Source organism: Photobacterium angustum, from assembly GCF_003026365.1.
GTDB lineage: Bacteria > Pseudomonadota > Gammaproteobacteria > Enterobacterales > Vibrionaceae > Photobacterium > Photobacterium angustum.
This window is the reverse complement of record NZ_PYOM01000007.1, coordinates 115,343-230,685: the sequence shown is the minus strand read 5'-3', so window position 1 is coordinate 230,685 and position 115,343 is coordinate 115,343. Positions and strand designations below refer to the sequence as shown.

Annotated in this window: 104 protein-coding genes (2 of these 104 running past the window's edge); 39 read left to right on the top strand and 65 right to left on the bottom strand. The window is 38.2% G+C overall.

The genetic code is table 11. The features are described 5' to 3' along the window. The coding region annotated (locus CTN01_RS09505) for a retention module-containing protein (RefSeq protein ID WP_146150423.1) crosses the window boundary (this coding region is incomplete at its 3' end): on the bottom strand, window positions 1-1,400 show 1,400 of its 4,901 nt. The annotated region extends 3,501 nt beyond the left edge of the window. A gap of 420 nt (window positions 1,401-1,820) precedes the next feature. On the opposite strand from CTN01_RS09505, the gene CTN01_RS09500 reads away from it, so the two are divergent. Genes CTN01_RS09500 through CTN01_RS09475 form a run of 6 tightly spaced genes read left to right on the top strand, consistent with a single transcriptional unit; the run spans window position 1,821 to window position 9,868 of the window. Further along, window positions 1,821-3,215 carry an HlyD family type I secretion periplasmic adaptor subunit gene (locus tag CTN01_RS09500; RefSeq protein ID WP_045148967.1) on the top strand — a complete coding sequence of 465 codons (1,395 nt, stop codon included), beginning with the start codon at window positions 1,821-1,823 and terminating at the stop codon, window positions 3,213-3,215. 4 nt (window positions 3,216-3,219) lie between these two features. Next, entirely contained in the window at window positions 3,220-4,530 is a 1,311-nt protein-coding gene (locus CTN01_RS09495; protein WP_045148969.1) for a TolC family outer membrane protein, read from the top strand. Window positions 4,531-4,541: 11 nt separating this feature from the next. Further along, complete coding sequence (locus tag CTN01_RS09490) at window positions 4,542-5,132, top strand: OmpA family protein (protein WP_045148971.1); 591 nt, start codon at window positions 4,542-4,544, stop codon at window positions 5,130-5,132. A 15-nt stretch (window positions 5,133-5,147) separates the two neighbouring features. After that, the gene (locus tag CTN01_RS09485) at window positions 5,148-5,801 is read left to right on the top strand and encodes a transglutaminase-like cysteine peptidase (RefSeq protein ID WP_045083292.1); all 654 of its coding nucleotides are present in this window, start codon (window positions 5,148-5,150) and stop codon (window positions 5,799-5,801) included. 13 nt (window positions 5,802-5,814) lie between these two features. After that, window positions 5,815-7,743 (top strand): bifunctional diguanylate cyclase/phosphodiesterase, encoded by a 1,929-nt coding sequence (locus CTN01_RS09480; RefSeq protein WP_045148973.1) that lies wholly within the window; start codon window positions 5,815-5,817, stop codon window positions 7,741-7,743. A gap of 1 nt (window position 7,744) precedes the next feature. Beyond that, a complete protein-coding gene (locus CTN01_RS09475; RefSeq protein ID WP_045148975.1) occupies window positions 7,745-9,868 on the top strand; it encodes a type I secretion system permease/ATPase in 2,124 nt (707 codons plus the stop codon). 86 nt (window positions 9,869-9,954) lie between these two features. On the opposite strand, the gene CTN01_RS09470 is transcribed toward CTN01_RS09475, so the two are convergent. Then, window positions 9,955-11,670: a choice-of-anchor I family protein gene (locus tag CTN01_RS09470; RefSeq protein WP_045148977.1), complete on the bottom strand. Its 1,716-nt coding sequence runs from the start codon at window positions 11,668-11,670 to the stop codon at window positions 9,955-9,957. A gap of 350 nt (window positions 11,671-12,020) precedes the next feature. On the opposite strand from CTN01_RS09470, the gene CTN01_RS09465 reads away from it, so the two are divergent. Together CTN01_RS09465 and lplA are read left to right on the top strand one after the other, a co-directional pair. After that, complete coding sequence (locus CTN01_RS09465) at window positions 12,021-12,716, top strand: MaoC family dehydratase (RefSeq protein WP_045148979.1); 696 nt, start codon at window positions 12,021-12,023, stop codon at window positions 12,714-12,716. Window positions 12,717-13,447: 731 nt separating this feature from the next. After that, window positions 13,448-14,467 (top strand): lipoate--protein ligase, encoded by a 1,020-nt coding sequence (gene lplA, locus CTN01_RS09460; protein ID WP_107188504.1) that lies wholly within the window; start codon window positions 13,448-13,450, stop codon window positions 14,465-14,467. A gap of 51 nt (window positions 14,468-14,518) precedes the next feature. On the opposite strand, the gene CTN01_RS09455 is transcribed toward lplA, so the two are convergent. Beyond that, window positions 14,519-14,791: a hypothetical protein gene (locus tag CTN01_RS09455; protein WP_244156038.1), complete on the bottom strand. Its 273-nt coding sequence runs from the start codon at window positions 14,789-14,791 to the stop codon at window positions 14,519-14,521. A gap of 288 nt (window positions 14,792-15,079) precedes the next feature. Continuing rightward, window positions 15,080-16,006 carry a cation diffusion facilitator family transporter gene (locus CTN01_RS09450; protein WP_045083286.1) on the bottom strand — a complete coding sequence of 309 codons (927 nt, stop codon included), beginning with the start codon at window positions 16,004-16,006 and terminating at the stop codon, window positions 15,080-15,082. Window positions 16,007-16,530: 524 nt separating this feature from the next. Here CTN01_RS09450 and CTN01_RS09445 point away from each other — a divergent pair. Then, complete coding sequence (locus tag CTN01_RS09445) at window positions 16,531-16,821, top strand: hypothetical protein (RefSeq protein WP_045148982.1); 291 nt, start codon at window positions 16,531-16,533, stop codon at window positions 16,819-16,821. A 225-nt stretch (window positions 16,822-17,046) separates the two neighbouring features. On the opposite strand, the gene CTN01_RS09440 is transcribed toward CTN01_RS09445, so the two are convergent. The 7 genes from CTN01_RS09440 to CTN01_RS09410 form a co-directional block, all read right to left on the bottom strand. Next, entirely contained in the window at window positions 17,047-17,367 is a 321-nt protein-coding gene (locus CTN01_RS09440) for a hypothetical protein (RefSeq protein ID WP_045148984.1), read from the bottom strand. A 155-nt stretch (window positions 17,368-17,522) separates the two neighbouring features. Further along, complete coding sequence (gene secF / locus CTN01_RS09435; protein WP_005365988.1) at window positions 17,523-18,425, bottom strand: protein translocase subunit SecF; 903 nt, start codon at window positions 18,423-18,425, stop codon at window positions 17,523-17,525. A gap of 4 nt (window positions 18,426-18,429) precedes the next feature. Then, window positions 18,430-20,244 carry a protein translocase subunit SecD gene (gene secD / locus CTN01_RS09430; protein ID WP_045148986.1) on the bottom strand — a complete coding sequence of 605 codons (1,815 nt, stop codon included), beginning with the start codon at window positions 20,242-20,244 and terminating at the stop codon, window positions 18,430-18,432. A 243-nt stretch (window positions 20,245-20,487) separates the two neighbouring features. Beyond that, window positions 20,488-21,120 (bottom strand): hypothetical protein, encoded by a 633-nt coding sequence (locus tag CTN01_RS09425; RefSeq protein WP_107131380.1) that lies wholly within the window; start codon window positions 21,118-21,120, stop codon window positions 20,488-20,490. 251 nt (window positions 21,121-21,371) lie between these two features. Beyond that, complete coding sequence (locus CTN01_RS09420) at window positions 21,372-22,637, bottom strand: NupC/NupG family nucleoside CNT transporter (RefSeq protein ID WP_005365994.1); 1,266 nt, start codon at window positions 22,635-22,637, stop codon at window positions 21,372-21,374. 492 nt (window positions 22,638-23,129) lie between these two features. After that, entirely contained in the window at window positions 23,130-23,564 is a 435-nt protein-coding gene (gene trxC / locus CTN01_RS09415; RefSeq protein ID WP_005365996.1) for a thioredoxin TrxC, read from the bottom strand. 288 nt (window positions 23,565-23,852) lie between these two features. Next, window positions 23,853-24,050 (bottom strand): hypothetical protein, encoded by a 198-nt coding sequence (locus CTN01_RS09410; RefSeq protein WP_045148988.1) that lies wholly within the window; start codon window positions 24,048-24,050, stop codon window positions 23,853-23,855. A gap of 462 nt (window positions 24,051-24,512) precedes the next feature. On the opposite strand from CTN01_RS09410, the gene CTN01_RS09405 reads away from it, so the two are divergent. Continuing rightward, window positions 24,513-25,451 (top strand): Dyp-type peroxidase, encoded by a 939-nt coding sequence (locus tag CTN01_RS09405; protein ID WP_045148990.1) that lies wholly within the window; start codon window positions 24,513-24,515, stop codon window positions 25,449-25,451. Window positions 25,452-25,686: 235 nt separating this feature from the next. Further along, window positions 25,687-26,538, top strand: coding sequence for a hypothetical protein (locus CTN01_RS09400; RefSeq protein ID WP_045148992.1), 852 nt, complete (start codon window positions 25,687-25,689; stop codon window positions 26,536-26,538). Window positions 26,539-26,634: 96 nt separating this feature from the next. Here CTN01_RS09400 and CTN01_RS09395 read toward each other — a convergent pair whose 3' ends face one another. The 7 genes from CTN01_RS09395 to trmY form a co-directional block, all read right to left on the bottom strand. After that, complete coding sequence (locus tag CTN01_RS09395; protein WP_045148994.1) at window positions 26,635-27,552, bottom strand: alpha/beta fold hydrolase; 918 nt, start codon at window positions 27,550-27,552, stop codon at window positions 26,635-26,637. A gap of 78 nt (window positions 27,553-27,630) precedes the next feature. Beyond that, window positions 27,631-28,620 (bottom strand): patatin family protein, encoded by a 990-nt coding sequence (locus CTN01_RS09390; RefSeq protein WP_005366006.1) that lies wholly within the window; start codon window positions 28,618-28,620, stop codon window positions 27,631-27,633. 218 nt (window positions 28,621-28,838) lie between these two features. Continuing rightward, the gene (locus CTN01_RS09385; RefSeq protein ID WP_045148996.1) at window positions 28,839-30,155 is read right to left on the bottom strand and encodes an ABC1 kinase family protein; all 1,317 of its coding nucleotides are present in this window, start codon (window positions 30,153-30,155) and stop codon (window positions 28,839-28,841) included. A gap of 65 nt (window positions 30,156-30,220) precedes the next feature. After that, window positions 30,221-31,777, bottom strand: a complete 1,557-nt coding sequence (locus tag CTN01_RS09380; RefSeq protein ID WP_045148998.1) for a cryptochrome/photolyase family protein — start codon at window positions 31,775-31,777, stop codon at window positions 30,221-30,223. Beyond that, window positions 31,777-33,108, bottom strand: a complete 1,332-nt coding sequence (locus tag CTN01_RS09375) for a DASH family cryptochrome (protein WP_045148999.1) — start codon at window positions 33,106-33,108, stop codon at window positions 31,777-31,779. Before CTN01_RS09375 ends, CTN01_RS09380 begins: the two co-directional genes overlap by 1 nt. 155 nt (window positions 33,109-33,263) lie before the next feature. Further along, on the bottom strand, window positions 33,264-34,724 hold the full coding sequence (locus CTN01_RS09370) for a peptide MFS transporter (protein ID WP_045149001.1): 1,461 nt from the start codon (window positions 34,722-34,724) through the stop codon (window positions 33,264-33,266). Between the two features lie 405 nt (window positions 34,725-35,129). Next, window positions 35,130-35,726 carry a tRNA (pseudouridine(54)-N(1))-methyltransferase TrmY gene (gene trmY, locus CTN01_RS09365; protein WP_005366015.1) on the bottom strand — a complete coding sequence of 199 codons (597 nt, stop codon included), beginning with the start codon at window positions 35,724-35,726 and terminating at the stop codon, window positions 35,130-35,132. Window positions 35,727-35,902: 176 nt separating this feature from the next. Here trmY and CTN01_RS09360 point away from each other — a divergent pair, with 176 nt between their 5' ends. Continuing rightward, a complete protein-coding gene (locus CTN01_RS09360) occupies window positions 35,903-36,346 on the top strand; it encodes a DUF3429 domain-containing protein (protein ID WP_045083276.1) in 444 nt (147 codons plus the stop codon). Between the two features lie 25 nt (window positions 36,347-36,371). After that, entirely contained in the window at window positions 36,372-36,773 is a 402-nt protein-coding gene (locus CTN01_RS09355; RefSeq protein WP_045149097.1) for a thiol-disulfide oxidoreductase DCC family protein, read from the top strand. A gap of 10 nt (window positions 36,774-36,783) precedes the next feature. Here CTN01_RS09355 and CTN01_RS09350 read toward each other — a convergent pair whose 3' ends face one another. Next, complete coding sequence (locus CTN01_RS09350; RefSeq protein WP_045149003.1) at window positions 36,784-37,686, bottom strand: LysR family transcriptional regulator; 903 nt, start codon at window positions 37,684-37,686, stop codon at window positions 36,784-36,786. A 200-nt stretch (window positions 37,687-37,886) separates the two neighbouring features. Between CTN01_RS09350 and CTN01_RS09345 the strand changes: the two genes are divergently transcribed. The 6 genes from CTN01_RS09345 to CTN01_RS09320 all read left to right on the top strand — a co-directional run bounded on the left by CTN01_RS09345 (window position 37,887) and on the right by CTN01_RS09320 (window position 48,788). Beyond that, on the top strand, window positions 37,887-39,593 hold the full coding sequence (locus CTN01_RS09345) for an alpha-keto acid decarboxylase family protein (protein WP_045149098.1): 1,707 nt from the start codon (window positions 37,887-37,889) through the stop codon (window positions 39,591-39,593). Window positions 39,594-39,925: 332 nt separating this feature from the next. After that, the gene (locus CTN01_RS09340; protein WP_045149005.1) at window positions 39,926-41,809 is read left to right on the top strand and encodes a methyl-accepting chemotaxis protein; all 1,884 of its coding nucleotides are present in this window, start codon (window positions 39,926-39,928) and stop codon (window positions 41,807-41,809) included. 83 nt (window positions 41,810-41,892) lie between these two features. Continuing rightward, window positions 41,893-42,936, top strand: a complete 1,044-nt coding sequence (locus CTN01_RS09335) for a hypothetical protein (RefSeq protein WP_045149007.1) — start codon at window positions 41,893-41,895, stop codon at window positions 42,934-42,936. 240 nt (window positions 42,937-43,176) lie between these two features. Further along, complete coding sequence (locus CTN01_RS09330) at window positions 43,177-43,845, top strand: DUF1826 domain-containing protein (RefSeq protein ID WP_045149009.1); 669 nt, start codon at window positions 43,177-43,179, stop codon at window positions 43,843-43,845. A 587-nt stretch (window positions 43,846-44,432) separates the two neighbouring features. Further along, entirely contained in the window at window positions 44,433-47,030 is a 2,598-nt protein-coding gene (locus CTN01_RS09325; RefSeq protein WP_107342148.1) for a family 20 glycosylhydrolase, read from the top strand. A gap of 414 nt (window positions 47,031-47,444) precedes the next feature. Continuing rightward, window positions 47,445-48,788, top strand: coding sequence for a DUF4397 domain-containing protein (locus tag CTN01_RS09320; protein ID WP_045149010.1), 1,344 nt, complete (start codon window positions 47,445-47,447; stop codon window positions 48,786-48,788). Window positions 48,789-48,916: 128 nt separating this feature from the next. On the opposite strand, the gene CTN01_RS09315 is transcribed toward CTN01_RS09320, so the two are convergent. The 13 genes from CTN01_RS09315 to CTN01_RS09255 form a co-directional block, all read right to left on the bottom strand. Beyond that, window positions 48,917-49,294, bottom strand: coding sequence for a hypothetical protein (locus CTN01_RS09315; RefSeq protein ID WP_005366036.1), 378 nt, complete (start codon window positions 49,292-49,294; stop codon window positions 48,917-48,919). Window positions 49,295-49,434: 140 nt separating this feature from the next. Beyond that, window positions 49,435-50,013 (bottom strand): pyridoxamine 5'-phosphate oxidase family protein, encoded by a 579-nt coding sequence (locus tag CTN01_RS09310; RefSeq protein ID WP_045149011.1) that lies wholly within the window; start codon window positions 50,011-50,013, stop codon window positions 49,435-49,437. 150 nt (window positions 50,014-50,163) lie between these two features. Then, on the bottom strand, window positions 50,164-50,640 hold the full coding sequence (locus CTN01_RS09305; protein WP_045149012.1) for a GNAT family N-acetyltransferase: 477 nt from the start codon (window positions 50,638-50,640) through the stop codon (window positions 50,164-50,166). 34 nt (window positions 50,641-50,674) lie between these two features. Next, window positions 50,675-51,235, bottom strand: coding sequence for a dienelactone hydrolase family protein (locus CTN01_RS09300; RefSeq protein ID WP_052666626.1), 561 nt, complete (start codon window positions 51,233-51,235; stop codon window positions 50,675-50,677). Window positions 51,236-51,426: 191 nt separating this feature from the next. Continuing rightward, window positions 51,427-52,086, bottom strand: a complete 660-nt coding sequence (locus tag CTN01_RS09295) for a hypothetical protein (RefSeq protein WP_107342147.1) — start codon at window positions 52,084-52,086, stop codon at window positions 51,427-51,429. 313 nt (window positions 52,087-52,399) lie between these two features. Further along, a complete protein-coding gene (locus CTN01_RS09290; RefSeq protein WP_107342146.1) occupies window positions 52,400-53,932 on the bottom strand; it encodes a phospholipase D family protein in 1,533 nt (510 codons plus the stop codon). Window positions 53,933-54,393: 461 nt separating this feature from the next. Continuing rightward, window positions 54,394-54,852 (bottom strand): GNAT family N-acetyltransferase, encoded by a 459-nt coding sequence (locus CTN01_RS09285; protein ID WP_045149013.1) that lies wholly within the window; start codon window positions 54,850-54,852, stop codon window positions 54,394-54,396. 354 nt (window positions 54,853-55,206) lie between these two features. Continuing rightward, on the bottom strand, window positions 55,207-55,626 hold the full coding sequence (gene arsC / locus CTN01_RS09280) for an arsenate reductase (glutaredoxin) (RefSeq protein WP_045130602.1): 420 nt from the start codon (window positions 55,624-55,626) through the stop codon (window positions 55,207-55,209). Window positions 55,627-55,630: 4 nt separating this feature from the next. After that, window positions 55,631-56,692: an ACR3 family arsenite efflux transporter gene (gene arsB / locus CTN01_RS09275; protein ID WP_005366063.1), complete on the bottom strand. Its 1,062-nt coding sequence runs from the start codon at window positions 56,690-56,692 to the stop codon at window positions 55,631-55,633. A 4-nt stretch (window positions 56,693-56,696) separates the two neighbouring features. After that, complete coding sequence (gene arsH / locus CTN01_RS09270) at window positions 56,697-57,416, bottom strand: arsenical resistance protein ArsH (RefSeq protein WP_045083256.1); 720 nt, start codon at window positions 57,414-57,416, stop codon at window positions 56,697-56,699. Window positions 57,417-57,468: 52 nt separating this feature from the next. Beyond that, window positions 57,469-57,765: a metalloregulator ArsR/SmtB family transcription factor gene (locus tag CTN01_RS09265; RefSeq protein WP_045128711.1), complete on the bottom strand. Its 297-nt coding sequence runs from the start codon at window positions 57,763-57,765 to the stop codon at window positions 57,469-57,471. Between the two features lie 222 nt (window positions 57,766-57,987). Then, a complete protein-coding gene (locus CTN01_RS09260; protein ID WP_045149014.1) occupies window positions 57,988-58,173 on the bottom strand; it encodes a hypothetical protein in 186 nt (61 codons plus the stop codon). A 66-nt stretch (window positions 58,174-58,239) separates the two neighbouring features. Next, window positions 58,240-58,605 carry a hypothetical protein gene (locus CTN01_RS09255; RefSeq protein ID WP_107342145.1) on the bottom strand — a complete coding sequence of 122 codons (366 nt, stop codon included), beginning with the start codon at window positions 58,603-58,605 and terminating at the stop codon, window positions 58,240-58,242. A 270-nt stretch (window positions 58,606-58,875) separates the two neighbouring features. Between CTN01_RS09255 and CTN01_RS09250 the strand changes: the two genes are divergently transcribed. Continuing rightward, a complete protein-coding gene (locus CTN01_RS09250) occupies window positions 58,876-59,214 on the top strand; it encodes a hypothetical protein (protein WP_045149015.1) in 339 nt (112 codons plus the stop codon). A gap of 259 nt (window positions 59,215-59,473) precedes the next feature. Further along, entirely contained in the window at window positions 59,474-60,799 is a 1,326-nt protein-coding gene (locus CTN01_RS09245; RefSeq protein WP_045149018.1) for a YadA-like family protein, read from the top strand. Window positions 60,800-60,865: 66 nt separating this feature from the next. Here CTN01_RS09245 and CTN01_RS09240 read toward each other — a convergent pair whose 3' ends face one another. Both CTN01_RS09240 and CTN01_RS09235 read right to left on the bottom strand, forming a co-directional pair. Further along, on the bottom strand, window positions 60,866-63,988 hold the full coding sequence (locus CTN01_RS09240; protein WP_045149019.1) for an efflux RND transporter permease subunit: 3,123 nt from the start codon (window positions 63,986-63,988) through the stop codon (window positions 60,866-60,868). Window positions 63,989-63,990: 2 nt separating this feature from the next. Further along, window positions 63,991-65,232 (bottom strand): efflux RND transporter periplasmic adaptor subunit, encoded by a 1,242-nt coding sequence (locus tag CTN01_RS09235; RefSeq protein ID WP_045149020.1) that lies wholly within the window; start codon window positions 65,230-65,232, stop codon window positions 63,991-63,993. Between the two features lie 658 nt (window positions 65,233-65,890). Between CTN01_RS09235 and CTN01_RS09230 the strand changes: the two genes are divergently transcribed. The 6 genes from CTN01_RS09230 to CTN01_RS09205 all read left to right on the top strand — a co-directional run bounded on the left by CTN01_RS09230 (window position 65,891) and on the right by CTN01_RS09205 (window position 73,220). Further along, on the top strand, window positions 65,891-66,331 hold the full coding sequence (locus CTN01_RS09230; RefSeq protein WP_045149023.1) for an Hsp20 family protein: 441 nt from the start codon (window positions 65,891-65,893) through the stop codon (window positions 66,329-66,331). 243 nt (window positions 66,332-66,574) lie between these two features. Beyond that, window positions 66,575-68,464 carry a molecular chaperone DnaK gene (gene dnaK, locus CTN01_RS09225; RefSeq protein WP_045149024.1) on the top strand — a complete coding sequence of 630 codons (1,890 nt, stop codon included), beginning with the start codon at window positions 66,575-66,577 and terminating at the stop codon, window positions 68,462-68,464. A gap of 236 nt (window positions 68,465-68,700) precedes the next feature. After that, window positions 68,701-69,627 carry a DnaJ C-terminal domain-containing protein gene (locus CTN01_RS09220; RefSeq protein WP_045149026.1) on the top strand — a complete coding sequence of 309 codons (927 nt, stop codon included), beginning with the start codon at window positions 68,701-68,703 and terminating at the stop codon, window positions 69,625-69,627. A 369-nt stretch (window positions 69,628-69,996) separates the two neighbouring features. After that, window positions 69,997-71,376: a D-alanyl-D-alanine carboxypeptidase family protein gene (locus tag CTN01_RS09215; RefSeq protein WP_045149100.1), complete on the top strand. Its 1,380-nt coding sequence runs from the start codon at window positions 69,997-69,999 to the stop codon at window positions 71,374-71,376. A 193-nt stretch (window positions 71,377-71,569) separates the two neighbouring features. Further along, entirely contained in the window at window positions 71,570-72,010 is a 441-nt protein-coding gene (locus tag CTN01_RS09210; protein WP_045149027.1) for a hypothetical protein, read from the top strand. 220 nt (window positions 72,011-72,230) lie between these two features. Then, window positions 72,231-73,220 (top strand): LBF_2804 family protein, encoded by a 990-nt coding sequence (locus CTN01_RS09205; RefSeq protein ID WP_045149029.1) that lies wholly within the window; start codon window positions 72,231-72,233, stop codon window positions 73,218-73,220. Window positions 73,221-73,335: 115 nt separating this feature from the next. Here the strand turns inward: CTN01_RS09205 and CTN01_RS09200 are convergent, their stop codons facing one another. Then, window positions 73,336-74,088: a TatD family hydrolase gene (locus tag CTN01_RS09200; RefSeq protein ID WP_107342144.1), complete on the bottom strand. Its 753-nt coding sequence runs from the start codon at window positions 74,086-74,088 to the stop codon at window positions 73,336-73,338. 158 nt (window positions 74,089-74,246) lie between these two features. Between CTN01_RS09200 and CTN01_RS09195 the strand changes: the two genes are divergently transcribed. Further along, on the top strand, window positions 74,247-74,423 hold the full coding sequence (locus tag CTN01_RS09195; RefSeq protein WP_005366101.1) for a DUF6435 family protein: 177 nt from the start codon (window positions 74,247-74,249) through the stop codon (window positions 74,421-74,423). Window positions 74,424-74,529: 106 nt separating this feature from the next. Here CTN01_RS09195 and CTN01_RS09190 read toward each other — a convergent pair whose 3' ends face one another. The 6 genes from CTN01_RS09190 to CTN01_RS22770 all read right to left on the bottom strand — a co-directional run bounded on the left by CTN01_RS09190 (window position 74,530) and on the right by CTN01_RS22770 (window position 77,388). Further along, a complete protein-coding gene (locus CTN01_RS09190) occupies window positions 74,530-75,186 on the bottom strand; it encodes an SH3 domain-containing protein (RefSeq protein WP_045149031.1) in 657 nt (218 codons plus the stop codon). Between the two features lie 146 nt (window positions 75,187-75,332). Continuing rightward, a complete protein-coding gene (locus CTN01_RS09185) occupies window positions 75,333-76,157 on the bottom strand; it encodes a GGDEF domain-containing protein (protein ID WP_045149033.1) in 825 nt (274 codons plus the stop codon). Between the two features lie 112 nt (window positions 76,158-76,269). After that, window positions 76,270-76,515 (bottom strand): hypothetical protein, encoded by a 246-nt coding sequence (locus CTN01_RS09180; protein ID WP_045132247.1) that lies wholly within the window; start codon window positions 76,513-76,515, stop codon window positions 76,270-76,272. A gap of 189 nt (window positions 76,516-76,704) precedes the next feature. Further along, complete coding sequence (locus CTN01_RS22775) at window positions 76,705-76,863, bottom strand: hypothetical protein (RefSeq protein ID WP_005366107.1); 159 nt, start codon at window positions 76,861-76,863, stop codon at window positions 76,705-76,707. 124 nt (window positions 76,864-76,987) lie between these two features. Continuing rightward, window positions 76,988-77,101 (bottom strand): carbohydrate-binding protein, encoded by a 114-nt coding sequence (locus tag CTN01_RS23255; RefSeq protein ID WP_428838912.1) that lies wholly within the window; start codon window positions 77,099-77,101, stop codon window positions 76,988-76,990. Between the two features lie 65 nt (window positions 77,102-77,166). Further along, on the bottom strand, window positions 77,167-77,388 hold the full coding sequence (locus CTN01_RS22770; RefSeq protein ID WP_045149034.1) for a hypothetical protein: 222 nt from the start codon (window positions 77,386-77,388) through the stop codon (window positions 77,167-77,169). Between the two features lie 359 nt (window positions 77,389-77,747). Here CTN01_RS22770 and CTN01_RS09160 point away from each other — a divergent pair, with 359 nt between their 5' ends. After that, window positions 77,748-78,650, top strand: coding sequence for a chemotaxis protein (locus CTN01_RS09160; protein WP_107188511.1), 903 nt, complete (start codon window positions 77,748-77,750; stop codon window positions 78,648-78,650). Between the two features lie 75 nt (window positions 78,651-78,725). Here CTN01_RS09160 and CTN01_RS09155 read toward each other — a convergent pair whose 3' ends face one another. Continuing rightward, window positions 78,726-78,974 (bottom strand): GlsB/YeaQ/YmgE family stress response membrane protein, encoded by a 249-nt coding sequence (locus CTN01_RS09155; protein WP_005366110.1) that lies wholly within the window; start codon window positions 78,972-78,974, stop codon window positions 78,726-78,728. Between the two features lie 264 nt (window positions 78,975-79,238). On the opposite strand from CTN01_RS09155, the gene yjjG reads away from it, so the two are divergent. The 3 genes from yjjG to brnQ (CTN01_RS09140) all read left to right on the top strand — a co-directional run bounded on the left by yjjG (window position 79,239) and on the right by brnQ (CTN01_RS09140) (window position 83,493). Further along, complete coding sequence (yjjG, locus tag CTN01_RS09150) at window positions 79,239-79,910, top strand: pyrimidine 5'-nucleotidase (RefSeq protein WP_045083247.1); 672 nt, start codon at window positions 79,239-79,241, stop codon at window positions 79,908-79,910. A gap of 367 nt (window positions 79,911-80,277) precedes the next feature. Further along, window positions 80,278-81,597 carry a branched-chain amino acid transport system II carrier protein gene (gene brnQ / locus CTN01_RS09145; RefSeq protein WP_080890358.1) on the top strand — a complete coding sequence of 440 codons (1,320 nt, stop codon included), beginning with the start codon at window positions 80,278-80,280 and terminating at the stop codon, window positions 81,595-81,597. A gap of 561 nt (window positions 81,598-82,158) precedes the next feature. Next, window positions 82,159-83,493 carry a branched-chain amino acid transport system II carrier protein gene (gene brnQ, locus CTN01_RS09140; RefSeq protein ID WP_045149036.1) on the top strand — a complete coding sequence of 445 codons (1,335 nt, stop codon included), beginning with the start codon at window positions 82,159-82,161 and terminating at the stop codon, window positions 83,491-83,493. 98 nt (window positions 83,494-83,591) lie between these two features. Here brnQ (CTN01_RS09140) and CTN01_RS09135 read toward each other — a convergent pair whose 3' ends face one another. Next, window positions 83,592-83,897 carry a hypothetical protein gene (locus tag CTN01_RS09135; RefSeq protein ID WP_005366115.1) on the bottom strand — a complete coding sequence of 102 codons (306 nt, stop codon included), beginning with the start codon at window positions 83,895-83,897 and terminating at the stop codon, window positions 83,592-83,594. 482 nt (window positions 83,898-84,379) lie between these two features. On the opposite strand from CTN01_RS09135, the gene CTN01_RS09130 reads away from it, so the two are divergent. After that, window positions 84,380-84,862, top strand: a complete 483-nt coding sequence (locus CTN01_RS09130; RefSeq protein ID WP_244156042.1) for a hypothetical protein — start codon at window positions 84,380-84,382, stop codon at window positions 84,860-84,862. A gap of 49 nt (window positions 84,863-84,911) precedes the next feature. Here CTN01_RS09130 and CTN01_RS09125 read toward each other — a convergent pair whose 3' ends face one another. The 20 genes from CTN01_RS09125 to CTN01_RS09030 all read right to left on the bottom strand — a co-directional run bounded on the left by CTN01_RS09125 (window position 84,912) and on the right by CTN01_RS09030 (window position 108,093). After that, window positions 84,912-85,658, bottom strand: coding sequence for an alpha/beta fold hydrolase (locus CTN01_RS09125; RefSeq protein ID WP_052666628.1), 747 nt, complete (start codon window positions 85,656-85,658; stop codon window positions 84,912-84,914). Window positions 85,659-85,856: 198 nt separating this feature from the next. Beyond that, on the bottom strand, window positions 85,857-86,918 hold the full coding sequence (gene hypB / locus CTN01_RS09120; protein WP_045149038.1) for a hydrogenase nickel incorporation protein HypB: 1,062 nt from the start codon (window positions 86,916-86,918) through the stop codon (window positions 85,857-85,859). Next, entirely contained in the window at window positions 86,918-87,259 is a 342-nt protein-coding gene (gene hypA, locus CTN01_RS09115; protein WP_045149039.1) for a hydrogenase maturation nickel metallochaperone HypA, read from the bottom strand. The genes hypB and hypA overlap by 1 nt, the downstream gene beginning before the upstream one ends. A gap of 18 nt (window positions 87,260-87,277) precedes the next feature. Next, window positions 87,278-89,668: a carbamoyltransferase HypF gene (hypF, locus tag CTN01_RS09110; protein WP_052666629.1), complete on the bottom strand. Its 2,391-nt coding sequence runs from the start codon at window positions 89,666-89,668 to the stop codon at window positions 87,278-87,280. A 16-nt stretch (window positions 89,669-89,684) separates the two neighbouring features. Then, window positions 89,685-90,272, bottom strand: a complete 588-nt coding sequence (locus CTN01_RS09105; protein WP_045149040.1) for a HupE/UreJ family protein — start codon at window positions 90,270-90,272, stop codon at window positions 89,685-89,687. A gap of 94 nt (window positions 90,273-90,366) precedes the next feature. After that, complete coding sequence (fdhD, locus tag CTN01_RS09100; RefSeq protein WP_006644823.1) at window positions 90,367-91,197, bottom strand: formate dehydrogenase accessory sulfurtransferase FdhD; 831 nt, start codon at window positions 91,195-91,197, stop codon at window positions 90,367-90,369. A gap of 48 nt (window positions 91,198-91,245) precedes the next feature. Further along, complete coding sequence (locus CTN01_RS09095; RefSeq protein WP_080896201.1) at window positions 91,246-93,393, bottom strand: sigma 54-interacting transcriptional regulator; 2,148 nt, start codon at window positions 93,391-93,393, stop codon at window positions 91,246-91,248. Window positions 93,394-93,653: 260 nt separating this feature from the next. Beyond that, a complete protein-coding gene (gene fdhF / locus CTN01_RS09090; protein ID WP_080896202.1) occupies window positions 93,654-95,798 on the bottom strand; it encodes a formate dehydrogenase subunit alpha in 2,145 nt (714 codons plus the stop codon). Between the two features lie 56 nt (window positions 95,799-95,854). Then, window positions 95,855-96,403, bottom strand: a complete 549-nt coding sequence (locus CTN01_RS09085; RefSeq protein ID WP_045149050.1) for a 4Fe-4S dicluster domain-containing protein — start codon at window positions 96,401-96,403, stop codon at window positions 95,855-95,857. Window positions 96,404-96,680: 277 nt separating this feature from the next. Then, window positions 96,681-97,175, bottom strand: coding sequence for a hydrogenase maturation peptidase HycI (gene hycI / locus CTN01_RS09080; protein WP_045149051.1), 495 nt, complete (start codon window positions 97,173-97,175; stop codon window positions 96,681-96,683). 32 nt (window positions 97,176-97,207) lie between these two features. Continuing rightward, on the bottom strand, window positions 97,208-97,672 hold the full coding sequence (locus tag CTN01_RS09075; protein WP_045149052.1) for a formate hydrogenlyase maturation HycH family protein: 465 nt from the start codon (window positions 97,670-97,672) through the stop codon (window positions 97,208-97,210). After that, window positions 97,665-98,498: an NADH-quinone oxidoreductase subunit B family protein gene (locus CTN01_RS09070; RefSeq protein ID WP_006644815.1), complete on the bottom strand. Its 834-nt coding sequence runs from the start codon at window positions 98,496-98,498 to the stop codon at window positions 97,665-97,667. Before CTN01_RS09070 ends, CTN01_RS09075 begins: the two co-directional genes overlap by 8 nt. Beyond that, window positions 98,495-99,043: a formate hydrogenlyase complex iron-sulfur subunit gene (locus tag CTN01_RS09065; protein WP_045149053.1), complete on the bottom strand. Its 549-nt coding sequence runs from the start codon at window positions 99,041-99,043 to the stop codon at window positions 98,495-98,497. The genes CTN01_RS09070 and CTN01_RS09065 overlap by 4 nt, the downstream gene beginning before the upstream one ends. Before the next feature lie 8 nt (window positions 99,044-99,051). Continuing rightward, window positions 99,052-100,785 carry a hydrogenase large subunit gene (locus tag CTN01_RS09060; protein ID WP_107342143.1) on the bottom strand — a complete coding sequence of 578 codons (1,734 nt, stop codon included), beginning with the start codon at window positions 100,783-100,785 and terminating at the stop codon, window positions 99,052-99,054. 17 nt (window positions 100,786-100,802) lie between these two features. Further along, window positions 100,803-102,380: a hydrogenase 4 subunit F gene (locus CTN01_RS09055; protein ID WP_045149055.1), complete on the bottom strand. Its 1,578-nt coding sequence runs from the start codon at window positions 102,378-102,380 to the stop codon at window positions 100,803-100,805. Between the two features lie 3 nt (window positions 102,381-102,383). Beyond that, on the bottom strand, window positions 102,384-103,034 hold the full coding sequence (gene hyfE / locus CTN01_RS09050; RefSeq protein ID WP_006644811.1) for a hydrogenase 4 membrane subunit: 651 nt from the start codon (window positions 103,032-103,034) through the stop codon (window positions 102,384-102,386). A 9-nt stretch (window positions 103,035-103,043) separates the two neighbouring features. After that, on the bottom strand, window positions 103,044-104,483 hold the full coding sequence (locus CTN01_RS09045) for a hydrogenase 4 subunit D (RefSeq protein WP_045149056.1): 1,440 nt from the start codon (window positions 104,481-104,483) through the stop codon (window positions 103,044-103,046). Window positions 104,484-104,501: 18 nt separating this feature from the next. Beyond that, the gene (locus CTN01_RS09040; RefSeq protein ID WP_045149057.1) at window positions 104,502-105,455 is read right to left on the bottom strand and encodes a respiratory chain complex I subunit 1 family protein; all 954 of its coding nucleotides are present in this window, start codon (window positions 105,453-105,455) and stop codon (window positions 104,502-104,504) included. After that, complete coding sequence (gene hyfB / locus CTN01_RS09035) at window positions 105,455-107,482, bottom strand: hydrogenase 4 subunit B (protein ID WP_045149058.1); 2,028 nt, start codon at window positions 107,480-107,482, stop codon at window positions 105,455-105,457. The genes CTN01_RS09040 and hyfB overlap by 1 nt, the downstream gene beginning before the upstream one ends. Continuing rightward, window positions 107,479-108,093 (bottom strand): 4Fe-4S dicluster domain-containing protein, encoded by a 615-nt coding sequence (locus CTN01_RS09030; protein ID WP_045149059.1) that lies wholly within the window; start codon window positions 108,091-108,093, stop codon window positions 107,479-107,481. Before CTN01_RS09030 ends, hyfB begins: the two co-directional genes overlap by 4 nt. Before the next feature lie 291 nt (window positions 108,094-108,384). On the opposite strand from CTN01_RS09030, the gene CTN01_RS09025 reads away from it, so the two are divergent. The 6 genes from CTN01_RS09025 to CTN01_RS09005 all read left to right on the top strand — a co-directional run bounded on the left by CTN01_RS09025 (window position 108,385) and on the right by CTN01_RS09005 (window position 113,753). Then, window positions 108,385-109,038: a YoaK family protein gene (locus tag CTN01_RS09025; RefSeq protein WP_045149060.1), complete on the top strand. Its 654-nt coding sequence runs from the start codon at window positions 108,385-108,387 to the stop codon at window positions 109,036-109,038. A gap of 124 nt (window positions 109,039-109,162) precedes the next feature. Beyond that, the gene (locus tag CTN01_RS09020) at window positions 109,163-110,335 is read left to right on the top strand and encodes a MerR family transcriptional regulator (RefSeq protein ID WP_045149062.1); all 1,173 of its coding nucleotides are present in this window, start codon (window positions 109,163-109,165) and stop codon (window positions 110,333-110,335) included. Between the two features lie 2 nt (window positions 110,336-110,337). Continuing rightward, entirely contained in the window at window positions 110,338-110,550 is a 213-nt protein-coding gene (locus CTN01_RS23250) for a GNAT family N-acetyltransferase (RefSeq protein WP_425258862.1), read from the top strand. A gap of 47 nt (window positions 110,551-110,597) precedes the next feature. After that, window positions 110,598-110,843, top strand: a complete 246-nt coding sequence (locus CTN01_RS23245) for a GNAT family N-acetyltransferase (protein ID WP_425258864.1) — start codon at window positions 110,598-110,600, stop codon at window positions 110,841-110,843. 474 nt (window positions 110,844-111,317) lie between these two features. Then, complete coding sequence (locus tag CTN01_RS09010) at window positions 111,318-112,391, top strand: acyltransferase family protein (protein ID WP_045149064.1); 1,074 nt, start codon at window positions 111,318-111,320, stop codon at window positions 112,389-112,391. 636 nt (window positions 112,392-113,027) lie between these two features. Beyond that, complete coding sequence (locus CTN01_RS09005; RefSeq protein WP_052666632.1) at window positions 113,028-113,753, top strand: hypothetical protein; 726 nt, start codon at window positions 113,028-113,030, stop codon at window positions 113,751-113,753. 102 nt (window positions 113,754-113,855) lie between these two features. Here the strand turns inward: CTN01_RS09005 and CTN01_RS09000 are convergent, their stop codons facing one another. After that, entirely contained in the window at window positions 113,856-114,902 is a 1,047-nt protein-coding gene (locus CTN01_RS09000) for an oxidoreductase (RefSeq protein WP_045149065.1), read from the bottom strand. A gap of 218 nt (window positions 114,903-115,120) precedes the next feature. Further along, window positions 115,121-115,343: the final stretch of an FAD:protein FMN transferase gene (locus tag CTN01_RS08995; RefSeq protein ID WP_045132263.1), read on the bottom strand. The gene runs 725 nt beyond the window's last position; the window shows 223 of its 948 coding nt (coding positions 726-948); its start codon lies off the right edge, out of view; the stop codon is at window positions 115,121-115,123.

Sequence of the window (115,343 nt, the reverse complement as noted above, 5' to 3'; positions counted from 1 at the left end):
TTTAACTCACCTTGTGCGGTATCACCGTCTTTATCTGTCGCAGTAACATCTAATTTAATATTAGCGATATCGTCACTGTTTTGGTCAATAGGCCCAGTCACTTTTACAGTGTAGGTGCCATCATTTGCAATTGTCACCACCATCACAGGTTGCGAAGATGAATCTAAAACAGTTAAGACATTACCATCAACGGTAAAAGTTGTTTCTCGACCATTACTTGTAATTGCCGTTAAGCCTGCTTGTTCAGCATTGAAATGAATAGTCGCGATTGCATCAGAACCAACATCAAGTGGAACCTTTCCATCAATAACCTGATCAGCTTGAGCGCCCTCATTAATTGTCACTCCGGTATCAGTACCAAATTCGGGATTTGCACCGTCGATAACACCAATCTCAACATTAATTGGCTTATCTAATGCATTACCACTGCTATCCGTTGCTTGAATAGCAACATCAATATTGATTTGATCGCCATCACGACTGACTAAGCCAGAAGCATTATCACCAGAATGGTCAATTGGCTGATTAATCGTAGTGGTTACTGTTACAGTTACATCACGCCCATTTTCTGTCGTTGCTTCTAATGCAATAGACATAACAGGTTGACCAACTAGAGTACCGATGATCGTATTCGTTGCTGTATCGTAGACAAAAGTAACAGCCTGACCACCTGATGTGATTTCACTGTTTAATTCATTTAAAACGTTATTGATAGTGAGAGGATCAAATACAAACGATGAAGTCTCTAGAGGAAGCGTTGCTGCCTCTACAAAAATAGACGTTGAAGAAACAACAGGATAGGTATTATCACTGAGATCACCCTCAGTAATCAGTAAAGAGCCTAGTTCGCCGCCATCAGGAACTAAAATAGCCTGTGGATCTAGGTTATCTGTATTTCGACTTGGATCGTAAGCCGTGTCAAAGCCAGCTTCTGCTAAAAGTGCATCGTTATCGTAATTAATCGTTATAAAACTTGCAGCAGAAGATGACCCATTAAGACCTATGTTACCTGCAGATTCATTACCAGCCGCAGGCGCTTCAAAAAGTTGGGTAGGATCCAGACCGTTTAAAATCGCAGTTTGAATTGCATCAATATCACCAGAAGCGAACGTTGTATGTTCCGCTCCATCATAATTAAAAGCGATTTTTTCATTAAGACCCGTGGTTTTAACACCTTCAGGCGTTGTTATTACGCAAGTTGGGCATGACTGATTGATAACTTGTTCAACACCATTGTTGATAACAATAAATTTAGCATCACCATTCGCAACAATAATTTCATCAGGCTGGAGTGCATGATCATCGACAATTGGCTGCACTTTATCACCAGCCTTAAGAATAAAGCCGTCTCCATCCACAAGCTTGATCATGCCTAAATTCTTATTATCAATGGTAGTCATACTCTCTTAACCTTTTTTGTTTATTCAATTTGATAGTAACGATTCTCGTCATACAGAACATGTTACGCACCACCTAATTGATGATTTTTTAATCGATAGAGGCTTTTTATTAAAAACGATATTTTTTAAATTGATTTAAAAAACTTATCGTCAATAATTTGACGACATTATTAGCTAAAGATTATTCTTATTTACTATGATTTTGCAAGTTTTTGTCACATACTTCATAAAAATATCAATAATAAATACCTAATTAAGAGCAAATAGTAGCAAAAAATAGCACCTAGGCTTAATAACATAAGTGTTGATAGTATACAGTAGCTAGCATAAAAACTGTAATGCGAACGATAATTTAAAATAGCAAAACACATGGACGTCGGTCAGCATTACCCTTTAGTGAGCATCTAACGCGGACAAGTAATGAACAAGAAAAACGCTTCTATTTCAGCAGAAAATCTAGAGTATGTGGATGATAAATCAGCAGCATTGTTGCTTAATACACCTAAAAGCGCTCGTGTTATTCTGTGGGTAATGATCTTATTCTTTATCGCAGCTTTTATTTGGGCTTATTTTGCCAAGTTAGACAAAGTGACAAGCGGTAGCGGAAAAGTTATACCATCTTCTCAGCTACAAATAGTACAAAACCTTGAAGGTGGTATTGTAAAAAAAGTACTAGTTAAAGAAGGTGAACAAGTAAAGAAAGGGCAAACCTTACTATTAATTGATGACACACAGTTTAAATCCGATTTTAAAGAAAAAACACAAAGTTTAGCTTCTATGCAAGCAGACTCTCAACGTTTGAATGCGTTACTTGCGAGCGTTACAGTGAGCAATAAAGCCGATAATACGCATTGGCGAAACAGTGTCACTATTGAACGTAAACCACCTGTTTTTGATGATACATTTAAAAAAGCACATCCAGCATTAGTTCGCCGTCAGCTCAATCAATTTACAGACAAATTAAATAACCTACAAAACCAGCTTTCTGTTGCTTCTGAGCAAGCATCGCAAAAGGAAAGAGAGCTGGCTGAAACACAATCTCGAGTAAGCAACTTACGTAGCAGCTATAGTATTGCTCAAAAAGAATACAATATTACAAAACCATTAGCTGAGGAAGGCGTTGTACCACGAATAGAATTACTGAAGTTACAACGATCGCTAAACGATACTAAACGTGATTTAAACTCTGCCAAAATGCAAATTCCTGTTACGCAAGCGGCGATTCAAGAAGCTGGCTTTAAGTACATTGATATTGCATTACAGTTCCGTTCAGATATTCAAGCACAGCTAAATGAAACCAGTGACAAATTAGGTAGTTTAACTGAAACCCAAATAGGTTTAGAAGATCGTGTAAAACGAACAACGGTAGTTTCACCTGTAACAGGCACAATCCAAAAAATTCATGTAAATACCGTAGGTGGTGTTATTCAACCGGGCATGCCACTTGTGGAAATTGTTCCAACGGAAGATACCTTACTCATAGAAGCTAAAATAGCACCGAAAGACATTGGGTTTTTACGCCCAGGTCTGCCAGCAGTCATTAAATTTAGTGCCTATGATTTTACTAGCTATGGTGGTTTACATGGAACATTGGAAACAATCAGTGCAGATACAATCCAAGATAAAGAAGGCAACAGTTTCTATCAAGTCAGGATTCGTACTGATACGAGTAGCTTAAAGGGACCTAATGGCGAAGCTCTACCTATTATACCCGGTATGACAGCCACCGTTGATATCATTACAGGAAAACGCTCTGTACTTGATTATCTTCTTAAACCAATACTCAAAGCGCGACATACCGCGTTAAGAGAATAATAAAATGACTATGAAATATAAATTAAAAAGAATTACCCTTCTCATCGGTCTTCAATGTATGGCTGCGCCTGTTATGGCGCAATCATTGGAACAAGCAGTAGCTGAAACGCTCTCAAGTAATCCAGAAATTAAAAGTGCTTACAATGAGTTCCAAAGTAAGCACGAACTGATCAATGCTTCAAAAGGCGACTACCTTCCAAGTGTTGATCTTGAAGCAGGTGTTGGTTCTAATAACTATAATAATACCAGCCTTAATTCTGAAACGGAGCCTCGTAGTGCGAAAATCAACATTCGACAGTTAATCTGGGATGGCTCGATTACCTACAACGATATTCAACGTAATAAGTCAGAAACAGAAGCAGAGCGTTATCAATTACTGTCTGATGCACAAGACAAAGCATTAAAGAGTACAGAAGCATATCTAAATGTGCTTCATGCTCAAGATGTGCTCGCTTTGTCAGAATCGAACCTAAAAGTTCATCAAAAAATGTATTCAGACATTAAAAAACGTGCCGATTCAGGTATTGGTTCAACAGCCGACTTAGCACAAGTTGAAGGCCGTTTAGCCAGTTCTAATACGAATCTACTGGCAGCACAAAGCAATTTACAAGATAAGATCACCCAATTTGTACGTATCGTAGGTCAGTATCCTAAAGATCTTATAAAGCCTGAAGTTGACGTGAATTATCTACCAAAATCATTAGATGATGCGTTAGAAAAAGCAAAGAAAAACAACCCTGTAGTACAAGTTGCATCGAATGACATTGACGCTGCTGAATATCAGTACAAGCAAGCAAAAGGTACGTTCTACCCATCGTTTACTATAGAAGCATCGCAAGAATGGGGAGATGACTTAAATGGTTCTGAAGGTAAAACTGATGAGCTAAAAGCAATGCTAAAAATGCGCTATAACTTGTATAACGGTGGTAGTGATGTCGCAAAATCTCGCCGCGCTGCATACCAAATTAACAAATCTAAAGACATTCGTGATCGTGCTCACCACATGTTAGAAGAAGGTACTCGCCTATCTTGGAGCGCATTAGATTTAGCGAAAAAACAAAAACTGTTCTTGCAAGAGCACGTTGATGCCTCCGCACGTACCGTTATTGCATACGAAAAACAGTTTAAGATTGGTCAGCGTACATTACTTGATGTACTCAACACCGAAAACGAATTATTTGAAGCACGTAAAGCTTATTTAACGGCTGAATATGATGGTATTTTAGCAAAATACCGTGTTCTTAATGCAACCGGTCTAATCCTTGATGAGATGCGCGTTGAGATCCCAGAAACTTGGGCAAAGTCTGTTAAATAAGAGGATTAAAAATGAAATACGTAATCACGGTTTTACTGTCTTTTTCTTTGTTTGGTTGTTCACTCTCTGTACCGCAGCCTCCTATTGCAAAACAAACAAAAGATCTTTTTGACGCAGATAGCGATGGTGTGATCAATCAACGTGACCGCTGCGCTGATACGCCAATCGATGCAGTTGTAGATAACGATGGCTGTCCTACATTTGTTAAAAACTCAGAAGAGAATAATATTCACGTATTATTTGCTAATGACTCTTCAGAAATCCCTGAAAGTTATATGGAAGACATTAGCAATATGAGTGAATTTTTAGCCAAATACCCAAAAATGCACATTGAACTAAAAGGGTATGCGAGTCCAGTCGGTAACGCCGCATACAATATTGCGTTATCAAAGCGTCGCGCTGCAGCTATTCAACAAGCACTGATCACTGAAGGGGTTGCACCGTCTCGCATTAAAACTATAGGTTTTGGTGATAGCGATCCTGTGAAAGCATCAGATGCTGAAGAAAGTAACGCACTTAGCCGTCGTGTTGTCGCTCAAGTTGTTGGATCTCAAGGTAACGTTGTGAAAGAATGGACGATCTATACTGTTCGTGAAAATTAATAAATAGAATCCACGTTGAAAAAAATAATCTTCTGGGCTCTGTGTTTGGCCGTGGCAGTGAATGTATTCGCTGCCACGAATAAGCAACAGATTGCAAAAATAGAACACTTTTACGGAGAAAGAGCTGGAAAACGAGCTACTGCGTGGAGAGCGCTCATCCAAAATTCACAACACTTAAGCGAACAGCAAAAACTTAAAGCAGTTAATAACTTTTTTAATCAATTTGTTTTTATCAGTGATGAGAAGTTATGGGGTAAAGAAGATTACTGGGCTACACCTTATGAATTTGTAGGTGCAGGCGCTGGGGATTGTGAAGATTTTAGTATCGCCAAATACCAAGCATTACGAGAACTGGGTATACCAGATAAAAAGCTACGATTAATTTACGTAAAAGCTTTAGAACTGAATCAATTCCACATGGTTGTCGCTTACTACTCTACTCCCTCCTCTGTACCTCTAATTTTAGACAACTTAAAAGGTGAAATTTCACCTGCAACACAACGAAAAGATTTACTACCGATTTACAGTTTTAATGGTAGCAAGTTGTGGCTAATGAAGAATAGAGGGCAAAGCCAAGTCGCAGGAAAAGCGTCACGTCTTAGCCTATGGAACGACCTCCGTGATCGTTCAAATAAAATAATATTACACCGCCCTAAAAATACTTATTAACGAGTGAACACCAATGACACTTTACCGACAGCTTTTACTATGGATGCTGGTTGTATTTTTCGCATTTATCAGTGCGGTCTTTGCAATCCAATTCAGTACTACAAAAGACTATCTTGTTCACCAGCAGTCAACAGAGCTAACGAATGCAATAAGCTCTGTTGGTTTTGCCCTGTCTCCTTACCTTGAAAATAAAGACATGGTTGCTGCAGAATCAGTGATAAGCGCAACGTTTGACTCAAGTTTTTACAGTGAAGTTAAACTTGAGCTACTAGATTCTGACAAGAAAATTGTTCGTCAGTATCCTCAGACGGTTGCCGGTGTACCTAGCTGGTTCCAAAGCCTCATTAATATTGAACCGATAACGCAATCAACAACACTTGCAAGTGGTTGGATGCAACTTGCTAATCTTACAGTGACAAGTAGCCCTGCAACAGCTTACCAACAATTATGGAAAGCTACTGTGCAGCTCATGCTAGGTTTCGTTATATGTTCAGTTTTAGGTGCAATCGTTTTATCACTTGTTCTAAATAAAGTATTACAACCTTTAAAGCAACTCCAAAATAGCGCAAAAGAGATGGCATCACAGCATTTCACATCTTCTCTTCCGATGCCTCTCACTCGCGATTTAGCTGATGTGGTTACCGCTTTTAACTCAATGAACCAACAACTTCAAAGTCACTTTGAACAACAAGCACAAGTTGCAGATAACCTTCGTATTCGTGCTTATCAAGATCCTGTTTCAGGTTTAGCTAACCGCAGCTATCTAATCTCTAAAATTACCTCTTGGTTATCCCGCAAACCCAGTGGTGGTATAGCACTGTTAAAAGCTGATGATATTGAAGATAGTTATAAGCAGTCTGGTTACGAAGTGGGTGATCAGTTAGTACAAAAAATTGCATCACGTTTGAAAGAGTTATCAAATGACGATGTTACCATTGCACGTCTGAACCAATCTGAGTTTGTCTTAATATCGCCTAAAGCAACCAAAGAAGAACTGATCGAATTTGGTCGAAAAATGCTCAACATGACATCAGATCTTAATTCAGACCCATTAGGCATTGCACCGCTTCATGCCGCCGTCGGTATTGTTGTTTGTTCTGAAAATGAAACTATTTCAAGCTTATTAGCAAGTGCCGATAACGCCTTAAATAAAGCACGCCAAGAGCCAAAAGAGCCCTTAGCCGTGATTGAATCTAATGATAAGAAAGAAACAACATCATTAGGTAAGCAACAATGGAAAGCATTGGTTGATGAAGCTATCGCCAATAAACTTATCCACTTCACATTCCAAAAAGCGATCAGTGTTGACAATAAAATACTGCATAAAGAAGCTTTCGCTTACATTCAAAAAGACAACCAGCGATTTAATGCAGGTCAATTCTTATCTGCTATAGAACAACTCAATGAAGGCGCTAATTTTGACCGCTACATTGTTGATGCTTTATTTAGTGATATAGAGAAAAGTCCAGCCTCTGTTCCTCTTGCAATTAACATCACTCAAAGCAGTGTAAATGATACGGGGTTCATTCGTTGGTTAAATAGTAAATTACAAGCAGCGCAACACATTAAAGATCGTGTGTTATTTGAACTTCCCGAAATTTGCTTTATTAAACAAGTTGATAATGCTTCTTTATTATGTGAAATCATTCACCAAAATGGCTTCCGCTTCGGCATTGATAATTACGGACATAGTTTTAGTTCAACAGGTTATTTAAATCGATTACGCCCAAACTACGTTAAACTGGACTTTGCCTATACCTCTCAACTCGATGATCAGATAAAAATGGATGTACTTCAATCTATCACACGTACAGCCAATAACCTGTCTGTTACCACAATTGCAACACGTGTTGAAACTGCAGAGCAGAAAGATAAATTGGCTGCGATGGATATACTCGGTTTCCAAGGTTTTGTTACTGATCAATTGAATCACGAGAATTAAAATGAAAGATCCTTTACTTCAGTCACTCGTTTATATAAGCCGTTTTTATGGTCAGGCAAATTCACCTGACGCGCTTGTTGCAGATTTACCATTAAATGATGGTTTACTGTCTCCTTTTCTTCTCCCTCGAGCGGCAGATAAAGCAGGACTGCAAGCCAAAGAAACAAAAATGACATTGGAAAGTATTTCTTCTCTGCTCTTTCCTGTCATCGCTCTACTCAAAGGTGGAGAAGCATGTGTTGTTTTAAGTATTGATAAAGAGAAAGGTGAAGCCGAAGTTGTACTGCCACAAAATGAAGGTAGTGAACAATGGATCAAATTGAATGAATTAAATGCGCAATACACTGGCCATTTATTTTTAATCAAAAAGCGCTTCCGCTACGATGAACGCTCTCCTGAAATTCTAAAAACTCGTGATGGTCACTGGTTTTGGAGTACGTTATGGGAATCTCGTAATATTTACCGTGATGTATTGATTGCCTCAATTCTTATCAATCTATTCGCCATCGCCGCTCCCCTTTTCACTCGCTTAGTGTATGACAAAATTGTACCTAACTTAGCGTTTGATTCATTATGGGTACTAGCCATTGGTATTACGGTTATTTTTGTCTTCGATCTGATATTAAAACTACTTAGAAGCTATTTTATTGATCTTGCAGGTAAAAAGTCGGATCTATTAATATCAGCAAAAATATTTAGCCGTGTGATGGGCATTCGTATGGAAGCAAAACCGGCTTCGGTAGGTGCGTTTGCTCGCCACTTACAAGAATTTGAGTCTATTCGAGAGTTTTTTACCTCGGCAACAGTATCGTCATTAATCGATTTACCTTTTGCACTATTGTTCTTGTTAATTATCTACATCATGGCAGGACCTCTAGTATTAGTGCCCCTGATTGCAGTGTTAATTTTAGTGGCATATAGCTTCTTTATTCAACGTCCACTTCGCAAGAGTATTGAAGAAGGCTCACGTCTTTCTTCACAAAAACACGCCAACCTCATCGAAAGTCTATCAGGCTTAGAGACGGTAAAAATGTTTGGTGCGCAAAGTCAGTTCCAGTACCGTTGGGAAGAAGCGGTAGCACATATGTCCAACTGGAGTTTGAAATCACGTCGTTTAACAGACTCAGTGCAAAATACCGCGGGATTCTTACAACAGTTCGTTTCTGTCGCAATGATTGTGGTGGGCGTGTATTTAATTGCCAATGGCGACCTCACTATGGGTGGTTTGATTGCCTCAACCATGTTAAGTGGACGTGCGGTTGGCCCAATGGTACAACTTGCCCTGCTTTCTACCCGTTATAACCAAGCAAAATCAGCAATGACGGTAATTGAACAGTTGATGGCTATGCCATTAGAGCAAGAAGACGGTAAACGCTACATTCACCGCCCTGTTATTCGCGGAAAAATTGAATTTGATAATGTTTCCTTTGCTTACCCCAATGCAACACATGCTGCACTAAAAAATATTAACCTCACCATTAACCCTGGTGAAAAAGTGGCAATTATTGGTCGTATTGGCTCAGGTAAAACAAGTTTAGAACGTTTGTTAATGGGGTTATATAGACCAACAGAAGGTTCAGTTTTAATTGATGATACTGATATTAATCAACTTCATCATATTGATATCCGGCGAAATATTGGCTGTGTTCCACAAGATATCACGTTATTCTTTGGCTCAATTCGTGACAATATTACATTAGGCCGCCCATTAGCCAGTGATAATGAAATATTATTAGCAGCAGAGCGTGCAGGCGTGACAGCCTTTACCCAACACGACGCTGCAGGCTTGGAAAAACAAATTGGTGAAGGTGGTCATGCTATTTCTGGTGGTCAACGACAAGCAATTGCAATTGCGCGTGCATTCCTATCTAACCCACCCGTTATGATTATGGATGAACCAACGAGTAGTATGGATAACCGCTCTGAAATGTATATAAAGCGTCAACTTGTTAATATGACACCAGAAGAGACGCTGATTTTAATCACTCATAAAACCAGCATGCTTGATATTGTTGACCGACTTATTGTTATGGAGCAAGGACGAATTGTAGCCGATGGTCCAAAAGATGCAGTATTGAAGTCACTCAGAGAAGGTAATGTAAGCCAACCAAAATCAGAGCAATAAGAACCGTGATCTTATTTATTAAGTAATACATAAACGCCGATATCTTCATAGATTAAAAAGATATCGGCGTTTTTAGTTATGAACAATTACTTAGTTGAAATTTCCCATACCGCAATACTGCCAGAAATTTCATTGCCAATAATTACTAACGGTTTTTGAGTTGGACTATTTCTTGCCTCCACAAATGTCATTCCTTCAGGTGCTAAGTCACCCGTGATCGCTTCGCCTTCTACAACGCCACGATTAATGAAATAATCAACATAATGTGCTTTACGAGGCTCTGTAATATCATAAACAACTACCCCGCCCATACGCTCTAAGCCAACAAAAGCATATATTTTATCACCTACTTTTCCGATAGTTAACGCTTCAGGTTCAGCACCTTTAGCATCAGAGCGCGCATCACCTGCATTTTCATCTTCATCATTATTAAATGCTTTACCGTGAATCTTAGCGGTTAGTTGTCCTATCTCATCGCCCGAATCAAAAATCATCTGGCCTTGACCATCTAAAATAGAGAAAGAACGTCCGCCAAAGGTATAAAGCTCTTCATATTTACCATCGCCATCTTTGTCACCTAACTGAGGATTAACTTTAAGACGACCTATATCCGATTCATCATTTTTTAAATAATTAAAATTATCAGCAAGCACTAGTTTTTTTGCACGAATATCATTAACAAAAGACACACAGCCCTTTTTCTTGTCAAAATCGACTCCGCCTTGTGCTTTGCATGATTCTTTATCTTTCATATCAAAGAAATATTCGCGACCATCACCTTCATTTGCAATCACGACATAGTTGTTTCCATCTACAGTGTAACTTGCCAGAGTGTCAGGCTGGTACATGCCATAAAGTCCCGAATAAGTCTTCATATTAATGCCGCCATCTTTATCAGATGCATCCATCTTATACTTAGACCAATCTTTGAAACCTAAGCCTTGTAAGGTGAGTTTATTTGTCGCTAAATCAACAATAGCGATACCATTATTTTCCTGCAACGACACATAAGCTGTTTTACTGTCTTTCGACACGGCTACATATTCAGGTTCAATGTCTTGTGCGACTGTTGTCGTAATTTTCGATCCCTTAATGATTTGACCGTTAGGGTTAGAAAAAACCATTCCTTGTTTTTCTAATTCTGCTTGTCTGCCATTAAAAGAGGTAAAATCAAGTAATTCAGCTTTATCTGCCACCTTGCCATTATTAATGCTAATAATACCAATAGAACCTTCAGGATCTGTTAAGTAATCCCCTGATGGTTCACCTTCATTGGCGACGACAACTTTGGTTTCATCCGGCGTAAATGTCACCATATCCGGCAGATAACCGACTTCAACATTCTTAATAAATAGAGGTATGTCCTTACTAATATCATAAAAAGCAATGACACCTTTCTCACCTGTTTTATTAGCAGCCATAGCAACAGCTGCTAATCCTGACTTTTCAGCAATCGAAATACTATTGGCATTTCCTGCCGTATATTTATTTAAATCAATCGTGTAGTTAGATTTTAAATTACTGTCGTTTACCACACCTGCAGATGTTAGTTTGAGATTAGTTAAGGGCGTATTAGCAATATCAACAATTTCTACTGTCGATGTCTTTCCTGAGCCATTAATAGCAAAGATTCGTTTTTTGTTATTTTGGTACGCAACAATTTCAGCCGCACCTTCTGGCGATTCAGCATTAAGTAATGCACGTCCAATTAAATTTATATCAAGCGGAGTTTCAGCATGGGCACTGTATAGTGGTGAGCATAAAGAAGAAATCAGTAGCGTTGTTAATAATGGCTTATTCACAGTTAGTCCTTAACATGGGTAAAAAACCGCTACACTTTGGCAAATTAAAATGAAGTTTTTACTACAGTGAAAGGACGTTTTTATGACGAATAGAAGAAATATTATATTTCCTAACATAATAATCATAGCTCTAAGTCATTAATTTAGTAAAAAAATTTCTGAATAACATGTAACTTAATACAGGAATTTACATTAATACATTGCGCTATTTCATTGATTTAACTAAAATCTACTCATCGGATGAGTCGTTTTATGCGACACAAAGCACGAAAAAGTTTGTGTAGATGTAATATCTAGCTAAAATACGTGCCCCCCTACACAGTGGGTTATATCAACGAAGGTTATGCTCTATGAAAGAAAAAGTAGTCGATTTTATCAAACGTAAGCGTGAAGTCTTAGCGCATCACCAGTTTGAATTTAAAGACTGGCTATCTCCAACAATCCGAGATTATTGGGTTGAGTTCTTAAACAAAGCAAACAATAGCCACATCGCTTCATGGGTTAAAGATCATAGTTTGGTTTCTGTTGCCAATGGCAATGCAATGGAAGTAGAAAAGCCAGAACAGATTGAGATGCACCCTGAAGCTGAAAAGCTAATGAATACCTTAACTGAAACATTAGGTGAAGAAATTCATGTTGGGGAATGGTTAACAGTAGATCAGTCGCGCATTAACCATTTTGCTGATATCACTGACGATCACCAGTGGATCCATACTGATCCAGAGCGTGCACAAACAGAATCACCTTTTAAAACAACCATTGCTCATGGATTTTTAACGCTGTCATTATTATCGGTACTAACGGATAGTGTCGATCCTAATAATCAAAAATTTCCTACAGCAAAAATGACCGTGAATTATGGATTAAACCAAGTGCGCTTTCCCTATCCTGTAAAATCAGGCGTAAATGTGCGTGCTCGTACTAAAATTCAATCCGTCACGCCAATTAAACGTGGCTTGGAAATTGTGCAAGAAATTACAGTAGAAATTGAAGGATGTCGTCGTCCTGGTTGTGTTGCCGAATCAGTTGTCCGCCTCTATTTCTAACAAATAGCAGCATTAAGACACAAAGCCGAACATAATGTTCGGCTTTTTTGTATAAAAAATTAGCAGAGTAATAACGGTCATAATATGAACACCATAAGAAACCTAACTTTCCATTAATAGCGCTTTATCGTAAATTTTTGCATGGTATGGTGAGAAGCTATCTCTACTATCGGTATATCAAAATGAAAAAGTGGTTTAAATTTCTTCCTCTTATTCTACTTGTGAGTTACTTCATCACTTATGATGTTGTTACACAGGTTGAAAGTACAACTCCCTCTGCACAAACTAGCCAGCAATAAATTTATATCACGATTAGAGGCATGGTTTCATGCCATGCACTCATTTCAACTTTTTTAATTATTTGCTTTTCAGGCCAGTAATCTTTAACTACGCTTTATAAGGATAGGTTAGGAAATTAACGCTTATGTTATCAACCTTACCTTTCAACAATGGCTATATATTCTGATAACCTGCAATGTTATCCTAAATTTAAGCAATAAAACGCATTAAAATTCTCTATAGAGAAACATAAACATCATTCCCAAATCATATATTCTTCCAGTTTATAATATATGATTTGGTTTTTTTTTGACTATTACTTTTGTTACATTTAGCGATTTAAGCCAAACTTAACCTTCCCGTACAATAGAAACAGAATCTTCCTCTGCTTTACCTCAATAACGTTAGCCTGTAAATTCACTATATTATCTAGTCATTGTCAGGTCTGTTAAATGTCCGTAACAACACGTGTTTTTATTTCTCAATCAACACAACCTTGGTTTAACCTTGCCGTTGAAGACGCTATTTTCCGAAATATGCCAGCCGATCAGCAGGTTCTTTTTTTATGGCGTAATGCTGATACGGTTGTGATTGGCCGAGCTCAAAATCCTTGGAAAGAATGTAACACAAGGAAAATGGATCAGGATGGGATCACCCTTGCTCGCCGTCAAAGTGGTGGCGGTGCAGTATTTCATGATTTAGGTAATACTAATTTCACTTTTATGGCTGGAAAACCAAAATATGATAAAAACGTTTCTACAGAAATCGTATTATCAGCTTTAAAACAGCTTGGAATAGACGCAACAGCAACAGGTAGAAACGATCTTGTTGTATCAACAAAAGATGGTGCTCGTAAATTTTCAGGTTCTGCATATAGAGAAACAATGGATCGTGGCTTTCATCATGGCACTCTTCTTTTAAGTGCAGATTTGACACGTTTAGCTAATTACCTAAATCCAGATAAAAAGAAGCTTGAGGCTAAAGGGATCACATCCGTCAGATCCCGCGTTATCAACTTAAATGAACTTCTTCCAAACATAGACCATGAAAGTGTATGTAAAGCAATTACAGCCTCTTTTTTTTCCCACTACGGTGAATGTGTAGATATTGAGTATATCTCACCAGAAAGCCTGCCTGACCTACCTGGATTTACACAAAAATACCAGCAACAAGCGAGTTGGGATTGGAATTTTGGTAATACGCCGCAGTTTATGCATTCTATTGACGAGCGCTTTTCTTGGGGAGGCGTTGAGCTTCATTTAGATGTTAAAAAAGGTCATATTATTTCTGTAAAAATGTTCACAGATAGCTTAGATCCAACACCTATTGAACTAGTTGAAAAAACACTCTTTGGTATTGAATATAATACAGTCACTATAAATAACGCTATATCAGAATTAACGGTAGAGCAGGAGAAATATAAAAACGAACTGTACGACATTAATTCATGGCTTAAAAGGGTTATTATCTAGTCATTAATAGCGGCTTTATTCTTTCATTAAATTAAGATATTTTGCCGCTAATTAATTATCTTCCCAATTTACCACATGGCCTTGATCATATATTCCCTCACTATAAGCAGGTGTATAAATGATAAATATATTATTTCTATTAATCGGTAAATTTGAAGATATATCCGTTGCAATCAATTCCATTAAGAATTTAACATTGTCATGTGAATAATAATTAGGCGCTATTAACTCAATCAAAACCGGATGGCTTCCCTGCTGTTGCTTATCGACTACAGCACCATGATGGACATAATGCTCATAACTGAACCATGCCCAAGTGATCATTATATATTCACGATCTATTTGGCACTGAATCGCTATTTTCTCTGACAAAGATTTTAACGCACTGTCTATTTCAATTTATGGGTCAAATGGCAATACTTTTATCGATATTAAAGGCATAACGTCACCAATAAATCTCAGTTAAATTATGGTAACTATAGTCTTTACACTTTGCTCTGGTTTGTAACTAGTGCCAAAATCTTGCTAATAATACATCTGTTAAAAAATAAAGAGGTGATGTTCTGCAACATCACCTCTTTATTTAGTTTCAAATTTATCGATTAAAATTAACTATTTATTGTTATCACAGCTATCGCAGCAAGGATTCAATACCCTTTCTTTGCAATTAAATGGTTCAATGTGAATAATGATATCAACCACTTCATCTAACACTTCAAGTAAGTGCATTTTAAAATTTTCTGCAATCGTATGCGCTTTGTCTACACTCATTTCAGGATCAACAAGTAAATGAAAATCTAACAAAATTGTACTGCCCGTACGACGACTACGAATAGCATGTACTTCTTTGATATCCTTTTCCTCTGCTGCGTACGCTTGAATTTTATTTTCAATTTCAGCGTCAGCTTTCGCTTCCGTAATTTCAAGTACTGCAGGCCATAAAATTTCTACCGCTGCTTTTAAAATCATAGCCGTAACAATGAGCGCGGCAATTTGATCTAAATAATGCAATTCAGGTACAAAATAATTAGCAATAACAGCGATAGCGACTGGAAGAGAGCTAAGAGCATCAGAACGGTGGTGCCATGCATTAGCATGTAATGCTCGACTGTTAATTTCTTTTGCTTTAACTGCAGTCCAGCGATACAGCACTTCTTTGACGACAATTGAGATAACTGCGGCTGCAAACGCCAGCATACCAGGCTGACTATGTGATTGCTCACTAATAGACGTCAGTGATTCCCAGCCAATACCAATACCAACAAGCGCGAGCAATATACCAATAAAGATATTAGTTAACGTTTCAAAACGCCCATGACCATAAGGGTGTTCTTTGTCAGCAGGCGCCGTCCAATAACGCGATCCAATAAGAATTGCAGTATCTGTTACTAAATCAGAAAAACTATGTACACCATCGGCAATAAGTGCCTGACTTCCCGTCATTTTACCAATGGTGATTTTGATAAATGCAAGGCTAATATTGGCGATCGATCCTATCCATGTAACTTTTTGTATAACTTGTACTGCTGTTTTAGACATAATTAACCAATTGAGTAACTATTATAAACCAACACATAATAGCGAATTTTGATCATGAATGAGACAAGTTTTCTATAATTAGACCAAGTTAAGCATTCAATTGTAAACTCATCTTGATTTGGGTAATGATGACTTATAAGTATAAATAAATTAGGTATTGCTTACCAAGCAATACCAAAAAAGCATCATTTTGCCTTTATACTTAAATAACAAAATAATACATGTAACAAACATAATAATAATAAATGCTCTAATTAAACATTCATTTAAAATACCCCAAAAACATATAGCACTAAATAAAAGCTTACATTTAATGCCTTTTTGATATATTAATGAAATTATTCTTTGTTATATTTTATAAATCATATGATAAAAAATGTTGATAAAAGCAATAATTACCTTAAATATCATTTCAGATCACACTATTTATAAAAAATTTCATGACTATGTTTCATAATTTAGTTTTTTGTACATAATAAACGTGTGAGTCAATATTTTATATTGATCAACATAAAGGAAGTATTATGAGAAATCTGGCAGATTTTATATATCAAATGGAAGGTGAATTACAAAATTTCACTACTTGGGTACACGATTCAAGAGGACGCTATAAAAAACTGCATATTTCTGATATTGATTGCAAAAAAATAAGCTTAAGTGATTTTTTAGAAAATCAATTAAATATTGTTGTTGAAATTACTGCAGAAGATGGCACCAATTGCGCCTACTTACTGTTACCTGAAATCAACGTTGCAACCACTATCAATTTTGATAATGGAGATGTCATCTCTATTATCGATGCAAAAGCAGCATAAACACAGTAAACAAATTAAATACGAACGATTAAGAAATACTACGGCTAGGCTTTCTTATTATTCATTCTAAAAACAGATCTAATCGATCTGTTTTTTTTATTTGAATTCTATTACCTCTTTTTAATAAAGGTTATTACATCTATTTCTTACATTCAATTATTTTATAAAATTACTTTATATTAGTCTCATGTTATCAATTTAATAGAGTTACTAGTATTTACAACTTTAAATAGATAAATTGCTAGCATTTATGCCATCAATAACTTTCATTTCTCCCGTTGCACACGCTTTCATTCCATCATCCCATCCCATATTAAAACGAGAGTTTGAACCATCTAATGTCGAGTCTTTTTTAAAAGCAACACTAGAATTACCACTTTGAGCCAATGCGGACTCACACCCTTGATTATAACCATAATAATAAGTGCTATCGTGTTGAACATTACTGACATACTGTTCAGGTAAAAAACGTACTCCGTTATTAGCAGTATGAGTACAACCAACAATCATAAGTGCGACAAATATTACAGTGATATTATTTTTCATTAGACAATTCCTGTTAAATAATACTTCAGCCAATCAAGTTTGGCTCACTATTCAATGAATTGTTAATCAATTGTTATCATTTCCGTATGTGACATCACATTTATCGCAAAAAAAAGCTGCCCTTTCGGACAGCTTTACAATTATACATTTTCCGCTTAAGGCTCTTCAGCTATTGGTTTCGGTTGGTAATGTTCAGGTTTTAAACCTAAAAACTCTGGTAATAATGTACCAACAGAGATTGAGGACCAAGTACCCGTTAAAATACCGATAAACATTGCAATAGAGAACCCTTGTAATGACGAACCGCCTAATAACCATAATGATCCAACAGTCATTAATGTGGTACCAGATGTCACCATAGTACGAGAGAACGTTGCAACAATCGCTTCATTATTCGTCGCTTCAATATCTTGCTTGGGCTTCGCAATTAATAATTCACGAATACGGTCAGCAATTACAATTGAGTCATTCAGTGAGTAACCTAGGATCGCTAAGATCGCAGCAAGTACTGTTAAGTTAAATTCCATTTGCGTCATCGCAAAGAAACCAACAGCAAGAATAACGTCGTGTAATAACGCAAGTAATGAACCTGCAGCAAGACGCCACTCAAAGCGGTAACTTAGGTAACCTAAGATACAGAGCATTGTTACTAATAGTGCTAAACCACCCTGCTCGGCCAACTCAGCACCAACTTGAGGACCAACAATACTGGTATTTAACACCTGAATATTGGCATGAAGCGGCGCAAGAACTTTTGTAATTTCTGGATAGTTAACGCCTTTAGCTGGCGCTGCATAACGTAAAATCCAACGGCCCGGTTCATCTGCGGCAATAACAACAACATCTTGGTTAAAGCCTGCATCCATTAATGGCGCAATTTCACTGTTCGTGATTTGGCTGTCCATTTGAATTTCACTAACAACACCGCCAGTAAAATCTAAACCCCAGTTAAGACCTCTTACACAGATAAAGGTAATAGAGATAACCATTAAGGCGATAGAGACAATACCTGTCATATAACGCAATTTGGTTAAGTTTTTAATAATCCAATTTTTCATTGCGTTAAACCCTTACATCTCGACGCGAATCACGACCCCAAACCAAGTTAATAATGGCTCGAGAAGCGAAAATACCAGTAAACATACTTGTTAATAGACCAAGACCTAACGTCAATGCGAAACCTTGAATTGGACCATTACCAATAGAGTAAAGCACAACAGCGGTGATCATCGTTGTGAAGTTAGCATCGAAAATAGTACCAAATGCACTGCTAAAACCACGGTCAATTGCTTGAGCCATGCTTCGACCATCACGGATCATATCGCGAATACGTTCAAAGATAAGTACGTTGGTATCTACCGCCATACCAACGGTTAATACTAAACCAGCAATACCCGGTAAAGTTAATACCGCACCAGGGATCAACGCCAATAGACCAAATAGCATGATCATATTTGAAAGAAGAGCAATGTTAGCAACCCAACCAAGACGACGGTACCACACAGCCATAAATAGCAATGTTACACCTAAGCCTAATGCTAGAGCGGCAAAACCATTTTTAATATTCTCAGCACCCAGTGTTGGACCAATAGTACGCTCTTCAACAATTGTTACAGGCGCAGTAAGCGAACCTGCACGCAGAAGTAAAGCAAGTTGCTGTGCGTCTTCTAATGAACCAGCACCCGTAATACGGAAACGACTACCTAATTGCGTTTGAATTGTTGCAACACTGATGATCTTGTTAGTTTGTACCGTCTCACCTCGCGCATTACGGCTATATTCACTGTAAGATGTCGCCATTGGTTTACCCACATTCATACGTGAGAAATCAGACATGATCTTACCGCCAGCACTGTCCAGCGTAATATTTACTTCAGGCGTACCGTTTTCACCAAAACTTGCACGCGCATCAACAATGTGATCACCAGTAAGTACAGGCTTACGACTAACACGAACAGGGTTACCATTCTTATCAGGTAGAATCATTGTGCTACCTGTGCCTTCTTCTTTCACAGCATAGAAAGCAAGGCTTGCTGTTGCACCGATAACATTCTTCGCTGCCGCTGGATCTTGAACACCAGGTAGCTCAATACGAATACGGTTTTCACCTTGACGCTGAACAGAAGCTTCTGTAATACCAAGCTCTTCAATACGGCTACGCATTGTTTGTAAGTTCTGTTGAACGGTCAGGTTACGCAAATCTGTTTTCTCTTTCTCACTAAGGGTAAGAAGAAGATTATCTGCAGAACCATTGGTAGCTTGCCATTGTGGATATTGTTCACGAATAAACTGGCGAACTTTATCATTTGCAGCTTCACTAGGCAGACGAACAATAATTTGATCCATACCTTTTAGTTCAGCACGACCACCACGGATCTCTTGCTTGCGGAAATTAACGCGTAAGTCATCCATTAATTGCTGAGCATGGTTTTTGTAAACTTGCTTAACATCAACATCTAACAGGAATTGAACACCACCGCGAAGGTCAAGGCCTAGCTTTATTGGCTCAAAACCCATGTCTTGTAGCCACATTGGCGCTGCTGGCTCTAATGCTAGCGTTAAACGTTCTTCATTTTTTATCAGTGTATTTAACGCTGCTTTAGTATCAGTTTGTTGTTTAGTACTATTTAATACAACAATCGTTTTATCAGGCTTTTGTTCAATTTTTAGCGGATCAATATCATGCTCTTTTAACACCTTTTGAATTTCAAAAGGTGTTGGCATCGCACCGCCTTTTTTACTGATTTGTACCGCTGCATTGTCGCCATACCAAGTTGGAATAGCACTTAATAACATTATTGAAACTGTCACAATTAACACAACATATTTCCATGCTGCGTAATGATTCAGAATCTGTTTAGTATTCTTTTTTCTCATTATTTTTAGCCATGTACCTTGCAACAGACGGCCTGTTGCAGTCGATAGAACACCTATAATTATACCTTTATCACAAGAATTTGTTAAAGATACTCATCAATATGACCATTTTAAAAGGATCAATATAATTACAGGTCCGATAAATAGAATTTAATAATCAGATAATTATTAATATATTTATTAAATATTTTGAAAGGGTATTACTATTAGCTGAATAGAAACTTTCAACCAATAAATAATATTTTAGACAGCTTGACGTTGTTCGCCATATTGAGAGTAGTTCAGGTTTGTATCTTTCCAACCTGAGATACGTGAAGAAGATGATTTTATTTTAAGTACCCACTCAACAGTTGGTGACAGTGGTTCTTCATAACCCACAGTGAGTGGCACAGCAACAAGGATAGGAAATTCAAATGCTAATCGATAATCAGGCGAAACTTCTCCAGGATCAAGATGAAGCGCATTTAATAAACGGCTTGATGTACCTAAAGCAATATTATAGTCGCTAAACTCAATACGATGTTGCTTATTCTTATCACTGCTTTTATTAGGATTAGGAATTGGGAAATTCCATACTAATTTTGAACTATTAACAGAAACAGGCAAACCAACACTGTTATCACTTTGTGTTTGTGTTAATGGGTGTTTATTATCAGAAGAATGCCTAACCGTTTGATTTTTATTACAGTTAAATTGCGCAACATCTGAATTAAGGTTAACAGAGTGCGATTGAACAACCATTTCATTACATTGCTTAATCGTATTTTGCACGACATACTGTTGAACATTTTCGTTGATATGTGTAGATGCCGAAGCTAATGACGCAGCCCCTAAGCAAATACTTAATATCAAAAAACGAACAAAGGTCAGAAACATAACACCTAAAATAATGAACAAAAATAATATCATTGCAATGATAAGCGGCGATACTCATGGTGACAAGGAAATTATTCACAAAATATTGTTATATTTTAATTTTTATCGATTAAATCAAATAGTTTCCTTCTTTTTAACTGGTATTAATAAACATTAAATAACAATAAGATATGGTTACTTATAAAAAAAAACGTATAAAAAAGCCGCAGAGTAAACTCTACGGCTATAAATTTTTATGCTATTTATAACGCTTATAATCCGATAAAAATACCAGCAAGTGCCGCACTCATTAGGTTCGCTAATGTTGCCGCTAAAACGGCTTTAATACCTAATTTTGCAACATCACCACGGCGCTCAGGTGCCATAACACCAATTGAGCCAATTTGGATAGCAATAGAACCAATATTCGCAAAACCACATAATGCGAAAGTGATGATCACTTGGGTATGTTCAGATAAGGTTTGTTTAACCGCTGCGAAGTCCATAAAGGCAACAAACTCATTTAAAATTAGCTTTTCACCGATAAAAGTACCCGCTTTCATCATTTCTGTCGCCGGTACACCGATAACAAAAGCAAGTGGCGAGAAAATATAGCCTAAAATTGCTTGCATAGTTAATGGTGTTGTAGCAAACCAATGTGATGCAGAATCAAGACCAATCGTTGCCGTAATGCTTGCTAACCAATGCCCTACCCCTTCAAGGCCAGCATTAGCCATTGCGATCACACTAACAAAAGCAATAAGCATAGTACCAATAGCAACAGATACTTTCATACCATTCATTGCACCAGCAGCTAGTGCATCAATAGCATTACTGTGTTCACTTTTTGCCATCTCGATCTCAGTTTGTTCCATTGGCGTTTCTTGTTCTGGTACAAGAATTTTCGCCATTAGTAAACCACCAGGTGCCGCCATAAAACTAGCAGCAATCAGATACTTAAGTTCAACACCTAATCCTGCATAGCCACCTAATACAGAACCTGCTACTGACGCCATACCACAGGTCATCACAACGAAAAGCTCAGAGCGTGTCATTTTTGCAAGAAATGGACGAATAAGAAGAGGAGATTCACCTTGAGAAAGGAAGATATTACCTGTAGCAACCAAAGATTCTGCGCGACTTGTACCTAATAGTTTTTGGATACCGCCACCCAAAACTTTAATTACCCATTGCATTATGCCGAAGTAATAAAGGAGAGAAATTAAAGCACTAATGAAAATAACAAGAGGAAGAACACGAATGGCAAAAACAAAACCGCTTTTTTGAATATTAGCTAAATCACCGAAAACGAAATTAATACCAACATCAGCGAAACTAAGAAGACCAGCAACACCGTCACTCATTGCACCTAACATCTTCTGACCAATGGGAACATATAGTACAAGAGCGGCAAAGCTAGCTTGTAAGAATAAAGCACCGCCAACGGTTCTCCAATTGATCGCTTTTCTATTATCAGAAAACGCCACTGCGCATAGAACCAGTACTACGATACCAGCTAATGTAATTAACAACTGCATTATTTCGTCCTGCTGTTTTTTAAATGGGTGTCGAATAATGAAGGTATTGCTGTTTGCTGCCATTGAGGAACGATTACTTTTGAGGAAAAAGCAAAAAAGGTAGGATTAGCATAATAAAATGCTAAAGATATGAATGTGTTCGCCCAATAATACAACATACGAGTCACCTAAATTAACAAGCTACAAATAACGCCGGTCCAACTCCGTGGGTCGTTCACTTATCCCTGGTGACAGCTTGTAAAATAAGGTGGCTGAACTTAACTGTTCTGACCGAGGCGAGAGTATATAGAGATATTGCTCACAATAACAATATCATTTTTCATAATTCGCATATTCAAAGATCAAATGAATACTATATGAGCAAATAATCCCTCATATAAATTCCTTAACGTATAATTGTTTATTTATCGTACAACACTCACAATTGATAACAAAAAAGCCAAACACCATTAATGTTCGGCTTTTGGGAATATATTATTAGGTCAGTAATGTTTACTTGGTAAGTGCTTCATTTAACCACTGATCGAAATGCGATTTTGGCATTGCACCATTTAGCATATCAACCATCTTGCCTTCTTTAAACACCATGATTGTTGGAATACTACGAATACGATATTGAGCAGCTAATGCTTGTTGCGCTTCAGTATCAATCTTCACACAACGGATTTGACCATCACGCTCTTGAGATACGTCTGCAAATACAGGGGCAAAGCCGACGCATGGATTACACCACGGAGCCCAGAAATCAACAACGACAGGCTTATCACTTTTTAATAGTGTTGAAAAATTATCTTCAGTACCTTCGATAGGCATACCATCAAATAATTTATCTTTACATGAGCCGCAGCTCGCTTCGTCATTGATACGATCTGAAGGCATACGGTTTAATGATTTACAGTGTGGACAGCGAGTTGTGATTGTAGTCATTGTAATAATCCATTTTAAAACTTACTTGTGATTACTTTACATTTTGCATAGTAAAAAACAATAAGATTCAGATTATTACAGCAATAGTCCAAAACTATCAAAAACGTAATGTACCGAATAATATTGAAAAAATCACGATGGCACACACACATATACAAATGGGATGCAAACATCGCATCCCATAACATTTCACTTGTTATTATTTAATTACGCTTACACTGCTTATTCTGGAACTTCCACAACTGCAGTGACAATGTCACAATAAGGTTCGCGTTAACTTTACTGTAATTAATGTAATAACCCTAACTCACGCGCTTCGGCAATGGTAAGTCCACTCGCTTGAATATCACGGAAAAGCTCTATACGTCGTCTTGCTGCAGCTTGTTGTTTTTTACTCTCAGCAATATTGGTGGCCGACTCATCCTTGTGATCCCACTTAGATGATACGGAAGAAATTTCTGAATAATCGATAGAGTTAATAGACACAACAACCTCCTAAAGTAACCTGTGTCATTATGGTTTACTTAGTATCAAAGGAAATTCGAGGAGTTAAGCTGATAAATTTAACTTTGTGATCTAATCGATGTTCATGTAATAAAGTTACAAAAACAACTAAAAATGACTAGTCAACAACTAATAACAAGCGTAGTAATAGAAGTTCTTGGCAAATAAAATACGTATAATATTTAGACATATTTGACCCAAGCTATTTATATCTAACGTTTAATTAATAAGACATGAATATAAAAACATTTTGTGCATATCTACTTATCAAAATAATGCGTCAACATTTTTAATTTAAGCTTATGATAAAGAAATAACTACTTTCTTTCAGTATGTTATGTCACAACCAACAAACTCACATTTAGTAATTTAACATTACATTATTCACACTGTAGTTATGAGTATAAAAAGCGTAGCGTAATAAAAAATTAAAAGGTTTTTATTATGAATACTCAATTATCTGAACTTGCACAACCAGGTGCTATTTCTAACCCTAATACTTTCGCTGAATACCTCACCTTTATTTTCAAAGAAAAAATTGAGAATGATGAAGTAACAAAAATCTTTGCCAAAATTCAAATTATTGAAAAATCCATAGCGCAAAAAGACCCTTCAGCAGACCTTTCTTTAACCATCGGTATTTCAAATAAAGGTTGGTCTACCGTTTTTCCTGATGTTCAAGCGCCATCTTTATTACATGATTTCATTGCTATGACTGACGGTGAACGTAACTTCCCAAGTACACCGGGAGATATTTTCGTCATGATAAAGTCTGAACGTATGGATCTTAATTTTCAAGCCGCAAAATACATTGCCACTGCACTTCAACCTGTCGCTGATTTAATTGAAGATATTCAAGGTTTTAAATACTTAGACAACCGCGATATGATCGACTTTGTTGATGGAACTGAAAACCCCAAAAATGAAGCTCGTTTTAATGCAGTATTAGTTGAAAATGACAGTGATATCCACCAAGGCGGTACTTACTTAACCGTACAACGCTATGTAGATCGTCAAGGCTTATGGGATAAACAAACTACTGAGTACCAAGAGCAAGTAATTGGTCGTACCAAACTTGATGATATTGAACTCGATGATGATAAGAAACCCGCTTGGGCACACAATAATAAGAGTAAAGTTATTATTGATGACCAAGAAATTAAAATGCTACGTCAGAACCGTCCATTTGGTAATGCTATGGAACATGGCACTATGTTTATCGGGTTTGCTGCCTCACCAGAAATTTTAGATATCTCATTAAAACAAATGATTTATGCTGATGAAAATGGCAACTACGATCGCTTACTGGATTTTGTAGAAGCAAAAACAGGTACTCACTACTTTGTACCTTCACAAGCATTAATGAATACCTTTGCCGATTAATCTACCGTGTCGTAAATATGCCTACAAATGAAAATTTGTGGGCATTTTTGTGTTAAAAATCATAAAGTAATTAAATTGTAATTTATTTTCACCTTAACCCATTGAAAAATAACAAATACATTTTATTTTACAGAATATTTTCTTGATTCCTCGCACGTTCTGTTGTCCCCTATACACTTAATAATCAATTCTATCTTTTTATTTATATATACGAAGAGTATTTCTGGGGGCAAGAATGCGCAAAACCCTTTTAACCCGAGTATCACTAGCAGGTCTTATTGCTACCGTTGCGGGTTGTTCATCAACACCGCCGCCAGCACCAAAAGTTGAAAAAAGTTTCAAAACGATAGCTAGCCAATTTATGACTTCTGATGCAACACGTAACCAAGGTACGGTTGTTGATAAAGGTATGTTTTACCCTAAAGAAACCTTCTCTTTAAGTTATCGTTACTGCTCTGCAAGTGCCGAACAAGCGCAACAGGATATTGATCAATTTTATCAATTAGCCAAAAAAACATGTAAAGCTAACTCTGGCACCATGATCAACCAAGCCACTGATGCGTGGTGTGTGAGCCATCCTAATACTCCAGATGAAACACCTATTTTCTCAGCACGTATTACATCTACAGATCTATGGGCTGATGTTTGTCCTACAGGGCCATTTGTTACAATGCGTGTCATTGAAAATAAAGAAGTTAATAAAGACGCTTGGATTGATGGCGCTAAACTTCTTGGTTATCAACCCTATTCTGTACATAGAAAGATTGTCCCATCAAACCAATCTCAAGCAGCACTCTTTAACGAGAAAGAAACACCTGCGCCAGAACAAGAACCTTGGACTGAAGAAACAGGCTTCATTGCGACACACGTAGGTGAAACTGTGTGTATGTATAAGAAGACTAAAGATGAAGCTTATGGAGTAACTTACAAAGGTAAAATCCAAAGTGTCGATGATAACCGCGTTAGTGTATTAGCAACTGAAAAGTTAAAAGGCGATATTCGTATTGCGCCTGAGATTGATCCACTACCTTGGTATAAAGAAGCGGTTATTGAAGCAGATGCACGCTCTTGGTTTATTTGTCAGTAAATAGCGTTACTCTCTTTAAAAAATAACAAAGCCCAGCATAATTTCATCGTTATGCTGGGCTTCTTGTTTGTCTTACTCATGAATAACACTAAATCATTAACTATAAGTTTCAAAAAAATCTAACGTATCTTCTAATGCTTGATTACGTAAGCAATCTTTTTCCATTAATAATTCATGTCGAGCATGTGGGATCACTTTCATTTTACACTCTGGACACTTTGAGTAAAAAAGATGATGAGAAGCATTATCGACAACGGTATCGTCACCTGCCTGCAACAATAAAACAGGGGTATGAATATGTTCCACATCCCGAATACAGCTTTTCGCTGCAGCTAATGCTTGCCATACCCATCGAGCACTAGGACCACCAACACGAAGTTCTGGGTGGAGCTGATATAGATGCTTTGCCCAAATGTAACGTATTTGACTTTGGCACTGATCATTTTCTTCAAAAGGCGCTTCGTGATAGGGCTTATGTCCAAACACATAAGACGGCTGTGTTTGGTAACGCTCGATAATTTTAGCGATTGAAGATGCTACTAATTTAAGCGGTACAGGAAGATTGATACCAAACATAGGTGCATTAAGAACGACAGCATTAAAATGTGTCTGATAATGCTCTAAATATAAGGTTGCTACTGCACCTCCCATCGAATGAGCTAATAAAAACCGTTGTCTGTATGTTTGCTTTCCAACGACGTTTGTAATAAATGAATGAAGATCTGACACATAATCATTAAAACAAATCACATGTCCAAGTTCACTATCGTTAGTTAATCGCCCTGATGCACCTTGACCGCGATGATCATAAGCATACACGTCATAGCCTTTACGAGACAGTTCATAACATAGCTCCTGATATTTCCAGAAACTCTCATTACGCCCATTTACAATGACAACACAACGCTCATTTTGAGGATGTCGAATACTTATCCATCGGATCGGTATTCCATCAACACCTTTAAATTCGCCTTGCTCCCTCTTCTGCCACATATAATGGACTTCACTCGCCATTAAATGCGTGAAAACCGACTCCTTGGTAACAAAATCCCTATCACAATTTTGTTTAGCCATGACAACTTCTTATAATTATTACGCAAACTTACATAAATCACTGACTTCTTCTCCCACTAAATGGGATACATCGCAAAGGGGTTCATCAATATCAATATAGCGACCCACAGTATTTAAGAAATACTTACCTGATTGATAGCCAAGGCTGTAATCTTCTTCTAACGATGGCATATCACTACCAATCATTTTTGACTTTAGAGCTTTTTGCGGATGGATCTCATAAATAGTAACGTCATCAGGCGGATTACTAAGAAATTCTTGTGTTTTTCTATAGTTATCTTCATGTTCTAACAACATCTCAATCATACCTGCGGCTTTTGATTGGCCTAAGGCACGACGAATATTACTCATCCAGCAATGATCAAATGACGTATCAATAGGCACAGTGCGGATCACAACAATATGACGATAACCGCGCTCATAAGCTTCTTGAACAGGAATGGGGGCAGATAAGCCACCATCAACCCAATATTCATTTTGTGAGTAAATTGGTTGTCGATTTAAAACAGGGATCGCGCATGAAGCTTTTAATGCCAAAGACCAATTATCAGTATTTAAATTAAAATACGCCGCTTGATGACTCACCGTATTACTTGCTGATGCGAGTACAGTTCGATTACGCATATTTTGTCGGCCTTGATGCCAATCAAGCTCAAAGCGTGTCTGGGTTTGCTGCATTAACCAATCAAGATCAAGCCCTTCGCGACCAAACAAAAAACGATATACATCAAAGAAATGATGATTCGTCGTTGCTTCTGTGATCACCTTAAAAGCATGTTTCTTTTGACCGCAGATATAAGACGCTAAATTAAGCGATCCTGCAGACGTACCAATCATTAATGAGAACGGATTAAAATCCTGATCTAAAAATGAATCTAATACTCCTGCGGTGAAAATCCCTCTCTGGCCTCCACCTTCCGTGACAAGTGCTATCTTAGATACGTCCTGAGGCTTATGGGACAATGCGTCATAATTTTGTACCGCATAAGATACATGCTTACCTGTCATGTTACTCTCTCAGATTACTGCATGCTTCGATGCAAATTCATCATACAAATATTTCGAGGCATACTATCAAACAGCGGTCTAATGTCTAATGAAAAACGATCAATATTTGATTGTAAAAATATACGCTCTAATTTCTGAACAATAACGACTTGAACTTTATATTCTAAGTGATTTTACAAGTTAATATAATTAGAAAACATTTAACTGGTTATTCAGTATTACCTAATATAAGGCTGAAATAACGCATGAACATTCACTCTTGCTTTAAGCTTGGCTGCCAACAAATATAAACCACCCAATTTACGGTGTAGAAAAATAGCATCTGCGGGCGGTGTATGCCAATAACCACTATTCATACTCAACGCACTACCTGCATCTCGAATGCGTTTCCCCATATCTGTTACACCAAAATCATACACACCATCAAACGCTAATGGCTCACAAGCTTCAAAACATAAATTCACTACGGCTTGTTGTGCGACATCTTCAATTTTCTGATGGAAAAAGCCTATTTGCTTTAACGCGTTAAGCATAGATTCCCGATCATTTTTCACCGCACCAGTCATCAATTGGCGATAACCTTCAGAGACGTGCTCGGGATACTCACGTGTGGCGCCAAAATCAAGCAAGATAAACTGATTCGTTGTGAGATTATAACGATAGTTAGCAAAATTAGGGTCGGTTTGCACCAATCGAAATTCAAACACTTCTTTGAATAATAAGGTAAAGGCTAATGCCATCACCTCATCACGTACCTCTTGAGATTGCTTAGCCAGTTGCTCTATTTCTATTCCTTCGACAAAACTCATCGCAAGTATCGTTTCACATGTCAAATCATCGTATATATCAGGGATCAGAAAACGGGCATCGTCTGAAAGTAATTGGCGGAACTGTTTAAGATATTGTGCTTCTTGCTGATAATTAGCTTCGGCATGTAACTGTTTTTTCGCTTCGTCTAATAAATCTGACACATCAATAGACTTAGGGATCAATCCTGATACATTCAGCAAGGTTGAAACATTATGTACATCGCTATCAATGCTTTCTCCAATACCTGGATACTGTATCTTTAGAGCAATATCTCGACCGTCTTTGGTTTTTGCTCTATGAACTTGTCCTATTGATGCTGCGGCAACAGGATAAAACGAAAACTGAGCAAATTTGTCTTGCCAATCTTCCCCCCAGTTAGCAATGAGCACATGATTCAGTTGGCTAATAGGCATAGGTTTAGCATCAGCTTGCAAACGAGATAGCAGCTCAGTTAATTCTTTCGGAAGTAAATCACCAGCATCCATCGATAAAAGTTGACCTACTTTCATCGCAGCACCACGTAACTGTGCTAATTGATCAGCCACACGTTGAGCATTTTTCGGCGTTAAGAGCAACTCACTGGCTTTGGGACGATGTCCAGATGCTAACTGTTTTACTCCTTCAGCTACCATGCCTGTTGCCACTTTTGAAGCCAATGAGCCTAATTTCGATAGGCGTGATAATCGTCCTTTGGGCACTTTTGAATACTGATGTGGATCTTTCATGCTTAAACCTTATCTTACGATGATGTGTAACGACGTCATTACTGGCGATTAAACACGCCTTTTCTTTATAGTGAATTAATATGGCGTAAATAATACTCGGCTTGCTCTACAATAACAGATTGCTCACTATCATCTAATTTGTCCCAATGACTAAATAGCATACCTACACGAGGATTATTTGCTAATAACTCCCTATTTTTATCCATAAAACGCCAATATAAACTATTAAATGGACAAGCATTCAGCCCTGTTTTCTTTTTAACATCGTACTGACATGATGAGCAATAATCGCTCATCTTATTAATGTATGCCCCACTTGCAGCATAAGGCTTTGTTGCTACCACACCAGCATCTGCAAACAGCGCCATGCCAAGCGTATTAGGCTTTTCTACCCATTCAATCGCATCAATATAAATACCTAAATACCACTTTTCGACTTCACTTGGCGTAATACCCGTTAATAAACAAAAATTACCAGTAACCATTAAACGCTGAATATGATGAGCGTAGCTATAATCAAGCGACTGTTTAATCGCATGATGCATACACTGCATATTTGTTTTTGCATCCCAGAAAAAATCAGGTAAAGAGCCGCTAGCTTCTAACGTATTCTCTTTCCCGTAATGAGGCATATTGACCCAATAAATAGCACGAATAAATTCACGCCAGCCTAGTATCTGGCGAACAAACCCTTCAACTTGGGCAATATCAATCTTTGAATCAGGCTGGGAGTAAGCATCAATAGCCGCTTGGATCACTTGCATGGGATGCAACATTTTCGTATTTAAAGCAAAAGACAAACGAGAATGGTATAAGCTCCATGCTGACTCACTTTTGGTGGTCATCGCATCTTGAAAACGTCCAAACATAGGCAATAAATCACGGCAAAAGTAACTCAGTAGCGCTTGTGATTGTTTACGATTAGTCGGCCAAAGTAATTGCTCACAAGATTGACCAATTGTGTTGATATTGTGTTTTTCCAGGCGTTTCGAAATAGCACTAACATCATTGCTGAACATTAACGGTTGAGGAATGGCTTCAATATCACCAGCCTTTAACTTATTTCGATTTGCACCATCAAAATTCCATTTACCACCTTGAGGTTTTCCTTCAACCATTAATACATCAAATCGTTTCCGCATAGCACGATAAAAATGCTCCATACGATGATGTTTGTTTGGTGTTATATACTGTTCAAGCTCAGCTAATGTCAGTAAGAAATGATCGCTATCAGATGCTTGTACTGTCACATCAGGTATCTTTAAAGCCGCTAACTGTTGTGATAATCGGTATTCATCCGGTTGTTGATATTCAAATACTTGGCAATGATATTGCTGACAAAGTGAAACAATTAAATCAGGTAAATCATGGTAGGTATGAGTATCGTCTAGTGATAAATGTAAAACCTCATGTCCTGCTTGTTGTAGCGCAATCGCAAAATTTTCCATCGCAGCAAAAAATGCACAGATCTTTTGATGGTGGTGAGTAACATAGTTGGTTTCTTGCTTTAGCTCTGCAATAACATACAGCACATGTTCGTTGGGTTGTTGATACCAGTGATGACCTGCATTGAGTTGATCACCCAGAATTAAACGAAGAGTTGTATAGCGAGATTGCATCATTACCCTCTTCCACTCAATGGCCAATCATCAATGTTTACACTATCTAAGGCATTTAGGTTTTCATCCCCTCGCCAATGGCGAATAAAGTGATGATTAGGATCAAAAATTCGTGTTTGTTTTTCTAAATCAAACCAACGTTTTTCACGACTGTCTGTTCCCACCCCTGCAATGTACTGCCAATTGCCCCAGTTTGCCGCGACATCATGATCTATTAGTTGTTGTTCAAAATAGGCTGCACCGTAGCGCCAATCAACAGATAGCTCATTAACCAAACAACTTGCAACTATTTGGCGCCCACGATTGGACATGTAACCGGTTTGGTTTAACTGTTTCATAAACGCATTAACAATAGGATAAGGCGTTGACCCCTCACACCATTGTTTAAAACGAGTAGGATAAAAACTATTTAATAACCGTTTGTTTTGCACACCACTGAAACGATACAGATCTCGCCCAACAGCATGCGCATGCCATTGAAAAAACTCACGCCATAACAACTCAAAGAAGATCCAATAGGTTGATGAATTTTTCTCTTTATATTTTTCATAATCTAGCAAGGTAGCCATGATCATTTTGGCGGATAATGCACCACTCGCTAACCACGGTGAAAATTTGGTTGAGTTATCCCAACCCTCAATGGCATTACGCGTCTCTTTATAATTAGACGGTAAACTTGAAGAAAAGTATTGCTGTAAATGCATCAGTGCTGCATTTTCACCACCATGCCACTCAACCTGATCATTATCTGAAATGTGGACATGACGAATATCTAAGTAATCAGAACAAAACACATTAGGCTGTGGCGGTAAATAATCAGGTACAAGAAGAGGTGAAAATACAGTGGTGTTTTGCTCTATCTGCTTACGAAATTTTGAATAGCTCTTTGGCATATCTGAAAGAGGAAACGGCAGTTGATCTTGTGAATACAACGTATGTGTATCAACTTCTACAAACCGCAAATGGGGATAACATTGTTTTAGGTAACGCCATTGCTGTTGTTCATACCAGCCACAGTGACGACTACGATAGATAAGGTTAATACCGTACTGCTCTATTAATACTGGCATTGAAAGCATAGGATCGGCCTGCATCACTAATAAACGCTGACCCAATGTGGCTAAATTAGATTGCAGTGCTTGTAACGCTTGCAATAAAAAACGATGGCGAATTTCTCCCACCGAGACAAGTTGATAGCGATTAAACTGCTGTTTTTGTGGCTCCATAAAATAAACACACAGCAGGCTATCACAATGCTCATAAGCTTGATGAAGTATAGGGTTATCATGCAAACGCAAATCATTGGTGAACCAATAGAGAGCTTTTACCGCCATAAATTATATGCCTTATTTTTTATCAACTCTTTATCTACGATACGAATAGGCATAACGATCGATTTTTATTTTTGCTGTCACGAAATTTAGGCAATAAAAAAGCCAGTATTATTAACAAGAAACGTAATAATACTGGCTGAAAATGTAATTAGTCGTTAATCAAATTCTGGCTGATTACGGTTTTTAAAATTCACCAATAATCCCATCACCAGCACCACAACCGTCACAATTAAAATTGACTGGAATACGTGGTGATATTGCGCAGCAGAAGTAATTAAATCTATTGCATCACCTTGTGGTGTATTGGTTGACGTTAACTCAGCAATGTTTGCTGCTAAATAGTTTGCTACTGAACCACCCATTAACATGTAAATACCCGCAACCGTACCTGTTGCTCCTTGCGGATTCATACGCGTAATTGCAGCTAACGCGACAGGGTCAATAAATAGCTCAGCAATACCAATGAAGAACAAACCAATAAATAGCCATAGGAATGTTGTATGACCTGTAGCCATTGCTAGCTTAGAAGACAATGTGATCAAACTAAAGCCCGCAGTTAGTAGAAACAAACCCATGTTTAATTTGGTTAATGTACGAACAGAGATCTGACGTGACGATAATACTTTCCACAACCATGTCACCGCAGCACCACCCACAATAACGGCTACAGGATTAACGGATTGAAAGAAGGCTGTTGGAATATGGTAACCAAAGATATCAGTATCAATATTACGCTCGATGAATAAGCTGATTGAACTGCCACCTTGTTGATCAAATGCCCAGAACACCATACCAAAAATCATAAAATACATAATTGAGTGAAGTTTCTTACGATCTTCAGCATCACTCTTACGGTATAAACGCAACATTTGTAGTGCCGAAAATGCAAGAATCACGGCAAGAATGTAACCAGCTAATAAATCTTTAAGTACAAACACCAGACCTACCGCAGCAGCAACAACACCGAGAATGATTAAAAACCAGTGACTAATACCTGCTGTTTTTTGTGTTAACGCAGCTTTATTGGCTTTTTGTACATGGGCAAAGTTTTTACGGCCCGTACTAAAAATGATTAAGCCAATAAACATACCAATACCTGCAAGAGCAAAGCCCACATGCCATCCCCAACGGCTTGCAGCATACCCACAGAAAATTGGTGCGAGTGCAGAACCAATGTTACCGCCTATATAGGATATAGAAAATCCTGATTCACGTGCGCTTTCATGACCTTTATATAACTCACCCAATAAACAGCTTGAGTTAGTTTTAAAAAAGCCATAACCACAAATAATTAATGCTAACGCTGAATACAAGGTTGTATGATCGTTGCTCGGAATACTCAATACAACGTGGCCAGCAACCATCAATAAGCCACCAATAACAACAGACCAGTAATTACCCAAATAACGGTCTGCTAAATAACCCCCTAAAATGGGTGTCACATAAACTAAAGATGTATATGCACCATATAGTGCATATGCATGTTCATCTGACATTAAGAGTTTTTGGGTTAAAAATAGAATTAATAGCGAACGCATGCCGTAGTAGCTAAAAAATTCCCACATTTGTATTGCGATGAGGTGAAAAAGCCCTTTAGGCTGAGAGGATAATTGCATATTGATTCCTGTAAAAAGGCCCGTTTAGCTAACGGTTGTCATTCTTATGGGTGTGTTTATACCTACGGTATTTAGGAATGAAAATACACTGAACTTCTCTAAGCTCAAGCATATTCTTACCCCATATTTAGTATCTTACTTTTCATAGTTTTAGGCATTTAACCGTTGCTTCACTAGAAATGGTTTATTCCATTTACAAGCATTAAACAAACATCATTCCATTTTTAGAACCAATAGAGCATCATTTTTGAAAATTATTAATTTTTCATAATGTTATAGTCAAAATACGTCAATACAATAAGATCCTCACCAGAAAAATATGTGACACAAATCACAACATTAATGCAACAAAAAAGCCGTAACAATAGCTGTTACGGCTTTAATAAAAGAGACCTTTAGATCTCGTTATAGCGTTAAATCTAGCTCATTATGAATTAATACGATGCATTGAGAGGCAAATAACATCTTAGGACCTAAGCTAATCTTCTGCGCGCCTAAGCGTTTTAAACTGTTATAACTTTTCTTAGGCATTGGCATATGATCTGTTAATAAGAAACAAGGGTTCGCAGCCAGTTCAATATCGCGAACAAAATCCCCCTTCTTATCTAACATATATAATTGGTAGTCTTCAGCGAGTTCAACCACCAGCTTTTCAAAACTGATCGTACGAACAGTGATCCCCGGTTCTACATTACGACATTGCTCTTTACCCATGCCTAATGATTTATCAAGCGCATGAGTGATCTTATCTAACCATGCTTGCTCATGAAAGCCGGTTAAATTAGTAATATCATTAGAATTAAAACTAATGGTACGAGAAAAGTCTTGCGTACTTTCAAGCACTAAATGCACCATAATATCTTCGCGGTGAGACTGCGCCACAAAAATAGCATTCATTAAAACGTGAGCCAAAATTTCAGTGTGGGCATCTTGACCCACAGATGCTAATAGCATTTTACTGTCGGTGGGTGCAGAACGGGCTCTTAATACGAAAGCGCGCATAGTTAATATCCTAGAAGTTGAAAGTGACACCAGCATCGCTACACAAGGGTATATACCAATCATATACCTACAGCGAGCGCAGTATTATCCCCGCTTTTCATCAATATGTAACCCCCATTGATCAGATTCCTATTTTTAAGCGTATTAGGTTAATCAAACAATGACGACTTGGAAATATGAACACAATCACTCGATTACCCACCCATACACTTGGCTACCTAGGTCTTATTCCTTTTATCTTAAGTGCATTTGCTATCAGCCTTGAGATACGTATTTTTAACACCTCAGCTTTACTCATTTTCGTCAGTTACAGTGCCATTATTCTCAGTTTTCTTTCTGGCGTTATGTGGGGAAACAATCTTAATCATAACGAAAGTTCAACCTATCGATATGCTCTACTCTTAAGTAATCTTTTTGCGCTACTCGCTTGGTTTTCGCTATTACATTCAACGAGTAACTACAATTGGGCTATTGTTGCATTAATGCTGGGCTTCATCTGTATTCGTATCACCGAGATAAAGTTTAACTCAGGTCATCAAGATGAGTATTATCAACAATTACGTAATCGTCTAACCACTTATGTTTGCGGACTACATGCGGTTGTATTTGCAATCACATAAGCAGGGAATCAGAAAAATGGAAAAAATGGAAAAAATGATCATATTTTTTGACGGAAGTTGCCCACTTTGTGTCGCTGAAATGAATCAACTACGTAAGCTTAACAACCAACATCAACTCCAGTTTGAAGATATTCTTGTGCCTGACTTTAACCAACGCTTTCCTGATATATCAAAAGAAAAAGCCAGCACTGTTTTACACGGTTTACTCTTTTCTCAAACAGGCTCAGAACAACAACTTTTACTTGGTCTTGATGTTACTTATAAAGCATGGAACCTTGTTGGTAAAAAGAAGTGGTTAAAAATACTTAGGCTTCCTGTGATACGTATCGTTGCCGATAAAGCATACTTATTTTTTGCCAGAAATCGTTATCGTATTTCCTATTTGTTAACCGGAAAATCACGCTGTAATAGCTGTTCAATTGATTAATTGGCTTCAATTAAGCTAGATGTTTAACAATATGATCAATCACTATCTTGCTTTTTCTATTATTCGATTTATTTTTTAAATAAATGAGTGAGATACTGCTTTTATCTTGAAAAGGTGACGCTGTATATTGGGGTAATAATTCAACAAGCTGTTTATTATTGATAAATACTTCAACCATTTTTCGAGGAAGTAATGCTATACCACCGTGGCTCAATACTACTTGTAACAGTGCCAGCGAACTATTACTGGAAATATGATTCGATGCTAGTTTTATAGTATTTAGATTATCAGAGTGTTTTTCGTGCAGATACCAGTAATTAGAAGGTTGAGTAAAAACCTGTTTTATCAATGAATGTTGGTTTAAATCATTACTGACCTTTATTACAGGGTGAGAGCCAATATAAGTTGGCGAAGCGCATAAACAATAATCAACGCTTTTTAATCTTCGAGCAACAAACGAAGCATCTTTGTTTTCTTCCATATGAATATACAAATCATAATCTGCACCATAAGGATCAAGATCTTCCTCACCATGATTAAGGTATATAGTAAGTTCAGGCCATTTTTTCGTCAATTCAGGTAAAAGTGGGGCAATGTAATGAGCGCCATACCATAGTGGTGCACAAATTCTAATATTCCCCTGAATTTGCTGTTGTTGTACCGCGACGTCTTCACTTAACTGATTGATTTGCTCACAAATACTGCTTCCTTTTTCAAAGACCATTAGCCCAGTTTCAGTAAGTGCTAATGTACGAGTATGACGGATTAATAATGGCGATTTAAACTCATCTTCTAATAATTTTACGTATCGCGATATGGAAGATACTGAAATATTTAACTCTTTCGACGCTGCAGAAAAACTGCCATGTTTAACCGTTGCAACAAAGCATCGTAATGCTTCCAGTGAGTGCATAATACCCAATACTCATAAATTAATAATAGTTTGTAATTATATCGTAAATAAATAATGGCTTCTTTCGAATAATTGCAAAAGTCTTTCTTAATTATTCTAATTTTCAAACACCTATTTTTCAGCAATGATAATTGCCAGAAACCATTCTTATTTATTTTACGCATCTTGTTATTTTTGATGTTTATCTGGCAGAAAAAATTATGAAAGAAATTACTGTTGTTCAATATTTAATTAACGCATTAAAAGCAATTAATATTCACCATGTTTTTGGTGTTCCTGGGGATTTCGCTTTTCCAATCAATGATGCCATTTGTGAAGATGACAGTATTGAATGGATTGGTAGTTCAAACGAATTAAATGCATCTTATGCTGCTGATGGGTACGCTAGAATTCATGGTGTCGCAGCACTCAGTACGACTTATGGTCCAGGAGAATTAAGTGCACTATGCGGTGTTGCCGGCGCTTATTCAGCTCACCTACCTGTTATCTTTATTACAGGTATGCCGAGTGAAAAAGTTATGGCCTCTCATGCGCTTATTCATCACACATTAGGTGATGGCCAATTCGGCACTTTTGCGAAAATGGCGGACAATGTTGTTGAAGCCAGTACAATTTTAACTGTTGATAATGCTGAAAAAGAAATTAATCGCGTGATTCAATTAGCATTGTCGGCCAAACGCCCTGTCTATATTGCACTTCCTGAAGACGTTGCATTATCAATATTACCAGCACCACAGGAATTCAATTTTACTTTTGAACCACAAACAGGCTCAGACGATGTGATCCAACTTGCTGAGTTAATTGCATACAAAATCAACAATGCAACCCAACCTTTAATTATGGTCGGTGAGCACCTTCGTGTTTGTCATGCACAAAAACAAGTATTACGACTACTTGAAAAAGCCAATTTACCTTTCTCAATAATGTTTGCTGATAAAGCACTACTTGATGAAACACACCCGAACTTTATTGGCTTATGCGATGGTAAAGTTATTAATAAACACATCAACGATTATGTAGAAAGATCTGATTTCATTTTAAATCTTGGCGCACTATTTACAGATTTTAATACTGGCGCTTTTACTATCCAGTGGCCTGAAGATATCGTCAATATCTACCAAGATAAAATCAATATAAATAAACGTCAACATCCCCCTGTTAACTTTTGTCGTTTATTAGAAACACTAACCCCACTTATTCATCCTCGTACCAATACATACAACTGCTACATGGGTTATAGTCATTTAGAGCCAGCGGCAAATACAGAAAACAATCATAACGATCTTATCACTGCACATTCACTCTACCCACGACTAGAAACCTTCTTTAAAGAAGATGATCAAGTTATTGCTGAAACAGGGACAATATCAATGGGATTAGGTCTTGCTCGTCTACCTAAAGGTGCAAGATTTGAAAACCAAACACTATGGGGAAGTATTGGTTGGGCAACTCCTGCTGCATTTGGCGCAGCCATTGCCAATCCTTCTTGCCGTACAGTATTACTTACCGGTGAGGGATCTCATCAATTAACAGTCCAAGAACTAGGACAGTTTCATCGTTTTGGACTAAAACCTATTGTTATCGTACTAAACAATAATGGGTATTTAATTGAACGTATCTTGTGTAAAGATCCAATGATTAACTATAACGATTTGTGTCAATGGAATTACAGCCAACTGCCTCAAGCCTTTGGCGCAAAAGATTGGTTATCAATGAAAGTTACTACTAATGCTGAACTTGATCACGCTTTAGAGCTAGCATCTACAGCAACGACAGGTGTATACATTGAAGTCGTTACCGCAATGATGGAAACCGCAGCCTTAGCAGCTAACTTAGCATCACAGCTTAACCCTCAACGTGGTTTACAAGTTCACGTACCACCTGTACAAGAAAAAGAATTCGCATAAATAAAGAATAAAACCCAATACAACATGGCATAACTTAATACCAACATAGCGGTTGACTGTATTCAGCCGCTACTCTGCATCAATATACACTAGAGTTTTAGTACTTGTACTCGATAAAAAGCACAAACAACTATTCCCCTCAAAAATTAATACTAATACAACCCTAAAATAAAGAATAAGACGCCACCAACTAGATTACACATAGTCATTAAATTGACCATTTGAATTCTTTTAAGCGATACATCTAATTTTTGTATTTATTTACGTGCATATATTTAAAACACTATTTACACTCGCCGCAATATCTAAAACCACATTTTTCTGAGACAACAATGCAACTATCACTAAAACAAAAGCTGATCAGCGCGAGCTTGTCTGCTGTTGTCCTTATGGCAACAGTATTAACTTGGCTTGCTGCCAGTAATTTACAACAACAAACAAATGAAAATATCTTAGATCGCTTACAAAGCGTAGCAACCACAGCTACCAGCGGTATTGAAGATTGGATTAATATCCGTCGCAGTATCACCTCCTCAGTCAAAGAGCCTTATCAACAAGCAGATCTTGTGCCTTTCCTGAAACAAGCACGTAAGGCAGGCGGTTTTGACGATATCTACTATGGTAACGTTGCAGGACAAATGCTTCGATCACACCCAGAGCGTAACCGCGCAGGTTATGATCCTCGTACACGCCCTTGGTACAGCGATGCAGTAAACAATAACAAACAAGTGATCACCACTGCTTATAAAGACGCTATTACTAACGCCTTATTAGTGACGATTGCCGAGCCTATTCGCAATAAAGGCGAACTAGCTGGTGTTATCGGCGCTGATGTGCTGATTGATCAACTCATTAACGATGTGATCAGTTTAAACGTCGGTGATAATGCTCATGCCATGTTGATCGACAAAAAGAATGGAACTTTCCTTGCTCATTCTGATAGCTCATTGTTATTAAAGCCGATTGCAAACTATAGCAATCAGTTAAACATGGGTAACATTGAACAAAGTGCCAATACAAACCGCTTAGAGCATTTCTCAATAAAAGGGAAAGATAAGCTATTTTACTTTGCTAATATCCCAAATAGTGATTGGGTATTTGGTCTTGAAATGGATAAATCCACAGAAGAAGCCAGCTACTATTCACTATTAACAGAGTTAATCATCACTGCAATTGTGATCACTTTGATCGTAGTTATCGCGGTAGCATGGCTAGTAAACTATCTTCTTCGCGATCTTGACCGTGTATCAAAAGCACTGGCTGAAATTGCAAATGGTGAAGGTGATTTAACGCAACGTTTAGAACCAAGAAGCCACGATGAAGTAGGTAAACTTGCACTAAACTTCAACCAGTTTGTTGGTAACATGCACCAAATGGTGACTAGATTACGTCATGTTTCAGAATCACTTAATCAACAATCTCATATAACCGCTTCACAAGCCGAAGAGCGCAGCACCCGTATTCAGCATCAGCAAGATGAAATTAATATGGTCGCAACAGCAATCAATGAAATGGCAGCCGCCACTCAAGAGATTGCCGCCAACGCAGAAAACACGGCAAGAACATCAGAACAAACGGTAACCGCATCTAATCACGGTGCGACACAGGTTAACCAAAGCCAACAGTCGATCAGCACACTAGCGCAAGAAGTGGATACAGCAACATCTGTGATCAGTGAGCTAAATAACAATGCTCAAAGCATCACAACGATCCTATCAACCATTCAAGGGATTGCAGAGCAAACCAACTTATTGGCATTAAATGCCGCAATTGAAGCAGCTCGAGCCGGTGAGCAAGGCCGAGGATTTGCTGTTGTTGCAGATGAGGTACGTGTACTTAGCCAACGAACTCATGCATCAACTCAAGAAATTCAGCAAATGATAGAGACCCTACAAAAAACCACAGGCCAAGCTGTGAATATCATGGATGATAGTCGTCATCTCTCTGAAACCAGTGTTGATGATGCCAATGCCGCAGCAGTAAGCCTGTCACAAATTACCACTGCCGTGACAACGATCAATGATATGGCGACGCAAATAGCTTCAGCCGCTGAAGAGCAATCTTCCGTAACATCAGAGATCACCCGTAATACAGAGGGAATTCGTGATGTTTCTAATGAACTTGCTGTAGAAGCCAATGAAGCCGCAAAACAGGCAGCTGAGCTATCGAATTTATCTCATGAGCTACAACAAGAAATCAGTCGCTTTAAACTCTAAACATACCGTTATAACAACGAAAAACTAACGACAAAAGCTAGCATAGAACATGCTAGCTTTTGTTCTATATACAACTGACTACTATGCCTATATTTCTATTTCTCTTAACACTCTGTTTCAGTATTAGTGCCAACGCGGCATGGGATAATCCAACCGATCGCTATAAAGATGAATATAAAAAACACTTAAGCGCAAGCTGCCCTATTGCTAGTGATAACATGAAACATTTCGTCTATTTTGCTAAAGACAGAAAAGCCATTAAATCCCACCCTTTACTCAACAATCCTCGTTTTGTAGGCGCACAAATCATGTATTCATGGTCTGACTTAGAACCTCAAAAAGACGTTTATGATTTCTCTATCATTCTTGAAGATTATGAGTACCTAAAAAAGCACGGTAAAAAGCTGTTTATTCAACTTCAAGATGCGACCTTCTATTCTGAAAATAAAGCCGTACCTAATTACCTTCTCGATAAAGCCTATGATGGTGGCGCAGTTCAACAATACACTGATGATGGAAATAGCGAAGGATGGGTAGCTAAACGCTGGAATAAACAAGTTCGAACTCGCTTCGCACTATTAATGCAAGCATTAGGACGCCAGTTTGACGGAAAAATTGAAGGGATAAACTTACAAGAAACCGCTATTGGTGTATCAGTAAAAACCGATCCAAGCTTTAATGAAAATGACTATGTAACAGGTATCAAAGCAAACATGCTAGCCTTGAAACAGGCTTTTCCTTCTTCAACAACCATGCAATATGCCAACTTTGTTAACGGTGAATGGCTTCCTTGGGAAGACAAAGGTTACCTTAAAAGTATTTACCAATACGGCGAAAAAATTGGAGTGGGATTAGGTGCACCCGATCTTATGGTTAAGCGTCGAGGACAACTGAACCATGCTTTAGCTTTGATGCATGAAAATAAGTATTCCGTCCCTTTAGGGATTGCCATTCAAGACGGGAATTACATAGGGCAAACCAACACGACTGAAGTAGTTGATAAACGAAACAACATCGTACCGATGCTGCACTCATTTAGTCAGTACTTCCTGAAAGTAAAGTACATGTTCTGGGGATACCAAGAGCCCTACTTTACAGAAGATGTTCTTACTTGCTTCAACGCTTAATTTAACCCACATAAGGTTAACAGCAAAGCCAGCACAATCGTTGCTGGCTTTCTTCTATCTCTTTCTATCACTAATCTTAATATGACAGATCATATCCAAACTGCTATTGTTAAACCCACACCCAATTTGTTATGTTATAACATAACATAAAGGCTATAATGTATAGCTTAAAACTAACCGTTAACCTTAACGTATCAAAGTCGTCTCTGGTTAACCCTGTCAATGTGAGAATCGTCAGCCATGAATGTAGCCACCATCGAGCGCCAATTAAATAGTGTTGAGAATACAACCAATGTAAGTATCGCCCCACAACCTACCGTATTCACCAATATCTATCGAAACAACATTAATATTGCGGTATGGCAGCGCAATCTCAGCTCTGAACTCACACATGAAATTGAAACATTTCTTAGTGATAACCCAACATTTAGAAAGTCGATATCCCTTTCACCTGAAACGGTACGGGAAGAACTTGATCTAGCCACACAACGAAAACTGCCTAAAGCACTAGTTGAAAACATTGCACAACTGGTTGATATGTTCTGCTGTTTATTTGATCTAAAAGAAGTCGGTTTGAGATTAACAGCATTAAATAATGCTATGTGTCCACGTTTCCATGTCGATCATATCCCTTGCCGATTGGTATCGACTTTTCATGGTAATGCATCTCAATGGTTGCCTAACGATAAAGTGGATCGCACAAAACTAGGACATGGCAATAACGGACTACCAGATGAAACATCGGGATTATATAAACAACATTCTGATATAGAGCAATTATCTACGGGTGATGTGGCACTGCTTAAAGGTGAGGCTTGGGCTGGAAATGAAAATCTTGGTATTGTTCATCGTTCCCCCGCTACATTACCAAACGAAACACGATTACTGATGACTCTAGATTTCTGTTAAATTAATGAAAATTCAGGCCAGCATTTATTTGCTGGCTAAAAAATTGTTTACCATTCAAATACTCTTAATAGAAAAATCAACATAACATCTTAATATTAATAATTTCCAATACATAAAATAAACATAACATCTAAACATTAATAATTTCTAACACATAAAATAAACATAGGTGAACATTAATTTTTAGTATTACTTTTTTTCATAATAAGATAACTAAAAATCATTTGTTAATTACGCCCCTTACGAATAACATTAAATACAACAAAAATGATATTGAAAAACAACTCGTTAAATAAAAAACATTTCGATTTTATTTTCAATGAAATAATCACACAATATTATCGCGTTATTCTATTTAATGATGGACAAAATAAATTATGAATAATAAATAGAAAGTGTCACATTTTAAATTAGAAAGCCCTCCTAAATCTTATTTAAAATCATAATTACATCAATTAATTAATTTATTTAAATTATGAAATTATAGCTAATCGGATTAATGACTTTGATCCATATAATCCATCATTTTCTCAGTTTGTGTTAATTCACATTTACCATTAAAACTTAAATAAAAAGTGAGATATTTAATGAAAATAAAACCTGTATTATTTTCTATCCTCAGTGTATTTTCTATAAACACCTATGCTGTTAATCCAACGCAACCTATTAGTGAAAGTTTTAATATTCCTCTTCCAGCAAGCTCTCAGTCTATAATAAATTATATTGCGCATAATTTATCAATTAGCTTCAGTGTAAGAAAAAACTTTGACATAAAAACGAATACGGAAGAAAAAGTTGTTGATATAAAATTAAAAAATATTGGTGACTCCACAATACCTATTAGTGATTGGTCAATCTATTTTGGTTTGAGAAGAGATATTAAAAATAACATTACTAATGGCTTTTCTATAGAGCAACAATTAGGAGATATAAAAACACTAACACCAATACCAAATAGCTCTCCTATTCATCCAGGAGAATCACGTGTTATCACATTCAATGTCAATTATTTTATAGTTTCCGATTCTGCTGTCTTACCTAATTGGTATGTTACCTCAAAAGACACTCAGCCCGTTGTTATCGATAGTACGAAGTTTGACGATCCGGTTTTTGTTAAAGCTTTTAAATCTAGTAATCAATTAAAGCGCTCATCGCAAGATATTGTTCCTATCGCCACACCGTATAGCCGATTTGAACAATATAAAGCAACTACGAAACAACAATTAAATAATTTTGCAATTACACCTACACCTAAGTTAATCACTCCTATACAAGGGCAAGCAATAATAGATAACAGCTGGTCAATTGTATATACAGAGAAAAATAAGCCAAAAGCATTAGCATTACATAAGGCCTTACTTCATGAGCTAAAAAATAACACACCAAAGTTAACAGCTGCATCCACAGCACCTGATACGAAAATTATTCGTTTGATTGACCATGATATTGGCAACGAAGCTTATACACTCAATATTAGTAAAAACCACATAGACTTATTAGGTAACGATGCTGGCTTGTTTTATGCCCAAATAAGTTTACTTAGTTTAATTCAACAACATGGGAGTGATATACCTAACGTTATAATTAATGATGAGCCAAGAAAGCCATATCGCGGATTTCTTTTAGACGTAGCCCGTAATTTTTATAAAAAGGAAACTATTTTACGGCTTCTTGATCAAATGGCAGCCTACAAAATGAATACTCTTCATTTGCACCTTTCTGACGATGAAAGCTGGCGACTTGAGATACCAGGCATTCCAGAGCTGACAGAGTTTGGTGCTACACAATGCCATGATGAATCAGAAACAGCTTGCTTGATGCCTGTTTTAGGTGCTGGCCCAAACAAGAAAACTCAATATTATAGTGTTGAGGATTATAAAAACATTTTAAAATATGCTAACGATCGTAACATTACAGTTATACCTGAATTTGATATGCCGGGTCATGCACGTGCAGCTATTCTTGCAATGGAGTCCCGATACAGGAAATTAAAATCCCAAGGAAAAATAAAAGAAGCAGAACAATTTCGTTTATTTGATCAATTAGATACAACTCAATATAAATCAGTTCAACTCTATTCAAACAACGCAATTAATGTCTGTATGGATTCCTCTTATGATTTTGTTGATAATTTAATCACGCAAATACAAAAGATTCACTCAACCATTCAGCCGCTTAAAGTTATTCATTTAGGCGGAGATGAAATAGCCGGAGCATGGATTAATTCACCAGCCTGTAAAAAGCTTATAGCAAGTAATAAAAACATTAATTCAACAGAACAACTTGGGGAGTATTTTTTTAATAAAGTTAATAAAATATCAAGCCAGCACAAACTTGAATTACACGCTTATGGTGATGCCTTTGACCATAAAAACCATACAATACGTATCAAAGGTAATCTTGTTGCACAAGTATGGAATAGTATATGGGAGTGGCAATCTGGAGGAAGAGCTAATCGACTTGTTAATGCTGGATATGATGTCATCTTAAGTAATGCGCCTTATTTATACTTAGACCAACCACAAGAAGCTTCACCGCAAGAAAGGGGTAACCCTTGGGCCACTCGCTTTATTAATACAGAAAAAGTATTTAGTTTTACACCTGCAGATATCTATAAAAATATAGATATGTTTCAAAGTGGAAAAAAAATTACCGATTATGATATTTCAAATGGAGTTCTAGGTAGTTTACCGGCCTTAAAACCGTCAGCAGAAAAACATATTTTAGGTATAGAAGCCGCTGTTTTTGGTGAGACAATTCGAACGGATGACCAATTAGAATATATGATTTACCCTCGCCTAATAGCTGTAGCAGAACGGGCATGGCATAAAGCTAGTTGGGAAAATATCGATAACTCAGCAAAACGCAACAAAGCAAAACATTTAGCATGGGAAGAATTTGCGAATCGACTAGGACAAAAAGAATTAAAACAGATGGATAACTATCATATCCACGGTGAAAGCATTCAGTATCGCTTACCCATGGTTGGTGCAAAAATACTTAATAATAAGTTAGTAGCAAATACGGAATACCCTGGTGTAGGTATTCAATATTCAACAGATAATGGTCGAAACTGGCTGACTTATTCTACTCCAGTAATGATCACTACCCAAAAAAGTGTTCAACTGCGTACCGCTTCACACCAAGATCGTTATGGACATATTTCAACGATAAATATCCATTAAATAGAACCATTATTTATCTATATCATAGATTAAATAAAGCCAGCATCTATTTGCTGGCTCTATAAGATAACTACCATTTACTGTGTCATATCCCTCCTATAGAAATATTTTTATATCAACGTTTAACCCCACTTTTTCCTTCAAAGCAAAGCTACACCTTCATTTTAAGCCTCCAATGATATAAAAATTTATCGGTCATGCTCAGATAATGTGAACATCAAAAAATGAATTTCCTTTATTTACACGAATAATCCAAACCTGTAATCAACATGAAACATAAGCAACATCACATCGTATTAAGTGATATTTCTCCCAAGAAAACAGCCGACGAATGGTGACAGTTTTTTACTAGTGAACCGATGTATTCATATACCCGTAGCAATTTTCCATAATCAAACAAGGAAGAGGCTTCATATGAAAAAAACAACACTTACATTACTTACAACTGCGGCATTAATCTTAAACGGTTGTAACAGCGATTCTCATGATGATAACGCTGAAATGCCTACTTCACAGCTAAGGGTAACGCATGCAAGTGCGGATGCTCCGCTTGTTTCTATTTTAATGGATGGTGATGTAGTCAGTAGCTTATCTAATGTTGATTATCAACAAGGTAGTCCATTACTCACTGTTGATTCAGGTAGCCATGATCTGATTGTGCGTGGACTTCTTGCAAACGATGCTACCGCTGATGTCATCACAGCAAATGCAGTCAACCTTGCACCAGATATGCAGTATGACGTCTTTGCTGTAAACAATGTGAGTGCTATAGAGCCAGTGATTCTCTCTCGTTCTAATGAATCCCCTGACGACCAATCTATTCGCGTCGATGTGTTACATGGACACCCAAACGTTGGTGGTGTTGATATCCACGTAACAACCGGTCCAAGTATCAGTGAAGATACAATTACAATTTCTGATCTTACCTTTAAAGAAGATGATGCGAATCTACCTGTTACACTTCCAGCTGGTGATTACCGAATAAGGATCACGCTAGCAGGTAAGAGTACTGATGCCGATGTGGTATATGACAGTGGTAACATCGCATTAGATGGCGGTAGCGATTTAATGGTAACAGCAGTTCCTAATATAAGCGGTGGTGCAGTCTCCCCTGTCAATCTTCTTGTTGCAGACGGAACAAGCGTTAATGTGCTTAGAAATACTGGCGAAAAATCAACAGTGCGTGTTGGTCATGCCGTCGCTGATTTAGGTGATGTCGATGTAAGAGCCAGTGGCAATGTTGTATCTGGACTTGATTCGATCAGCTATGAAACAATTAAAAGCCTTGATTTAACACCGGACAGTTATGATTTAACTGTCACTCCTTCTGGAGCAACAACACCTGAAGCTATTAAAGCTCCAGGCACCACTTTTGCAGCAGGATCTGAAACAACCATTTTTGCTGTCGGACAATTTGCCGCTCAATCTATAGAGCCTGTTGTTATTGAAGATGATTTAAGAAGTGTTGCGACATATGCAAAACTAAGAGTCGTTCATGCTAACCCAGTAGCAGGCACAGTGGATATTCACGCAACCCCTACAGGTACAGGATTCTCAGCCGATACTGTGGTATTAAAGAATGTGAATTTCAAAGACTCTGCTGTACTTAACGTGGGTGAAGGTAACTACGACTTCGCTGTTGCTGAAGCAGGTACAACCAATGTATTGCTAACAGCGGCTAATGTAGCTCTTGCGGGAGGTAACGTGGCAACCGCTTTTGCAACTGAAGATTCAATTGCGTTAAACGTCGACAAATAAAAACCTTATAAAACATAAAAAAGTCCGCAACCTTTTGTTACTAGGCACTAGTAACAAATTAATTGCGGATTTTTCATTGGTATTAGGCTATCAAAAGCATTGCCTTATAATTGCAACGCTAAATTAAACTAGTCGTCAATACCGCAATCAGTGCAACTTAGCAGTACGATTTCGTGTTCAAATACACCTACATCACTACCATCAGCAAAAAGTTCAGCAACTTCTTCTGCTACTTCTTGTTCATCTTCAGCTTTAACTTGGTTCGCTAATTCTTCTTCAGAATAACCGTAGAAATTAAGTAGTAGATAATCACGAGCTTCATCTTTTGTACAAGTTACATTCACCGACACTTCTGGCTCAACGTTATCTTGCGCAATAATCGTAGACGCTTGTGCAATAACATCTTCTTTCATCGCTGCGGTTAACCAACCAAGATCAATGCTTACTGTGTTTTTTTTACAGTTAAAACATGGCAGTTTCTGAAAGTAATATTGAAAGTCAGTCATAGATAGTTTCTTCTTTAAATGTTGTTTTGCAAGATTATGAGCGTTTTCTAGCAAAATACTAGCGTAACAGGCAGTGAATACGTTATATCGTAAGTGGTTTGATGAAGTATTAAGCACTCACGATATAATCGCTTAATTCGTTACTCTACGTCCAAGCCTGATCTTTTCGCTATTTCAGTTTCAAAGCCATCGATACTTTTTTGATTCTTTTTAAGCCAGTATTGCTCTATTCCTTCGACACCTTGCTTTTTGGACCAATTCGCCAAATCATCACGATCCCCCTCATAGCTAAAATACGGAACCGACTTGCCACAAGATGACTGAACAAAATCAATATCTAAGATAAATATTTGTCTAGAAGCAACACTTTCTGGAAATAGTTGTACATACTGACTCCATTCCTCATCTTTAGCATGTAAGACCTTTGCCTTCCCATATACTCTAAAAATGAGCGGAGCTCCTTCAAATGCACAGAACATGAGTGTCATTCGTGAATTTCTAATAACATGTGATGCAGACTCATTACCGCTACCTGTTAAATTTAACCACGCTATTTGATTTGAATTGATCACTCTCAAGGAATCACCACCTTTAGGTGACAAATTCACATTACCGCTCTCAGCGGCAGTACCAACAAAGTAGATTTTTTGGTTTTCGATAAACTCTATATGTTTATCTGATAATTCAGAAAATTGTTTACCCAAAATAGTCATCTCCATATTAAGCATTCAATACAAGGGATAGCGCCAGATTTAAGACAAACTAGTTGGCTGTACGTTGAGATACAAAATACATCCTATTATTTGTCTATGAGATCACCTAATTTTCATTACCTAACCCAAGATGACAGTAAAGAAAAGTGATAAGCCTTAATTCTGAATTAGATACAAATTCCCTGTTTCAAATTCATTATTAGCAGCACACTTTATTTTCCAGCCTAATTTCTTAGCAACCTTTTGGTTTGCTATATTATCAGAGGCAATCAATACATTAACTTGGGTAAAATCGATAGAATAAGACAGTTTAGCGATTGCTGATTCACACATAATAATGGCTAACCCTTGCCCCCAAAATTTCCTACGCAGGAAATAACCAAAATCCAATTCACCATCAATTAACGATATTCCACAAAAACCGATAAACTCATTCGTTTCGATAGACCGAAAGGCAAACCTATACTCTGCTTTTTGCTCATTAATAAACCATGCTTCTGACTCTTGATCAATTAATGGACGTCTTGGACCTAGAAATCGCATCGTTTCTTTATCTTGAAGTAAATCGAAAACAGCACATCTATCACTTTCAATAAGTTGTGATATTTCTATTTTATTTTGATTCAACAACATCACATAAACCTTATAATTAAATGATTAATATAAATTATATTTTTCTTATTCTATTCAGAATGTATTCAAATCCCATCGTCTCACCTTGTTTATCATAAGCATCAGATAAACAATTCATAAAGCCGTGTTTATAAGGCATAATTTGAGTCGTTACATTTATTCGATTAAGAAGTGCTGTATTCATGGTTAAAACGTCAAAAGAGGCTTCTTTTTTCGGAAAAATAACCGCTGTTGGTACTTTCGGCTCAATATCCGCGTGATTACGTATTTCTGAAGGATAAAAACAAAGAATGCTTTTACAATCAGATTCGACTAATTCTGATATTCGCCAAGCAGCATTTGCGCCTGCGCTAAAACCTATTAGTACATCATGCTTATCTTTTAATACTGACTCACGAACTAAAAATAAGTAATCATCATGCCCACAATCTTTAATAAATTGCTCGTACGCAGCTGTTTCACTAGAAAACTCACAGCGAACGCCTTGGTAAGGGTCAACGATTTTTACACTGTCAGTATGCTGAGCAATAAATGAGGCCATCTTATCTGTGGTTTCACATAAACCAAAAATATAGGTAACAATAATAACCTTCATAAATGCTCCTTTATATAATTACCCCATAGCAGATACTAATAAATATGTTATTAATACTGAAGTGAGTAACAAATAAACTTCGAAGCCAACCGTGAAACAATAGAGAAAAGAGCAACAGTTTCATAAAAATAAAAAGCCAACATTAACTGCTGGCTTTTCTTTTATTGTCACATATTACTACATGCTTCGAATTACATGTATTGAGCGCAACTCACAACCATATTAGCAGGAGAAAAACGTTTAATGATTAGCACATTTGCATAGTAACGCTCTGCGTACTCATCACTTTCACCGTTGATAGCGACTTCTTTTGATTCAAAATCAACGACCAAGTTATTGGGTAGTTTACTTTTACGTAAGTACTTTATAACCCAATCACTTGTATCTAGTATGGTAGGAAACACTAGCGCACACTCACGAACCGTATTTTCCTTTTTATAAAACTCAAACATACTAACAAAGCGTTTAATTGCCTTCTTAAGATCTGAGCTAGACATCTCAAAATCTTTTACATCAATAATAAATGTATCTTTTGATTTGTCATTTGAAAGGAAGATATCAACTCTTCCATCAACTTTATTATCTTTTTTCCATGACTTAGTTTTTTTCTTAAACTTTTTATTTAAAGTCACTTCTTCTGAAACGATAGCATAAGGGATTCTTTTTTTATTCTGATCTAACTCAATAGTGAAATCGTCCCCTGAGTGATGATAAAAGCCTTTCGTTAATTCTTGTGCAATGGCAACTTTATACATGTACTCTGTATTAACGTTTAAAATGCTTTCTTGATATAACCAGTTTTGTTGCACTGAGCTATCTAAGCCATTAAACAATCTATCTTTAAATTTCATACAAACCCTGTAATTATCTAAATTCTAGTCTTAGGAGAAACCTAACACTTACAGATGAAACAAATCTTAATATCAGTATTTATATATCGTATCATTTGATAGATAAAGATACACAAGGTTTTAACAATTAATCTTATTATAACAAAACACCCATAGTCATTATTACAAACAATTATCATTAGCACTTTAATTTATACTAAGTAATACTACTCTTTTTTATGTAATAAAATTAAAAGCAAAATTAATCACCCTGTACTAATAATAAAAAGCCAACCTAGTGGCTGGCTTTTCAATCTATTTCTAATATTAGTGCTTACAAATACTTCTCTATTGGCAATAATTGTAATAACTCTGATTTCATACGATCCCATTGTTTAGTGTTCGGTTCACTGTCCCATATTTCGTTACCCGAATGCCAATACACATCGCCATCATCCAGACTTAAATGCCAACTGTTACTGTCTTGCATTGCGCTCTCTAAGGTCGTAGCAAGCTCTGTGGCAATCTTAGGGTTTTCAATCACCAATAGCGACTCAGTATTAAGATAGGTAGAGCGTAAATTGAAGTTAAATGAGCCAATCGTCGCTATTTGATGGTCAAATACCGCTGATTTAGCGTGTAAACCGTATACCGCATTCGGTGCACATTTGTCGTTATCTTGAATAACAATCTTGCATAACTTAGCGTCAGGCTTTAATTCATATAAATCCATGCCACTTTCTAGCATGTCTTGGCGGCGGCCTGCATAACCAGAGTGATTAGTCACAAGATCATTTGATGCCATTGAGTTTGTCAGCGCTTTGATCTCCACGCCCTTTTGCGAGAGCTGTTGTAAACCCGCTAGCTGTTTATCATCAAAGACTAAATATGCCGATTCAATAATGATGTCATTTTTTGTATTTTTCGCCAGTTTAGATAAATACTGCGCCGTTGCTTTTGGCTGATCTGTATTATCAACATCATCTGGAATCGGCTTATCTGCAATGTATGTGGCTTTGGCTCCAGTCATCTTCTTTAACTGCGTTGATAAGTACGTCATGGCTGCATTTTGGCTTTGAGGCAATGCCGGATAGTTTTTATACTCAGGTACAGGAATACTGCTAAGCATTAACTGTGGTAGCGGTTTAGCTTTATCCCTTAATAAATCAACTGAATATGCCCATTCACTATTCCAATAATCATTAAAGCTATGTTGAACATCCGCGACAACTTTTCCACTTGCTAATACATCACGATCACGCAAATTCAGCTCATGGGAAAGATCAAAATACTCATCACCAATATTACGTCCACCAACAACAGTAAAGGTACCATCAACAGTGAAAGATTTATTATGCATACGACGATTTAAACGTGAAAAATCCCCTACAAAGCTTATCCATTTGCCAGCATTACGGGTTGGGATCGGATTAAAAATACGGATCTCGATATTAGGGTGTGCATCAAGTTTTGTTAGCAGTGTTTCACGATCATTTAGGTTTATATCATCAAGCAATACACGAACATAAACACCACGATCAGCGGCTGCGACCAAACGACTCGCTAAATAACGACCAGAACTATCTGAATTCCAAATATAGTATTGAATATCTATCGTATGTTCGGCAGCTTCAACCAAAGCTAGACGTTGACCCAATGCATCCCAGCCCGTATTTTGCACCAGAACTGCGCTTGGTGTTTGTGGCGTTATAAATGGATTATGGCGATCGTTTAATGTTGATAAAGCACTGGTTAATTTCGGAGTTAGTGGCGCATCAAGATGCTCTGCTTGTTTAGGCAGTGACGAACACCCTGTCAGAATAGTGATAAAAATAACACTTGCACCTATCACTCTATTTATTGGCATGTATAACAATATCCTTATTCTGTAAGCCGCGATTCATTCGCTTTTGATTTAATTTTACACCCACATTGCCATTATTTAATAATAGCCAGCAACAAGCTAGTTACCTAAACAGTAAATCAAATACCGTTAAGCCAACCACACTCATTTCACCATAATCTATTCCATTCATTGTTAACTTTTCGTCATCAGACACTAAAAACATTCGTTTTATACTATGTGTTATCGAAAGGATTTCAGCGTGTACGTGATTATGCTTTCCTACGTGGTCGTGATCAGAAATAGCGTCATGGAGTTAACGCTTCAGAAATAAAGAAGATTTCATTATCGATCCGCGTGTTAAATTTATTGATTCGCACCAAGGATAACGCTCGACTTCTTTTTCGAATCACCCGTCATGATATTTCTAATATTTACTTATATAAAGTGGCTTGGGCTTGTCCAACACTTCGGATAGGTGCGTGCTAATTGAGGTACTTTTGCCAATGTTGCTGCCCTTTCAAAACTACTCTGTAATCTTCGTAGTCCAATGAGCTATAGAGCTTTTTAGCTGTAACATTATCATCACTGACCTCTAATGTAATTTTGAAGTAATCATTATCACGACAATACTGTTCGATACCATTCAGTTGCGCCTTGCCAAGGCCTTTACCGCGAAAGTAGTCAGACACCATAAAATCATGAATATTCATTACTCTTTGCGCACGATAAGTTGAAAACGATTCAAAGCAAACCGCAAAACCGACAGGCTTATTGTCGACAAAACTGATAAATCCGTGGAAATAAGGCAACGCAAATAGCTGAGCAATTACTGAGAGATCTAGTTCAACTGAGAATCCAGATAGGTACTCTCTGAACAAAGTCTCGAATATACCTTTATCCTCAGTGCTTTCTGTTTCAATACGCCTAATTGTGATTTCCATATTCATTTCCACCAAAGCACATACAGTATATTAATAAGCATGCTTACTTTTACGCTATATTAATACAGCAAATTTTCATCATTCTAATAAATAAAAACATTTATTTTCATTAACTTGGTCGCAAAAAACCACTCTTAATTGATTAATTGCTATTGATAAAAGTAAGAACTGTTTTTAACCCGTCGGATTAAAAACACACCATGAATATTACACCTATATATCAATAACTTAAAAAAACTGAGATAATTAAGAAATTGAACGTTTCCTTAATCATCAAAATAAAAAAGCTCTGACTTTCATCAGAGCTTTAAACATGTCTATTTATACTTACTTAAGTTGTAGTGGCAAAAGCAATTACAGTAGACGGTTTCCGTTAGCGTCGATGATGACTTCACCATCTTCTTTAATTAGTGGTCCTTTCGGCCAGTTTTCGAGCACATCTAATACCGCTTCACTAGGGCGACACAGTTTTACACCTTTAGCCGTACATACGATTGGGCGATTCACCAGTACTGGGTGTTCTAGCATGGCTTCTAGAATCACTTCATCTGATACGCTTTCATCTAATAAACCGAGCTCTTTAGCTGGCGATTTACTGGTACGTAATGCAGTACGTGGGGTTAAATTTGCCGCTGCAAATAACGCTTGAAGCTGAGGTTTTGTCCACCCTTCTTGAATGTATTCAATCACAACTGGCTCATAGCCTGCATCTTGGATAATTTGCAGCACATTTCTTGAGGTACCGCACTCTGGATTATGGTGAATAACAACCATGTTTTTACTCTCCGTGTACTTTTGAAATAGTGTTTGATGCAGTTTCGTTTTCATCAAACCAATGACGGGTTCGGTTAGCAAACCATACTAAAGACAACATAACAGGTACTTCCACCAGCACGCCAACCACGGTGGCAAGAGCTGCACCTGAGTGTAAACCAAACAGTGAAATCGCAACGGCTACCGCTAATTCAAAGAAGTTAGAGGTACCAATCATACAAGCGGGTGCTGCAATGTTATGGGCTAACTTCATGCGTTTTGCAGCCCAGTAAGCAATAGCAAAAATCGCATAAGTTTGGATCAATAGTGGAATAGCAATTAATACAATCGCTTCAGGGTTAGCGATAATTGTTTCAGCTTGGAAACCAAACAATAAAACTACTGTTGATAACAAACCAATGATTGACCAAGGTTTTAGCTTGGCTAATAAGTTATCTAAACGAGAATGGTCGTTTGATTTATCTAACGCTTTACGAGTAATGGCACCAGCCACTAATGGGATCACAACATAAAGTACCACTGATAATACTAGGGTATCCCAAGGCACAGTAATATCTGTCACACCTAGCAAGAATGCAGCAATAGGTGCGAAAGCAAAGATCATGATCAGATCGTTAACTGATACTTGTACCAAGGTGTAGTTCGCATCACCTTTGGTCATTTGGCTCCACACAAAGACCATTGCAGTACAAGGTGCAACACCCAATAAGATCATACCTGCGATGTATTGAGAAGCGGTTTCTGGCTCAACCCAAGAGGCGAAGAAAACTTTAAAGAATAGCCAACCAAGAAATGCCATAGAAAATGGTTTTACTAACCAGTTAATCACCAGCGTTAGTACTAGGCCTTTCGGTTTTTTACCCACATCTTTGATCGATGAGAAATCAATCTGCATCATCATTGGGAAGATCATTAACCAAATTAATACCGCAATGACGATATTAACGTGCGCGTATTCAAGCGATGCCACCACACTAAATAATTGTGGGATTGCACTGCCAAGAATAATACCGGCAATAATGGCAGCCCCAACCCATACGGTTAAGTAACGTTCAAACAGTCCCATTTTATTACCCTTCTTTTTGGTTTACACGTTGCATTAATTGCTCTGCACTTTCGACACGTTCTGAATAACGATCGACTAAGAAATCACTGTTATCGCGGGTTAATAGCGTGAATTTGACTAGCTCTTCCATTACATCAACGATGCGGTTGTAGTAACCAGATGGCTTCATACGATCATTATCGTCAAACTCTAAAAACGCTTTCGCTACTGATGATTGGTTAGGGATAGTCACCATACGCATCCAACGACCCAATACACGAAGCTGATTTACTACATTGAATGACTGAGAGCCGCCACACACTTGCATTACCGCCAATGTTTTCCCTTGAGTAGGACGAACAGCCCCCATTGATAGTGGGATCCAATCAATTTGTGCTTTCATAATCCCTGTCATCGAACCGTGTCGCTCCGGTGAGCACCACACTTGCCCTTCTGACCAGATCACAAGATCTCTTAACTCTGCGACTTTGGGATGCGTTGGATCTTCTGCATCTGGCAGTGGTAATCCATCTGGATCAAAAATACGGACTTCTGCGCCCATTTTTACTAATAATCGCGCTGATTCTTCAATCACTAACTTACTAAAAGAACGCTTACGTAATGATCCGTAAAGCAACAGAATACGCGGTTTATGGGTTGATTTCGGCGCAACTAAATCTTCTGATGTCGTAACATTGAACTGGTTTTCATCAAGATTTGGTAACGATAAGTCTTTAATTTCCATCTTATTGCCTATGTATAAACAGTCTTTAACCCTGTCACTAATCGATATGTAATTAGCAACTAGAACAATCTGATTCGAGTCGAGATAAACAGTCTTCTAAATATTTATTACTGTTTTGTGACGATGTTGAAATAATCTCACTCATCCAAGGTGGTATTGTCGGATTCAGTCGGTAATACACCCATTTCGCTCGGCGTTCATCGACCAACAACCCAGTACGACGTAATTCTGCTAAATGACGAGACACTTTAGGCTGGCTAATATCTAATGCTTGTTGTAAATCACACACACAAAGCTCCCCTTTCAAGCTAAGGAGCATTAATACTTTAAGGCGAGTGTCATCAGCCATTGATTTGAAGAAAGATAGTGTTTCCATAAACTCACATACGTTTTTTCATATATATGAATTTTAATATATGTAGATATACTTTTAATGTCAACAGTGAACCAATAGTAAAAAAGCGGTTGTTTGATGTATTTAAATCTTCAGGGAGGGAAAGGTGATTGTAGAGAAGTTAAAGTGGGATATCAGACTATAACCATACCCCACCAATAGGCAGTGTTAAGTGGTTTACTCTAGAGTATTACAGTGTTTTTCAATGTAATTATAGCTATGCCCAGCATCTAAACAGCGATCAATGGTCACGAATTCATGGAACGTTTTTACCGCATAAGCAAAGACTAATAGCAGCGTCACTCTTATCGTGACATCAACCCAACTCCCCCTTCCCCAGAGTGCTTTATTCGTTGGTTTCATAATCCTTTATCCTTTTCTATAGCGGCGGTATAACGTCCTAGCGATAACCATAAAGACACAAAACACCTATTTTTTATTAGTAGGCGTTCGTTTTGCTTTTTGATTTAACCAATGATCACTGTCTATCTGCGTATTATTTCTTGGTGGTGTTTTCTTCTTGCTTGTTTTCTTTACTGCTTCTGTCGCATCAGGTTGGCGACGCTTTTTTATACCTTGTTTTTTGATCGGCTTTTCTTCGATGATGTCATCTTCAATCATACTGTCGTCTTCGTCATTCTCACTATCTTGCATTGATTGATAAGTGTTAAAGCGATTTTTAAGAAGAGAGAAATAACTGCCATGTGATTTCTTTTTCCGTTTTTTTATAACAAGTAAATTAAAGACAAGAAACAAAATTATAAAGGGAACAAACCACAGTACATCACTAAACATTAAGTTGTCCTCCTTTAAATTTAAACAAAGTCATTTTAATCACATCTATTATAACGCAATATTTTCATAAACTTAGTAAAAAATAATAAGTAGCTCTATTGTTTAATTAAACTAAATGCTTATTAACATATGAATAGTTCGTATTATAGATAAATAGCAAAGCGAGATGTTAGAATCATGTATTGTTCTTGTTCGTTAGCATTCTATCGAGCATTGCTGCATCCTAATTTGAGACGCGACATCATTAAGATTTGCAAACAGAGAATTCTCATGAAATTGATACCAACCCCAATCATTGTTTTAAGCCTTTTTTTACTAGTAGGTTGCGTAACTGAAAGTGTGAGAGTTGTACCCAAAAAAGTCAGTGTAAATGCAGGCATTGACTTTAATCCTTGCGGGAGTGAGGTAAAAGGTTATCAATTCTCACCTCAAGGTATGATCACGATTTCTTGCGTAAACGGGATGGTTTATTCTGTTCGCAATCAACAAGAGTTAAAAAAATTAAAGGAAAATGTTATTAAGTGTCAAGAAAATGGCATTAATGATTATTCAGTTTGTTTAACTGTTAAAAGGAATAAGGTTAAAGATGAAATTAAATCTAAAAATTAAATGTAGATTTTTAGTCAAGATTAATTATTTTTCTTTTTTCCTTGAAAAAAACATATTTTCCTTAAATTTCAAAACACCTAAAAAGTCAAAAAAATGACGATTTCAGCGTTATTTTTTAATAAACACTCACCAGCAATGAATAAAAGACCCTGTTTTATGCATAATATGCATTTTTGGTAACTTTAATTCTATTCCTAACTCTAACGTTATTAATTAATTTCTATATGCTAACAACAAATTAAACTATTAGAGTTATGCCATGCTATTAAATAAGAAGAACTATTTATTAATATCGCTTTTTTCATTACCAGCTTTCGCTCAGCCTCTTAATTTAAGTGATAATTCCTCTAATGCAACAATGAATACGAATAATGTTGTTTTAGGCCAAGGTGCCTCTGTTACGCAAAGTAATAATTCTGTTGCAATTGGTTATGCATCATCAGCGAAAGGGGAATCGAGTGTTGCTGAAGGTTACTCATCCAGTGCTAATGGTAATGCTGCGATAGCTATGGGGATTGCAGCAAAAAGCCAAGGTGATCAATCCGCCTCTTTTGGCTCTAATGCACAAACAAACGGTAATAGTTCATCTTCATTTGGCTCTGGTGCTAGTGCAACAGGCGTTCAAACTGAAGCATTTGGCTCTACAGCCAATGCTGATGGCAATGCTTCTATTGCCTTTGGCTCTAGTGCTAAAGCCACTGGGTATTCAACGACGTCGTTGGGTACCAGTAGTGTCGCGAAAGGTACATATGCAATGGCTATGGGTACAAGTAGCCATGCTGACGGTAACTATTCAATGGCATTAGGGACTAAAGCGGCAGCGGGTGAAAAAGATATTACAATTGGTAACTATGCGACTGCATCAGGCAAACCAGGTTCTATTGCAATTGGCAATCAATCTGTTTCTACTGATGGCCAAGTATCATTTGGTAACGATAAGATCCAGCGTCGTTTAGAGCATATTCAAGCCGGTATAGCACAAACAGATGCAGTTAACGTAAGTCAGCTACATCAAGGTATTTCACAAGCAAATAAGTATACTGATACTCAAGTATCATCAACATTAAACCAAGCAAAGAGTTATACCAATACTTCAGCGGCTAACACTTTACACCAAGCTAATGAGTATACCGATACTTCAGCGTCTAACACTTTACATCAAGCTAATGGATACACCGATGATAAAACAGCAGCAGCCGTTAAACAGGCTAACCATTATTCAGATATTGACGCTAATAATGCCGTAAATAAAGCTGACCATTATGCGGATCAAAGTTCGGCATCAACACTCAATAAAGCTAATAGCTATACAGATCAACGTTTTGGTGAACTTAGCCAAGATATAAACAAAGTACATAACGAAGCCAATGCAGGTACTGCAAGTGCAATGGCGATGAGTGCAATCCCTTTCCGTCAAGGCTATCACTATACCATTGGCCTAGGTACGGCAAATTACGATAACCAATCTGCAATTGCATTAGGTGGTAAATTTGATGTTGGACAACGAGGCATCATTACTGTTGCTGCATCTGACGACTCAGAGCATGATACGGGAATTTCTGCTGGTGTCGGCATTGGTTTCTAGATTACGCCATATTTTTACTGAAAATAATAAGATCCCAGACTCAATAATCACGTCCATCCGTAATCATTATTCGGATGTGCGTGGTTGCCACCACCAGTGATAAAAGCGTCTTATTATAGATTGAACATCTTGTAATATTAAATACAGTGATGGAACTAATAATAAGGTCACAACGGTGGCAAATAAAATCCCAAAAGCTAATGATGTTGCCATCGGGATCACGATCTGTGCTTGTAAGCTATCTTCTAATAAAATAGGAGCTAGACCAAAAAAGGTCGTTAATGACGTTAATACAATCGCCCTAAATCGAGCACATCCTGCATCAATGACCGCTTGCTGTAATGCAACGCCTTGCTTTAATGCTCGATTAATAAAGGTGACTAAAACTAACGAGTCATTTACCACTACCCCAGCTAACGCCAAAATACCAAACACACTAAGTAAATTAAGGGTAAGTCCAGCTAAATAATGCCCAGCTATTGCGCCGATAATACCAAATGGGATCACTGACATAATAATCAGTGGCTGGCTATAAGATCTCAGAGGTATCGCCATTAGAGCGAAAATAGTAAGCAGTGCCAGTAAAGAATCACGAATTAAACTACCTTTAGTATTTTTTTCATCTTTTGCTCGACCATCTAACGCTATCTTAATATCGGGGTATTGCTGTTGTAATTTATCGAGTTTATTTGTCAAAATATCATTATAGATATCAGAAGGTGCTGTTTGTGCTTTATCAACATTGGCAGACACAATCACAGATCGTTTTCGATCAACCCGGTTGATGTTGGTGTAAGAAGATTCAATATTAGCCGTAGCAACCTCTGTAAAAGGAACGAACTTGCCATTTGGTAACCTCACCTTCATGTTCTCCAAATATCCAATCGTACTGCGTTCTTGTTGTGGATAACGCACCATGACTTTAACTTCTTCATTGTTGCGCAAAACACGCTGTGCTTCGTAACCAAAAAAAGCATGACGAACTTGGTTAGCTAACGCTGATAATGACAAGCCTAATGCTTCCCCTGCTGCGGTTAATTGTAATTTCACTTCAGGTATTGGTGATGAGAGATCATCTTTAATATTCAACGTGCCATCATACTCAGATAACAGTTGTTGCATTGCTTTAGATGCGGCAGCAAGTTCCGTTAAATTTTCGCCTTTTAAACTAAACTGTAAATCACTTTGCTTACGATCAATCGAGGCATCATAGGTGATATTTTTCACTCCGACCAAAGGCGGCATTTGTGCTTTCCATTGTTTTAATATTTCAAAGCTACTGATCGGTAACGTTTCTGTTTTATGAAGCTCTGCTAAGATAAATAAATCTTGGCGATTCGCCATATTCATAAAAGTATGTTTCACCACATTCACACCCAGCTCTTGATATATTTTGGCATCTGCTTGATACAATGCATCTTCTATTTGAGCCGCAACACGTGCGTTATTTTCATCAGAAGAAGACACATCCATATCTACATTCACTTGAATATAATCAGATGGAAGGTTAGGGAAAAAGACCCATCGTAATTGGCCACTCACAACAAGTGCGATAGCAAGCATTAAGATGCCAGAAAAAGTCGCTAAGACACTATAGCGATGCCTCGTACACACGGTAATAAATCGACGATAGTTATGATTAATAAACCGATCGACTGCGCTGTTAAAACGCAATTTTAATCGTGAAACTAAATGAGGTGTCTTACTCGGCGGTGTTAAACGCATACGCGCTAAATGAGCTGGAAGGATAAGTTTTGACTCAATCAAAGAAAAGCTTAAACAAAGCAATACAATCCAAGCAATGGCTTTAAAAAATTCAGTTCTGGGCGCATCCGAAATAAGCATCGGGATAAACGCCGCCATCGTCGTTAAAACGCCAAATGTTGCTGGAATCGCAACGTTTTGCACGCCTTTAATGACATTTTCGATTCTCTGGCCTTTGTCTTTTACTTCGGTATAAACACTTTCCCCCACCACTATTGCATCATCAACAACTATCCCTAGCACTAAAATAAAACCAAACAGCGAGATAAGATTAATTGATACCGCAATAAACGGTGTTGGCATAAACAAAAGGGTACCAAGAAAACAAAATGGGATCCCTAATATGACCCAAAACGCAACGCGTATATCAAGGAAAAGAGCCAGAATAACAAAGACTAATACGCCACCATATAGCATATTGGAAAGCATCATATTCAAACGCCCTTCCAAATAATGTGACATATCTCCCCATGTATCGAGATAGACACCCGAAGGTAACTGAGCTTGCTTTTTGGCTATATACTCACTGACTTGATGGGAGATTTTAGTCGCATCTTCATCCGTTAAGTTTCGTACTTGAATAACTGCGGCTCGTTGGCGATTAAAACGATTTAAAACCCTATTTTCAACAAAACCGTCTGAAACAGTGGCTACATCTGATAATAATAATCGGCTACCGTCTGAGCGTGTGCGTAATACAATCGATGAAAACGCATCACCGCTATAAAGTTGACCGTTAGTTCGAACCAATAAATCACCATCTTTGGCTTTAATAATGCCACCGGGTAAATCTATAGAGCGCTGTTGAACAGCATTCGCGACTTGCTCAAAGGTTAAGCCATACTTTCTTAGCGCATTTTCAGATACATCTATCGCTATTTCATAATCTTTTACGCCTGAAACTACAACGTCAGAAGCACTGGTTTCGAGTAAAATATCGTCTCGAACTTGTTTGGCATATTCTTTTAATTGTCTTTCATTGAGATTGCCATAAAGCGAAATGAACATGACATTACTGGTAAATTCAGCCCGCTTGATCAATGGCGTTTCCATATTGACTGGAAACGTTGTAATGGCATCAATTTGTTGTTTGACATCATCTAGCACTTTCTCAAGATCGGCCCCCGTTTCAAGCTCTAAAGTCAATGAAGCCAAGCCTTGAGAAGCGACAGATTTAATACGCTTAATGTTTTTTACATTATCGAGCGATTGCTCAATTTTAATGTTAATACTTTGCTCTATGTCTTCAGGAGATGCGCCTGGATAACTTGCCGTGATCATAATTCGATTCATAGCAAAAGCGGGGAAAATTTCTTTATTAATTAAATTAATAGAAAATAAGCCACCTAAAATAACAAGCAACATGAGTAAATTGGCAGCAACATGATTATGAGTAAACCAAGCAATTAATCCTTTTGCTTTCATCGCTATTCTCCCTTATTCACGACTTTAGGATTTACCCCTTTTTTATCGGCAGCCATTAGTGGTGAAATATCAGGGGAATAACTTTTACTCATCACCGTTGTGACTTCAGTTCCATCAATTAAGCTATCAGGACTTATTAAGGAAACTAACTCTCCATCTGTTAGCCCCCCGATAATATAAGCGTGCTCTTTATCAGAACGGACAACATGCACCTTTCGAGATGTGACTTTATTATCAGCATCAACCACAATGACCTGCTCAGATCGTACAACGTGTCGAGGTAACTTAATCACATCACTGACTTTTCTCCCTTGGATCTTTGTTGTTACGAATGTACCAAATTGCAAAATTGGTAGTGAGAATGACGCTGAATTATTGACGAGGGATGAATGACGGTTATAAGGATCGTTAACTTCTGCGACGAGGTAAATCATTCGATTATCTTTATCAATTACACCTTCATTACGTACTAACTGTGCCACCCAATGGATAACTTTCATTTCATTATATTGAGATTCTAAGGTGATCTTTGTTGTTTCTAGACCGGGTAAGTCAAGATAAGCCATAGATTGCGGCGTGATAGGTAAGCGAATTTCAGCCGTTTGCGTACCATACAACTCGCCAATTAACTTACCTTTCGTTACATAACTACCGATATTGATTTCTTTAGCTGTCACTAAACTATCGAAAGGGGCACGTATTTCTGTTTTAGTCAGATTGCGTTTAGCACGCTCTACAGCAGCTTGTGCAAACTTTACATTAGCTTCTTCTTGTTTGCGTTGAGGCTCGCGTAAACCAAGAGACGTTTTTTTATTCGGAGAAACATCACGTAAGACCTTTTTAGCGACTTTTCCTCGCGCAATTTCTTCTTTTAATTTCGCTTGAGCTTGTGCCAGTGTCGCTTCAGCTTGAGCAAGATCAGCATGATAGTCGCTATCATCTAGACGTGCTAATAACTCTCCTTTCGTAACGAACTTGCCCACAGCAAAGTCAGGAGAAATATATTTAACCGAGCCCACTACTTCAGAGACAACTTCAGCTTTTTGCTTGGGTTCAACAACTCCATATGAACCGACAGTGAGTTGTACATCTTGTTTTTGTATTTTAATGACTTCTAAAACAGGAGGCTGCACAGTGACTTTTTGCTGCTCTGGGCGTTTTTTGGTATTAATCAACAGCACTGATGCCACAATAAATATTGTAATAATAACCAAAGGTAGTAATCGTCTTACCATTACATGCATGCTTTTAATCCCTAATCAGCGCATTTCAATAATCAGATCTTGTTTCTAGTGTAGAGCATAGATGAATGGTCAAAAGTAGAAACATGCGATTAATTTATACGTAATAGAGTGTGAATTTGTTCACTATGTCATTCTTATTTTTGATTATTTATACATTCCATCTGTTAATCATGTGATCTATTAGCAGTACCTTATCTCGTACACACCACCTCACAATAAGCATCAACCCAGTAATAAACGGTTAAACTTTGCTCATAACTCCCCCTTGAAAATCACTTTCACGCCCTTATTTCTTATTTAGAGAGACTATTTAGTTACACCGATTTACGTTTATTAAACGTGTAAATCGTACATATTTAGATGAAAGTTCAACTTTTTTAGTTATGGTTAACATGTAAAATCAATCAGTTACAAACCAGACAATAAAAAGATTAGAAAAACTTATTAAAATGTATTGACCGAACAACCACGGAAGCATATATTAATTACACGAACTGCCAAATGGAGTTCAAAATGCTAATAAGATTCGCCTGATTAGGGAATGCCTTATTAGTTCTGTTTTATCGGATCACTTAATCGATCCGCTTAGTGTAAAACGACAGCTTTATATAACCTCTGTCAACACTAAGACTATTGCTTATTATTGAGGATAGTTACTATGCGTAATGTAGATTTCACTCCCCTATACCGCCACGCTATTGGTTTTGATCGCTTATTCAACCTTGTTGAAGCAAGCAGCAACAAAGCACAGGCAACCGGATACCCTCCGTACAATATCGAGCAAACTGACGAGAATAATTACCGTATTACAATGGCGGTAGCTGGTTTCTCTGAAGATCGCTTAGATCTTACTCAAAATGAAAATATGCTTGTTGTAACAGGAACTAAGGCTCCTGAAGAAAACAAGAACTTTATCTATCAAGGTATTGCTGAGCGTAACTTTGAACGTAAATTCCAACTAGCAGATTACGTAAAAGTTGTTGGTGCAAATTTAGAGAATGGTTTACTTCATGTCGATTTAGAGCGTGAAGTACCTGAAGCAATGCAACCACGCAAAATTGCTATTGGTAAAGCAGCAACACTGCCAACTGAAGAGTAATTTCAACGCTACTAATTAGCCTTGAGTAGATAACATATTTAGAGCTATCACCTTATTTCGACCTAAATTCGACTGGTTGATAGCTCACTATATTCATCCCCTATTGGGAAAACATATTTAAATTGCATTGATATTTGGCTTGAAGTTAGCGCTTCAACCAACATCACTCTTATCGTTAATAAAATATCGAACATGGTTCAGATAAGAATAACTAATCAATGCGATACATTGAGGAAAAGATTTATGAGTAAAATTATCGGTATTGACTTAGGTACAACTAACTCTTGTGTTTCTGTATTAGACGGTGACATGCCACGTGTTATTGAAAATGCGGAAGGAGAACGTACTACAGCTTCTGTGATCGCATATACAGATGGTGAAACCTTAGTCGGCCAACCAGCAAAACGCCAGGCGGTAACCAACCCTGAAAATACGTTATTTGCAATTAAACGTTTAATTGGTCGTCGTTTTGAAGACGAAGAAATTCAACGTGATCTTTCTGTGATGCCATACAAAATTATCAAAGCTGACAACGGCGATGCATGGGTAGAAGCAAAAGGTCAAAAGATGGCGGCACCTCAGGTTTCTGCTGAAGTTCTGAAAAAAATGAAGAAAACAGCAGAAGAATACTTAGGTGAAAAAGTAACAGCAGCTGTAATTACAGTACCAGCTTACTTTAATGATGCACAGCGTCAGGCAACCAAAGATGCTGGTCGTATTGCAGGGCTTGAAGTTAAACGTATTATCAATGAACCAACAGCAGCAGCTCTAGCTTATGGTTTAGATAAAAAAGGTGGCGATCGCACAATCGCAGTGTACGACTTAGGTGGTGGTACCTTTGATATTTCTATTATCGAAATTGATAACGTTGATGGCGAACAAACCTTTGAAGTATTAGCAACCAATGGTGATACACACCTTGGTGGTGAAGATTTCGATACTCGTATGATCAACTACCTTGTTGATGAATTTAAGAAAGATCAAGGTATTGATTTGCGCAATGATCCACTTGCAATGCAACGTGTAAAAGAAGCGGCTGAAAAAGCGAAAATTGAGCTTTCTTCTGCACAGCAAACTGATGTGAATCTACCTTATGTGACAGCGGATGCAACAGGTCCTAAGCACATGAATGTTAAGATCACGCGTGCAAAATTGGAATCACTAGTTGATGAGCTAGTACAAGGTACATTGAACCCTGTAAAATCAGCACTTAAAGACGCTAACTTGAATGTAAGTGATATCACTGACGTTATTTTAGTAGGTGGTCAAACACGTATGCCACTGGTACAAAAAACAGTTGCAGACTTCTTTGGTAAAGAACCACGTAAAGATGTTAACCCTGATGAAGCAGTTGCTATGGGTGCTGCGATTCAAGGTGGCGTATTAGCGGGTGATGTAAAAGATGTTCTTTTACTTGATGTTACTCCTCTCTCTTTTGGTATTGAAACCATGGGGGGTGTGATGACAAGTTTAATTAACAAGAATACCACGATCCCAACGAAAGCTGAGCAAGTGTTCTCAACCGCTGAAGATAACCAAAGTGCAGTAACGATCCATGTTCTTCAAGGTGAACGTAAACAAGCGATGCATAACAAATCACTTGGTCAGTTTAATCTTGAAGGTATTCAAGCTGCGCCTCGTGGCATGCCACAAATTGAGGTTACTTTTGATTTAGATGCTGACGGTATTTTAAATGTATCAGCAACCGATAAGGCGACAGGTAAAGCGCAAAAGATCACGATCCAAGCATCAGGTGGTTTAACTGAAGCTGAGATTGAAAAAATGGTTCAAGAAGCTGAAGCAAATAAAGAAGCTGACATGCAATTTGAACAACTGGTCACAGCGCGTAACCAAGCTGATCAATTGATCCACAGCACACGCAAACAGTTAACTGAAGCTGGCGGTAATTTACCAGCAGCAGATAAAGAAAGCGTTGAAGCAGCTATCTCTGCACTTGAGAGTGTGAAATCTGGCGATGATAAAGACGCCATTGAAAAACACACTCAAGCATTGATGACTGCTGCACAAAAGCTGATGGAGCAGGCTCAAGCGAACAACCAGCATCAAGCAGAAACGCAAAATGAAGCGAAAAGCGACGATGTTGTGGACGCAGAGTTTGAAGAAGTGAAGTAATTACTCTCGATAGTTTGCTATCAGTGGTAGCATTCAATCGCAATGAATAGAGACGGGCGAAGAGATCAATATCTCTCGCCCTTTTCTACAATAACAACATGCAAAATGTAAATCTAATTTGGCTAACTATCTGTGCCTTTAATCGTTCATTACGCTTAAATCAATTATCGTTTTTGGGTATGATTAGCGGAGAATGTTCCAGATAGTTATCTCAGTTGAGATAAGAGGTGTTACCAATGTCAAAACGTGATTTTTATGAAGTTCTTGGTGTCGCCAAAACTGCATCAGAAAAAGAAATTAAAAAAGCGTACAAAAAGCTCGCAATGAAGTTTCACCCAGACAAAAATCCGGATGATCCAACTGCTGCAGACAAATTTAAAGAAGTAAAAGCAGCTTACGAAATTTTAACCGACAAAGAAAAACGTGCAGCTTATGATCAATTTGGTCATGCTGCGTTTGATAACCCTGGTATGGGCGGTGGACATCATGGTGGCGGTCATCACGGCGGTTTCCAAGGTGGTTTCCAAGGTGGCGGTTACGGTGATTTTGAAGATATTTTTGGTGGCGCATTTGGTGACATGTTCTCAAATGCTCGTGGTGGTCGTGGTGGCTTTGGTAGCCGTCATTCCACTCGTCCACAAAAAGGCGAAGATCTTCAATACACGATGGAAATTGATTTAGAAGATGCGATTAATGGTGCATCTCGTGTTATTGATTTACCCGTATTTGAAGGCGCGAGCCAAGTAAATAAAAAGCTGAATATCAAAATCCCTGCAGGTATTGAAGATGGCGGTCGAATTCGCTTAAGTGGCAAAGGTCACCCAGGTATCAACGGTGGCCCGCAAGGTGATGTGTTTATTCAAATGAATATTCGCCCTCACCCACGTTACACTCGCGAAGGTAATAATTTACATTGTAAAGCTACGACCGACTTTGTAACTGCTGCATTAGGTGGCAAGATTGAAGTAAATACCTTAAATGGTGCGATTAGCCTTAAGATCCCTGAAGGGACACAAAACGGTCGTAAATTCCGTCTTAAAGGCAAAGGAGTCACAGATCGTAAAGGCAATACTGGCGATTTAATTGTTCAATTAACAATTGAAACACCACAGAACCTAAGTGAGCGTCAAAAAGAGCTACTTACCGAATTTGCTGCTGCATAAACATCATTACCGTTCAGGTTTCCATAATGGTTCTGCTGGTAGGATAGAAGCAGACAAGATACGAGGGCTATAACCAATAAGGGTAACGAGTGACCTGCTGAGAAAGCAGGACTTAAACACCATAATTTGGTTATAGCTATCAACAGTATTCAGGTCACTAGAGCGCGTAATGCTCAGGACATCATTATGGATAATGCGGTCCGTGACCAAAGTCATCGTAAAGCTGATTAAGAACGGAAAAGCACTCACCATTGCCGTGGTAGTGATGGATTGACCCGGCGGGCAATAATGACCCGCTGAAGTCAGTATCTTATCTAATCGCTTTTTTATATCGCGCTTTTAGTGAATAACTGTAAATTTAAAACCCTTATGACAACTATAAAACAGCTTTCCTTAGCAGTAGCAATCGCTGCATTATTTTCCTCCAGTACAGTATTTGCCACGCCTAGCAATGATGCGGCGAACACCATGCCTAATAGTGATTACTATGCGGCAACACAATACAAAGAAGCAAAAGCTCCACTCAATAACTTTGGTGCTATCGACGTAAAAGTTAGTATCCCAGAAAATGTGCAAGTGCCCCCTGCACCAGTAGAAGCCGGTGGTGCAAATGGTATCCCTGAAACTATGGTGCAGAAGTGGACTCAGACAGGAGTATTCCCACCGAGTCTTAATGCACGGGCTTTCATTTTAATTGATGCCAACACTGGACAGATTATTGCTTCCAACAATGCCAACATGCGCATGGCTCCAGCCAGTACCACAAAATTAATGCTAATGTACATTGTTGAGCAAAAACTGGCCGACGGTGTAATCTCACTAGACTCGAAAGTACTCGTGCCAGAAGTCGCGTGGCGCACTGGTGGTTCAAGAATGTTCTTGAAGCCAGGCTCTTATGTTTCAGTGAAAGATCTTATTCAAGGTGTCATTGTTGAATCGGGGAACGATGCCGCTGTAACACTGGCAAATTACGTAGCGGGTTCGCAATCTTCATTCGTTTCGATGATGAACGCGACTGCAGTCAAGTTAGGTATGCACAATACCCACTTCACCACAGTTATGGGTCTGCCAGCACCAGCACATTTCTCTACCGCTTATGATCTTGGTCTTCTCGGAGAGCACATCATGAACGACTACCCTCAATACTTTCATTTTTTCAGTCAAAAGTATTTTGAATACAATAATATCCGCCAACCAAATTTCAATCGCTTATTGTTCACTTATCAATATGCGACGGGTATGAAAACAGGCAGTACAGAAGCCGCAGGGTACTCATTGGTAAGCTCTGCTAAGATGCCAGATAACCCAATGAACTTGGTTGCGGTAGTTCTGGGCACGCAATCACTGAATGATGTCGCAGCTCAAAGTAAAGGACTATTCAATTATGGCTTCCGTTTCTTCAAGCAAGACACCTTATATAAAGCAGACAGCAAACTTTCTGAACAACACGTTTGGGGAGGACAGCAAGATAATGTCTCTTTAGGTCTTGAGAAGCCACTAACCTTAGTTCTTCCTTCAAGTATTGATGAGAAAGATCTGCTAACTAATCTCCAATTTGACCATGACATCAAAGCACCGGTTGATAAGGGTGAAAAATTAGGCGAAATGACGGTAACTTATAATGGCAAAGTTATTAAAACCGAGCCACTTGTCGCGCTCAACAGCGTTCAGCAAGGCGGTTGGCTCACCCGAATCTGGGCTAGTATCTCAATGTACTTTCATAACCTGCTAGCGTCTCACGGTCTGTAGACTCAGAAAAATAGGCTGCACTGTTGGGTTATACAACAAACACCAGGTGGTAAATAAAAACGACATTGTGATAATTGTCTTTTTATTTGCCCCTAACGGATAGTACACTCCAGTCGTAATAACCATCATACTAATAAAGCCAATATTTTAGTCGAAATGAATAAGGTATTGGCTTTTTGTTTGGATAATCATTATGTCTACTTTTAAATCGAAACACCCCTTAGCAATGCTAGCGAGTATTGTATTATTTAGCTTATCAACAACAGTATTTGCTAGCATCTCTGACATCAACCGCGCAGTAGAAAATAGCCGTCATTTAGAACCAGGTGAAAGTTTCGCTCTCGATCAACCTTGTAAGTTATTTAATAACTACGAGCATAAAATCTATCACTGTACCGCTATGATTGGCCCATTATCACTAATTAAAGACCACGAATTAGATACCATCAAAAATGATGACGAGCTACTTTATCGTGAAGTTGCTTTTGTAAGAAAAGAAGACGGACAACCCGTATTTCGCCTGCTCCCAAGAGAAGCTAAGACACCAGAAAAAAAACAGCAAACGTTAGCCAATGAGCCATCAGAACAATCAGCAAAAAAACAATTATCACATGTCGGCTTTCTTGCTAAATAGTAATAATTAACGCAGCACTTACAATAAAAAGCTGTTTTATTGTGTTCTCTTTTTCGTCTGATTATGCGTTAAAAGCAACTCATTATTTTAAATCGCAGTTGGATATTTTTTCTAACTGCGTATTTTTAATCCGCTTATAGAAATTAATTATGTGTTTCCCCACCAACAATTTAAAATGCTCTCCCATTATTATGTTCTATTCGAGCTTGATATATACAGCATGATTGAAGCAAAAATTGAAAACTGGGGACTCAAACGTGTTGAGCGTTATTTACCAATAACTCAGGGTCTCTTCAAAACAATAAATGATAAAAAACTGTGTCAGTTATGTGTTGTGCTTTCTTTTTTTATTGGATTCATCACAACCTTTTTTATCGTTTCTTTCGAAATCTATTTAGAGTTACTCGGAGAAAACTGGTTAGCCTTAGATAACCTACTAAGACTCGTTGTCATTAACATTGTCTTTATCAGCTTGGAATTATTTTTACTCTTTGAGGTTGGATTTATTACCACCGCAATTCTCATCAACCGTGCGTCAGCTAAATACCAGTTTTGTGAAAAAATGAAAGCCTCATTAGTCCGTGCGGTTATGGAGCTTTCAGAGCCCGTTGATAATATTCATGGAATAAAACCTTATAAACAGTTTAGTAAATTCCGCTATATAAAAGTAGCCTTGTATACCGGTAAAGACATACTCAGTAATTTTATTATCAAGGCATTACTCCAAAAATCGCTATCACGTAGTAGCGTTCGCGTTTACATTCCGCTGGTTTCTACCTTAATCACGGGTTTTTGGGATGCATGGGTACAACAAAAAGCCCTTAGCGAAGTGCGATTACGTATTTCAGCACGCGTTTATGTACTTAACCAGTTGGCAGAACTTGAAGCTAAAGAGATGAGCCAAGCTTACATTATTGCTCTACTCCGTTTAATTGCAGTGAGACAGAGCTATAAACAAGAGTGTGATATCAATTTAGAGTTCTTCTATGATCAACTACATAAGAAGAAACAATGTGTAATAACAGAGCTTGAATCTGTTGATTTACTACTAGCAAGCGTTGATGCGTTAACAATTGATGAAAAAGCAGAGCTCACCGTGATGACCGAGTACTTGTTCTATTTCAGACGCTCGCCGAACCATATTGAAAAACAGTTGCTGTGCAAACTTGGGGTACTTAAAGCCACTAAGCGCAATCCTCTGCTTTGCTAAACACACCTCAATAAAAGCCGCCTTTAATATATTCCATGATTTAATATTAAAGGCGGCTTTGCTTTTCATATGTCACCTGATAGCAGCACTCAAACACAACCTACAAACCATCGATTCAAATTTTCAGAAAGCGTTTCGTATTTTTATTGATGAGTGTCGCCATTACATCCCATGATAATTGATGATGTTTTGCTAATACATCAATCACTGAATTGATCATATTTGGCTCACCTTGCACGCCATTGTATTTACACGGCGAATCTGATTCCACCAACAGCATATCAAGCGGAATTTTCTTAGCAAACTCGAAGTAATGAGGATCGACAAAGATCCAAGGACTTACCGAGATGAAATGTGCTTGTTGATGAAGTAAGGCGAGGTTTTCATCACTGCCTTCATACCAATGGAACAGCGCCCCTTTAATTTGATAATCCTTTAAAATAGGCAACGCATAATGAATATCATCTTCTACTACATGCAAATTTACAGGTAGTTCTAGGTCTGCTGCAATCTTAACAAAACGAGCTAACCGCTCACTTCCCAGCTGTTTAATAAGGTGTTTTTCTTGCTCTGTTTTCTCGTCTAAGTAAAAAAAAGGAATGCCGATTTCGCCAATTCCAGACAATAAATGACGATGTTGGTATATAAGATCAATAACAGCTTGGATTTCTTGTTTACTGACATCTTTCTCTGGGTGAATACCAAGAAATAGATAAATCTGATCTGAATATTGTTGTTTTAAGCGTATCAATTCTAATGCGCTTGCCTTCGTCATAGATACGGCACCTATTTTACCGTTTTGCTTAAAAAACCGTTCCCTATCAAACGCTAGCACACCTTCTAGATGGCAGTGAATATCAATTAACACAGTAATATTTCCAATCGAGGTAAGACAATGCAATAGAACATAATAACGTTTACTATTCAATGCGTTAATATAATTAGTAGTTCTTAAGCTTAGTTTAATTAATCTTTTATATCGCATACTACGTATACGATATGAATATAATTAACGGAGTTATGGTCATGCTTTCTTGGTTTAAAAATAATCCCGCAAAAAAATTAAAGAAACGCCACTCAATGCTACTTGAAGAAGCTATGCATGCACAAAGGAATGGAGACATCAGAACCTATTCTCGGTTAACAGCAGAAGCTGATGAACTTTTTCAGCAAATCAAGCACCTCAATCAATCTGAAACCTGAGCATTTCATAAACAGCTTGTTAATTTCAGTAAAAAAAGCCTCCAATAATCTTTATACTCTAAGAGTTAAAGCTATTGGAGGCTTTCTTGCTTAACTAAAAATAAGCTTATTTCGCTTCTGGCTGTACCTGCGCTGGTGCTGCATCTTTTAATTCAATTTTATTATTGGAAGATACCGTTGTTTGCTGCGCAAGTTGCTGAAATTGCTTTTGCATTTCCATCATTTGCTGCTGCTGTTTTGCCATTAAGTTAGACATATTCATTTGCATATCCCCCATATCATTCCATGAGTTTGCAAATACATTATTCATTTCAATTTGTTGTTGCTGCAACTGTTTAAAGAATGCTTTATCTACTTTGGCGTTATCACCTTTGGATTGAAATTGAACAATCTCATAATTCATTGGACCCTGTGGAGTCTGCACAGTCCCTTTAGTAACGGTTTTTTCACCATTATCTGTTTTTACCGTTTTAGTCGTTTGATTTGGTTGCACATTAGCTGATGCACTATCTACATTCTTTAAATCAACCGTTTGGATCCAACCTGTTTGACCATTACTTGGATCGCCGACCTTAGACCAACCCTCATTTTTAAAGATAGTGATCAAAGGTACATCTGTTTTTATCGTCTCAATTACCTTGGCTGAAAAATTAGGCTCTTGATATAGCTTGATAGATTCAGTGGTATTATTAGCAGCCCATACAGCAGTACTCATACATGCTACAGCAGCAATACCCGCAACTGCTAGAATAGAACGTTTCATAAAATATCCTCTATGCACAGTGACTTAATAAAAAGGTCTAAAATACTGATTGACCACGCATAACCTGTATTAGATATATTATGTATCTTAAATTAATCGAAGATGAACAACGTCTCGCTAACTATTTTTACTCATGGTAAATTATTTTACAATTTTGCTTTCTTATTCTCATACATTTTTTTATCAATAATATTCATTGTCTTAACAATGTCACCTTGATAATTTTCAGTACCATAACTAAATGATACAAATGATAAGTCACCAAAAGCATTACTTATTTTTTCATTAATCAACTTTATTCTGTTTTTAATTGCCGAGGTATTATTGTTTTCTGTAATGATAACAAACTCATCGCCACCATAACGAATAACCGAATCCTCTGAACGAAAAGTTGAGCGCAACAATGAAGCGAACTTTTGAATTAATTCATCACCTTTTACATGACCATACTCATCATTCACATGTTTAAAGTTATCTAAATCAATAAGAATAATGGAACTGTTATTTGTGAAATAATAGTTATTAAAAAATCGCTTATTATATAAACCACTCAAATCATCAATTAATGAGATATGCTGAAACTGCTCTTTCTCACTATAAAGATCAGTGATATCTTTTGCTACCGTATAATAAAAAGTGTCTGTATTTATAATTGTTTCAAATTCTATTACATCAAAATAGAGAGTATTATCCTTTAATTTACATTCAATAACATTTGCTGATGAATGTTCACTCACATCAGTAGCAAAATTATGATGGTAAACGTAAGTTATAAAACAGGATGAGAGAACATTAGTCGACATCACTTCTTCATATGTCATACCCAATAAATCAACATTAGTATGAAAATTCAGCCAATGCTTCAAGTTTTCATTGATAAAAACAATTCGATGTTCTTTATTTCGAACGCATAGAAAACCCGGGAAACCAGCTAAAAATGGCGCCAAATATTCGTTAGCAGCATTAACCATTGCTATAATTCATGAATTTGATATTTTATAAATATACATCAAACACCTATTAGGAATCAAGTTGCATTACCTAGAACAGATTTTTTAAAATCGAAGACTTCTACTTCATCACTTAGTCTTTAACGATCAAAATTCGGTTTGGGTAACGATGCTCTTCACTCTCGACTAGATAACTTGATGTTCCTTGTTGTAAATCTTCAATCGGTGCTTGAGTAACAACTTCTACACGCAAACCAAACTCATGTTCACGCTTCTTAAAGGTTTCAAATATCTTTTTTTCTTCATGGTTTAATACGGTTAAATCTTTACCATCAAGCTCAGTGACTTTGTCTAATAATTCTCGATCTGCAGTATTCATCGTAAAATACTCATTATATCAATTGCGTAATATAGTAACTTACTCCTATCTGATATAAATTACACCTTCTTGATATTTCGAATATCGCTTAAATTTTTTAATTTAATAAATATTAATATCAATTCTTATTCAAGAATAGAATGTACAAAAAAGCTTCTTTTAACAAAGAAGCTTTTCTTATTTTCCCGATTACTCTTGTGATTCTGATTTAGATGCTACGATCCAATGTTCATTTTTATCATAAGCGCTATCGCATAAGTCGACGGAAAATCCCATATCAACAATTTCTTTTAGTGTTAAATTATCTGCCAAGACTGCGATTTCGCCTTTTTTATTGACTAAGTCCATGTTCACTCCTTAACTGATCTTTGTTGATATACCATTGTGAGTATAACGTTGAATAAAAATCTTGCCGTGAAAAAGCCCATGATGAATATTTAACACAATAAACAATGAGTAAATAGCCATTCAATTATTGAGTTAATTTCCATGGTGAATTTTCATGATCAGGCTTATCACCTTGTGACCACCATTTAGTTTGATAAATATGTCCCTGATAATTCACGCTATCACCACTGTGCAACATAACGCACATTGTTAAACGTGACACTATCGCCCGCGTAATACACGGTATTTATATCCCAGAGATCTTCATTTAAAGGGGGGCTTTTTACCTTTCACAGTGATGAGAACTGATTTTATCGTTTCAGCTTGCCCATCTGGCACGATAATCGTCACACTTGTGGTGACATCTGTTGTCATTTTAGGCGCTGTAAAACTAACAATCGCGCTACCATTTTCTGCTGTGACAATCTGTGCATTTATTGCTGTGAAGGTTAATGGATTATTTTCTGCATCAGTTGCTGCAACCAACCACTTAGTAGCACTATGTCGTCCATACCAAATTTATCTCTTACCTTGTTCATCAATAAATAATAAAGATGTGTTAGATAGAAAAATAAGGCCGAGTTATTAGTCAACAATACAAAACCAACTACGATAGAAAGAAAGACAATGCCAATGAATAATACTTATCGTTAGTAACGATATTCGCAGTAAATAAAGATAACAAATGTATTTTTACTCATTATTTCCACTAAGATCAAAAAATAATATTAAAGTTAATTTACTAATATTAATTGTGGGTTTTTATTTATAAACGTTTGGTATAAATTACGATAGTGTTATTATAATGACTTATTAATATAAATTATCTATGCAATGGATTCGGTATGATAAAGAATGCAACGAATGCATCACAAGGGATGTTACTTTTTAAGCTGTCCACACTACAAAGCTTTGCGATTGGTACGCTTAAAGTCCGTGAAATCGTACCCTATACAAATTTAAGTGTTATCCCAAAATCTCACCCAACCGTACTTGGCACCACTACATTGCGTGGCGACACAGTCCCTGTTATTGATATGGCCAAAGCAATTGGTTATCCCGCTATTAGCCAAGAAGAGCGTCAACGTTGCTTTATTATCATTACAGATTGTCGTCGTAAGTTAGTCGGATTCTTGGTCAGAGGGATTGAACGGATAACAGAGTGTAACTGGCAAAATATTGAAGCTCCTCCTCAACATTTAGGTAGTGATATTTTTGTTACTGGTGTTATGCGCGATGCTGACAAATTGATTCAACTATTAGATGTTGAATTGCTTCTCTCGAAAATCTTTCCTGATGATCCCTCAACGTTACTGCCGACATTAACAGATATTGAACGTGAGACCTTACGCCCGTTAAAAATATTATTAGTTGATGATTCCGCTGTCGCCAGAAAACAATTAACTCAAGCACTTGATAGTATCAGTGTGCCCTACTTTGTTGCCAAAAATGGGCAAGATGCTTTTAATATGATGCAAACGGCTGCGCATGCAAAAGACCCATTCCATATTTTGGTTAGTGATATCGAAATGCCGGGTCTAGATGGGTATGAGCTGGCATTCAATGTCAAAAACACCGATGCGCTCGTCTCAACCTATATTATTTTACACACATCCCTTTCGAGTGAAATAAGCGTATCTCAAGCACACCAAGTTGGCGCTCAAGAAGCACTGACAAAATTTGAAGCGAATGAATTAATTCATGCGATGTTACGGGGTGCGGAGCAACATTTAGCATTAAGTTGCTAAAATGAAAAAGCGAGAAATCACCTGTCATATCACTTAAGGTAATTTCTCGCTTATATAACGTATTATTGAATGAGATTAACGAATAAAACGGTTATAGATAAACAGAATAATAAATGCGCCCAAGGTCGCTGTAATAATGCTGCCAATATTTACACCAGTCGCCTGACCTAAACCAATAAATTTGCCCACATAACCGCCAACAAATGCACCGCCAATACCCAGTGCCATTGTTACAATCCAACCACCACCATCTCTACCAGGCATTAAAAACTTTGCCAATGCACCAGCAATCAAACCCAGAATAATCCAAGATAAAATACCCATTAAGAGCTCCTGTACTTTTTAAAATTGTAAATACTTATAATTGGTAAGTGTAGATAGGTATTGACTAGCGATGTTCAATTCTTTGTCAGGAAGTTTATAAAATCACAAGAAACTTATATACCAATAATAATTACTTTAACTTTTACAGCTTAAGATCTTTTAAATTGTTCTCACCTTAAATCCCTCTTTTTATTCATTCACTATAGTGTAATATGCGCGTTGTTCGATGATTTATAGATAGATTTTGATAAGGCGATGTTACATATGAAATACGATTGGATTCTTTTTGATGCTGATGAAACCCTTTTCTACTTTGACGCTTTTAAAGGTCTACAGCTAATGTTCTCTCGTTATAATGTCGCCTTTAGTGACGCTGATTTCAAACAATATGAATTAATTAACCGTCCATTATGGGTGCAATATCAGAATGGCGACATTTCAGCAAGCGAGCTTCAGCAAACACGTTTTCGTGAATGGGCAAAAAAACTAAAAACAACAGAGCAACAGCTTAATGATGATTACATGCAAGCTATGGCTGATATTTGCGAAGTATTACCGGGAACAACATCATTGATTCATTCTCTTAATGGTCGAGTTAAATTAGGCATTATTACCAATGGCTTTACTGCGCTGCAAAAAATCCGCTTAGAAAAAACAGGGCTGGCTGATTATTTTGATCTACTCGTTATTTCAGAGCAGGTCGGCGTAGCTAAACCCGATCGCCGTATATTTGAGTATAGTCTTGAAAAAATGGGCAACCCTGCGCCTACTTCTGTACTTATGGTAGGTGATAACCCGCAGTCAGATATCTTAGGTGGTATTAATGCAGGTTTAGACACATGCTGGTTTAACCATCAAAACCAATTGTTACCTGAAAATATAAAACCAACCTATCAAGTATCAACACTGTCTGAACTTGAAAAAATATTATTTTAGAAACAAAAAGTTAAACCTCATAATAGATATGTATCGCGAATTTTTATTTTATATTCGCGATACATATATTGTTCATTACGTATTAAATACGAATAATTACCGAATATCACTTTACAATCATCTAAAATAGCTTTAGTTTTGGGTTAATTATTTCATTCGAGCGCATTACTTATGTATTCAGTTAATCACAACAATTTAGCAGTATCTTCTACTGTATTTGTTATGAATACTTGTGCGCTTGTCTCTGTCGTCGTCGTCAATAAACGCTGACGTTTAAACTTATTCGTCAGTTACTGTTGCTGGCGGATATGTTAACTCTCCTTTTATCTTCCAGCCAAACTGACCATTCATTTAGAAGGTACGCCGTTTGAAGAGAAGAGAACTTGCCGCCATTGGATTTATGACTTTTGCCTTATTTTTAGGGGCAGGAAACCTTATTTTTCCACCTATGATGGCGCAACAAGCCGGTGAAAACTGGTTAATCGCCATAGTGGGCTTCCTACTAACCGCCGTTGGTCTACCAGCCTTAACACTGATCGTTTTAGGTCGACTCTCATCTGCAGATAAACTCACCGCCTCATTACCCCATTGGATGGATCGTACTTTTTGGTTTTTAGTATTAACGACTCTGGGACCTGCCTTTGTTCTCCCTCGCGCGGTAACTGTGGCATATGAAATGGGTATTAAACCTTTCTACCAAGGTAACGGCTTAATGCTCTTTTCCGTGCTGTTTTGCTTATTAACCTTAATTTTGGCACTGAAGCCCGGTAAGTTAGTTAGTTATATTGGTAAAGTAATGACGCCAGCATTAATCGTAATGTTAGCCTTATTAGTGATTGCCGCTTTGATTAATCCATTAGGCTCTCCGACAGATGCTAATGCTATTTATAAAGCCGCACCAACGGTTAATGGCATGATCCAAGGTTACATGACATTAGATGCTATCGCAGCGGTCGCATTTGGTTGGGTGATTATTCAAACGATTCGTAGTACGGGTATTAGCTGTAACAAAGCGATTTCTTACTATACATTACGTATTGCTGGTATCTACGCATTACTGATGTCTTTGTGTTATTTAGCTATGGGTTATTTAGGTGCGACTTCCTCTTCTATTGCTCCCAACTCAACCAATGGCGGTGAAATTCTAACACGCTATGCTGCTGGTGAGTTCGGTACATTTGGTCAAATTTTATTAGCAACTATCACTTTAATGGCTTGTTTAACCACAACTATTGGCTTAACCAATGCAAATGGCGAATACTACAAGAATACCTATAACGTCCCTTTTAAAATCAGTGCCGTTGTGATCATGAGCTTAACAGCCATTATCTCTAATGTTGGTTTAGAAACGATTATTGAAGTTAGCCTACCTGCTATTTTGATTTTATGCCCTATCGCAGTATCACTCATCATCGCCATTATTTTTATGCCGAATACTGTGAGTAACGAAAAGCGTAAATTCTCGATGAGCCAAACACTGATCGTCATTATTGCCACGTTATTTGGCAGTATTGATGCACTAAACATTTTGGGTAAGATCCCTTCCGCTATTCATCAAGATCTAACGGCATGGTTACCTTTGTTTAATGCTCATGCGTCATGGTTACTCCCTGTACTAGTAACCATTTTTGGCAGTAAAGTGATTCATATTATTCAACGTAATCGAAATGCAGTTGCTACCTGCTAACATAAAAAGTTGAAGCTATGCCAATGGTATAGCTTCAACGTAAGCTCTACTGTAATCTTCCCTTTTTTATTTCGATGCATAAAAATTCAAAATTTTTCGTAACTGCTCATATATTTACCTATAATATTGATTATAAACAGCTAATTGATTCATTTTGGTCGCAATAATACGCATACCATAAAAAATTCGTTTACAACTCTACGTTTTCTTTGTATGTTGAAAGCGTTAATTCAATCACAAAACAGAAGTTGTTAAGTTATGTATTCAGCAATGCGCGAACATAAAACACGAAAAAACTTAGCATCGAGCCAATTTACTAATTGGATCGAGGCTTCTGTTGTTGATATAAAACATACAACACGAATTATTACCGCTATTATCCTAGTGATTATTCGCTAGGCTGGCGGGCAAGCTTCCGTCAGCCGAGCTGGCGGAGGATACTATCAAGTCAAATATCTTCTTTCAGCAAACCTGCGGAATACGATTTCAATCATGGACGTTTAACTCATTGCGCATTAATCGCGATGGTTGTCTATAACTTCAAAAATGCAGGAACTACATTTGAAAACACAAGACATCTTCGTACTCGGTCTCACAACATTTGCCCTCTTTCTTGGTGCAGGTAACTTGATCTTTCCACCATCAATGGGATTAGATGCCGGTACATCTCTGACCTCCGCAATGGCCGGATTTTTAATTACTGCCGTAGGCTTACCCGCATTTACTATTATTGTGCTAGGTCGAATTGGTAATACCAATAATTTAACCAAGGCTTTACCTAAGTGGCTAGGTACAACTTTTTGGGTATTACTCTTTACCGCTATTGGTCCTGCATTTGGTATGCCTCGCGCAGTTACTGTTGCTTATGAAATGGGTATTCAACCATTTTTTACTAATGATCATTTAGTTGCTTTTTCTATCATTTTTTCTGCAGTTACCCTATTTCTTGCATTTAAACCAGGAAACCTTGTGACTTACATTGGTAAGATCATGACACCTGCACTGATTATTTTACTATGTGGATTAGGCTTAGCAGCATTTCTTAGCCCTCTAGGTACACCTGCTGCTCCATCTGGTGATTACCAAGTCGGTGCTGTTACAAGTGGTTTGATCCAAGGTTATATGACGATGGACGCCATTGCTGCTGTCGGTTTCGGCTGGGTGATCATTCATGCAATAAAAGCTAAGGGTGTTACAACACAACAAGGTATTGCATCAACTTCTATTAAAGTAGCATTAATTTACGCTGCGTTAATGGCGTCTTGTTACATTGTAATGGGTTACGTTGGTGCGACATCAACATCGATTGCTGAACATGGTGTTAATGGTAGCGTGATCTTAACTCGTTACGTTGCGGGTGAATTTGGTCATTACGGTCAATGGTTATTAGCCGCTATTATCTTAATGGCATGTTTAACCACCACAGTAGGTTTAACCAATGCGTGTGCTGAGTATTATCAAGATACGTTTAAAGCTTCATTTGGTTTCACAGCAACAGTCATTGTTGTGTTAACAGGAGTTATCGCAAACTTTGGTTTAAACGATATTCTAAAAGTAAGCTTACCTGCAATCCTTGTACTATGTCCGGTTGCCATCGCATTAGTATTAGCATCCTTAGCGGCATCAACATTTACCGTTTCACGCCTTACACACAGTGCGGTTCTGATCACAGCGACACTTTTCGGTACTATTGATGCTATTAATATCTTAGGTAAGATGCCAAAAGATCTCGGTGACTTTTTCAGCGATACATTACCGCTTTACAACGCACATGCAGGTTGGTTATTACCATCTTTATTCATGTTAATTACAACGGCGATGATTGGTCGTACAGCAAGTGCAGAGAAAAAATTTGGACGTGTTGACTACCGATTAAAAACGGCAAATAACGATTAATAAAAAACGGCGATATTGGGGTATCGCCGTTTTTTTACTATAGTTTTATTATACAAGCAGAAAGCTAAGCTTAACTTTAAGCGCTGGCAATGAAAGTATTACAATTCATTCCACATTGCGGCACCCGGTGCCCACACTTCCACTTTATTTTTCTCTAAATTACAACGAAAGTTAATATCACCACGTTGAGCCGGTTTTATGTGATCGACAAACACCCAGCCTCGGTTACTTTCAGATTGATTTTCAACATCATTAGCAATAATGGTTTCAGCTGCATATTGCGTTGTATTCGTTACCAAAATTTGGCACTGCTCAATATCGTTGGTAGAAGGTGGAGTAAAAGGAGTCGCTGTCATATCACAGCCAGAAATCAGTAGAGCAAGCAGTAAGATTTTAGTTTTCATCGTAGACTATTCATAGCATCAAAATGTGTCACTAATTGCAGGCGAAATATGAATATCAACGAAATGCCATTAGCGAAGTTGCGCGGAATTGTATAGATAAAAAAACAAATTGGTAGTGTTAATTAACCTCCACCATCATTCTTTTGAAGAAGATCACTCTCATAAAGCACCAAGTTAATTCCCTGTAAAAATAATACTTAAATTATAAGCATTATAATTTAACGATGCTGAGATTAATTATCGACGCTATACCCTATTAATTAGAAATAACACCACAGATAAAGCGATGAGTTGTTAGCATAAAACACGACATCAAATAACTGACTAACAAATCTTGCACCTTACCCAGCACACATATCGTAGAGTATCTTAGTGGGTCAGAATGGCGTAAAAAATGATGATGTTGGCGCTCACACGAAAATGAGCAAAGCTTCATCATGCTACTTTTTACTCTATCTTTAAAAACACTAAAAGTAGATCAAATGAAAAAATACTGGACACCACTAACACTCGTTTGTGCACTACTCGTGCTAACTTCTGGTTCTCTGCTATTTTTAGATATTAATTCGAAAAATATTGTTCTTATGCATGAATGGATTGGTATCTTAATGGTCATTGCCGTTCTCGGGCATGCTTTCTTATATAAGAATTCAATTATCAAGCACTTATCACGTAAGAATAACATTGTAATGATGGCAACTATTTTGTTACTGGGTATCGCAATGATCCAAAGTGATAAAGAAGTCGAACAGTCTAACAATGTGTCTGTCGCATTGTTTGATTCTATCGATAATGCTCCAATTACGTTGATGTCAGAGTTAACTCATCAACCCATTAATAACTTAATAGATAAAATAAAATTGGCTGGTTTTACGGTTGATGACCCTAAGCAGTCCATTGTACAAATAGCACAATTAAATCATCAGCAACCTGAAGACATCATTTCTGTTATTTATAAAAAGTAACTAATAATGCCCTGTTTATCAGGGCTTCAATCAAAGCCGATACTTAACGTCACTGTGTTATTGAGAATTTAGAGTCACTATTTATATCATCGATAAAACGATGAAATGTTGCCAAGAAAAAATTCAAATCATTAGAAATAATATCATGTCCTGTTGCTGAAAATGCCAATCTAACGCAACCTTCTTTTTCTGCTTCTTGCTTAGCAACATCAACAATCAACTGACTAACGAACTCTGCATCATCTCCTAAATAGGTATTATAAAAATTAAGTACAGGCTTTTGATGATAAGAAAAATCCGTAAACTCCAACTTAGTTACCTCCAACAACTCAGAGTCAACAACGGGATTTATTGGCTTTAAAAGAGAAAGTTCTTGCTGAACTAATTGCTTAATATCTTTTGGAAGACGAGCTTCAATTTTCTCAAAGATAAAGCTAATTGGTGAATCAACAGCCACCAAGGCTTTAACTAAATTAGGGTATTTATAGTTAAAATATCGACCGTAAAGTCCCCCCAAAGACGGACCAAGTAAGATGGCGTTTTTAATATCTAACTCTATAAGTAAACTATGCAACTCCTGAGATACAACCTCTGGTGTTCTTACCTTTGTATTGAGTGAACTTCTTCCATAACCACCTCGATTAAATAAAAGCACACTGTAACGCTTTGCTAACTCGTCTTGTAACCAACGGTTATCTTCAATAGTGACGTTAGCTCCCGTATTGATCACTACACAATCTGTTGTACTGTGATGCTTTATATAGCAATACTCAATACCTGTAGCACTTATCATCATCTCACCTCATTTCTTTAACTTGTAAAACTATTGATGAAACGATTAGCTATAGCAAAATTAAACACAGAGGATGTGAGTTGAGAGAAAGGTAAATAATGGGCATTACATTTTAATGCATACTTTTGTGCGCATCTTTATAAAAAACCACAGGCAGTTTTCATGAGCCTGTGGTTTTAAATGTTTACTGAGCCGTAATTACTATTGATGTTGTTGAAGTTGCTCAGTCAGCCAATTTAACCACGCATCCATACCATCACCCGTTTTAGCTGAAAGTTTTATGACCTGAATATTGGGATTCACTTTACGCGCATTAGCAATACAATCTTCAATGTTGATATCAACATACGGCAATAAATCGACCTTGTTGATCAGCATTAAGTCAGCGGCAGCAAACATATTAGGGTATTTAAGTGGCTTATCTTCACCTTCAGTGACAGACAAAATCGCGACTTTACAGGCTTCACCTAAATCAAAACTCGCAGGGCACACCAAGTTACCCACGTTTTCGATAAACAAGAAACCTGACTCATTCATTGATAATTGATGATAAGCATCGTGCACCATTTGTGCATCTAGATGGCAACCTTTCCCTGTATTAACTTGAATAGCGGGCACTTGGGTAGCACGAATACGATCCGCATCGTTAGAGGTTTGCTGATCTCCTTCGATCACTGCACATGGATACTGCTGTTTTAGCTGCATTAAAGTTTCAGTAAGCAAGGTAGTTTTACCAGAGCCAGGGCTTGATACTAGATTAAGCACAAGCTGTTTATTGGCTTCAAAATGCTCGCGGTTATGCTCAGCCAGTTTATTGTTATTACCTAAAATATCCATCTCTAACGTCAGAAGTTGACGTTGAGAAACCCCAGCCACATGCACCTCAGCTTCGCCTTTACCGTAGTGCAAATCACCTTTATCTAAGGTTTCAGGCTGATGATGGTCATGGCTATCATGAGTGTGGTTATGATGTCCGTGCGATACATGGTCATGATGAGAATATTGATGATGTGGGTGACTGTGTTCATGGTGCGATGTTGCGGGCAAGGTGTAATGCACATGATGGTGAACATCACCTTGATGATAATAGTGATGATGGATCACAACAGGCTGTTCATTACTCGCTTTATGAACATTGCCGTGATCATGATGGTGATCATTGTGATGACTATGCCCATGATGATCGTGGAGGTGATGAGAACCATGATGATGGTGATCGACACCTTCTACATGGCTATCTCCGCAGCCGCATACATTACACATTATTCTACCTCGATATTTTTAATCATTAATTCGTCACCGGTTTCAACTTTAAGCTGATAACCTTGGCAATGAGGGCAGCAGACACCACGCTCATCCATTTCGATATAGCGCTGACACTCCATACACCAAACTTGAGCTTGTATAGACTCAATGGCTAACTTCGCGCCTTCTGCAATCGTTCCTCGTGTTGCAAATTCAAATCCTGTTGCCAATGCATGGGGCTCTATACACGATAATGTCCCAATCGATAATGTCACTCGAGTTACACGATGAAAGCCTTGCTTTTTCGCCTGTTCAACCACGGTATCTACCGTATTCATACTCAGTGATAATTCATGCATGACGAGATCTCTTCATTCTTATTTTTGATGTATGGCAAACCACAACTGACCTGCTGAAATAGATGCATCATTAGCAGGGAGTGCTTCACCACAAAAAAGGGATAAACTGTGCGCGCTGGCTTTTTCAAACACTTCATCAACTAATACACGGTTTTGGAATACCCCACCGCCTAACACAATCGGCAATGGCTTATAAGTTTGTCCTATGGTGACAATGAGGTCAGCAATGGCACTAATAAAACTGTGCGCCAAACAATTTCGCCATGCTGGGCGATAATCATCGGCAACTAAACTTAACAGTGGTAACGCATATTCAAAAAGTGGTTGCCAATCAATCACACCATTAGCATCAACAGTGAAAGAAATAGGTTGATGACATCTATCTTTCATTGCTGCTTGTTCGAGTTTTAATCCGCACTCACCTTCATAGTCAACGCGATCAACTAGACCTAACAAACTTGCCCACGCATCAATTAAACGTCCCATCGATGAGGTATAAGGCGATTGACTGCCTGTTAGCCATAACTGGTATAAGTTATTGAAATAAAAATCACTCCACTCTTTAAAGGCTGATAACTGCATCGCTTTAATCGCATCGACTGAGTAACATTCCAATAAGAGGGCAAATAACAGACGAGCTGGCTCTTTTATCGCTGTTTCGCCTCCAATTAAGCGAAATCGACGTAAATGCCCGACACGTTGATAACTTTGTGGTGTAGAAAGTAAGACTTCACCGCCCCACACGGTGTGATCGTCACCCCAACCAGTCCCATCAAAGGTAAAACCTAAAACCTGCTCCGTTAAATTATGCTCAGCCATCACAGCTAATACATGGGCATGATGGTGTTGCACCTTTAAAAGTGGTGCGGCCAAATTGGCTTTGGCTTGGTATTTTTCAGCAAATTGAGAGGAATGATAGTTAGGGTGTTTATCACACACCAGTTGCTGTGGCTTAACATTATAAAGCGTCGTTAAATGGTTAAAGGTTTCTTGATAACGCAGCTCGGTATCGAGATCGTCTAAGTTACCAATATAGGCAGATATTAACCATTGCTGAGGTAATGCCAACCCTATAGTTGATTTTTGCTCAGCACCTAAAGCAACGGTGATAGTACCTGTACTCGGTTCGCTACCTGTACCGAAATGACTCACAGGCGCATAGCCTCTAGCCATACGTAGCACACGGATTTTTCCGCCAGCATAATGTACAAGGCTATCATCACACGCACTCACAATCGGACGATTATGATCTAAAACACCGCTGATTTTCCCTGAAAATTGAGTACAGACTTGAGCTAACTCAGTGGTAATCGGCATACCAGATAGGTTCGCACTGGTCATAACGAGCGCACTTTTCGCACCTATTGCTTTTAATTCATCAAACAACAAATAATGCAATGGCGTATACGGCAGCATAATTCCTAGATACGGTACATTCGGAGCTACATTTTCTGCTAATACGTCATCTGCTCGCGTTACTTCTTCTGCAACAATATCTAAACGCTTATTCATGAGAACAATAGGTCTAGCTTGCGCTGCTAATGCTTTCCATTCAGCATCACAACCTTCAACGAATTGTTGAGCAATGTCATCACTTGCCGCCATAATAGCTAACGGTTTTGACTGACGATATTTAAGCTTACGTAAACTCGCCACAGCTTGAGTGTTAGTGGCATCACACGCTAAATGAAAACCACCGATGCCTTTAATTGCAACAATTTCGCCATCTTTAATCTTTTGCGCAAGCTGCTCAATCGCAGTTTGTTTGGTTGCAACAAGTGGTAATTCTGCGCTCGATTTTACTCGCTGCTGTGCATCATAAAGCGTCACCCAAGGGCCGCAGCAGTTACAGCTAATGGGTTGAGCATGATAACGACGGTCGACTGGATTTTGATATGCCTCGGCACAATCAGGACACAACGAAAAATCCTGCATACTGGTTACTGCACGATCATAAGGTAGCGCTTTTATAATGCTGTAACGTGGACCGCAATGGGTACAGTTGGTAAATGGGTATTGGAAGAATCGAGAATCTGGATTGGAAATATCCCGCTTACAAGCATCACAAAGCCCTTGATCTGGTGAAATAGATACCGTTGTGCTTTCACGGCACTGACTTTGCTCTATACCAAAGGTATTCGGCTTTTCCAATTCAGACCATAGCGATAAAGTGCGAATTGCCACATCATCAATGCGACTTAAAGGAGGCGCTTGGTCAATTAACTGTGAAGTGAAAATAGCTAATGTATCAAGAGAGCCTTGCACATCTATTTTCACCCCTTCTGAATCATTGATCACCGAACCAACTAGCGCATGTTTTGTCGCTAGTTGGTAGACAAAGGGGCGGAAACCGACCCCCTGTACAATGCCGGTAATATGAATATATTGTCGTGCAATGTTGTCTGTCACGCTAACTGACCTGCAATTAAGACAGCATTAAGATGCCACCAAATGCCGCCATAACGACACCTAGGACATTAGTAACACGGCGATTAGCAGCTGAAGCCGCGATAGCTTTACCTAATACCACACCACACGCATGTAGAATTGCCGTTGCTAGTACGAAACCGATAAAGAACTCAACAGCCGTTGCGCCTAAAGGCATTTCCATACCGTGAGCCATACCGTGGAATAATGCAAATGCCATTACCGCACCAGTTGCTACTTTTGCAGATATACGACCACCCGCTAATAGCATGCCACCCATCGCAATCACAGACACTGCAATAGCTAGCTCAACACCTGGGATCACAACACCTGATACACCTAAAGCAGCACCTACAATCATGATTGAGATGAAAGCAAGAGGTAAACGTGAAATCGCTTTACCACCCATCATAGCCGCTAATAGACCCACACCCACCATAACACTTAGGTGATCCATGCCCGTAAATGGGTGGACAAAACCACTCATGAATGTAGAAGCATGAGGACCAATGTGACCTGGGTGTGCTAAAGCAAGAGGAGAAAAAGAGGTTGTTAGCAAACCCAACATTAGATGTTTCATTTTCATATTATTATCTTCTTAATTAAAGTAACCGGAGATCCGGAGAGTTATAAAACACTTCACGCTATGACTGAGCGTAAAGTACGATGAAATCACAAGATCAAATCATGCCAAAAACACGTTCTGGGTGAGCATAAGCATCGGCTCGACCACGGCGACAATGCCCTAATAACGTCATATTTAAACGATCCGCTAAATCGACGGCCATTTTTGTTGCAGAAGATATGGCAAGTAACACTTCAACACCTGCTGAGGCCGCCTTTTGTACCATTTCAAAACTAGCGCGACTTGTGACTAACACAGCGCCGCCAGATAAACGTTGTTGATGGATATAGCCAATTAATTTATCCAGCGCGATATGGCGACCAACATCTTCAAATGTTGCGAGTAATTGACCATTGCCGTCGATATATGCCGCCGCATGTGCAGCACCAGTCAGTTGGTTAAGTGCTTGGTGTTCAAGTAATTGCTGTAACGCTTGCTCTAAATGACTTAAATCAAACTCAACTGTTATCGGCAAAGGCATTAGCATTCGGCATACGGTTTCTAATTTTTCCTCTCCACAAATACCGCAGCCTGTTAAACCCGCTAATGAACGACGTTTCAACTTCAAACGCTCAGCACAACGATTTGCAACCGTAATATCAAGATTGATCCCATTATCATGATGTGTAATCACCATATCGTGAATATCACGGTGATGATCGATAATTCCCTCAGACAATGAAAAACCAATCGCAAACTGCTCTAAATCATGAGGCGTACACATCATCACGGTGTACGCAACACCATTAAACGCAAGAGCAACAGGCGTTTCTTCAATAATGAAATCCATCTCTTTAAAATCGCTTTCTCCTTTGCGATAGCGAATGATCGGACGCTGACAAGCATCACTAACGGCATCGGTTGATTGCACATCAAGAGTGGTCAAAATAGTGTTCCTATAATTAGATAAAAATGTAGGCTGGTATAAAACGCATCAGATACCACCTCGAAAATCTTGGCTATTGATCCCCATTTTCTGCATTCGAGATAATAAAGTTGTTCGTTTCAATCCTAATTGGTTTGCCGCACCATTCGGCCCAGCCACCACACCATGACAAGCCTTTAATGCTTTGATAACGTCAGCTTTATTTATAATGGGTTTAACTACGTCACCTTTCATTGCTGATTCTGGCGTATTGATAGCTCCAGTTAGCTCAACAGGGGGGACATTCTCTGTTGGTACACTGACAGAATGAGACGAGGTTTTTAACTCATGAACGGGGACATTAAGCAAATTACCACGAGTTAAAATCACAGAGCGTTCAACAAAATTACACAATTCACGAACGTTTCCCGGCCATGGAAATGCACTCATAACCGCTAAATCTTCGGCAGCAATTGCCGTAATTTTTTTGCCCATTTTTTTTGCTAATTCACGGGTAAAATGTTTAACCAATAACGGGATATCTTCAGCACGTTCACGTAATGGCGGAATTTGGATAGGAAAAACATTCAAGCGATAATAAAGATCATTACGAAATTTCTTTTCTTCTACACGCCTTAATAAATCAACATTAGTGGCAACAACAATTCGCACATCAACACTTATCAATGCGTTCTTACCCACACGTTCGATTTCATTTTCTTGTAATGCACGTAATAATTTAGGCTGAAGATCTAACGGCATATCACCAATTTCATCTAAAAATAACGTACCTTTATGCGCTTGCTCAAAACGACCAACACGCTGGCTAATAGCGCCAGTAAATGCGCCACGTTCATGACCAAACAGTTCACTTTCAAATAAACCAGCAGGAATGGCGGCACAATTCATCTTCACCATATTCGTTTTGCTGCGCAGGCTTAACTTATGGATAGCGCGAGCAATTAATTCCTTTCCTGTCCCAGACTCTCCTAAAATCAATACTGTACTGTCACAACTAGCAACAAGAGCAACTTGTTCAAGGACTTTATTCATCACTTCACTTTGACTAATAATATCGTCAAAAATAACGTGTTCACCCATCCCTTCATCTATGTTTATAAACTTAGTGATAGGTTGATTTGGAATACTCGCTTGGTGTGTTTTTATACTATGCATTGCTAAAGCAACACGCGCAGCTATCTGTTTAAATAACTCAAGATCCGTGTTTTGATAAGCAGCTTCAATAGACTTCATAAAACTGATGTAGCCCACCGCAATGCCTCTAAATACGAGTGGCATAACACAAGCGGTTTTAACACGACTAGGAAAGTACGGGCAATTATGATCAGCCTGCATTTTTTTTATATCTATCGCATTTAAAAATACTGGTTGATTATTCTTAATTGCATTTTTAATTAATTTATCATTGGTAAAAAAATGACATTGATAATCAATTTCATTATTAATAAAACAAGCAGAATGTTGATTGTAATGCCCATCCTGTAATTGAATAATCGATAGATCAGTCATACCAAAATGCTGAAATAAAAATTGCAATAATGAGCCTATCAATTCTTTTTTTGTACTTTGACATATAACAGTATTCGTCACATCAACTAACACCTGAAAATTATTTTTTTCAGTTGTTAATTTTTTAGTAAACGTTGATGCAGTTTGGTGATCTATAATATGCTCAATCATTGCTGAAATCATATTATTAAATAATTTGAATTGCTTCTCGCTCTCACTATCATCAGGCATAGTTAAGTTAATATATTCAATAGCACCTAAATGTTGATTACAAATAGATAGCGGTATTTTGCAATAATTAAAAACTGAGTCATACGCGGGATGACTTTCTAGCTGAGGAAAAGTTTGATATAGCGTTTCACCATCCATCTGATGGTAATAGTCACGCATGCTAACGTCATGAAGCCCAATACTTGAGCCTGTGTAATCAAATTGCTGACATTGTTTATCTTGATCAAGGTAGTAAAGGTTTGGTTGACTATCAAGATCATTTTTTAAAAGTAGATTCACACGTTCAACATTGATAAATAATAGATCTTCGTTATTTAGAAAATCCATAACGCCTGAAATATCATTGATTGATAATAAGGCTTTTGAAAAAGTCATCAAATCACTTTCAAAAAGTTCCATGTTAATATTAACTCTTGATAATAATATCGCTCGAATAGAGAGTAGTAATTCAAGCATTTATTATACAATTTTCAATGTTTTCAATAACCAAGTATTGATATCAATCAATAAACAATAAATATAAATGCAAACTATGATAAAAAACAAAATTAATGCTAATTATTTGAGCAATGTTAATGACTAGTAGCAATATACCGCAAAGCAATGAAATATAAGGTTTCCAAATTTGAAATATACAACATTCCATCTTGGAAACCTTATTTTCATTAATGGTTTATTTGAATATTAAAATAAACAAATAAACTCATTTTTTGTTATTAAGCATTAACAACATGGTTCTTCAAACGTGATTTCAAATTAGTGTATTCTGTTTGTACGTAATTTTCTGCCCATGACTGATCTTCAATATTTTCTACCTTAACGGCACAATATTTAAATTCAGGTGTGCTTGAAATTGGATCCACATGCTCAATGGTTAACTCATTACATGCACCGATCCACCATTGGTAAGTCATGTATACCACGCCCTTATTTACACGATCATTGTAATTTGCACGTGAAATAACTTTACCGCGGCGAGAAGACACCCAAACCAACTGTTGATCATCAATGCCTAATTGACGCGCATCATCAGGGTGCATCTGTACGTAACCAGGTTCATCTGCCAGTGTTTGTAGAGCACTACAGTTACCAGTCATCGATCGACAAGAGTAATGTCCCACTTCACGAACGGTAGAAAGCACTAGTGGGTACTCAGCATCCGTTTGTTCTAATGGTGCACGCCATTCTGCCGCAATTAACTGTCCTTTACCTGATGGCGTAGTAAATTTATTGCCTTCGAATAGGAATGATGTTCCAGGATGATCCTCTGTTGGACATGGCCATTGAACATCTTTAAGACCTTCCATCTTTTCGTAAGTAACGCCAGCATAATCAGGGCATAATTGACGAAGTTCATCCCAAATTTCTTCAGTATTATTATACGACATTGGATAACCCATTTTTGTCGCTAATAGGCTGAAGATTTCCCAATCCGGCTTAACATCACCAGTAGGTTTAACTGCTTTGTAAAATCGCTGAAAACCACGGTCGGCACTGCTGTAAACACCTTCATGCTCTCCCCAACTCGTCGCTGGGAATATAATATCAGCAAATTCAGCCGTTTGGGTCATAAATATATCTTGAACAATAACCAGATCCAATTTACGCATAGTTTCACGCATTGCAGCTAAATCAGCTTCAGTTTGAGCAGGATCTTCTCCGAAGACATAGAAAGCCTTACAAATACCTTCATCAGCTTTATGGCCGACTTCGGTTAAACGATAACCTGGTGTACCAGAAAGTTTGACGCCCCAGGCTTTCTCAAACTTTTCACGTATTTCTGGATCTTCAACAGACTGGTAATCTGGAAACTGATGCGGCAACATACCCATATCACAGGTACCTTGTACATTATTTTGTCCGCGAACAGGTCCACAACCCACACCTTCACGACCAAAATTACCAGTTAACAGCGCTAAACCAGCCAAACCCCGAACCACATCTGTCGCCTGACCAAACTGTGTAACACCCATTCCCCACAGAATCATGGCTTCAGATGCATTGGCATAAGTTCGAGCAGCAGCACGAACATCAGCAGCTTTTAGACCAGTAATGCTCTCTAGGTCCTCGGGAGCATAGCCAGAAACAATTTTCCGAAACTCCGTAAAGCCTTCGGTATAATTTTCCACATAAGACTTATCGTATAAATTTTCTTCGATAATTACATGGGCTAATGCATTAACCAGTGCCATGTTAGAGCCATTTTTAAGTCCTAACCACTGATCAGCAACACGTGCAGATTCAATTTTGCGAGGATCACAAACAATGATCTTAGCGCCATTAGCACGAGCCTTTAGAATGTGTCTTGCTACAACTGGATGAGAATCAGCCGCGTTGTAACCGAATATGAGTAAACATTTAGTTTTTTGAATTTCAGTAATAGCGTTACTCATTGCGCCATTACCTACTGTTGTCTCCAGACCGGAGACTGATGGAGCGTGTCACACCCTAGCGCAGTGATCGACGTTGTTCGTCCCTATCACTGCACGTGTGAACTTCTGCATCACATAGTTTGCTTCATTACCTGGGCCACGTGCTGAGCCAGTTGTCAGAATCGCATCAGGACCATATTCTTTCTTTATCGCCAGTAGCTTTTCACTAGCAAAGTCGATAGCTTCTTCCCACGAAACAGCTTCCAGTGCCGCTTCACGGCTTCGGCGAATCATTGGTTGCTTCAAGCGTGGTGTTAATAAATTGGTGTCATTAAGAAAATCCCAGCCATAATAGCCTTTTAAACACAGTTGGCCTTCATTTGTGCGACCATCTGCAGGCTCTGCTGCAATAACTTTGTTATTTTCGACAACCAATTTTAGTTTGCACCCAGTACCACAGTAGGGACAAACAACAATTGATTTTTTCATATTAACCTTATGTTTTAATATTAAATTTCACACTACCTAAAAATTAAACGATTTCATTAACAGCCGGTCGCTATTACAGCGCTCATTGCAGCCGCTTCTCGTCTTTGTTGGCTAGTCTCAGATAGCATCTCAGGCTCTATGATTCGAATAGCACCCGTAGGACAAACTTGTATACAAGCTGGTCCTGTTTCTTGGTGGTTGCATAAATCACATTTTAATGCCTGACTTTGAGGAACGTGACGTTTGAATAACGCCGCTCCCTTAGTTTCTTCAACCATCGCTGTGACAACGTTCATTGCACCGTAGGGGCATGCAATAACGCAGGTTTTACAACCTATACAACGTGATTGAATCACTTTTACAAAGCCATCTTCTAAAACGATAGCGTTATTGGGGCAAACCTGAGCACACGGTGCATCGTCACATTGACGACACATCACAGGTGTAGTTACATAAGCATTCTTCACAACAGTTAAACGTGGTGAAAAATCCGAAACTTCCATTCCTGCTATTGTGTTTTCATCTTGATGCGATAACGCACAAGCAATTTCACAAGTTCGGCATCCAATACACAAGTTTGGATCTGCAAAAACAAATCTGTTCATGGTGTATCCCTTGTTTATGTCGATACATCGCAATACTTATCTGCATTGCAATACCTGATAAGCATGAGCTATGCCAGTTTTTACACCTTGAGCATTAAAAGCTCAACCTATTAATATTTAAGATAAAAAAAAAAAGCCTGATAGTAATCAGGCTTTATTTACAGCAATGAACATGTCCGATATGTATCGATAACCATCATCGACACACTTCGTCACATATCGTCGACACTTTATCGACAGGTAAACGATTAAGCATCGTCACCATCGCAGTTTAATGCTAGCAGTGGGTGAATCCGCCCGAGCCTTGCCAAGTTGATAATTGTTGATAAATTTGCTCAACACCATGTTGTACCATTTCCGTTAAAGGGAATGAAAAAGCAACAATCGCAGGTTGAATACCCACAAAGATCACTTCTGGTACAAAAGTCTTCAATTCATCAATTAAGAAATTCAGCGGCAAACTGTGGGTAGACACCACATACATATCAACGATGGTTTCAGGATCAATGATTCGTACTTCCCCTGCTTCTTCACCAATATCTGCGGCATCAACCACCAGCACCCGTTTCGGCATCGCTTTACGAATAAGATGTAAACAATCTTCAGGCATTGAGCCGCCTTCCAGCACGCTCCAATCCGCTATAGGATTATCTTTCATCATCTTAGCAAGTAATGGACCAGCACCATCGTCTGCCATCATGTTGTTACCAACAGTCAATACAATATTGCTGACCGACAGATCGACATCGTCATTCGACACCGTTACGCCCATGACAGAAGAGAGATTAATTTCCTCTAGCACGATTACTGCCCTCCCCGGATCATCATATACATGGTTGGTTCACGATGAATATCCCCTAAGGCTTCAATAAATCCATGAGTTAACTGCTTTGACTTCTCACTTTGAATCGCGCTATCAATACCATCAAACGCCAGTGCCAGCATGTTTAAATGCTCTGGGTAAATCGTGATTTCACCAAACACCAGAAAGCCTTTCATTTTACGAAATGCTTCACCGCTTTGGTCTAATCCACAGATCCAGTCAAGATACTCATGACCTGAACATTTCAATACTGCATCTAAGCAATCCACAACACCAAGATGGTGACCAATCGCCAAGCTATAGTACATAATTTGCTTGGCTTCTTCTGGAACATCATAACTTTCATCAACAAACTTACGACCTAAGCTGTAGAAATATACATTTTTCTCAAGGTGGCGAGATTGCGTTAATTCTTCAGGTAAATCGGCAATCTTGCTATTAGGCATGATCTCCTCCGCAACACGCTTTTTGCTCTGTCGCACACGCAGGTTGTCCCGTTAATGCTGACATAGTTTTGCTCAGCAGAATATTTACGATTTCCGTTAAACGTGGATCGTCTTTTTCCGCTAAGTAATCCGCAATCTTGCTATCAACGTTATCAGTACTGCAGGTTGCCAATACATCCATCACTTCATCTGCAATACGTTGGCCTTGAACATAACCTGCAAGTAAGCGGGCTTGACGCTCAATCATCACCTTTATATCCAGTGGGATTTCTGTATGTTTAAGGCTCGCTTTTTGTTCATCAGGGGTATGTGTTTTAGTTTTCAACTTTTGATCTAACAAACCTAACGCTACAGCAAAACCGTAAATCGTTGCCGCGGGGGTTGGTGGACAACCTGGAATGTATACATCTACAGGTACAATCTTGTCAGTGCCGCCCCATACACAATATAAGTCATGGAATATACCGCCATCACAACCACATGCACCATAAGAAATAACAATCTTTGGGTCTGGAGCAGCTTCATATGCTCGCAAGGCAGGTGCTCGCATTGCACGTGTTACTGACCCTGTATACAGCAAAATATCTGCATGACGTGGCGAAGCAACAATCTTAATTCCAAAACGTTCCGTATCAAAAACGGGGGTCGTGGCTGCAAAGATTTCAATTTCACAGGCATTGCAACCGCCACAGTCAATACGATATACATAGGCTGAACGGCGAATTTCTTTGATCAATGCATCTTTTAGCTTTTGGCTATTCGGCGGTAATTCAACAGGTACCGTTTCAGTATGTGCCGTGCCTACTAGTTGTTTGATACCTTTCACTTTGACTCCTCAAGAAAACGTAGATGACTTACATTCTCGCTGTCCAGCATATTATTACGACGGCGACATTCTGGGCAGGTTTCTAGTTGTTGGCGACGTAAATCTAATTGATCACGGCTTAAACCGCTTTGCTCCATTGTATCAAGTACATACTCTAATAATTTACGAGCAACGAATGGACGTTCACACTCACAACAATTTTCTAACTGGAATGTCGCACTTTCATATAAATCGGCTTTATTTGTTACTGCTAATTCAAAATTTTGCGATAACTTTATAGCGTGCGTTGGACATACTTCCTCGCAACGACCGCAATAAATACACCTAGCAAGAGAGAGCTCCCAGCGGCGAGTTCCTGCTTTTTCGTCAGTTTCCATTATCAATGCATTAGCGGGACAAGCACGCATACACGCAGCACAAGAAAGACACTGATCCGCATCTAGCTCTGGCTTACCGCGAAAATCTTCATTAACTTCCAGTGGTGAGAATGGATATTTAGTTGTAACTTCACCGGTTTTTAAGACAGTCTTTAATAATTTAAACACATCGCCTCCTACAGCTTAAACGGTGAATTTTTACGGTCGATGCTGTATTGCTCAATCGCTTTATATGGAATAGTTTTGCTACGCTTCTTCTTAGTATCAACAATGGTGACACGGTCAGTACATGAGTAGCATGGATCCAAACTACCGATAATTAACGGCGCGTCAGCAACAGTGTTACCTCGTAACATGTAACGTAACGTAGGCCAGTTCGCATACGTCGCTGCACGACAACGCCAGCGGAATAGTTTTTGGTTATCCCCCGTCATGCTCCAGTGAACATTTTCCCCACGTGGTGCTTCTGTAAAGCCTAAAGCAAACTTGTTAGGTACGTAGTCAAAACTTTCGGTTAAAATAGCACCTGGTGGTAAATGATCGAGACCATATTCCACAATGTTTAAAGAGTCGAATACTTCACGAATACGAACCATCACACGAGACTGAACATCACCGCCATCCATGGTTTGTAATTCCATCGGAACATCACCATAAGACTCTAAAGACTGGCCATGAACGGTTCGAACATCTCGATTAAAACCACTTGCACGAATAAGAGGACCAACTGGACTGTAATCACGTGCAACTTGCTTCGACAAAATACCAACTCCAGCAATACGGCTTTCAATATTGGGCGTTCCGAGGAGTACTTCTACTAACTCAGTAAAGGTTTTGCGTACTTCTTTAACTAACGCAATACCTTTAAGGCGTTGTTCTTTCAAGAAATCGCGACGCACACCACCAATCAAATTCATGCCGTAAGTTTTACGTGCACCGGTTAATACTTCCGCCAATTCCATCGTTTTTTCACGTACGCGAAAGAACTGCATGAAACCAGAATCAAAACCGACAAAGTGGCTCGAGAGACCAATGTTTAACAAGTGGCTGTGAAGACGCTCAACTTCAAGTAAAACAGTACGGATCATTTTGGCGCGGAATGGCACATCAACCGATAATGCATTTTCGATAGTGTTGCTATAACCCACACTATGGGTAAAGCCACAGATACCACAAACACGGTCAGTTAACTGCGCTACCTCATGGTAACCCATACGTGTTTCTGCCAGTTTTTCCATACCACGGTGAACGTAGAACATGCGGTAGTCCGCATCAACAATGTCTTCACCATCAACGAATAAACGGAAGTGACCAGGCTCATCAGAGGTAATGTGTAATGGTCCAACAGGTACTATGCGGTTGCTATCATCACCTAATTGGTTATCAAACTGGTAAGTTTCGGTTTCAGTCGTTGGCTGAGGACGCTGACGATAATCCATCGCATCTTTTCTTAATGGATGGAGATCTTCAGGCCAATCATCAGGTAAGACTAATCGACGCTCATCAGGTAAACCAACAGGACGTAAGCCATACATGTCACGAATTTCACGTTCGCCCCAAACCGCTGCAGGTATTGTTGGAGTGATAGAAATAAACTCTTGGCTATTAGCATCTACTAATACTTTTACTGTTACCCAACTTTTCACTTCACCTTCCATAGAAAGCGCGTGGTAGACAGCAAAGTGACCATTTAGGCTACGCTCGTCATTACCAAATGTTACTGTTAACCAGCCCCCTTGATCGTAATAAAGCCACTTCATCACTTCGATTAGCGAGGTCATTTTTACCGTAATTGTTACTTGATTATCCGTTTGCCACTCTTCATCAATAATGGCTGATGGGAAAAAGTGACGAACACCAGCAACGTAGTTAGCGCCTTTTTTTTGATTATTATCATTGAGTTCAAACATATTACACTCATCTCTCTTTATTTAAGGGCTACAGAAGCTGTTGTTGTATGGGAAGACGGTGACGACTCCCAAGGAAGATGTAAGGCATCAATTATGGTTGTATCTTGACTGTCTAATACAACCAAGGCCGCATGATCTAGTCCAGTAAGTACAGGTTGAGGAATAGCAGTACCCATAATGACCATGGCTATTAATAACAAAACAAGTGGAGCTGTTGTCATGAAACCTAATTCCCCTCTTTCAATATGATCAGGTTTAGGCCCAAGAACACAGCTAGCAACCATTCTTGCCAAACCGGCTAATACAATGGTTAACATCAATAACAAGATGATTGTAAACATGGTATTACCCGAGCTAATACCTGCAGTAACTACCATAAACTCACTAATGAATAGATTAAATGGAGGCACACCGCCAAGCGCTAGCGCACCAACACCAACTAAAATGGCTGTTACCGGTGCGACACGCATAATACCTTTCACTTCATCAATATTTCTTGAACCAAATTTCAACAGGATATTACCGGCTCCACAAAACATTAATGTCTTACCCAAACTGTGATTAATAACATGTAATAAACCAGCAATAACACCGATAGGACCTAAGCCAATCGCAAGTGTTATCAATCCCATATTTTCGACACTTGAATACGCTAATAAACGTTTGATATCTCGCTGAGTAATGATGAAGAATGCAGCAACAGCTACAGAAAGAAAGCCAAAGGTCATTAACAGCATTTGTGGGAAATGCGGACCAATAGCTTTAACCGTAATGATGTAGTAACGCAAAATAACCAACAGCGCACAGTTTAGAAGGCCTGCAGATAATAATGCACTAACAGGACTCGGAGCTTCTGAGTGAGCGTCAGGTAACCAGGCATGCATAGGGAACAAGCCTGTTTTCGTACCAAAACCAATAATGATGAAAACAAAGGAAAGATGCACCAACGTTGGATCAAGTAACGTGGCATTCTCTTTTATCGTCGTCCATAAAACAGGGTGATCAATCGGTGATAATACGGCTGCAGCATTTGAATAAGCGAGAATTGAACCAAATAGACCGAAAGCAACACCGACACTACAAATAACAATATATTTCCAAGCCGCTTCTAAAGAAGAACGCTTACCGTACAAGCCAACTAAAAATACAGAGCTGACGGTTGTTGCTTCAATCGCAACCCACATCATAATCACATTATTAGACGCAACCGAGATAAGCATTGTGGCTAAGAACAAATTAAATAAGCCGTAGTATAGCGATACTTTTTTACCGTCGATCTCACCTTCTTTATATTCGTGACCAATGTATCCCAACGAATAAAGACCGGTAATAAATCCAACAACACCTAATACCGCAATAAACAATCCAGATAATCCATCAAGGTAAAACCAACTATCCAGTGCCAATAGTGGACCTTGAGTAAAGACAGACCAGGCTAAAGTACTCGTACCAACTAATACGATAATAGTACTAATAACATGCAGACAAATAGCGCCTTTACGTACACTACTTCCAGCAAAGTACGACAATAAACTGATTATAGATGCGATAAGCGGAGCCGCTATTACACTCAAGAGTAAAACTGTAGATGACATAAATTACCCCTTCAGCGACGTGAGTTGTTGTACATCAAGCGTATGTAACTTTTTGTAAATTTGACGAACTAATATCACCATAAAGATCACCGCAAACAGTGCATCAATCGTGACACCAATTTCAACGAGACCCGGTGCTTTATTAGCCATCAAAGCCAACGTTAGAGAGGAGCCATTTTCCATTAAACAATAACCAAATAATTGCTTCAGGATATTTCGTTGCGAAACAATGCATAATAAACCAAGGAAAAAATGCCCTAATGAAACAGCAAGAGCAGGTTTTAATTGTGCTAACAGCGGTAACTGCACATGTTCAATAGCTAAAAAGCTAACCAACATAATTAGACCGCCAGTAACAATTTGCCAAGGCACTGAAATAACCGGCTTATCTGCTATAGGATCACGCATTTTACCAAAAGAAAAATACAAAATAGCAGGGAGTAGAATAACCTTAGTGATAACAGCTGTTATCGACCAATGGTAAAGTTCAGGCGCATCAAATGTATTCGCAATCGCGACAAAAGTAAGCACTAAAACCAAAGACTGTAATGAATAAAGCAGAGCAACTAATTTCGGCTTATTTACCGCAATTACCAATAATGATGTAACAATCAGCAGTCCTGCTAAATTATTAATGACAATTTCACCATTCATAAAAATTCCTTAGCTTAACCAGCTAGATGCAATGAAGCTTGATGCAAATGACATTACAATCAAGATAACCAGAACCAGCTTCATTGAAGCAGGGACAGGAGTTGCAGAAGCAACCGCTTCTGATGGCTCACCAACCACAGTTTTGCCGAACCAGTACATGATCCAACCAAAACTTGCGACAGACTCAATCAGGGCAATCACCATAATAGGCAACAACCATGGGTGAGTATTGGCAAGATCAAAACCAGCGGCAAACAGTGGGAACTTACTAAAGAAACCGTTAAATGGTGGAACCCCTGTAATAGCAAGGGCTGCAATACAGAAACCAACCGCTAATAACGGAGATGCTTTAATAATGCCTTTTAATGCTGGCAGCATACGAGTACCACAGGTATAACTCAGAGCACCGGCAACAAGGAAGAATAAACTCTTCGCAAATGCGTGATTGAAGATATAAGTGATACCGCCTTCAAATGCTAATTTTGAACCGAATGTAGCCAGAGATAAGGCAAGGAAAATATAAGATAGCTGGGTAATTGTTGAGTAAGCAAGAAGTCGCTTCATGTCCTTTTGTGGCAAGTACATAATGAAACCATATACCAAGGTGATCGTTGCACCAACAACACCAATAATACCAACAATTTCAGGGATTTCTCCCGCCGACATAATCGCACGAGCAAAGATATAAACACCAACCTTTACCATTGAAGCGGCGTGCAGGTATGCACTAACCGGCGTTGGAGCATTCATCGCGTCAGGCAACCAAACGTGTAACGGCAGCTGAGCTGATTTACCCCAAGCGGCAAACAAAATGCCTAGCATTACGATGACTTTTGTATAGTCGTCTAAACCCGCAATAGCAGATACTGAAAATGTTCCCGTCGCTTTAAATAAAAATGCTGCTGCAATAAATAAACCAATAGAAGCAAAATGAGTAACTAATAAAGCCTTTAATGCTGCTTTTAGTGATGTCGGCTTTTGATAATAACCAATTAAAGACCATGAACAAGCACCAGTAATCTCAAAGAACAATAGCTGACCAAGGATCGTGGAGGATAAAACAAGCCCTGCCATTGCACCGATAAAGATCAATAGAAAAGCATAGTAACGAGGTTCGCCATTATGCGGGTGCTCTCGGTTACCTTCATTCATATAACCTAATGAATAGATGCTAACTAAAAGACCAAGTACAACAACAGCAAACGTAATAAGCGTACTGACTTTATCAATAGTTAATCCAAATAACTCAATATGCGATATCTGCAATATTGGAAAAGTTGTACTAACACTACCTTGATTAAAGAAAGCAACAGCAAGTGACAACGCCCCCAGTGACGCTAATCCAGCAAAAATCTGACAGATCCATTTAGCCGATTCTTTTGGTACTAGCAAAGTAAGAATCGCACCTAAAAATGGCGTAAGGATCGTTAATAGAGCAATAATTTCCATAGTGATTTTCTCTGCTCCCTATAATCCGGTTAAATAAAAGATGAAGCCTAAAACTGCAACTCCAAACCCCACCCAAGTTAGGTGATGCGTTTTTATAAATCGCGTACGAGCCACACTGTTTTCAACCAGACCTGCAAGCAAAAAGAGCACAAACAATTTCGCTAACAAAATAACAGTTGCAATTGTTAATGATGAAAAAGTGAGCTCTGTCGCTTTACCAAATGGAATAAAAATAGCGATAAATAATTGAGCAACGACCAGTTGTTTTAGCCCTAATCCTAATTTAACCATCGCCAAACCAGAACCTGCATACTCTGTTACAGGACCTTCTTGTAACTCTTGCTCAGCTTCAGCACAGTCAAATGGAAGTTTTCCCATTTCAATGAAAACAACAAATGCACAAGCAATACCTGCCAGTACCGTTGCACCTGGAGCAACCCATGGCTGTGTTGCCATATGCGAGCTAATTAGACCTAAATCCGAAGTACCTGCAATTAATGCCATTGTAAAAATCGAAAGCATCAAAATAGGCTCAACCAATACCCCTAGCGTTAATTCACGACTTGAACCAACACCAGCAAACATACTGCCTGAATCTAAACCAGATAAAGAAAAGAAGAAGCGAAAAATCGCGAACAAATAAATATCGGTAATCACATCTCCTGCAATAGGAAAAGGTGATTCATTCGTTACCGTTGGTAAAGCCATACCAATCAACAGCATTGTGATCATTAGTACGACGGGCATAATAAAAAATATAATGCCCGCAGTTGCTGGTGCAACTTCTTGGCGACGGAGTAATTTGATGATATCGCGATAATCTTGTAGTAAGCCAGGGCCTTGGCGAGAATGCATTTTCGCTCTTATAACTCGAGAAAAGCCGGTTACTAATGGCGCGAGTAGCACCATTAACAAAGCTTGAGTTAAAGCTAATGCAATCATGCTAGCACTTGGCATCTCTAGTACAGGCATTACTTCGCTCCTAAATCAACGGGAATAAATAACAGCACCACTAATGCGATAACCATGTACAGACAGTAAGTACGGAAATCACCATACTGAAGCCACTGAACAACTCTACCTACACGCTGTACACCTCGTGCAATCGGTAAAACAACTTTGTTATCAAAGAAAGGTTCAATATTGGCGGCAGTAGAAGTCGTTCCTTTTAGGATTGAAACCATTAGCCTACTAGGATCTAGCTGTTGACGAATGCGGTATAACGGGGCAAACATTTCACGAAGTGGTTGAGTGAAGCCACCAGCAGAAACCATCATTCGATCTTCATAAGCATAACCACATGCCCATGGATCGCCGGAATGGCGACGTTGTAACTTTTTACCTTTGAAAATGGCAAGAATTAATAAAGGTACAATCAGTAATCCAATTAATGTTAATGCGATTACAGGCGTAGAAAGAATAGCTTGTGAAGCGTTATCAGGAATTAACGCGATACCTTGCGTAACCGTCACTGATTCTGCAGATGTTAAGCTTGATGCAACATGAGAGATAATAGGTGCAACCCATGGCGAGCCAACGCCAAGTGCAATACAAACTCCAGCAAGCCCTGCTGTAGCAGCCACCATTGGCCAAGGTACTTCTGTTGCTTTTGCCGCACTTTCACTACGTGGCGCACCGCCAAAACAAATTCCATACACTTTAACAAAACACATGCAAGCTAATGCACCCGTTAATGCCAGCATTACAACGGCAATAGGCCCAGCAATTGTCATTAAGAAATTGCCTTCTTTACTCATGGAAAGAAGAGACTGATAGATAAACCATTCACTAACGAAGCCATTTAAAGGCGGTAACGCAGAAATAGCCATCGTACCGATAAGAAAAGCAATAGCGGTATAAGGCATCACTTTCGCCAAGCCTCCCATTTTTTCCATATCTTTAGTATGAACACGGAAAATAACGGAGCCTGCACCTAAGAACAATAACCCTTTAAATACAGCGTGATTTAATAAATGGTATAAACCACCGAGTAGACCTAATGTTGCGATAACAGGATGGTTCGTTGCAATGCCAACCATACCAATACCAACACCCATTAGAATAATGCCCACATTTTCAACGGTGTGATAAGCCAATAATCGTTTAATGTCATGTTCAGCCAGTGCATACATCACACCAAGAACAGATGATACACAGCCAAAGGCAAGAACAAGGTATCCCCACCAAGCCGTATCAGCCCCTAGAAAATCGATACCGACTTTGATTATCCCAAAAATACCTATCTTCACCATGACACCAGACATTAACGAAGATGCATTTGAAGGTGCGGCAGGGTGAGCTTGTGGCAGCCACCCATGAAGAGTGATCATGCCCGCCTTGGCTCCAAAACCAAAAAAAGCTAATAGAAAAACAACTGATGCTTGTGTTTGAGATAAGTTTGCTGATTTAAAATCCTGAAAGTTTAAACTGCCACATTGGCTATACAGGATAAAGAAAGCAATCATAATCAACACCGAACCTGCGTGTGCAATTAAGAAATACTGTAAACCGGCATTTATTGATTTATCGTTTTGCTCTGAAATAACCAAAAAATAAGATGCTAACGACATCATTTCAAAAAAGACAATAAAATAAAATGCATTGTCTGAAACGACGAGGGCAACCATAGAGGCAATAAAGATATTCATAAAGAATCCCATTGCCCATGCACCTTTTCCTTCGTATTCCTTCATGTAAGAGAGTGAATAAATAGCGCTTGCGATAACAAGTAACGAAATCACAAAAACCATAAACGCAGATAATGCATCAATTCGAATAATACAGTCAGCAAAGCTAAATGGACTTGCTATCTGATAAGAAATAACCTGACCATCCAACAATGTTGGTATGGACGATGCCAGTCCAGTTAATCCGCCCATAGCACAGAGAATGCCGGAAAGTTTTGTTGCTAGACGTTCTTGCTTGTGTAGTGTTAAGGAGATAAAAGCCCCGATAACATACAACAAAACAGATAAAAACAAATAGTTGAGTGAACTCATGACCCTTTAGGCTCCCAATTCAGTTTAGAAACATCAGAAGCTGCCACCATGCGCTTTATCTTTGCTGCTTCCTGCATTGCATCAGGCTGAACAATGACAATAGCATCTGTTGGGCATACCTCAGCACAGGCTGGTCCTTGTTCACGAAAGCCACATAAATCACATTTCACAGCGATACTTTTAACGCCCGGCTCCCATGCCAAAATATCTTGACCAAAAGTGCTAGGGATTGACGTTGATGGGTTACTAGAACGAGGAGTAGAAGGGATATAGGTATCGTAACTGTTTGCCATCGCGATTGGTCGACTACCATCAAAAGCGATAGCACCAAACGGACACGCGACTGCACATAATGTACAACCAACACAAAGCGACTCGTTAAGAACAACACGATCTGCTTGTTTCGAAATAGCTTGTACCGGACATACAGCAGCACAAGGCGCGTCTTCACAGTGACGACACATCACAGGTGCCGTAGCATTGTCATGCTTAACCACGGTCAGACGAGGATGACTTTGCAGTCCGACTTTTTTATGTTCTTCGGAGCACGCTGCCATGCAGGTACCACAACCGATACATTTGTCGGGATCTGCAACAACAAAGCTTTTCATGATCTTTCCAGTTAATTGCAAAAAGCATCACAAAAAGCAATAATCATACCAATAAGGTATTCTTGTGTTTTATTAGCTAAAGATCATTCACTTATACTTAGCGCGCTCTCCTACTCTTCACTTTTTATCACTAACAAAAGTAAATAAGCATAGGATGATCGCTCATCGACACTACTGTCGACACCTTATTTCGACAGTAGTGTCGACACAAAACGACGAACAAGAAGGAACTGTTTTATAATTGAGTTTCACGAGATGGATATTGACCACCCTACTTTATGAATATGACAAATGATTAAGAAAAAACACCTTCACTCAACTATGCCTTTCTATCTCCTTTTTATTGCAGGTATTGTTGATGCCATTGGCTTTATCCATCTAAAAAATGGCCTATTTATCTCTTTTATGAGTGGTAACACAACCCATGTGGGAATATTGTTAACATCAGGCAATACACCACAAGCGTGGCACTACATTGGGGTTATTGTATTATTTGTTTTAGGTGCTGCCGTCGGTGAAGCTATCGCGATTGCTAATAAACCTTTTTATCGCAGTATGATCATGGCGCTAGTCACATTAGTGCTATCAGCAACATTGTTTGTTGAGCCTATTGCTAAGCCGATTGTGACAAATTTCTTCTTAAGCTTTGCTATGGGTATTCAAAATATCGCACTGCGGTTAACCATTGAAAAATCAACCGCGCTAACCTACGTAACGGGTTTTTTAGTTAATACTGGGCGTTCTATTGCCATGCTACTTATGGGTGAAGGCGATCGCAGTACATTTTTTCACCACTTCTGCTTATGGTTATCTATTTTTGTTGGCGCCATTGCAGGAACACAAGTGATGGATTACTCCTTTAGGTATGCGTTACTTGTCCCAATAACCTTAAGCTTAATTGCGACAGTAATTTTGTTCTGGACCCATGAAATTGCAGATGATTAATAGTTACAGTAACCAATAAAACGAAAAAGCCGACGTGATGTCGGCTTTTTTGTATCTCAAAACCCTTGACCTGTCTAAAGCTTCATAGTTTATAGTTCGCCTATCAATAAAGGGGAAAGCTGCCATGTACCTTATTTCAGAATTAGCGCAAAAAGTGGGATTAAGTCGTTCCACATTACTCTATTACGAAAAACTTAAACTGATCACTGGCACACGCTTAAGCAACGGTTATCGTGGCTATACCGACAACGATGTACAACGGGTAAAACTGTTACAGCAGCTGCAAGCAGGCGGGCTTTCATTAAAAGAATGCCAAGCCTGTTTAGAGGCCAAAATCGATCGAGATCTGCTACTGCAACGGCTAAATATTCTTGATGAAGAAATCATCCAAAAGCAGAAAGCCCGTGATTTGCTTTCTGCCATGCTGGGTATGAATTCGATGAAAGAATGGCATCAATCAATGGAATCAGCAGCACCCTCGGCTCACTTAGAATGGCTAATGAAGCAAGGTTTCAGTGAAAAACAAGCCTTACGATTAAAATGGCTGTCGAAAGATATGAACGAACATGAGCAATACATGGCAGACTTTGAAGCGATCTTTGATGATTTAGAACGACTTAGCCCTAGTTGTGATGATGACTCACTAAAAGCACTCGAAATATTACCCATTAAATCTGGTGAAGTATTAGATATCGGCTGTGGTAAAGGTGTTGTTACTACCTTATTAGCTAAACATGGCGATTTTCATATCACTGCGTTAGATAACGATGAATATAACTTAAGTTGTTTAAACGAAGCAGCTATTGAAAACGGGCTTAAACATCGCATCACTTCTGTTTGCGCCAGTATGACCACAATGCCTTTTGAAGAACAACGTTTTGATGTGCTGTGGGCTGAAGGCAGTGCTTACATCATGGGGGTTGAGCAAGCACTTAAACAATGGAAACCATTTATTAAGGCTCATGGCTATTTGGTTATCAGTGACTTGGTTTGGTTAGCCGATAATCCAAGCCAAGAAGTAGTCGATTTCTGGCAGCAAAACTATCCAGATATGACCACCAGCAAACAACGAGTCAAACAAATGCAGCAAGCAGGTTTTGAAGTGATTAAACACTTTACCCAAAGTGATCAGTCATGGACAAACTACCTAGCACCATTACAAAACAAGATCGCTCAATTGGATAATCAACATTTCACGTCCAATGCCATTAAAGATATTAAGAACGAAATCCATATTCATGAGCACTATTTAGATCAATACAGCTATCAATTATTTGTATTAAAGAAAAAAGGTTAAACATGATCATTCGAGTAGAAAAAGATTCAGACATTACTGTGATTGAAACGCTAACTTACAGTGCATTTAAAGATCATCCTCATCATGAACCGGGCTCAGAACCAACCGAGCACTTAATCGTTAACCGCCTACGAGATGCTAACGCCTTAACACTGTCGTTAGTCGCAGAAGTAAACAATCAAGTTATTGGTCATATCGCTTTTACCCAGTACTGATCAATGGTGAAGCTACAAACTGGTACGGTTTAGCACCTGTATCAGTATTGCCAGAACAACAAGGAAAAGGGATTGGCAAAGCGTTAATTAGAGAAGGATTAGCCCAGTTAAAAGAACATGGTACAGAGGGATTCGTACTATTAGGTGAGCCTGAATATTATGGCCGATTTGGCTTTAAAGCCCAACCAGAGTTAACCCTTACAGGTGTGCCAGCTGAATACTTCTTAGTCCTGCCTGTTAAAGGTTCAATTCCGACAGGTGAAGTAAGCTATCACCCAGCGTTTTTTGAATAATGCATTTAAAAGCCGGCGTAGTGTCGGCTAATTATATATGGTTGAAAAATATCATTACTAATAACCTTGTTTTTTAAAGTTTATTAAAAAACCTTAGCAACCTCACCTTAAAACGAATTTCTACTTTTTAGCAATCCACCTTATCATCCAATTACGAATATTATGCTATAAAATCGATCATTTAAGAAATTAAATATCAGAAAATGCGTTTCTTATTAATAAAAAAGATAAAAATATAAAGTATAATTTTTGGTTATGGATTACCTAAAGTTGTATTTATATATCATTACAATAAAGTTCAATAATGTACGCACAATCTAAAGCAAGATACTTTTTAAATTAATAAATTACTTAACAAATTTTATATTTAATTACTGATAATAATTTTAGATTATCAAATTTTTCTATCATTAATTTATGTGGCTCACTCTTTTTATATCTGTATAAGAAAAACGTATAAAAACAGGATACTCAATGAATAATTCAACACTAATAAAACGCTACGACTATCTGGATAATATCAAGTGGGTTTTGACGATATTAGTGATTTTGCACCATTGTGCATCCACAGCAGGTCTGGATCCTATTGGTTACAATTTGCCTCATGTCAAAGAATCAATGCAATATCAATATGAGATTTTAGACACATTCCAGGGCATCAACCAGTCATTTTTTATGTCACTGTTTTTCTTTATATCAGCCTACTTCGTGATCCCTTCTTTTGGGCGTAAAGGAACTAGGACGTTTATGTTGGATAAGCTCAAACGGCTAGGGATCCCAACGCTAATGACCTTATTTTTGATCTTGCCAAGTGGATCAATTGAGTATGCTATATCAAATGTTAAAGGCTTTTTCCTTACCGGAAATATTAACTTAGGCGTAACGTGGTTCTGTTGGACCTTGATTGTATTTAGCGCGGTATTTGCATTGTTCCAAGTTGTCAGTACTGGGAATCAAAAGGTTGACGCTGATAAACCTTTTCCGACGCTTTGGAAGATCTTGCTGTTTGCCATTATGATAATTCCGGTCAATTTCGTTGGCCTATATCTTATGGAAACACTAGGTAGCAATTTCTTAGGCTTTCACCTTCTTAAATATTTCCCGATGTATATCAGCATGTTTTACTTTGGTATCTTAGCTTATAGGTATCAGTGGCTCGATAAATTAGAACTTAAACACGCCTTTTCTGGGATCCTGATGTGGATTGTAGCTAAAGCATTCATTGGACCGATAGCTTCTGGCTATGGTCTGAATAGTGAGATGGTAATGCGTGGATTCACTGTGATAGGGATGTCGATGTTTCTACTCTATAACTTCAAAATGCTATTCAATAGTAAGGGAAAATGGAGTTCTATCTTGGCCCGTGTCGCTTTTGCTGCCTATGTGGTGCAGAATATCCCAATGAAGTTAACCGCAGACTTTTATCAGTCTTTTATGACCCAAATACCCTTAATAAACTTTGTAGTCATTGCGATCCCCTCAGTGATCGGCTCCTTTGCAATTGGCTATCTTATCTGCAAGACTCCCGTCCTAAAACGTATTTTCTGATCTAGCTAAACATGTGACTCTTCATCTCGGTGACGTAGTCACAACTAGCCGAGCTTATTGGATATAGCATTTCGATTACTTTTTATAGCTACGTTCCACTTATCGCTTCCAGCCTCGATGTGTAGTTTACTGTATACATAATTCATTCTGGTAGACTCGATAGAATCTCCAGCGAATAGAGGTTGCATATTTCTAGTAATCAAACTCTCCAGATATGAGAACAAGAGAAAAATGTATCTAAAAGCCGGCGTAATACCGGCTAAATTATGTATATACTCTCCACCAAAAGAAAAAGTCTTTATTATTTAATATTTCTGTAAAAATATACTTGGTAAAAAACATCACCAATAACCTTTGTTTTTTTAAGTTTATTCAAGACCTCATTTAAAAAAACACTTATTAATTTTCTTATCAAGAATAATTAGAAATATAAAACATAATATTTCGTTATGGGTTATATAAATGCTTGTTTATATATCATGACAATAGATAACAATAAAATACATCCAACCAAAAACAACGATAATTAAATCAATCAATTATAAGCAGACGATTAATATTTATTGATAATCTTCTGAAGTCATCAACTATATCTATTTACATGACAGTTTCCCACAATTTTAAAAAGGTTTTTATATGAAAAAGTTATGCCTATTCGTGCTCATTTCAACAATATTAGTGGGTTGTGGCGGTGGCGGCGGTAATGACGATAATAATAGCGGTGGTGGCGGTGGTACAGACAAAGCTACTCCACTTGATCTTGGTAATTTAACATCTGATGTTAAAAAGCAATACGCACAAGTTAACTATGATACTTTTTTAGTTATTACTGAAAGCGCCATAAACTGTGCAAAAGATCTTAACATTGGCGAAACCGATAATACTTGTGCAGTTATCGATAGTGGCAATCATAATGAAGGGTTGAGTATTGAAGAGATATCAGGGACTTTATCTGTTCAAAAGCAAGCTGATAAGATTCAGATAAGCACTGTTAAAGACATACAATTTCATGCACCTTTAATTAATCAAAACACAAATACTTTTAAGCTCAATCAAAATAATATTGCTAACACACAAAAAGAAACAAATTTTATTAAAATACCAGAGGCAACAGATCAAGAAGCCAATATTCAAGAAGTCGAATCCGACCAAGTGTATTTAGGTGGTACCTTTACCTTCTCAAATGATAATGGTATCAAAACCGTTGACGCTTTTGCTCATGAATTCTATGGTTTAATTTATAGTCATAATACCAACACAGATGAAAGTCATTTTGTCAGTAGCATAAGTCGATTAGTGGGTAAAAATAATGCTATGGTCGACTGGAGTACAGATGAAAACGGTGCAATAAGACCAATCTAATTTCATTAACTCAAAAATTAAGCCAAACTTAAAAAGTTAAGTTTGGCTTTTATTGAAAACTGGTTAGCGTTTTTAAATATCTAAAGCCTATTGAAGCGGTATTTAGACTGCATCTCTAAGTTGAATTTTCTTACCTAAACGGCTGCTTTCCAACGCCAACTCTATTAATTTAATGTTTAACAATGCGTCTTCTGCTTTAACAGGACATGTCGCACCTTGGCGAATGGCTTTAGCCACTTGGTGATAATATTCCTGATAACATCCTTTCACTGTTGGTACAGGCGAACAGTTTTTTTCATCATAAAAGTGACCATACTGAGAGGGTAATTCTGCCGACCAATCTTCATTTACAGGCTTAATACCAGAAACTAAGTATTGCTCTTGCGGATCAATACCCAGTTTTTCATAACAGCCACCTGTTCCTTTAATGGTAAAACGCTTATTTTCGCCAGCACTTATCATGTCGCCATGAAGTACAACAAGGTGACTTGAGTAATGTAAAAGTAAGTGGAAGTAATCAACATTATTAGAGCCTTTTCGCGTGACTCTACAATCGGCAGTGATCGCATCTGGTAATCCAAACAAGGTGATTGATTGATCCAGCAGATGTGAGCCTAAATCAAACAATATGCCGCCACCATCTGCGGCTTGCTCTTTCCAACGTTCACGAACTACTGGACGAAAGCGATCGAAGTGAGATTCAAAATGTTTTAACTCTCCAAAACGTTTTTCATCGATCATTTTTTTTACGGTAAGAAAATCACCATCCCAACGTCGATTGTGGTAAATACTCAGCATTAGCCCCTTTTCTTTTGCTAATGCGATAAGCACTTCCCCATCTTCAACCTTGGTGACAAATGGCTTTTCAATAATGACATGTTTCCCATTCTCTAAGGCTGCTTTAGCTAACTGAAAATGGACATCATTTGGCGCGGTAATAATCACTAATTCAGCATCGGAAGAAGTTATCAGCGCTTCTGCACTATCAAAATGTTGAATTAATGGCCAATCTTCTTGAAGTTGTTTTCGCTTACTTGTGCTTATCGCCGTTAGCTCAAACTCTTTTAGGCTTGTAATAAATGGAATATGAAAGGTTTGAGCAGAAAAGCCATAACCAATAACCGCTGTTTTGATCGCTGAGCACGCCATGTTCATTTCTCCATACCGAATAATTGGCAATTGAATAATATCGTTTTATTTGTACAAACACTGACAAACTCAAATACCAGCCAGTCATCTATCTGTGTGAGAAACTTATCATCATGGAGCAATGTAGGAAATGCAACTTACACATTTTTTGTTGTTTTAAGTGGTAAAAACAGGAAAACATAGAGCTGTATTTCTCTTTACCAGTCAAATATTGCTATTTAGCGCATCTGAATAACTGTACCGTTATCAGTTAGGCCATGAGTGACAAAAACGTCACCTTGATTTGAGATCAATACCGCCTCAATCCCTGCCTGACGATTAAGATAAGCAAGCGCATCATCAATGGATGATAAAAAGCCAGCAGTGCTCCATATTTCACCATCAACAGAGAGCTTTGAAATAATCGTCACACTCGCGATATTGGTTGAGATAGGCTTACCC

Coding starts and splice junctions, on each gene's coding strand:
- CTN01_RS09245 (WP_045149018.1), top strand. CDS start 59,474: ATGCTATTAAATAAGAAGAACTATTTATTAATATCGCTTTTTTCATTA.
- arsC (WP_045130602.1), bottom strand. CDS start 55,626: ATGGTTGTTATTCACCATAATCCAGAGTGCGGTACCTCAAGAAATGTG.
- CTN01_RS23255 (WP_428838912.1), bottom strand. CDS start 77,101: ATGTTGCACAGTGGTGATAGCGTGAATTATCAGGGACATATTTATCAA.
- arsH (WP_045083256.1), bottom strand. CDS start 57,416: ATGGAAATTAAAGACTTATCGTTACCAAATCTTGATGAAAACCAGTTC.
- CTN01_RS09300 (WP_052666626.1), bottom strand. CDS start 51,235: ATGAAGGTTATTATTGTTACCTATATTTTTGGTTTATGTGAAACCACA.
- CTN01_RS09390 (WP_005366006.1), bottom strand. CDS start 28,620: ATGACAGGTAAGCATGTATCTTATGCGGTACAAAATTATGACGCATTG.
- CTN01_RS09255 (WP_107342145.1), bottom strand. CDS start 58,605: ATGTTTAGTGATGTACTGTGGTTTGTTCCCTTTATAATTTTGTTTCTT.
- CTN01_RS09285 (WP_045149013.1), bottom strand. CDS start 54,852: ATGGAAATCACAATTAGGCGTATTGAAACAGAAAGCACTGAGGATAAA.
- CTN01_RS09355 (WP_045149097.1), top strand. CDS start 36,372: ATGGAAAAAATGATCATATTTTTTGACGGAAGTTGCCCACTTTGTGTC.
- CTN01_RS09155 (WP_005366110.1), bottom strand. CDS start 78,974: ATGGGTATTTTATCTTGGATTATTCTGGGTTTGATTGCTGGTGCATTG.
- CTN01_RS09450 (WP_045083286.1), bottom strand. CDS start 16,006: ATGTCTAAAACAGCAGTACAAGTTATACAAAAAGTTACATGGATAGGA.
- CTN01_RS09290 (WP_107342146.1), bottom strand. CDS start 53,932: ATGCCAATAAATAGAGTGATAGGTGCAAGTGTTATTTTTATCACTATT.
- CTN01_RS09350 (WP_045149003.1), bottom strand. CDS start 37,686: ATGCACTCACTGGAAGCATTACGATGCTTTGTTGCAACGGTTAAACAT.
- CTN01_RS09265 (WP_045128711.1), bottom strand. CDS start 57,765: ATGGCTGATGACACTCGCCTTAAAGTATTAATGCTCCTTAGCTTGAAA.
- dnaK (WP_045149024.1), top strand. CDS start 66,575: ATGAGTAAAATTATCGGTATTGACTTAGGTACAACTAACTCTTGTGTT.
- CTN01_RS09305 (WP_045149012.1), bottom strand. CDS start 50,640: ATGTTGTTGAATCAAAATAAAATAGAAATATCACAACTTATTGAAAGT.
- CTN01_RS09360 (WP_045083276.1), top strand. CDS start 35,903: ATGAACACAATCACTCGATTACCCACCCATACACTTGGCTACCTAGGT.
- CTN01_RS09395 (WP_045148994.1), bottom strand. CDS start 27,552: ATGGCGAGTGAAGTCCATTATATGTGGCAGAAGAGGGAGCAAGGCGAA.
- CTN01_RS09380 (WP_045148998.1), bottom strand. CDS start 31,777: ATGATGCAATCTCGCTATACAACTCTTCGTTTAATTCTGGGTGATCAA.
- CTN01_RS09060 (WP_107342143.1), bottom strand. CDS start 100,785: ATGTTTGAACTCAATGATAATAATCAAAAAAAAGGCGCTAACTACGTT.
- CTN01_RS09160 (WP_107188511.1), top strand. CDS start 77,748: ATGATAAAGAATGCAACGAATGCATCACAAGGGATGTTACTTTTTAAG.
- CTN01_RS09000 (WP_045149065.1), bottom strand. CDS start 114,902: ATGGCGTGCTCAGCGATCAAAACAGCGGTTATTGGTTATGGCTTTTCT.
- CTN01_RS09420 (WP_005365994.1), bottom strand. CDS start 22,637: ATGCAGTTGTTAATTACATTAGCTGGTATCGTAGTACTGGTTCTATGC.
- CTN01_RS09240 (WP_045149019.1), bottom strand. CDS start 63,988: ATGAAAGCAAAAGGATTAATTGCTTGGTTTACTCATAATCATGTTGCT.
- CTN01_RS09330 (WP_045149009.1), top strand. CDS start 43,177: ATGAATGTAGCCACCATCGAGCGCCAATTAAATAGTGTTGAGAATACA.
- CTN01_RS09465 (WP_045148979.1), top strand. CDS start 12,021: ATGAAAGAAAAAGTAGTCGATTTTATCAAACGTAAGCGTGAAGTCTTA.
- CTN01_RS09500 (WP_045148967.1), top strand. CDS start 1,821: ATGAACAAGAAAAACGCTTCTATTTCAGCAGAAAATCTAGAGTATGTG.
- CTN01_RS09005 (WP_052666632.1), top strand. CDS start 113,028: ATGAAAAAGTTATGCCTATTCGTGCTCATTTCAACAATATTAGTGGGT.
- CTN01_RS09195 (WP_005366101.1), top strand. CDS start 74,247: ATGCTTTCTTGGTTTAAAAATAATCCCGCAAAAAAATTAAAGAAACGC.
- CTN01_RS09385 (WP_045148996.1), bottom strand. CDS start 30,155: ATGAAAGATCCACATCAGTATTCAAAAGTGCCCAAAGGACGATTATCA.
- CTN01_RS09180 (WP_045132247.1), bottom strand. CDS start 76,515: ATGAATACTGCAGATCGAGAATTATTAGACAAAGTCACTGAGCTTGAT.
- arsB (WP_005366063.1), bottom strand. CDS start 56,692: ATGGGACTGTTTGAACGTTACTTAACCGTATGGGTTGGGGCTGCCATT.
- lplA (WP_107188504.1), top strand. CDS start 13,448: ATGTCCGTAACAACACGTGTTTTTATTTCTCAATCAACACAACCTTGG.
- CTN01_RS09425 (WP_107131380.1), bottom strand. CDS start 21,120: ATGTTTCTGACCTTTGTTCGTTTTTTGATATTAAGTATTTGCTTAGGG.
- CTN01_RS09490 (WP_045148971.1), top strand. CDS start 4,542: ATGAAATACGTAATCACGGTTTTACTGTCTTTTTCTTTGTTTGGTTGT.
- CTN01_RS09135 (WP_005366115.1), bottom strand. CDS start 83,897: ATGAAAACTAAAATCTTACTGCTTGCTCTACTGATTTCTGGCTGTGAT.
- CTN01_RS09040 (WP_045149057.1), bottom strand. CDS start 105,455: ATGCCTGTACTAGAGATGCCAAGTGCTAGCATGATTGCATTAGCTTTA.
- hyfB (WP_045149058.1), bottom strand. CDS start 107,482: ATGAGTTCACTCAACTATTTGTTTTTATCTGTTTTGTTGTATGTTATC.
- secF (WP_005365988.1), bottom strand. CDS start 18,425: ATGAAAAATTGGATTATTAAAAACTTAACCAAATTGCGTTATATGACA.
- CTN01_RS09205 (WP_045149029.1), top strand. CDS start 72,231: ATGATTGAAGCAAAAATTGAAAACTGGGGACTCAAACGTGTTGAGCGT.
- CTN01_RS09085 (WP_045149050.1), bottom strand. CDS start 96,403: ATGAACAGATTTGTTTTTGCAGATCCAAACTTGTGTATTGGATGCCGA.
- CTN01_RS09375 (WP_045148999.1), bottom strand. CDS start 33,108: ATGGCGGTAAAAGCTCTCTATTGGTTCACCAATGATTTGCGTTTGCAT.
- CTN01_RS09230 (WP_045149023.1), top strand. CDS start 65,891: ATGCGTAATGTAGATTTCACTCCCCTATACCGCCACGCTATTGGTTTT.
- CTN01_RS09250 (WP_045149015.1), top strand. CDS start 58,876: ATGAAATTGATACCAACCCCAATCATTGTTTTAAGCCTTTTTTTACTA.
- CTN01_RS09440 (WP_045148984.1), bottom strand. CDS start 17,367: ATGAAAAATAATATCACTGTAATATTTGTCGCACTTATGATTGTTGGT.
- CTN01_RS09315 (WP_005366036.1), bottom strand. CDS start 49,294: ATGACTGACTTTCAATATTACTTTCAGAAACTGCCATGTTTTAACTGT.
- CTN01_RS09370 (WP_045149001.1), bottom strand. CDS start 34,724: ATGCAATTATCCTCTCAGCCTAAAGGGCTTTTTCACCTCATCGCAATA.
- CTN01_RS09345 (WP_045149098.1), top strand. CDS start 37,887: ATGAAAGAAATTACTGTTGTTCAATATTTAATTAACGCATTAAAAGCA.
- CTN01_RS09260 (WP_045149014.1), bottom strand. CDS start 58,173: ATGAAACCAACGAATAAAGCACTCTGGGGAAGGGGGAGTTGGGTTGAT.
- yjjG (WP_045083247.1), top strand. CDS start 79,239: ATGAAATACGATTGGATTCTTTTTGATGCTGATGAAACCCTTTTCTAC.
- CTN01_RS09030 (WP_045149059.1), bottom strand. CDS start 108,093: ATGAAAAGCTTTGTTGTTGCAGATCCCGACAAATGTATCGGTTGTGGT.
- CTN01_RS09075 (WP_045149052.1), bottom strand. CDS start 97,672: ATGCCTAATAGCAAGATTGCCGATTTACCTGAAGAATTAACGCAATCT.
- CTN01_RS09095 (WP_080896201.1), bottom strand. CDS start 93,393: ATGCTTGAATTACTACTCTCTATTCGAGCGATATTATTATCAAGAGTT.
- CTN01_RS09130 (WP_244156042.1), top strand. CDS start 84,380: ATGAAAAAATACTGGACACCACTAACACTCGTTTGTGCACTACTCGTG.
- hypB (WP_045149038.1), bottom strand. CDS start 86,918: ATGTGTAATGTATGCGGCTGCGGAGATAGCCATGTAGAAGGTGTCGAT.
- hyfE (WP_006644811.1), bottom strand. CDS start 103,034: ATGAATGGTGAAATTGTCATTAATAATTTAGCAGGACTGCTGATTGTT.
- hypA (WP_045149039.1), bottom strand. CDS start 87,259: ATGCATGAATTATCACTGAGTATGAATACGGTAGATACCGTGGTTGAA.
- CTN01_RS23250 (WP_425258862.1), top strand. CDS start 110,338: ATGATCATTCGAGTAGAAAAAGATTCAGACATTACTGTGATTGAAACG.
- CTN01_RS09190 (WP_045149031.1), bottom strand. CDS start 75,186: ATGAAACGTTCTATTCTAGCAGTTGCGGGTATTGCTGCTGTAGCATGT.
- CTN01_RS09210 (WP_045149027.1), top strand. CDS start 71,570: ATGTCTACTTTTAAATCGAAACACCCCTTAGCAATGCTAGCGAGTATT.
- CTN01_RS09045 (WP_045149056.1), bottom strand. CDS start 104,483: ATGGAAATTATTGCTCTATTAACGATCCTTACGCCATTTTTAGGTGCG.
- CTN01_RS09295 (WP_107342147.1), bottom strand. CDS start 52,086: ATGAAATTTAAAGATAGATTGTTTAATGGCTTAGATAGCTCAGTGCAA.
- CTN01_RS09445 (WP_045148982.1), top strand. CDS start 16,531: ATGAGAAATCTGGCAGATTTTATATATCAAATGGAAGGTGAATTACAA.
- CTN01_RS09335 (WP_045149007.1), top strand. CDS start 41,893: ATGCCTATATTTCTATTTCTCTTAACACTCTGTTTCAGTATTAGTGCC.
- CTN01_RS09480 (WP_045148973.1), top strand. CDS start 5,815: ATGACACTTTACCGACAGCTTTTACTATGGATGCTGGTTGTATTTTTC.
- CTN01_RS09455 (WP_244156038.1), bottom strand. CDS start 14,791: ATGATCACTTGGGCATGGTTCAGTTATGAGCATTATGTCCATCATGGT.
- CTN01_RS09320 (WP_045149010.1), top strand. CDS start 47,445: ATGAAAAAAACAACACTTACATTACTTACAACTGCGGCATTAATCTTA.
- hycI (WP_045149051.1), bottom strand. CDS start 97,175: ATGGGCGTAACGGTGTCGAATGACGATGTCGATCTGTCGGTCAGCAAT.
- CTN01_RS22775 (WP_005366107.1), bottom strand. CDS start 76,863: ATGGACTTAGTCAATAAAAAAGGCGAAATCGCAGTCTTGGCAGATAAT.
- CTN01_RS09475 (WP_045148975.1), top strand. CDS start 7,745: ATGAAAGATCCTTTACTTCAGTCACTCGTTTATATAAGCCGTTTTTAT.
- trmY (WP_005366015.1), bottom strand. CDS start 35,726: ATGCGCGCTTTCGTATTAAGAGCCCGTTCTGCACCCACCGACAGTAAA.
- CTN01_RS09405 (WP_045148990.1), top strand. CDS start 24,513: ATGAATACTCAATTATCTGAACTTGCACAACCAGGTGCTATTTCTAAC.
- CTN01_RS09220 (WP_045149026.1), top strand. CDS start 68,701: ATGTCAAAACGTGATTTTTATGAAGTTCTTGGTGTCGCCAAAACTGCA.
- trxC (WP_005365996.1), bottom strand. CDS start 23,564: ATGACTACAATCACAACTCGCTGTCCACACTGTAAATCATTAAACCGT.
- CTN01_RS09105 (WP_045149040.1), bottom strand. CDS start 90,272: ATGAAAATGAAACATCTAATGTTGGGTTTGCTAACAACCTCTTTTTCT.
- CTN01_RS09185 (WP_045149033.1), bottom strand. CDS start 76,157: ATGGTTAATGCTGCTAACGAATATTTGGCGCCATTTTTAGCTGGTTTC.
- CTN01_RS09010 (WP_045149064.1), top strand. CDS start 111,318: ATGAATAATTCAACACTAATAAAACGCTACGACTATCTGGATAATATC.
- CTN01_RS09400 (WP_045148992.1), top strand. CDS start 25,687: ATGCGCAAAACCCTTTTAACCCGAGTATCACTAGCAGGTCTTATTGCT.
- secD (WP_045148986.1), bottom strand. CDS start 20,244: ATGAGAAAAAAGAATACTAAACAGATTCTGAATCATTACGCAGCATGG.
- CTN01_RS09310 (WP_045149011.1), bottom strand. CDS start 50,013: ATGGAGATGACTATTTTGGGTAAACAATTTTCTGAATTATCAGATAAA.
- CTN01_RS09340 (WP_045149005.1), top strand. CDS start 39,926: ATGCAACTATCACTAAAACAAAAGCTGATCAGCGCGAGCTTGTCTGCT.
- CTN01_RS09020 (WP_045149062.1), top strand. CDS start 109,163: ATGTACCTTATTTCAGAATTAGCGCAAAAAGTGGGATTAAGTCGTTCC.
- CTN01_RS09125 (WP_052666628.1), bottom strand. CDS start 85,658: ATGATGATAAGTGCTACAGGTATTGAGTATTGCTATATAAAGCATCAC.
- CTN01_RS09215 (WP_045149100.1), top strand. CDS start 69,997: ATGACAACTATAAAACAGCTTTCCTTAGCAGTAGCAATCGCTGCATTA.
- CTN01_RS09495 (WP_045148969.1), top strand. CDS start 3,220: ATGACTATGAAATATAAATTAAAAAGAATTACCCTTCTCATCGGTCTT.
- CTN01_RS09235 (WP_045149020.1), bottom strand. CDS start 65,232: ATGCATGTAATGGTAAGACGATTACTACCTTTGGTTATTATTACAATA.
- CTN01_RS09055 (WP_045149055.1), bottom strand. CDS start 102,380: ATGTCATCTACAGTTTTACTCTTGAGTGTAATAGCGGCTCCGCTTATC.
- CTN01_RS09325 (WP_107342148.1), top strand. CDS start 44,433: ATGAAAATAAAACCTGTATTATTTTCTATCCTCAGTGTATTTTCTATA.
- CTN01_RS09025 (WP_045149060.1), top strand. CDS start 108,385: ATGATTAAGAAAAAACACCTTCACTCAACTATGCCTTTCTATCTCCTT.